91 protein-coding genes, 3 tRNA genes and 2 pseudogenes (1 of these 96 running past the window's edge) are annotated in these 115,343 nt (G+C 48.5%); 56 read left to right on the top strand and 40 right to left on the bottom strand.

Going from position 1 to position 115,343, the window contains the following annotated elements; all coding sequences use genetic code 11:
- Positions 1 to 24 precede the first annotated feature (24 nt).
- Together ABD846_RS12505 and ABD846_RS12510 are read left to right on the top strand one after the other, a co-directional pair.
- A tRNA-OTHER gene (locus tag ABD846_RS12505) sits at positions 25 to 105 on the top strand.
- A gap of 413 nt (positions 106 to 518) precedes the next feature.
- Positions 519 to 599 (top strand) — tRNA-OTHER (locus ABD846_RS12510).
- A 218-nt stretch (positions 600 to 817) separates the two neighbouring features.
- Here the strand turns inward: ABD846_RS12510 and ABD846_RS12515 are convergent.
- Positions 818 to 1,363, bottom strand: coding sequence for an REP-associated tyrosine transposase (locus ABD846_RS12515; protein ID WP_344827544.1), 546 nt, complete (start codon positions 1,361 to 1,363; stop codon positions 818 to 820).
- Positions 1,364 to 1,990: 627 nt separating this feature from the next.
- On the opposite strand from ABD846_RS12515, the gene ABD846_RS12520 reads away from it, so the two are divergent.
- The 3 genes from ABD846_RS12520 to ABD846_RS12530 all read left to right on the top strand — a co-directional run bounded on the left by ABD846_RS12520 (position 1,991) and on the right by ABD846_RS12530 (position 3,564).
- Entirely contained in the window at positions 1,991 to 2,332 is a 342-nt protein-coding gene (locus ABD846_RS12520) for a hypothetical protein (RefSeq protein WP_344827547.1), read from the top strand.
- A gap of 65 nt (positions 2,333 to 2,397) precedes the next feature.
- Positions 2,398 to 2,931: a hypothetical protein gene (locus tag ABD846_RS12525; RefSeq protein WP_344827549.1), complete on the top strand. Its 534-nt coding sequence runs from the start codon at positions 2,398 to 2,400 to the stop codon at positions 2,929 to 2,931.
- A gap of 255 nt (positions 2,932 to 3,186) precedes the next feature.
- Positions 3,187 to 3,564 (top strand): nuclear transport factor 2 family protein, encoded by a 378-nt coding sequence (locus tag ABD846_RS12530; RefSeq protein WP_344827552.1) that lies wholly within the window; start codon positions 3,187 to 3,189, stop codon positions 3,562 to 3,564.
- Between the two features lie 97 nt (positions 3,565 to 3,661).
- On the opposite strand, the gene ABD846_RS12535 is transcribed toward ABD846_RS12530, so the two are convergent.
- The gene (locus ABD846_RS12535) at positions 3,662 to 3,898 is read right to left on the bottom strand and encodes a hypothetical protein (protein WP_344827555.1); all 237 of its coding nucleotides are present in this window, start codon (positions 3,896 to 3,898) and stop codon (positions 3,662 to 3,664) included.
- Positions 3,899 to 5,027: 1,129 nt separating this feature from the next.
- Between ABD846_RS12535 and ABD846_RS12540 the strand changes: the two genes are divergently transcribed.
- The 11 genes and pseudogenes from ABD846_RS12540 to ABD846_RS14780 form a co-directional block, all read left to right on the top strand.
- On the top strand, positions 5,028 to 5,831 hold the full coding sequence (locus tag ABD846_RS12540) for a helix-turn-helix domain-containing protein (RefSeq protein ID WP_344827557.1): 804 nt from the start codon (positions 5,028 to 5,030) through the stop codon (positions 5,829 to 5,831).
- Between the two features lie 124 nt (positions 5,832 to 5,955).
- The gene (locus ABD846_RS12545; protein ID WP_344827560.1) at positions 5,956 to 15,843 is read left to right on the top strand and encodes a Tc toxin subunit A-related protein; all 9,888 of its coding nucleotides are present in this window, start codon (positions 5,956 to 5,958) and stop codon (positions 15,841 to 15,843) included.
- Between the two features lie 52 nt (positions 15,844 to 15,895).
- Positions 15,896 to 23,224 carry a SpvB/TcaC N-terminal domain-containing protein gene (locus ABD846_RS12550; RefSeq protein WP_344827562.1) on the top strand — a complete coding sequence of 2,443 codons (7,329 nt, stop codon included), beginning with the start codon at positions 15,896 to 15,898 and terminating at the stop codon, positions 23,222 to 23,224.
- Positions 23,211 to 23,726, top strand: coding sequence for a lysozyme inhibitor LprI family protein (locus tag ABD846_RS12555; RefSeq protein WP_344827565.1), 516 nt, complete (start codon positions 23,211 to 23,213; stop codon positions 23,724 to 23,726). Before ABD846_RS12550 ends, ABD846_RS12555 begins: the two co-directional genes overlap by 14 nt.
- A 228-nt stretch (positions 23,727 to 23,954) precedes the next feature.
- Positions 23,955 to 24,281, top strand: coding sequence for a hypothetical protein (locus ABD846_RS12560; RefSeq protein ID WP_344827568.1), 327 nt, complete (start codon positions 23,955 to 23,957; stop codon positions 24,279 to 24,281).
- 377 nt (positions 24,282 to 24,658) lie between these two features.
- Positions 24,659 to 25,279 carry a hypothetical protein gene (locus tag ABD846_RS12565; RefSeq protein WP_344827570.1) on the top strand — a complete coding sequence of 207 codons (621 nt, stop codon included), beginning with the start codon at positions 24,659 to 24,661 and terminating at the stop codon, positions 25,277 to 25,279.
- 9 nt (positions 25,280 to 25,288) lie between these two features.
- Complete coding sequence (locus ABD846_RS12570) at positions 25,289 to 25,780, top strand: hypothetical protein (RefSeq protein ID WP_344827573.1); 492 nt, start codon at positions 25,289 to 25,291, stop codon at positions 25,778 to 25,780.
- Between the two features lie 220 nt (positions 25,781 to 26,000).
- Positions 26,001 to 26,159 (top strand): annotated as a pseudogene (locus tag ABD846_RS12575) (RHS repeat-associated core domain-containing protein); the annotation flags it as partial.
- A gap of 135 nt (positions 26,160 to 26,294) precedes the next feature.
- Entirely contained in the window at positions 26,295 to 27,137 is an 843-nt protein-coding gene (locus ABD846_RS12580; protein ID WP_344828759.1) for an enterotoxin A family protein, read from the top strand.
- A 3-nt stretch (positions 27,138 to 27,140) separates the two neighbouring features.
- Positions 27,141 to 27,536, top strand: coding sequence for a hypothetical protein (locus ABD846_RS12585; protein ID WP_344827575.1), 396 nt, complete (start codon positions 27,141 to 27,143; stop codon positions 27,534 to 27,536).
- A 148-nt stretch (positions 27,537 to 27,684) separates the two neighbouring features.
- A pseudogene (locus tag ABD846_RS14780) lies at positions 27,685 to 27,819 on the top strand (RHS repeat domain-containing protein); the annotation flags it as partial.
- Positions 27,820 to 28,141: 322 nt separating this feature from the next.
- Here the strand turns inward: ABD846_RS14780 and ABD846_RS12590 are convergent.
- On the bottom strand, positions 28,142 to 29,509 hold the full coding sequence (locus ABD846_RS12590) for a T9SS type A sorting domain-containing protein (protein WP_344827578.1): 1,368 nt from the start codon (positions 29,507 to 29,509) through the stop codon (positions 28,142 to 28,144).
- Between the two features lie 294 nt (positions 29,510 to 29,803).
- The gene (locus tag ABD846_RS12595; protein WP_344827580.1) at positions 29,804 to 30,724 is read right to left on the bottom strand and encodes a hypothetical protein; all 921 of its coding nucleotides are present in this window, start codon (positions 30,722 to 30,724) and stop codon (positions 29,804 to 29,806) included.
- Positions 30,725 to 31,040: 316 nt separating this feature from the next.
- On the opposite strand from ABD846_RS12595, the gene ABD846_RS12600 reads away from it, so the two are divergent.
- The 4 genes from ABD846_RS12600 to ABD846_RS12615 all read left to right on the top strand — a co-directional run bounded on the left by ABD846_RS12600 (position 31,041) and on the right by ABD846_RS12615 (position 33,721).
- Positions 31,041 to 31,322 (top strand): hypothetical protein, encoded by a 282-nt coding sequence (locus ABD846_RS12600; protein ID WP_344827583.1) that lies wholly within the window; start codon positions 31,041 to 31,043, stop codon positions 31,320 to 31,322.
- A gap of 104 nt (positions 31,323 to 31,426) precedes the next feature.
- Entirely contained in the window at positions 31,427 to 31,957 is a 531-nt protein-coding gene (locus ABD846_RS12605; RefSeq protein ID WP_344827586.1) for a hypothetical protein, read from the top strand.
- A gap of 231 nt (positions 31,958 to 32,188) precedes the next feature.
- Positions 32,189 to 32,803 carry a hypothetical protein gene (locus ABD846_RS12610; protein WP_344827588.1) on the top strand — a complete coding sequence of 205 codons (615 nt, stop codon included), beginning with the start codon at positions 32,189 to 32,191 and terminating at the stop codon, positions 32,801 to 32,803.
- Positions 32,804 to 32,902: 99 nt separating this feature from the next.
- Positions 32,903 to 33,721, top strand: coding sequence for a mechanosensitive ion channel family protein (locus ABD846_RS12615; protein ID WP_344827591.1), 819 nt, complete (start codon positions 32,903 to 32,905; stop codon positions 33,719 to 33,721).
- 31 nt (positions 33,722 to 33,752) lie between these two features.
- On the opposite strand, the gene ABD846_RS12620 is transcribed toward ABD846_RS12615, so the two are convergent.
- The gene (locus ABD846_RS12620; protein WP_344827594.1) at positions 33,753 to 34,250 is read right to left on the bottom strand and encodes a YciE/YciF ferroxidase family protein; all 498 of its coding nucleotides are present in this window, start codon (positions 34,248 to 34,250) and stop codon (positions 33,753 to 33,755) included.
- A 28-nt stretch (positions 34,251 to 34,278) separates the two neighbouring features.
- Positions 34,279 to 35,448, bottom strand: coding sequence for a zinc-dependent alcohol dehydrogenase (locus ABD846_RS12625; protein WP_344827596.1), 1,170 nt, complete (start codon positions 35,446 to 35,448; stop codon positions 34,279 to 34,281).
- Between the two features lie 190 nt (positions 35,449 to 35,638).
- Between ABD846_RS12625 and glgX the strand changes: the two genes are divergently transcribed.
- From glgX to treY, 3 genes are read left to right on the top strand one after another with little or no spacing between them, the layout of a single operon-like run.
- Complete coding sequence (glgX, locus tag ABD846_RS12630) at positions 35,639 to 37,759, top strand: glycogen debranching protein GlgX (RefSeq protein ID WP_344827599.1); 2,121 nt, start codon at positions 35,639 to 35,641, stop codon at positions 37,757 to 37,759.
- On the top strand, positions 37,756 to 39,573 hold the full coding sequence (gene treZ, locus ABD846_RS12635; protein WP_344827602.1) for a malto-oligosyltrehalose trehalohydrolase: 1,818 nt from the start codon (positions 37,756 to 37,758) through the stop codon (positions 39,571 to 39,573). Before glgX ends, treZ begins: the two co-directional genes overlap by 4 nt.
- Positions 39,570 to 43,649 (top strand): malto-oligosyltrehalose synthase, encoded by a 4,080-nt coding sequence (gene treY, locus ABD846_RS12640; protein WP_344827604.1) that lies wholly within the window; start codon positions 39,570 to 39,572, stop codon positions 43,647 to 43,649. Before treZ ends, treY begins: the two co-directional genes overlap by 4 nt.
- A gap of 1 nt (position 43,650) precedes the next feature.
- On the opposite strand, the gene glgB is transcribed toward treY, so the two are convergent.
- From glgB to ABD846_RS12660, 4 genes are read right to left on the bottom strand one after another with little or no spacing between them, the layout of a single operon-like run.
- Positions 43,651 to 45,576 carry a 1,4-alpha-glucan branching protein GlgB gene (gene glgB, locus ABD846_RS12645; protein ID WP_344827606.1) on the bottom strand — a complete coding sequence of 642 codons (1,926 nt, stop codon included), beginning with the start codon at positions 45,574 to 45,576 and terminating at the stop codon, positions 43,651 to 43,653.
- Positions 45,577 to 45,586: 10 nt separating this feature from the next.
- Positions 45,587 to 48,865, bottom strand: a complete 3,279-nt coding sequence (treS, locus tag ABD846_RS12650) for a maltose alpha-D-glucosyltransferase (protein ID WP_344827609.1) — start codon at positions 48,863 to 48,865, stop codon at positions 45,587 to 45,589.
- An 18-nt stretch (positions 48,866 to 48,883) separates the two neighbouring features.
- Positions 48,884 to 50,824 carry an alpha-1,4-glucan--maltose-1-phosphate maltosyltransferase gene (locus tag ABD846_RS12655; RefSeq protein ID WP_344827611.1) on the bottom strand — a complete coding sequence of 647 codons (1,941 nt, stop codon included), beginning with the start codon at positions 50,822 to 50,824 and terminating at the stop codon, positions 48,884 to 48,886.
- A gap of 13 nt (positions 50,825 to 50,837) precedes the next feature.
- Entirely contained in the window at positions 50,838 to 52,322 is a 1,485-nt protein-coding gene (locus ABD846_RS12660) for an alpha,alpha-trehalose-phosphate synthase (UDP-forming) (RefSeq protein ID WP_344827614.1), read from the bottom strand.
- 197 nt (positions 52,323 to 52,519) lie between these two features.
- Between ABD846_RS12660 and otsB the strand changes: the two genes are divergently transcribed.
- Complete coding sequence (otsB, locus tag ABD846_RS12665; RefSeq protein WP_344827617.1) at positions 52,520 to 53,293, top strand: trehalose-phosphatase; 774 nt, start codon at positions 52,520 to 52,522, stop codon at positions 53,291 to 53,293.
- A gap of 459 nt (positions 53,294 to 53,752) precedes the next feature.
- On the opposite strand, the gene ABD846_RS12670 is transcribed toward otsB, so the two are convergent.
- Both ABD846_RS12670 and ABD846_RS12675 read right to left on the bottom strand, forming a co-directional pair.
- Positions 53,753 to 54,196 carry a carboxymuconolactone decarboxylase family protein gene (locus ABD846_RS12670; protein ID WP_344827620.1) on the bottom strand — a complete coding sequence of 148 codons (444 nt, stop codon included), beginning with the start codon at positions 54,194 to 54,196 and terminating at the stop codon, positions 53,753 to 53,755.
- Positions 54,197 to 54,257: 61 nt separating this feature from the next.
- The gene (locus ABD846_RS12675; RefSeq protein ID WP_344827623.1) at positions 54,258 to 54,833 is read right to left on the bottom strand and encodes a Crp/Fnr family transcriptional regulator; all 576 of its coding nucleotides are present in this window, start codon (positions 54,831 to 54,833) and stop codon (positions 54,258 to 54,260) included.
- Between the two features lie 147 nt (positions 54,834 to 54,980).
- Between ABD846_RS12675 and ABD846_RS12680 the strand changes: the two genes are divergently transcribed.
- Genes ABD846_RS12680 through ABD846_RS12690 form a run of 3 tightly spaced genes read left to right on the top strand, consistent with a single transcriptional unit; the run spans position 54,981 to position 57,799 of the window.
- Complete coding sequence (locus ABD846_RS12680; RefSeq protein ID WP_344828762.1) at positions 54,981 to 55,706, top strand: phosphorylase family protein; 726 nt, start codon at positions 54,981 to 54,983, stop codon at positions 55,704 to 55,706.
- A complete protein-coding gene (locus ABD846_RS12685) occupies positions 55,706 to 56,749 on the top strand; it encodes a glycosyltransferase family 2 protein (RefSeq protein ID WP_344827626.1) in 1,044 nt (347 codons plus the stop codon). Before ABD846_RS12680 ends, ABD846_RS12685 begins: the two co-directional genes overlap by 1 nt.
- A gap of 6 nt (positions 56,750 to 56,755) precedes the next feature.
- A complete protein-coding gene (locus tag ABD846_RS12690) occupies positions 56,756 to 57,799 on the top strand; it encodes a glycosyltransferase family 2 protein (protein ID WP_344827629.1) in 1,044 nt (347 codons plus the stop codon).
- Here the strand turns inward: ABD846_RS12690 and ABD846_RS12695 are convergent.
- Entirely contained in the window at positions 57,791 to 59,419 is a 1,629-nt protein-coding gene (locus ABD846_RS12695) for an ATP-binding cassette domain-containing protein (protein WP_344827632.1), read from the bottom strand. The genes ABD846_RS12690 and ABD846_RS12695 overlap by 9 nt on opposite strands.
- A 150-nt stretch (positions 59,420 to 59,569) precedes the next feature.
- On the opposite strand from ABD846_RS12695, the gene ABD846_RS12700 reads away from it, so the two are divergent.
- On the top strand, positions 59,570 to 61,144 hold the full coding sequence (locus tag ABD846_RS12700) for a glycosyltransferase family 87 protein (RefSeq protein ID WP_344827634.1): 1,575 nt from the start codon (positions 59,570 to 59,572) through the stop codon (positions 61,142 to 61,144).
- On the opposite strand, the gene ABD846_RS12705 is transcribed toward ABD846_RS12700, so the two are convergent.
- The 3 genes from ABD846_RS12705 to ABD846_RS12715 are packed head-to-tail and all read right to left on the bottom strand — an operon-like array spanning position 61,128 to position 64,552.
- Positions 61,128 to 62,294 (bottom strand): glycosyltransferase family 9 protein, encoded by a 1,167-nt coding sequence (locus ABD846_RS12705; protein ID WP_344827635.1) that lies wholly within the window; start codon positions 62,292 to 62,294, stop codon positions 61,128 to 61,130. The two genes, ABD846_RS12700 and ABD846_RS12705, sit on opposite strands and share 17 nt — an antisense overlap.
- 18 nt (positions 62,295 to 62,312) lie before the next feature.
- Entirely contained in the window at positions 62,313 to 63,134 is an 822-nt protein-coding gene (locus tag ABD846_RS12710) for a class I SAM-dependent methyltransferase (RefSeq protein ID WP_344827638.1), read from the bottom strand.
- A complete protein-coding gene (locus ABD846_RS12715; protein ID WP_344827641.1) occupies positions 63,131 to 64,552 on the bottom strand; it encodes a B12-binding domain-containing radical SAM protein in 1,422 nt (473 codons plus the stop codon). The genes ABD846_RS12710 and ABD846_RS12715 overlap by 4 nt, the downstream gene beginning before the upstream one ends.
- Before the next feature lie 135 nt (positions 64,553 to 64,687).
- Between ABD846_RS12715 and ABD846_RS12720 the strand changes: the two genes are divergently transcribed.
- The 14 genes from ABD846_RS12720 (at position 64,688) to ABD846_RS12785 (ending at position 82,109) form a co-directional block, all read left to right on the top strand.
- Positions 64,688 to 65,593, top strand: a complete 906-nt coding sequence (locus ABD846_RS12720; RefSeq protein WP_344827644.1) for a hypothetical protein — start codon at positions 64,688 to 64,690, stop codon at positions 65,591 to 65,593.
- Positions 65,550 to 67,052: a lipopolysaccharide biosynthesis protein gene (locus tag ABD846_RS12725; protein ID WP_344827647.1), complete on the top strand. Its 1,503-nt coding sequence runs from the start codon at positions 65,550 to 65,552 to the stop codon at positions 67,050 to 67,052. Before ABD846_RS12720 ends, ABD846_RS12725 begins: the two co-directional genes overlap by 44 nt.
- Positions 67,045 to 68,283, top strand: coding sequence for a hypothetical protein (locus ABD846_RS12730; protein ID WP_344827650.1), 1,239 nt, complete (start codon positions 67,045 to 67,047; stop codon positions 68,281 to 68,283). Before ABD846_RS12725 ends, ABD846_RS12730 begins: the two co-directional genes overlap by 8 nt.
- Positions 68,270 to 69,370: a glycosyltransferase family 4 protein gene (locus ABD846_RS12735; protein ID WP_344827653.1), complete on the top strand. Its 1,101-nt coding sequence runs from the start codon at positions 68,270 to 68,272 to the stop codon at positions 69,368 to 69,370. The genes ABD846_RS12730 and ABD846_RS12735 overlap by 14 nt, the downstream gene beginning before the upstream one ends.
- Before the next feature lie 9 nt (positions 69,371 to 69,379).
- Positions 69,380 to 70,297: a hypothetical protein gene (locus ABD846_RS12740; RefSeq protein ID WP_344827655.1), complete on the top strand. Its 918-nt coding sequence runs from the start codon at positions 69,380 to 69,382 to the stop codon at positions 70,295 to 70,297.
- Positions 70,298 to 70,402: 105 nt separating this feature from the next.
- Positions 70,403 to 71,287, top strand: a complete 885-nt coding sequence (locus tag ABD846_RS12745; RefSeq protein WP_344827657.1) for an STAS domain-containing protein — start codon at positions 70,403 to 70,405, stop codon at positions 71,285 to 71,287.
- The gene (locus ABD846_RS12750; protein ID WP_344827660.1) at positions 71,280 to 71,687 is read left to right on the top strand and encodes an STAS domain-containing protein; all 408 of its coding nucleotides are present in this window, start codon (positions 71,280 to 71,282) and stop codon (positions 71,685 to 71,687) included. Before ABD846_RS12745 ends, ABD846_RS12750 begins: the two co-directional genes overlap by 8 nt.
- Positions 71,638 to 72,081: an anti-sigma regulatory factor gene (locus ABD846_RS12755; protein ID WP_344827664.1), complete on the top strand. Its 444-nt coding sequence runs from the start codon at positions 71,638 to 71,640 to the stop codon at positions 72,079 to 72,081. The genes ABD846_RS12750 and ABD846_RS12755 overlap by 50 nt, the downstream gene beginning before the upstream one ends.
- Positions 72,074 to 73,096: an ATP-binding protein gene (locus ABD846_RS12760; protein WP_344827666.1), complete on the top strand. Its 1,023-nt coding sequence runs from the start codon at positions 72,074 to 72,076 to the stop codon at positions 73,094 to 73,096. Before ABD846_RS12755 ends, ABD846_RS12760 begins: the two co-directional genes overlap by 8 nt.
- Positions 73,096 to 74,718: a sensor histidine kinase gene (locus tag ABD846_RS12765; RefSeq protein ID WP_344827669.1), complete on the top strand. Its 1,623-nt coding sequence runs from the start codon at positions 73,096 to 73,098 to the stop codon at positions 74,716 to 74,718. The genes ABD846_RS12760 and ABD846_RS12765 overlap by 1 nt, the downstream gene beginning before the upstream one ends.
- A 224-nt stretch (positions 74,719 to 74,942) precedes the next feature.
- Positions 74,943 to 76,340, top strand: coding sequence for a T9SS type A sorting domain-containing protein (locus ABD846_RS12770; protein WP_344827671.1), 1,398 nt, complete (start codon positions 74,943 to 74,945; stop codon positions 76,338 to 76,340).
- Positions 76,341 to 76,546: 206 nt separating this feature from the next.
- A complete protein-coding gene (locus tag ABD846_RS12775; protein ID WP_344827674.1) occupies positions 76,547 to 78,391 on the top strand; it encodes a T9SS type A sorting domain-containing protein in 1,845 nt (614 codons plus the stop codon).
- Between the two features lie 165 nt (positions 78,392 to 78,556).
- Positions 78,557 to 81,307 carry a TonB-dependent receptor gene (locus tag ABD846_RS12780; RefSeq protein ID WP_344827677.1) on the top strand — a complete coding sequence of 917 codons (2,751 nt, stop codon included), beginning with the start codon at positions 78,557 to 78,559 and terminating at the stop codon, positions 81,305 to 81,307.
- A gap of 1 nt (position 81,308) precedes the next feature.
- Complete coding sequence (locus ABD846_RS12785) at positions 81,309 to 82,109, top strand: DUF4249 family protein (RefSeq protein ID WP_344827680.1); 801 nt, start codon at positions 81,309 to 81,311, stop codon at positions 82,107 to 82,109.
- A 6-nt stretch (positions 82,110 to 82,115) separates the two neighbouring features.
- Here ABD846_RS12785 and ABD846_RS12790 read toward each other — a convergent pair whose 3' ends face one another.
- Positions 82,116 to 84,011 (bottom strand): DUF6311 domain-containing protein, encoded by a 1,896-nt coding sequence (locus ABD846_RS12790; protein ID WP_344827683.1) that lies wholly within the window; start codon positions 84,009 to 84,011, stop codon positions 82,116 to 82,118.
- 157 nt (positions 84,012 to 84,168) lie between these two features.
- On the opposite strand from ABD846_RS12790, the gene ABD846_RS12795 reads away from it, so the two are divergent.
- Positions 84,169 to 85,263 (top strand): glycoside hydrolase family 3 N-terminal domain-containing protein, encoded by a 1,095-nt coding sequence (locus ABD846_RS12795; RefSeq protein WP_344827686.1) that lies wholly within the window; start codon positions 84,169 to 84,171, stop codon positions 85,261 to 85,263.
- Between the two features lie 235 nt (positions 85,264 to 85,498).
- Here the strand turns inward: ABD846_RS12795 and ABD846_RS12800 are convergent, their stop codons facing one another.
- The 3 genes from ABD846_RS12800 to ABD846_RS12810 all read right to left on the bottom strand — a co-directional run bounded on the left by ABD846_RS12800 (position 85,499) and on the right by ABD846_RS12810 (position 88,082).
- A complete protein-coding gene (locus tag ABD846_RS12800; protein WP_344827689.1) occupies positions 85,499 to 86,188 on the bottom strand; it encodes a hypothetical protein in 690 nt (229 codons plus the stop codon).
- 121 nt (positions 86,189 to 86,309) lie between these two features.
- Positions 86,310 to 87,233, bottom strand: a complete 924-nt coding sequence (cysK, locus tag ABD846_RS12805) for a cysteine synthase A (RefSeq protein ID WP_344827692.1) — start codon at positions 87,231 to 87,233, stop codon at positions 86,310 to 86,312.
- Between the two features lie 24 nt (positions 87,234 to 87,257).
- Positions 87,258 to 88,082, bottom strand: coding sequence for a serine O-acetyltransferase (locus ABD846_RS12810; protein WP_344827695.1), 825 nt, complete (start codon positions 88,080 to 88,082; stop codon positions 87,258 to 87,260).
- 60 nt (positions 88,083 to 88,142) lie between these two features.
- On the opposite strand from ABD846_RS12810, the gene ABD846_RS12815 reads away from it, so the two are divergent.
- From ABD846_RS12815 to ABD846_RS12830, 4 genes are all read left to right on the top strand, one after another.
- Positions 88,143 to 88,304 carry a hypothetical protein gene (locus tag ABD846_RS12815; RefSeq protein WP_344827698.1) on the top strand — a complete coding sequence of 54 codons (162 nt, stop codon included), beginning with the start codon at positions 88,143 to 88,145 and terminating at the stop codon, positions 88,302 to 88,304.
- 179 nt (positions 88,305 to 88,483) lie between these two features.
- Positions 88,484 to 89,587: an FAD-binding domain-containing protein gene (locus tag ABD846_RS12820; protein ID WP_344827701.1), complete on the top strand. Its 1,104-nt coding sequence runs from the start codon at positions 88,484 to 88,486 to the stop codon at positions 89,585 to 89,587.
- A complete protein-coding gene (locus tag ABD846_RS12825) occupies positions 89,584 to 89,751 on the top strand; it encodes a DUF2256 domain-containing protein (RefSeq protein ID WP_344827707.1) in 168 nt (55 codons plus the stop codon). Before ABD846_RS12820 ends, ABD846_RS12825 begins: the two co-directional genes overlap by 4 nt.
- A complete protein-coding gene (locus ABD846_RS12830) occupies positions 89,744 to 90,442 on the top strand; it encodes an SDR family NAD(P)-dependent oxidoreductase (RefSeq protein ID WP_344827710.1) in 699 nt (232 codons plus the stop codon). The genes ABD846_RS12825 and ABD846_RS12830 overlap by 8 nt, the downstream gene beginning before the upstream one ends.
- Here ABD846_RS12830 and ABD846_RS12835 read toward each other — a convergent pair.
- Entirely contained in the window at positions 90,432 to 90,983 is a 552-nt protein-coding gene (locus tag ABD846_RS12835; RefSeq protein ID WP_344827713.1) for an NADPH-dependent FMN reductase, read from the bottom strand. The genes ABD846_RS12830 and ABD846_RS12835 overlap by 11 nt on opposite strands.
- 97 nt (positions 90,984 to 91,080) lie before the next feature.
- On the opposite strand from ABD846_RS12835, the gene ABD846_RS12840 reads away from it, so the two are divergent.
- Positions 91,081 to 92,340, top strand: a complete 1,260-nt coding sequence (locus ABD846_RS12840; protein ID WP_344827716.1) for a T9SS type A sorting domain-containing protein — start codon at positions 91,081 to 91,083, stop codon at positions 92,338 to 92,340.
- Between the two features lie 36 nt (positions 92,341 to 92,376).
- Here the strand turns inward: ABD846_RS12840 and ABD846_RS12845 are convergent, their stop codons facing one another.
- Positions 92,377 to 92,952, bottom strand: coding sequence for a pentapeptide repeat-containing protein (locus ABD846_RS12845; RefSeq protein ID WP_344827719.1), 576 nt, complete (start codon positions 92,950 to 92,952; stop codon positions 92,377 to 92,379).
- 23 nt (positions 92,953 to 92,975) lie between these two features.
- Positions 92,976 to 93,263: a hypothetical protein gene (locus ABD846_RS12850; protein WP_344827722.1), complete on the bottom strand. Its 288-nt coding sequence runs from the start codon at positions 93,261 to 93,263 to the stop codon at positions 92,976 to 92,978.
- Positions 93,264 to 93,485: 222 nt separating this feature from the next.
- Between ABD846_RS12850 and ABD846_RS12855 the strand changes: the two genes are divergently transcribed.
- Together ABD846_RS12855 and ABD846_RS12860 are read left to right on the top strand one after the other, a co-directional pair.
- Positions 93,486 to 93,695 (top strand): hypothetical protein, encoded by a 210-nt coding sequence (locus tag ABD846_RS12855; RefSeq protein ID WP_344827725.1) that lies wholly within the window; start codon positions 93,486 to 93,488, stop codon positions 93,693 to 93,695.
- Positions 93,696 to 93,878: 183 nt separating this feature from the next.
- On the top strand, positions 93,879 to 94,037 hold the full coding sequence (locus tag ABD846_RS12860; RefSeq protein WP_344827727.1) for a hypothetical protein: 159 nt from the start codon (positions 93,879 to 93,881) through the stop codon (positions 94,035 to 94,037).
- 155 nt (positions 94,038 to 94,192) lie between these two features.
- Here ABD846_RS12860 and ABD846_RS12865 read toward each other — a convergent pair whose 3' ends face one another.
- Complete coding sequence (locus ABD846_RS12865; RefSeq protein WP_344827730.1) at positions 94,193 to 94,495, bottom strand: hypothetical protein; 303 nt, start codon at positions 94,493 to 94,495, stop codon at positions 94,193 to 94,195.
- 155 nt (positions 94,496 to 94,650) lie between these two features.
- Between ABD846_RS12865 and ABD846_RS12870 the strand changes: the two genes are divergently transcribed.
- The gene (locus tag ABD846_RS12870) at positions 94,651 to 97,092 is read left to right on the top strand and encodes a M1 family metallopeptidase (RefSeq protein WP_344827733.1); all 2,442 of its coding nucleotides are present in this window, start codon (positions 94,651 to 94,653) and stop codon (positions 97,090 to 97,092) included.
- A gap of 71 nt (positions 97,093 to 97,163) precedes the next feature.
- Here the strand turns inward: ABD846_RS12870 and ABD846_RS12875 are convergent, their stop codons facing one another.
- The 13 genes from ABD846_RS12875 to ABD846_RS12935 all read right to left on the bottom strand — a co-directional run bounded on the left by ABD846_RS12875 (position 97,164) and on the right by ABD846_RS12935 (position 109,481).
- The gene (locus tag ABD846_RS12875; RefSeq protein ID WP_344827736.1) at positions 97,164 to 97,397 is read right to left on the bottom strand and encodes a hypothetical protein; all 234 of its coding nucleotides are present in this window, start codon (positions 97,395 to 97,397) and stop codon (positions 97,164 to 97,166) included.
- Positions 97,398 to 97,558: 161 nt separating this feature from the next.
- Complete coding sequence (gene dnaJ / locus ABD846_RS12880; protein ID WP_344827738.1) at positions 97,559 to 98,725, bottom strand: molecular chaperone DnaJ; 1,167 nt, start codon at positions 98,723 to 98,725, stop codon at positions 97,559 to 97,561.
- A 43-nt stretch (positions 98,726 to 98,768) separates the two neighbouring features.
- Complete coding sequence (locus ABD846_RS12885) at positions 98,769 to 99,344, bottom strand: nucleotide exchange factor GrpE (protein WP_344827740.1); 576 nt, start codon at positions 99,342 to 99,344, stop codon at positions 98,769 to 98,771.
- 177 nt (positions 99,345 to 99,521) lie between these two features.
- A complete protein-coding gene (gene hemL, locus ABD846_RS12890; protein WP_344827742.1) occupies positions 99,522 to 100,808 on the bottom strand; it encodes a glutamate-1-semialdehyde 2,1-aminomutase in 1,287 nt (428 codons plus the stop codon).
- A 48-nt stretch (positions 100,809 to 100,856) separates the two neighbouring features.
- Positions 100,857 to 101,831, bottom strand: a complete 975-nt coding sequence (gene hemB / locus ABD846_RS12895; RefSeq protein ID WP_344827744.1) for a porphobilinogen synthase — start codon at positions 101,829 to 101,831, stop codon at positions 100,857 to 100,859.
- Between the two features lie 16 nt (positions 101,832 to 101,847).
- Entirely contained in the window at positions 101,848 to 102,144 is a 297-nt protein-coding gene (locus tag ABD846_RS12900) for a thiamine-binding protein (RefSeq protein WP_344827747.1), read from the bottom strand.
- 12 nt (positions 102,145 to 102,156) lie between these two features.
- Positions 102,157 to 103,089 carry an oxygen-dependent coproporphyrinogen oxidase gene (hemF, locus tag ABD846_RS12905; protein WP_344827750.1) on the bottom strand — a complete coding sequence of 311 codons (933 nt, stop codon included), beginning with the start codon at positions 103,087 to 103,089 and terminating at the stop codon, positions 102,157 to 102,159.
- 103 nt (positions 103,090 to 103,192) lie between these two features.
- Complete coding sequence (gene hemE, locus ABD846_RS12910) at positions 103,193 to 104,218, bottom strand: uroporphyrinogen decarboxylase (RefSeq protein WP_344827754.1); 1,026 nt, start codon at positions 104,216 to 104,218, stop codon at positions 103,193 to 103,195.
- Positions 104,219 to 104,222: 4 nt separating this feature from the next.
- A complete protein-coding gene (locus ABD846_RS12915; RefSeq protein WP_344827757.1) occupies positions 104,223 to 104,930 on the bottom strand; it encodes a uroporphyrinogen-III synthase in 708 nt (235 codons plus the stop codon).
- On the bottom strand, positions 104,920 to 105,834 hold the full coding sequence (gene hemC, locus ABD846_RS12920; protein ID WP_344827760.1) for a hydroxymethylbilane synthase: 915 nt from the start codon (positions 105,832 to 105,834) through the stop codon (positions 104,920 to 104,922). Before hemC ends, ABD846_RS12915 begins: the two co-directional genes overlap by 11 nt.
- Positions 105,835 to 105,855: 21 nt before the next feature.
- Positions 105,856 to 107,097, bottom strand: coding sequence for a glutamyl-tRNA reductase (gene hemA, locus ABD846_RS12925; protein ID WP_344827763.1), 1,242 nt, complete (start codon positions 107,095 to 107,097; stop codon positions 105,856 to 105,858).
- Between the two features lie 129 nt (positions 107,098 to 107,226).
- The gene (locus tag ABD846_RS12930) at positions 107,227 to 108,006 is read right to left on the bottom strand and encodes an inositol monophosphatase family protein (RefSeq protein WP_344827766.1); all 780 of its coding nucleotides are present in this window, start codon (positions 108,004 to 108,006) and stop codon (positions 107,227 to 107,229) included.
- Between the two features lie 23 nt (positions 108,007 to 108,029).
- Positions 108,030 to 109,481 carry a TolC family protein gene (locus tag ABD846_RS12935; protein WP_344827769.1) on the bottom strand — a complete coding sequence of 484 codons (1,452 nt, stop codon included), beginning with the start codon at positions 109,479 to 109,481 and terminating at the stop codon, positions 108,030 to 108,032.
- A gap of 171 nt (positions 109,482 to 109,652) precedes the next feature.
- On the opposite strand from ABD846_RS12935, the gene ABD846_RS12940 reads away from it, so the two are divergent.
- The 4 genes from ABD846_RS12940 (at position 109,653) to ABD846_RS12955 (ending at position 111,027) form a co-directional block, all read left to right on the top strand.
- Positions 109,653 to 109,726: transfer RNA gene (locus ABD846_RS12940), tRNA-Met, on the top strand.
- 127 nt (positions 109,727 to 109,853) lie between these two features.
- Positions 109,854 to 110,120: a helix-turn-helix domain-containing protein gene (locus tag ABD846_RS12945; protein ID WP_344827772.1), complete on the top strand. Its 267-nt coding sequence runs from the start codon at positions 109,854 to 109,856 to the stop codon at positions 110,118 to 110,120.
- Positions 110,121 to 110,149: 29 nt separating this feature from the next.
- The gene (locus ABD846_RS12950; RefSeq protein ID WP_344827775.1) at positions 110,150 to 110,752 is read left to right on the top strand and encodes a hypothetical protein; all 603 of its coding nucleotides are present in this window, start codon (positions 110,150 to 110,152) and stop codon (positions 110,750 to 110,752) included.
- Between the two features lie 26 nt (positions 110,753 to 110,778).
- Positions 110,779 to 111,027 carry a hypothetical protein gene (locus tag ABD846_RS12955; protein WP_344827778.1) on the top strand — a complete coding sequence of 83 codons (249 nt, stop codon included), beginning with the start codon at positions 110,779 to 110,781 and terminating at the stop codon, positions 111,025 to 111,027.
- Positions 111,028 to 111,030: 3 nt separating this feature from the next.
- On the opposite strand, the gene ABD846_RS12960 is transcribed toward ABD846_RS12955, so the two are convergent.
- Positions 111,031 to 112,065 (bottom strand): toll/interleukin-1 receptor domain-containing protein, encoded by a 1,035-nt coding sequence (locus tag ABD846_RS12960; protein WP_344827780.1) that lies wholly within the window; start codon positions 112,063 to 112,065, stop codon positions 111,031 to 111,033.
- 383 nt (positions 112,066 to 112,448) lie between these two features.
- Between ABD846_RS12960 and ABD846_RS12965 the strand changes: the two genes are divergently transcribed.
- Positions 112,449 to 113,777, top strand: coding sequence for a tyrosine-type recombinase/integrase (locus tag ABD846_RS12965; RefSeq protein WP_344827783.1), 1,329 nt, complete (start codon positions 112,449 to 112,451; stop codon positions 113,775 to 113,777).
- 94 nt (positions 113,778 to 113,871) lie between these two features.
- Here the strand turns inward: ABD846_RS12965 and ABD846_RS12970 are convergent, their stop codons facing one another.
- Complete coding sequence (locus ABD846_RS12970) at positions 113,872 to 114,630, bottom strand: hypothetical protein (protein ID WP_344827786.1); 759 nt, start codon at positions 114,628 to 114,630, stop codon at positions 113,872 to 113,874.
- A protein-coding gene (locus ABD846_RS12975) for a zinc ribbon domain-containing protein (RefSeq protein ID WP_344827789.1) crosses the window boundary here: on the bottom strand, positions 114,609 to 115,343 show its 3' portion. 417 nt of this gene lie beyond the right edge of the window; 735 of the gene's 1,152 nt are visible here — the last part of the coding sequence; its start codon lies off the right edge, out of view — the gene reads right to left on this strand; its stop codon occupies positions 114,609 to 114,611. The genes ABD846_RS12970 and ABD846_RS12975 overlap by 22 nt, the downstream gene beginning before the upstream one ends.

Genomic DNA, 115,343 nt, shown 5'->3' on the forward strand with positions numbered 1-115,343 from the left:
GAGGCTTTTTTTTGTTGTAAGGTTTTTAGCTCAGTTGGTTAGAGTCCCGCATGTGCGGGATTAATCAGAGGGTCGCTGGTTCAAGTCCAGCAGGGAGAGCCGCCAAGAAGCCTTACAGAAATGTAAGGCTTTTTTTTGTTGTAAGGTTTTTAGCTCAGTTGGTGAGAGTCCCGCATGTGCGGGATTAATCAGAGGGTCGCTGGTTCAAGTCCAGCAGGGAGAGCAGCCAAAAGCCTTACAGAAATGTGAGGCTTTTTTTTGTTGTAAGGTTTTTAGCTCAGTTGGTTAGAGTCCCGCATGTGCGGGATTAATCAGAGGGTCGCTGGTTCAAGTCCAGCAGGGAGAGCAGCCAAAAGCCTTACAGAAATGTGAGGCTTTTTTTTGTTGTAAGGTTTTTAGCTCAGTTGGTCAGAGTCCCGCATGTGCGGGATTAATCAGAGGGTCGCTGGTTCAAGTCCAGCAGGGAGAGCAGCCAAGAAGCCTTACAGAAATGTGAGGCTTTTTTTTGTTGTAAGGTTTTTAGCTCAGTTGGTCAGAGTCCCGCATGTGCGGGATTAATCAGAGGGTCGCTGGTTCAAGTCCAGCAGGGAGAGCCGCCAAGAAGCCTTACAGAGATGTGAGGCTTTTTTTGTTGTAAGGTTTTTAGCTCAGTTGGTTAAAGTCCCGCATGTGCGGGATTAATCAGAGGGTCGCTGGTTCAAGTCCAGCAGGGAGAGCCACCAAAAAGCCCCGCTGCTCGGCATAGTCTCCGGACTATGTCGTGGTGGCGTTCGGTCTCCTGACCGATTTGGACGAGTGGCCGAGACACGAATTATTCTTACCAGTCACTCAATTTGATTTTGTCACCACGTTTTGCAAATTCAAAAGCACTGCTATACACGTAATCTTCAGGAAAGGATACATATCCGGCACGTACCGGATTTTGGTGCAGATAATTAAGTCGCTGATCGAAGAATTTACGGGAGTGTATTTCTACAGCGTGATTTTCGTGAGTCCATACTTGATACCGGCTGTTTCGCAGATGTTGAGCGGCATTATAGGCAAATCTGTGGAGGAGCCATTCTCTCCTGCTTTCCGGCTCCCGGATAATGAGTTCAAGTATTTTCTTTGCCGTGTACTTTTTGAAATCACGGATGATATCCGACAATGTAATACCGCCGTCTGCTTTTGCAATTACATGCACATGATTGCTCATGATTACGTAGCCAAAAATCAACAATTGCTTTTCGTGACAGCAAAAGTTGAAGCTGTCGATCAGTACATCCCGATAAATTTTACGTGTAAATAAATCGACCCAATCGACAATAGTGAAGGTGAGAAAGTAAACAGCTTTCTGGTCATTAATCTGGTAGCCTGTGCTCATCTGAATGTTTGTTGCTGACCCGAAATTAATATATTCGTTGTATTCCGGTCAGGAGACCGGGGCCGCTGCGACGAAGTCGTGAGACTTCGCCGAGCGTTGTCGTTGGAACACTACGGTGAGCTGGGGACCCACCGAGTCGACAAAATATTAGGCGGAATAATGAAAGTGCCAAAGCCTAAAGAAGATAAATAAAGGAGCCAATTAGGCTCCTTTTTAATTTAGAAACTATAGAAAATATAATACATTTGTTCAAACGAATAAAAGTGGGATTTCAAGAACTACTTCAAAATTATACTAACTCTGGACATAAGAGTACTGTATTAAAACCACTAACATGGTTTATATCCATTCTACTAATAGTTGCCACGTCAATGTTTTGGAATCCTAAAATACCAATTTGGGTACCTGTAAGCCTATACATCCTTTGTCTGTTAGTTTCAATATTTTTTCTTATTTGCTATGGTTATTGCCTTAAAACAAATCCAGATCTTATCCGAAGCGAAAAATTTATTACAGATAAACTGAGAATTGAAAAAGGATTTATAGGTAATGACGATATAGGACTAAGGGAAACTTTTTCACTTCCCCAAAATACTATTGGTGAACCGCAAACAACAGAATCAATCGATGGCAACTAAGAGATTTTTATTGGCAATAGCAGGTGATGATAGTGATGATACACTCAAAATATCAGAGTTTCTTAAAACAAAGAAGTTCTTTTGGGCTCATTATTTTAAATCCTGGATTTTAGTAGATAGGGATGGAGAGTATAACACCACAACACTAAGGGAAGCGATTTATCAAATAATAGGTGGTAAAGAAACCCTTGTAATCCAAATTTCTTCAAAATCTTGGAGTGCAAACGTTAGGACAAACGGAGAGATAAGAAAATGGATGTTTGATAAATTCATGGATGAAGAGGAAATTAAATTAAATCAAGAAGCAGCTAAGAGTAAAAAAACAGAATAGATAATTCATCGACTTACTGTAAAGTGGTACGTTAATGCCTATGTTTAAATTGTCGAGGTCGTAGTATGAACAGTACACTAAACTTTATAGGACTTTATTGGAGTCAAATTACATTGGTACTCCTTGGTGTTGGGTATTTTGTAAAAAGAGTATTAGATCTTAAATCTAAAAAGTTGGAAATTAATTACACTCTATTCCAACAACATAGAATACAATCAATATCCAATTTTTTAATGAATTACGCAAAGGCTGATAGAGTGTATTTGGAACTTAGTCATTATGACATTATGAACGGAAAATATACTCCCAAAGAGTTGGATGAAATTATTTTGCCCACGTTGGGAGAATTGCAAAAAGCGGTTCTTGAAATAAAAATTTATTTCGATCAAGAGACTTATACACCATTCTGCAAAGTAATGGAAGAATTTTTCGATCTGAATAACATGATTATGCGGACTTGGCTAGATAATAATGATCGAACAAAGATTATACCGCTAAGCAATAAAATACATTCCTATAAACAACGAGTACGTTCTAGGAATGAAGAATTGCTTCAGCAGATAAGCAATAATGTAAAGCTTATATACAATGCTAAATAGGGATATTACCAACATTCGTATTTTCTTAAACATCTGCGAATCAGTTCTCCGTAGTAGTCTTCTACTCCGTCGGCGAAGTCTCCGGACCTCGTCGTGGAGCGCGTCCTGACCACTTAATACGTAGCAGCACCGTTCATCATAGTTGTTCTCCCCTCACCACAAAAGCCCTCCCCTCCGTTTTAAGATAACCTTACCCGCCCAGCGCCGGCGGGCATGCTAATTTTATAGCACACGTTAATGGATAAAACAACAGCTATGAAATCAGCAATTCTTGAACTCGAAAAGCAATACTGGCAGGCTATGGAAAGCCGCGATTTTGAAACGGTGCAACGCCTCACACACTTCCCCTGCATGGTTGCGGGCAAAGACGGGGTAATGCAGGTAGACGAGGAATCGTTTAAAAAGATGTTCGACTCCGGTGAGGGCAAACAAATGAAGGTGCTCGGGATCTCCAATGCCCAGGACCAGATGATCGGCGACAATACGGGTCTGCTGGTCTACGTCATTCAGCTCGAATACACGAAGGATGGTACAACCACGGCATCCCAATGCGCCTGCACTTCTACCTGGATACAGGAAAACGGTGAATGGCGCTGCGCAGTCCATACCGAATCGGAGATGAAAGCGAAATAGTGCGCGATTGTATTCCCGGACAGTGGAATTTCCGGAAATGAATAAGGGCCTCCCGTGAGGGAAGGCCCTTTTGATAAGATCTATTGGTTGTGCGGGATCAGGATGGGGTGTTGCACACGCGGCAGACGGCGCTCATACCGATGAGGTTGCCGATACCGAATGTGGCCTCGCTGAGGCAATGCTCCACATCGAAATAATCCCGGAACAGAAGCTCCTGCTCCGGTTCGCTTTCGTAATAGCTGCGCAGGCCGCAGCGTACCTGGTGCAATTGCTCCAGTAATTCTTCTAACCGCGTCTGGGCGGTTCCCGGCAAATTTTCTTTTTCTTCAGTCATGAAAAAAGTTATGCACGCAGATAGCCCCCTGTACGTAGCTGTGACTGAAATCCCGAAACGGCATCCGGCGGAGGTTTCCCGTCCGCACCAGCATATACAGGGGGCTACCCTTGTATTAGTTAATAATAATTAATCTGAAAGTGTGTGTTTCAGAATCTCAGTCGCAGCAAATATAATATGTGATTGAACACGTTTGCATTTATTGCGAAATTTGCAAGTTTGGCGCAAAGATGCAGTAATTCTGCGATTATCGGAAGGGTCGGGGGCGGGGGAAATGTGCCTGTTGCGTGCGCCTGTTATCGGGGTAGGCCCGCCTATTATCCAAGGTAGGCGCGCCTATTATGGAAGGTACGCGGGCCTGACTCTAAGGGTAGGCACGCCTTATTAAAAGGGTAGGCTCGCCTACCTCATGGGATATGCCAACCTTATTAAAGGGGTAGGTCCGCCTTATCAAAAGGGTAGGCTCACCTGATTGAAGGGGTACGCGGGCCTACCTTAAGAGGTAGGCCCGCCTTATTCAAAGGGTAGGCCCGCCTATTATTAGTGGTAGGCGCGCCTTATTAAAGGGGTAGGCTCGCCTGATTAAAAGGGTACGCTCGCCTACCTCTTGGGATATGCCCGCCTTATTCAAAAGGTAGGTCCGCCTGATTGAAGGGGTAGGCGCGCCTTATTAAAGGGGTAGGCTCGCCTACCAAAAAGGTAGGCGGGCCTTATTAAAAGGGTAGGCGTGCCCACCCAAAAGGTAGGCGACCCGAGATCCGGGGCCGGTAGTGTTTTCGGTTTCATTCCGTCGGCGGCGTGCATACGGCCGATCGCTTCCGCCGTGGCAGGCGGGGATCTTTATGCCTGTCCTCAGCACATTGCACCGGGTGATTACGCTATCAGTAAAGCCGGCTTCTCTTACCTATAAATTGTTTCATTCTGTTGTGAAAGGCGGCAATGTGTCGACTAACGACTATTATTTCTGAGTGATAACCATTTTTTTATAAAATATTAATAATTAGCAATATTTTTTTCTGCAATTTGTATCTGTTTCCTATTTTTATATGCGCGTGCAGACAGAATTGTAAACAATTGTAGCTATAGAACGTGCGCATGAGTCACCAACTGAAAACCGTCTATACAATCTATGTTCACGCTACGAAACAATTCTGTAGCAGCGTTGAAACTGCCGCTGTTCAACTCTCCGGGATACACACACGGGCTGCATATCACGCAGGATATCCGTGTATTTATTTTCACCCATTCCCCGCAGTATTTCGAAATCGATTTTGTACAGCAGCAGAGCGAAGGCATGCGGCTGTTTATCGTACCGCCTGCACACGCCTACCGGCTCCATATTTCCGGTTCGCAGACTTTTGCCTGTCTGGATATACCGGGCAAAGTGCTTTCTTCCGACGACTGGAACAAGGTGTTTACCATTAAGTACCGTCCCCAGAAATCGCTGCCGGTAAGAGCGGGCCACACAGATGTATTGCACGCTTTATTGCCGGATAATTGCGCCTGTCTGGAATACAGCTGCAATGAGCTGATGCGCGTGATGTCTGATCAGCTGGATACGGACAGCTGGAGCAGTGCTTATTACGGAGCATATCATACACATGCGTTGCGCCTGCTGCACTTTCTGGAAAACACCGATCTCCGTCTGGACAATTGCACCGTAGAGCATGTGGCCACCCTTATGGAAGCGTCCCCGCGTTTGCTGCACCGTATTTGCATGTCGGTATTCGGCGTGCCCGCAAAAGTAGTGCTGAAGCACCATATGCTCATGAAAGCCATGCGGCTTTTCGGGCATCACCGCTTATCGGTAACGGCCATATCCGGAAGGCTGGGATTCTCTACTGTAGCGGCTTTCGACAAATATGTAAAACGTCTTACAGGACAAACGCCGTCATATCTGCGTGATTGCATACTCCGGAACGGGAATTTCTGATCCTGGTGTCCGAAATGGATAGTTGTGTGTCCGAAATGGATAAAGAGCCGGCAATATTGCCGGCTAATTTTATGTCTCTTTTCAAAACAAAGACCTCTTCTTTAACGACATAAACAACGCAATCATGTATCCTATAGTACCGCCATTGACCACCGGCCAGACAGGGCCCGACGTTCAGAACCTGCAGGACATTCTGCTGTATCTCCTCGAAACCGTTCAGCTGGATAATGCAGTTGCACAGTTGCCGGTGACCTCCTTGTACAACGAAAAGGAGCAGGCCATCTTCGGTGATGCAACCACTGCATTTGTAAACCTGTTCAAAAACCAGTATGCGCTCCAGTCGGGACCCAACGAGCTGGTAAACGGTCCGGTTGCGGGACTGATGAATACATTGGCGGGATCTCAGTTCCCGAACCAGGATATGATCACGGTACATGGTTCTGTGGCGCATTTCACCGGCAACCTGATACCGGTATCGTACACGGTTATCATCAGGCAGGTATTGTTCGGCAGTAATGTGGTGCTGGCCAGCACCGCCACCGGTTCGCTGGGTGAATATTCCGTCTCGTTCAGTGTGGGCCAGATGACCAACAGTGGCGTCTACTGGGCATTGGAGGCTGTTGTGCAGGTGCAGGTAGGTGAGGAATACAGTTCTCCGATTCTGTACGCGGCCCAGTCCGGCAGGGATTTTGAGATCAATGTGATTATCGAAAATGATATCAGCATCGAAACGGAGTTCTATTCCATCAAGACCAAGCTGGAAGCACAGATCGGTGCTACTCCCATCAAAGACATCACCATCGATACAGACGAATCACAAGCCGATTTCCTGGCAAGAAGTGTGCAGGAAAGTCCCAGGGATGTCAGGTACATGGTGATCGCCCACCGGCTCAGTTACCAGTTGTCCGGACTGAATCCCGAAATGTTCTATGCGATGCTCAAAGGCAACCTGCCGGAAAAAGCCGAGCTGCTTCTTTTTCCCGTGCGTTCGGTTATTGTCACCGCCATTCAGAATGCGGGAGTGGCTAATACCGTGCAGGTGTTCAGTTCCGGTGATATTGATACATTCATCGCCGCGTTGAAGCCTACGATTGTCACCAACTGGAATACCGGCAATTCCGGACAGCTGGAACTTACAATCAGCTACCGCATCTATTACTATGTGTTGAATAGCCAGAGCCTTACGAATGAGTTCCTGGGCATCTTCTTCTCTTACGAAAACTTCGATATAAGCTCCGATAATTTCTGGGAATACCTTGTCACGTCCTACCCATCGTACGCCAGCTACGCCGGGGGGTTGAAGGCCGCCACCATACTCGGCATTATCGGCGGCAACAACCCTGCGCTGGTGGGTGCATTGCTGGATATTCTTGAAGGAGGATCGTTCTCCGGCTCGCAGACTTTACCGGTAACCCCGGGTGTATACCAGCCGCAATTGCTCGGACGCCTTACCTACGGCAACTGGCAGGATATCATCACTGCCTGCAAAGCGGCTGATGCGTCCAATTTCCTGTTCCCCGATTTTATCGAAGGCAATACCCATACCGAAAAGATCAACTTCTACGCCGCGCGTATGGAGGGTAATTGTCTTGCACTGTATACGATCCAGAGTATTGCTGCGCGTATTGCCACAGACAGCAGCTCGCCGTTCCCTACGCTGAAAGCCAATATCAATACATTCCTCACCAACAATCCCAATCTCGATATCAAAGCGCTGTCTATCCTTGCGCTCAAAGCCGACGGTAATATTCCCTATGTGATGACCGGCCTTACAAACGTGAGCGATTTTATTGAAGAGATCGCAACCGTGCAGCGTCTGGCTACCGTAAGTTCTTCATATGATGTGATGGCGGCACTGGCAACTGACGGCCTTACTTCTGCCTATCATATAACGACTGTAGGTAAAGACGCATTTGTGGATACCTATGAGCCGGTATTTGGTTCGGCCGGTGATGCAGGAGCAGCCTTTGATACCGCCGACTCTGTGACCACAACGGTGCTGGCCAAATTTTATGAATCGTATGCGGATGCGCCGGATGTGTCTTCAGGACGTCCGTGGGTGGCCCATGACCCTGATTATGCACCGATCGGCGATACGGTGCCGGTTTATCCCTTCGTAGACCCTTACGCCGACTGGCGTACGCTGTTCGGAAGCCTGGACAGTTGTGCCTGCTGCCACTGCGAATCCATCTACAGCCCGTCTGCCTATTTTATAGATACGCTGAATTTTCTGAAGCTGAAAGGACGCGATTCCTGGGGTGAGCTGCTGAACCGGCGTACAGACCTGCTGGATCTGGAACTGACTTGTGACAACTCGGACATAGCCGTGCCGCAGATAGATATCGTCAATGAAATGATGGAAGACCTGGTAAGCATCGGTACAATCTATGTGCGCCAGACCAAAGCCGCAGCGGAATACCAGCGCGCTATCCCGGAGTACATGAACACCACCAGCTATTATACCGGATCCATCACCATTAATAGTCCTTATCCCGGACTTAAAACCGCTGTATATCCCTGGCGTTTCCCTTACAATGTGTACCAGCGCCAGATAGACGAGCATCTGAATATTGCCGACGTAAGAAACGATCAGCTGGTGCAGCGGTTCAGCACACTGGATCTGATGAATTCCGTGGCTACGATCGACTTCTGCCGCAATTACCTTAAAGCTACCGATGAGCAGGTGGCAGTAATTACCACGGCAGCTGCTATTTCAAGTCCGAACTATACCGCCTTGCAGGTGTTTTACGGAATGACAACCACACCTTATGCCGGATCGCCTTACAGCGATATCGTGCCTGATCCGCAACATCGTGGTGCGGGCATTACGTTTGCGCAGAGTGCCTGGGTAGCCGGCATCACCAATCGTATAGATATTTTCCTGCAGCAGACCCAGCTTACTTATACGGATTTACTGGAGTTGCTGGATTGTTACTATATCAATCCCGTTAACAATGCGGCACCGGATTCGCGCCTGTTTGCGATTTTACGCAACAGCAGCACGGTTGATATCACCACCTGCAACCTGTTTGAGCTGAAGATAGAACCGTACGATTTTGCGGATATACCTCCTTTCCTCGACCGGCTGCATCGCTTTGTGCGTCTTGCGCGGCTGCTGGGCTGGACTTATTACGATCTCGATATCGCAATGCGTGCGGTGGCTTCCAATGTACTGGATCAGTCAGGCTTTATCAGGATCGCTCAGCTGAAATACCTGGCCGACCAGCTGAACATGAAAGTGGCCGATGCCTGTATCCTGTTCCAGAACGTTGAGGTATTGCCTTACCGCGATTACCAGATGAGCGGAGATGACTGCGAGCTGAAAGACATACCGGATCAGTACACCCGCATTTTCCGGAACGAAGCACTGGCAAATGCGCACGTGCCGAATCCGTTCCCGCCTTCTCCCGCCTCTTCCTTCAGCGCAGTACCCAAAGATACTTTCCGCAGCTTTATGTCCGGTGTGACACAGCTTAAGGCGGTGGATCTGCAGGTAATCCTGGATGATGCCTACAGCCGCTATGGCGCGTCTTCCGGGGATACTTTCACGCCTTCACTGGCCAGCCTCAGCTATATCTACCGCCAGTCGCTGCTGATGCGTGCATTGAAGCTTAAAATTGAAGACTGGACATTCTATAAACTCTGGTGTGTCACATCCAACTATTTCGGAACACTTTCCGGTGGGGATGCGAATAACACTGCTGCCAACCCGATCAGTATTTTAAGTCCCGTATCGGGCAGTGCGTACACGGCAAATCCTTATGACGCGATCCGCTTCGTAAGCTTTGTAAAGGTGTGTAAGAACACCGGCTTGCTGGCCGCCAATATGGAATATATCCTGCGTGATCAGCAGTCGGATGCCGTAGCGGATCTGAACAACACGGATAAGTTGCAGAACCTGATGGAGGCCTTAAGGGGCGATCTTGCCGCCAACTGGTATCCTGCATTTGATGCTACTGCCGGAGATGCCTCCACTCAGCTTTCCCTGATTACGGCAACGGTCATCGATCCTTCCAGCGCCGGTTTGCTTATGGGCATCGTCAACCGTGAGCCCGGATCATCCAGCTATACAACTGAAGAAAAAGCGTTCCTGGAAACAGACTTCATCGCCGGAATCTTCCCCGATGCCGTTAACGTACTGGCCACACCGGCGAGTCCCGATTACCTGGCGGATATTACGGATCGCTATAACTATGTCTATGACAACGATAAGGCATATATCATTGAGCATGTACTGAAACCCACTATCGTCAGCTATCTGTCCAAATCCTTCAGTCTGGATGAAGACAGCGTGTATATCCTGCTGCAGGAAGTGATCCATGTGGGCAGTGCCGACGGGTTCACGCTGCTGCTGGACGAAACATATGTCTTTTCTGTCGGCGACCTGGATCGCTGGTCAGATTTCTTCGATCAGTTTAAAGTGGTGGTGCTGGTGCAGAAAGTTGCTATCCTTGCCAACCGCTTCAGCCTGGGTACGCAGGAAATCCTTTATTTCTGGCATAATACGGTCGGCAGCAGTTCCGATCCCGTTCTCCCGGATATCCTGAAAATTGAAGACCTGCCGGTGCGGGAGCACGAGGACGATACCTTTGTTCCGGGTACAAACAGCACTGCAACCTTCCGGCTGCTGCGCAACCTGATCTGGTGGACGAATGTGCGGGATTTCACCGGATCGGATATCAATATCCTGTTCAGTACCATCCAGCAGAGCGGCGATATTGTACCCGCAATAGCAGCGGTATTCCGTATGACACAGGACGATGTAAACAGCCTGATCATCGATGCGCCGCCTTCTACCGCTTACGACGGCATATTGAATATTGCACCTGCACAATATCAGAGCGCGCTTACGTACCTGCGTATTATCGACTGTCTGGAGATACAACATCTGTTGCCCGCTCCTATGCTGAGCCTGTACCTGGTGGCCCAGGCGACATTCTCTGCGGCCGACCAGGACGATGTGGCTGCGGTGATTCATCTGGTGAAGGCCCCGTATACGGATGCTGCCTGGCTGGATGTGATCACACCGGTAAACGACCTGCTGCGTGTGGAACGGCGCGATATGCTTGTTTCCCGCCTGCTCGCATTTCCACCTTATCCCTATACATTCTCCTGGCTGACCAGCAACGATATTTTTGAAACACTGTTGGTGGATGTGGAAATGATGCCTGTCGTACAGACTACCAGAACCCTGCTGGCCATCAATGCCACACAGATATGGATGAGCCGTACCCTGCTGGGGCTGGAAAAATATTCTGTTACCCCGGAAGGTGCAAGGCAGTGGGCGATGTGGCGCAAACTGTACCGTGTATGGGAAGCCAACCGTAAAATATTTATTTACCCGGAAAACTGGATCGAGCCGGAATTGCGGGACGATAAGACGGAATTGTTCCTGGAACTGGAGCGCTTCCTGCAGCAGAATGATGTTACCGCGGATAATGTGGAAGCGGCTTACAAGACCTACCTTGAAAGACTGGATCAGCTGTCTCAGATGGATATTATCGGTATGTACCGCGAAACCAGCAAGAGCTACCAGGATTCCACTCCGCAGGACAACCTGGATACGCTACACGTCTTTGCGCGTACTAAGGAAATTCCCCATCTGTATTACTACCGCAAAAGGGTTACGGGTGCATGGACGCCGTGGACCAAGATGGAAGTGCAGGCAGATGGCGATCATTTTGTACCGGTTGTATGGAAAGGCCGCGTAAGGTTGTACTGGCTTGTGTTCAACAAAGATGTGCAGCAGCAGCAGGGCAGTTCCCAGCAGACCGAAGGTTCTTTTGAAACCCCGGCTGCCTCCCGCTGGCAGATCCAGCTGGCGTGGACGGAGCTGAAAGACGGCCACTGGCAGGCGAAACAGATGAGTAAGGAGTCGCTGTACACCCAGTATATTTTTGAAGAACGTCCGCTCAGCTTTCAGCACTTTGACGATTACAAAACGATCTACTGGTATAAACATCGTATGTGGAACGACATGGGCGACCTGGAGAAGATCCGGAAAGAGGGAATTAATTTCTTCTCAGAGATCGATTCCGACGGACGCGTCCGCTTCCGCATCATTGAGCGTACTATCGGATTCCAGAATCTGGACGGCGATTTCTCTGCATTTTCGGATAGCCGTAAGATATCTAATACTGCGTTCGCATTCGATATCAAAAAGGAGATTATTGATCGCGAAGACTGGGGCGGCGTCTTTGGTACTACTTCCGGTGCGAGGGAAGTGGGACAATTTGTGGTAAAATTCAACGGTGCGTCCGTTATCCCGTCTCCCGACGTATCTAAGGTGCTTGCCTCCCTGTATTCGCATCATGTGGAAGACAAAGGCGCGGCGATAGATCTGTTCCATCATTGCTATTGGCCGCAAAATACCCAATACATCTATCGCGCATTTACCATCACAAATGTGAACCATTATGTGACAACAGACATATCAGGAAGGCGCACATTAATCCCTTATCCTGTACCGTATGCAGATCCTTATTTCGGATACAAGCATTACCCGGACAGTTCTGTAGAACTGCTTCGCCAGTGTCCCGGTATGACGATGCCTTATGTTTCACCGATTGAAAATTATAATGATTCGGATAGTCTGCAGGCAAATAGATTGAAGTTCAGTTCCAGCAGGATAACCCTGAAGGATCAGTACAAAGAGAAGCTGCTTACATTTCCGCGGAATCAGCCCGGCGGATATACGGAGTACAGCCCCATCCAGGTTCCTTATTTCTTTTACAAGGATCATGTGAATACCTTCTTCGTGGAGAAGGTGATCCTGCAATACGATCTGGCAATCGCCATGTCTCCGTCTGCGGGTCCTTTCACACTGCTCGGGACGAGTGCATTGCCGGTAAAAATGGATCCTGGTTCCGCTACATCAATCGGCCTGGATAAAGGCATCGGTACCGCCGCATACGATGTGGTGTTCCCTGAAGCCTCCATATCCTGGGGCGATGAGGTGCCGATGACGGCCACCCGCATTTTCACCCGTGCTGCTTATCGCTTCCACAATTTCGAACATCAGCAGGTGGAGCCTTTCCTGGAGAAATTATACAATGAAGGGCTTGAAGGGTTACTGGACCGCGAATACCTGGAGGGTATCGCAGACACCATGAATTTTGATTCCGTGTACGATCCTACCGACCAGGTGCATGGCGGCGTTTATTATCCGGACAATAAAGTCGACTTTTCCAACGAAGGAGCGTATAGCCAGTACAACTGGGAATTGTTTTTCCATATCCCTATGCTCGTGGCAAATAAGCTGAGTCAGAACCAGCAGTTTGACGAGGCGCGGACCTGGTATCAATATGTTTTCAATCCGAACGTGGTGCACGAATCGGGCTCTAAAGCACGCTTCTGGAATTTCATACCGTTCAACGAAAAACTGGGTACGTCCGAAACGATCGACTATGTAATGAAGAGCGCAGCGCTTGAGTCGGCAGTGGAACGCTGGGCGAATAATCCGTTCAAGCCCCACCTGGTCGCCCGCACGCGTTTGTCTGCCTACATGAAAAATACGGTGATGAAGTACCTGGACAATCTGATTGCCTGGGGGGACAACCTGTTCCGGACCGATTCGCGTGAAGCTATTAACGAAGCCGCGCTGTTGTACATCCTGGCCTTGCAGATATTGGGCCGCAAGCCGGAACAGATTCCTCCGCGTGCCAAACCCGAAGTGCAAACCTACCGGGATATCTATGATAAGCTCAATGCATTCGGGAATGTAATGGTGGATGCAGAGAACGTGCTCCTGTCTTCAGGCGCCAGCCGTCATTATTTCAAAGTAGTCTTTTACAGCAGTGTGTCTTTGGGCTACTCTCCGTTTACACCTGCGGTGAAGCTGGATCGTGTTATCAACGTGCCTTTCGATCTGAAAGGATCGATGTACCTGTTCTGCACGCCTTTCAACGATAAGTTGCTGAGCTATTGGGATATACTGGCCGACAGGTTGTTTAAGATACGCAACAGTCAGAACATAGATGGCATCACGCGTACCCTGGCTCTGTACGATCCTCCGATCGATCCTGCGATCCTCGTAAAAGCAGCTGCTTCGGGCTTATCGCTTGCACAGGTGCTCAGCGATATGAATGCACCGCTGCCTTTTTACCGTTTCAACGTGATCACACAGAAAGCTACAGAGCTGGCCGGCGAGGTAAAGGCTCTGGGCGGACAATTGCTGTCGGCACTGGAGAAGAAAGATGCAGAGATGCTTGCATTGCTGCGCAGCGGACAGGAATTGCAGGTGCTGGACGCGATGACGGAAATCAAGCAAACGCAGGTAGACGAATCAAGAGCGCAGTGGAATGCGCTGAATGCCCAGCTGACGGCCGCACAGGCGAAACAAACGTATTACAAAGGCCTGATAGACGCAGGATGGAATTCAGAGGAAAATACGCAGATCAATAGTTTAAATGATACACTGCCGATGACCATAGCACAGGGGGCACTGAACAGCGTTTCTTCTTTTGTAGGTTCTATTCCTCAGGTTTCAGGTCCTTTACCTAAACTTGAATTCGGAGGTTTGCATTTGGCCAATGTCATTGCTGCCGGAGCTTCAATATTAGGCACTTCAATCGCCCGCAACAACATCCGTTCTTCGATGTCCGGAATCAAAGCCGGCTTCCGGCGCCGCGCGCAGGAATGGAATTTCCAGTACACACTGGCTAAAAACGAGGTGGATCAGATGACCAAACAGATGACCGCTGCGGAAATGCGTATCGCTATTGCGGAAATGGAGTACAGCAACCACCAGTTGCAGGTAAACAATGCACGCGACATGAATACGGCCATGCAGGATAAGTACACGAATGAGCAGCTGTACGACTGGATGATCAGCCAGGTATCCTACACCTACTTCCAGGCATATAAGCTTGCATACGATACGGCGAAGAAAGCGGAGCGCTCTTTCCGCTACGAACTGAACCTGGATACTTCTGACTATATCCGCTACGGATACTGGGACAGCCTGAAGAAAGGCCTGCTCGCGGGGGAATCCCTGTCGTTCGATATCAAGCGTATGGAAGCGGCTTACCTGGACCGCAACAAGCGCCAGCTGGAAATCACCAAGCATGTATCGCTCGCCGCATTGGATCCGGATGCATTACTGACGCTGATCGGAACCGGCAATTGCAACTTCTCGATTCCGGAATGGTTGTTCGATCTGGATTTTGCAGGACAACATATGCGCCGCATCAAATCGGTAAGTGTTTCCATTCCCTGCGTGGCCGGCCCGTATACGACCATCAGCGCTAAATTGTCGCTTACCAACAGCCGCTACCGTAAAGTCGGTAATATGGGAGGGCATGCGGAATACCAGGAGGCGCCTGTGGGAGGAGACGACCGCTTTACCTATATCTATGGCAATATACAGTCCATTGCCACCAGTTCGGCGCAAAACGACGGAGGCTTATTTGAACTGAATTTCCGGGATGAACGATACCTGCCTTTTGAAGGTTGTGGCGCAATCAGCGAGTGGAACCTGGAACTGCCTGCAGCAGTAGCACAGTTCGACTACAAGACGATTTCAGATGTGATACTGCACATACGGTATACCGCACAGGACGCAGGCGCGCTTGGCGATCAGGCAAAAGCCTATGTACAGGATATGATGTCCTCCACGGATGATAAAGCGGGAATGTTCCGCATCTTCAACCTGAAACAGGAGTTCTCCAACGAGTGGTACCAATGGCTTTCCCTGGCTCCTTCCGATACCGCGCCGCTGCAACTGCCCAATGTCAAAGGCCGTTTACCTTACCTGGTCCAGGAAAGCGGAGCAGATTGGGATGTGGAATCTATTGAGGTATGGATGGACACGGAGTTCTCTGCGAATGTAAATGACAGTGCTTCTTCCACAGGTACGATGACCAACTCTGCTCCCAAAGGAACCCTGGAGATGGCATTGTCTAACTATCTGCCTTCCTTTGACGACGCTGCCTGGTATGCGCACCTCGATCCGTCCGGAGCGAAGACATCGATCGGTAACTGCTGGATGATCGTGCATTATAAAAAATCCTGATCCCCTGTTAAGTGGAAATCCCCCATCCAAGAACGCCAACATACGCAGCACAATGACACCTGAAAATAAAAGACCGGACTCAGCAAAAGCCAATACTGCTTATCCTCTGGACCGTTATACCGTTCCTCCGCAGCAAAGCGGGGGAACGCAGGACGAGAAGAGCCCTTATTACAGATCGCAGGCCCCGCAGATCAGTCTGCCGAAGGGCGGGGGAGCGCTCAGGGGTATTGATGAAAAATTCAATGTGAATGCCGTAAACGGCACTGCAGGGCTGGAAGTGGCATTCCCGCTCAGTCCGGCCCGCAGCGGATTCACGCCTTCTTTATCCCTGTCTTACAATTCAGGAGCCGGCAACAGTGAGTTCGGGCTTGGCTGGTCCATGAGTCTGCCTTCTGTTCAGCGCAAAACCGACAAACGATTGCCTTGTTATGATGATGCGGAGGAAGCTGACGTATTCCTGCTGGCAGGAGCTGAAGACCTGGTGCCTGTGCTGGATAATTCCGGTATTCCGGTGGTGCATACGGAAGGTGCTTACCGGATTGCTTTGTACCGGCCCCGCATCGAAGGTTTGTTTGCGCGTATCGAATGGATACGTAAAGACGACGGCAACAGCTGGTGGCGTGTCACCACAAAGGACAACCTGCTGACCTATTACGGACTCACAACTGAGGCGCGTATTGCCGATCCTGAAAATGCCGGGCGGGTCTTTAAGTGGCTTCCCCAGTTGGTGCTGGATCATAAAGGCAATGTGCAGCAATATTATTATGCGCAGGAAAATAAAGACAATGTGGCAGCCGCTCCGCACGAATACCAGCGCCTGCACGATCATGCGCCGTTTACGAATACTTATCTGAAGCGTGTGGCCTATTGTAACCTCACACCTTTTTTTGTAGAGACACCCGCTTACGAGCCGGACATGAGCAGCGGCGATTTCCTGATGGAAGCGGTGCTGGACTATGGCGATCATAGTTGGGAGACGCCCGCCTACGATCCGGATTCAACGTGGCCGGCGCGCACCGATGCGTTCTCCGATTACCGGGCCGGGTTCGAGATCCGTACCTACAGGCGTTGTCGCCGGGTGCTGATGTTCCACCGTTTCCGGGAGCTGAACAGCGACGAGTCACTAAGCCCGGTGATCGTACGCTCGCTGGATCTGACCTACTTCTTAGACACTGACCCTTCCGTTCCTCCGGTACCGGACGACTATGCACATATCGATTTCATCAGCACGGTCACACAGACCGGCTATTATTACGATGCATCCGATAACCTGATCCGGAAATCGTTACCGGCCATGACGCTTGCTTATCAGCCGGTGGTGTGGGATCATACGATACATACGGTGGCGCCGGACGATGCGGCGAATGCACCTCAGGGTCTTACCGGTAATTACCAGTGGACGGACTTCTTCGGAGAAGGTCTGCCCGGTATCCTGTCCGAGCAGGGCAATGCCTGGTGGTATAAGCGCAACCTGGGTGACGGGCATTTCACTCATGCCCTGAACCTCGCACCCAAGCCGTCATTTGCAGGTCTTGGATCCAGCCTTCAGTGGCAGGACCTGGACGCCGACGGGCGCCGGCAGGTGGTGAGCTACAGCCCGGAATTTCCGGGATATTTCGAAGCAGCTTTACCTGCTAAAGACGATCTTGACGGTGTGCAGGAGTGGGAGACATTCCGCGCTTTTGCACAGACCATCAACGTGGATATGAACAGTCCCTTCAATAAAATGCTGGACCTGGATGGTGACGGACGACCCGATCTGCTGTTATGCGAAGACAGGGTATTCACCTGGTACCGGAACGAAGGGAAAGAGGGTTTCACGCTCGGAGGCTATTCCCGCGTGGTGACCGACGAACAGGACGGTCCCCGTTTATTGCTGAACGATGAGGTGCAGAGCGTCTTCCTGGCCGATATGAACGGCGACGGACTTACAGATATTGTACGTATCCGCAACGGTGAAGTGTGTTACTGGCCCAATCTCGGCTACGGACGTTTCGGCGCCATTGTAGTGATGAGTAATGCGCCGGTGTTCGATAAACCCGAATTGTTCAATCCCATCTACATTTACCTGAACGACATTACCGGTACGGGTGCTACCGATATATTATACCTGAGCCCCGGTGGCTGTACCGCATACATCAATCAATCGGGCAACACCTGTTCCGGTGCCGTTTCCTTATTATCCCTGCCGGGCGTGGATCCGCAGAGCCGTATCGCTGTGATCGATTTCCTCGGTAAAGGCACGGGCTGCGTGGTGTGGAGCAGTCCGCTGCCGCAATACACCGATGCTCCTCTGCGCTATATAGACCTGATGGGCGGGAAAAAGCCGCACCTGATGATCTCATACGACAATGGTATGGGGAAAACGGTGGAACTCACTTACAAAAGTTCTACCGAATATTACCTGGAAGACCGGCGCAATGGCACGCCCTGGGCGACAAAGCTTCCCTTCCCGGTTCATTGTGTGGATACGATCGCCACCTCAGATGCGGTAAGCCAGACAAAGTATAGCCAGTCTTTCAGCTACCATCATGGGTATTACGATCATCCGGAGCGGGAGTTCCGCGGCTTCGGGCGGGTCGATTCCACAGATACGGAACGGGCTGTTGCCGAAGGCGATGGTACCGATCCCGGGGATTTGCTGAAGCAAGACCCTGTACTCACCAAAAGCTGGTACCATACGGGTGCCTGGATGGAGCTGGAATTGCTTACCGATGCTTTTGCCCGGGAGTATTTTCTGCCTGCCGGATGGAAAGAGCTCCCAGCATATGTAAACATCCCCGCCGGGCTTTCCGCGAAGGAGGAGCGTGAAGCGTTCCGCGCGCTGAAGGGCTCGCCGCTGCGCCAGGAGGTTTATGCGCTGGACAATTCCGTGAAGGAACAGATGCCTTATGCTGTCAGTACTTTCTTCTACGAGGTGAGCTGCCTGCAGCCTGTTTACGACCGGCCCGCCACCGGCAACGGTACGTATCCGAACGGTGTGTTCCTGAACATACAGCGGGAAAAGCTGAGCCAGTCCTCAGAGCGCTTTACCGCAGATCCACGGGTGGCGCATGAGATCACACTGGAGACCGATGAATATGGGAATACACTGCAATCGGTGCAGATCGTATATCCCCGTGTGACGCTGCCGACGTTTCTTCCCTCCGAAGTACGCACCGCCCAGGCAAAATTGCATGTCAGCTACCAGCGTAATGCATACACCAATGATATCACAACCGATGACCTTATGTACCGCCTGCGTGCAGGCTGGCATGCTTTGTCGTGTGAATTATACCTGCCTGTATCTTACTATCCGGCCGCCGATGCATTGTTGACCAAAAGCGGACTGCTGGCTTTGCTGCCTGCTACCGTAAGCGACTACACCACACCGATGAGCGGACCGAGTCCCATACTGAGAATGACCGGACAGCAAAAGACGGTGTTCCGTGCGGACGATGCCGTGACTGTGCTGGCGCAGGGCGTACTGGCCGCGCTGGCCATCCCCGACTGTCAGTATGCACTGGCATTCCCCGGAGATATAACAGATAGCCGTTTCAACAGTACCCGCCTCACAGAAGGTGCTTATACAGACCTCGACAGTGACGGAAACTACTGGCTGCCGGGAGGCAGGCTGGTATATGGCGCACATCCCGAAACGAACTTCTACAGCGTGTATTCGTATACCGATCCCTGGGACAACGTCACCGGCGTGGGGTATTACGACACGCTGGAAGCATACTGGCTGCTGCCGTCTTACACGCATGATCCGCTGTCGAACGAAACGACGGTGAACCGCTACGACTGGCGAGTGTTACAGCCAGCCCGGATCACCGATATGAACGGGAATGTAAGCGAGATCATCTATGATGCGCTCGGGATGCCCGCCGCAATGGCGCTCAAAGCAAAAGACGACGGCACCGAAGGAGACACACTGCTGGGCATGAATATTGAAGATACCAGCGTTCAGGCGGATTTCTGGACAGATCCGCAGGCTTATGCCTCCGACCTGCTGGTACATGCCACCATGCGCTGTGTGTACGACCTGAATAGACAGCCTGTGGCCGTAGCAATGATCGGTAATGAACGGCATTACCACGATCCGCATTACGATCCGGACAAAGTGCTGATCCGGATTACCTATACCGACGGCCTGGGCCGTGTGGCGATGAGCAAGGAACAGACCGCCGACGATCCGGCCACTTCCGCGGAAAGATGGATCGGGAGCGGAAAGACGGTGTACAACAATAAAGGAAATGTAGTGCTGCAATACGAACCCTATTTCAGCACCACGGCTGCATACGATCCTGCGGAACAGGCTGCCGCCGACGGTGTAAGCGCACGAATGCATTACGATCCCCTGGGCAGAGTGCGCCGTACCGATATGCCGGACGGAACGTTCAGCTACACAATATGGGACGGATGGACGCAGGTATTGTATGATGCGAATGATGCCTGCCTGGGCAGTGAGTGGTATGGAGCGTACAGCACCGGCACGCCCGAGCAGCAGGACGCCGCCGCCAAAGCCGCGGCACATGCAGATACACCGACGATTTCCTGCCTGGATACGCTGGCCCGTCCCTTCTTTACGATCCAGTTGCTGGAAGCAATGGCGGTTACGGACGGAGTGGACGGACTGACGTTCAGCCTTACCGGTATAGACCATATAGAGAGTTACGAAACGCTGGACCTGCAGGGCAACCGTCTCAGCGTTACCGATGGCCGCGGCAATACGGCACTCAGCTACACTTACAACCTGCTTCAGGTTCCCATGAGTCAGCTCAGTATTGATTCAGGTATGCAATATATGCTTGCAGAAGCGGCAGGCAACCCGCTGTACAGCTGGGATGCCGACGATCGTGTTTTCCACTTTACGTATGACGGCCTGCGTCGTCCGCTGAACAAGGATGTTACGATCCTTACAACAAACTATCTCACCGATGTGTGGCAATACGGAGAGAGCGTGGCAGGAGCCGATGTACTCAACCTCAAAGGACAGTTATACCGGCAACAGGACAATGCCGGTCAGAACACCGTTACCAGTTACGATTTTAAAGGCCTGCCGCAGGGCTCCGAGCAGCAGTTGCTGATGGACTATACGATCGTGACAGTAGACTGGTCGGGTGGAGGACCGGCGCTCGATCCAACCGTATTCACCAGTTCCGTGAGTTACGATGCTCTGGGCCGTATTGTGAATGCCGTAGATCCGGGAGCCAACATTACTTCAAATACCTACGATAAGGGCGGCACATTAAAGACCGTGACCCTGAACGGTAACTCCTACATAAGTGATATTCAGTACAACGCGCGGGGACAGAAGACCAGGGAGGTATTCTCTGTGAATAACACCAATACCCAGTATACCTACGACCTCGCCAATTTCCGCGTTACGCGTATCCTCTCCCGCGACAATGCCAACAACGCCATCCAGGATATGAACTACTGGTATGACGCGGTGGGTAACGTAACCCAGATGCAGGACGACGCCACACAAAGCCTCTACTTCACCAGTACGCCACCGGCGCCACCTTATAGCGTTCCGGCTAAGCTCTATACCTACGACAGCCTGTACCGCCTCATCCAAGCCGGAGGTTTTGAGCTGCAGGGTACAGCCACCTTTGGCCCAGACGACAACTTTAACGATGCTGCCTGGACAGGCCTGCACCCGCTGGATTACAATGCGATGCAGACCTACACGCAGCTATACAGTTACGACGAAGCAGGCAATATCCTGAACCTGCAGCACATCGGCGGCGTGACAGGATCATACACCCGTATGTATCATTACATCGGCGGTACTAACCGTCTCGACAGCACCATGGTGGGCGCTACGCCTTATGCTTATACCTACGACAACCGGGGGAATATGGTCTCTATGCCGCATCTCAGTTCTATGGACTGGAATGCAGATAACCAGTTGCAGAAGACCAGCGTGGGGATGACGTACACCTACTTCAATTATTCGGGGGGAGAGCGTATCCGCAAAGTGTGTGAGAAAGCAGGAGGGATTGTGGAAGAGCGTATTTACCTCGGAAATTACGAACGCTATCGCCGCTATATCGGGGGTGTGCTGGACCTGGAGCGCAGCACGGTGCATGTAACGGACGACAGCGGCCGCATCGCCATGCTGGAAACCGAGACCGGCGGGGCTCCGCTGGTGCGTGTGATCTACAGCAATATGCTGCAGAGTTCTGTCGTGGAACTGGACGCCTCGGGCAATGTGATCTCTTATGAAGAATACCACCCCTTTGGCACCACAGCTTACCAGTCCAACAACGCAGCTATTGCCGCCGCCGCGAAACGGTACCGCTACACGGGCAAGGAGCGGGACGAAGAAACGGGATTGTACTACCACGGAGCCAGGTATTACATACCGTGGATCGGACGATGGAGTGCGTGCGATCCATTGGAAGCGAAGTATGCGGGAATGAGTCCGTATAATTATTGTTTCAACAATCCAATAATGGAAAGTGATGATGATGGAGCTGACCCAGATAATAAAAATCAAGTTATTGTTGCTCCAGGAAATACATTATCTCAGATAGCAAAAGATTATCATACTTCTGTAGGGGCATTGATGGCATTGAATCCACAAATTAAAGATAAGAATGAAATTAAAGAAGGTGATAGGTTGAATTTGCCCACCCCAAATGAAATGGGATCTGGTGGAAACAGTTCAGCAAACAATTCTGAGAATTCAATGTATTATGGAGGTCAATTAAAAGAAATCGTAGTCATAGGAAAAAGTACTGCCAATAATAATGCAGATCCAAATCAGAACGAGAATAACGCCGCACAAAGTGGAAGTGGTGTTAGGCCAGATTTTAATAGAGCCAATGAATATACATCTAAGTTCGAAGGTGGTTGGGTAAATGCAAAAAATGATCCTGGAGGTGCGACCAATCGTGGAATAATTTTTAGCAACTTTAAAAAATGGGCTCAACCAGATTTAGGTGTTGCACCTACAATTGAAAACTTAAAGAAACTATCACCCTCACAAGCAAAAGTTTTGTATCAAAAACATTTCTGGAAAACTCAGAATTTTGATTCGTTTAAAGATGGTAATGTAGCGTTTGCTATATATGACTTCTCTGTAAACTCTGGTGGAGGAGTGAAAGCTGTAGAAAACGCTATTAGCAAACGATATGGAAATATAACAGTTGATGGCAAATTAACATCTGCAGAGATAGGTGCTTTGAATAATATTCCTGGTAGAGACCTCTTCAATTTGGTATTAACTACCAGGAAAAGTTACCTTCAAAAAATTATTGATGATAATGTGAAAAAATACTTAAAAAAGCATCCCAATGCTACGCAAAAACAAATTAATGATAATACTTTGCAAGGGTTGCAAAAAGGATTATTTAAACGTGTAAATAGTATAAAATATGAAACTAGGTAGTTTTTCAATTTTGATTTTGATTTTTTTCGTTCGATGTAGCACTAACGCTGATCCTGTAAAGGATACGTCTTTAGATACAACTGCGCAAATAGTAGAACACAAAATCGTTTCGAATAGTGATCAATCAAACTATTCTGAATTTTTGGTACAGTCTGAAGCAATTCATCAGCAATGCCTTGACACAGGAGATGATATGCTAGGGTGTTCTCAAAAATATTATTCCGAAATGGATAGTATGTTGAATGTTGTATATAATGGGATAATCAAAAATTCAGATGATGCTGCTAAGATAGCTTTAAAGAAAGAGCAATTGAGATGGCTTGCGCAACGTGATAAGGCTTTTAGTGATTTCGATAGCGAAAAAATTTCTGAAATAAGTTCAAGTGATAATCAAACTTTGTCATTAAACAAGAAAGCTAATTATGTAAAAGAAAGGGTTATAGAATTAATAAACTATGAGCAAAAAAAGTACGATCCTAGTGTAGGTCGTGTATCAAAGTAGCTGATTGCGTTTTTGCTAGTATAATATTTAGATATCAATTCTGTAATTTTGAGGAAGTAAAAAAGCAGAGGAATATTTGTTCGTCCGCTTTTATTTTAGGCCGCCAAAACGCACGTTAATGAAATAAAATGCTACACCAGCTGTATCAAAGGTGCTCTGCTCATTCGACGAAGAAAACGGGATTAAGCGTACGCATTTGCGTACGCTTTTTTTACCAAAGAGATTAAAATGACTTTAATAGAATTAATTGATTATCTGCTCAACCCAGAAAGGTTGGAAAATCTGTATGAAGAAGAAAACCTCAATACAGAATCTGATGCTATCATAATTTATATGAAATACGCATTAGATTTAGAATGTGATGTTGTTTTATTTGAAATGGAAGAAACGGAAGATGAGATTATCTTTGAAAAAGATGGAATCCAGTATTTTCAACTATTTCCCGTTGAATATGCAATAGAGTTAATAGAGTCTGATTTGGATTTGAAAGGAAAAGGTTATTCTAATCTAGAAATAGCTGAACGACTATTAGAATACAGAGTTAAAGATGCTTAGGCTTGGTAGGGCTTTTGCACATTACACGAAGAATATGAAATCAGGCGTACGCATTTGCGTACGCTTTCTTTTTTGGTGCACAGAAACTGGAAAGTTGTTTGGATGTTCTTTGACCTAAAATAAAAGTGATTTTTATTGACGCAGAGATTGGCTTTACCGCTACACAGGTAAGGAGCGTGATGAAGAGACTGGACTATACTACCCACTGCTAGGCATAGTCTCATGACGTCGCCGAGCTTTTTGTTGAACAGGCATACCACAAGTAAGCACCATTCTGGTCGTTTATCCGGTAGTCTGTGCTCAGGCTGCGCCGTAATTAATATATTCGTTGTATTCCGGTCAGGAGACCGGACCCGCTGCGACATAGTCAGGAGACTATGCCGAACGTTGCTGGAGGAACACTACGGCGAACTGGGGAAGCTACAAAGCAAGAATTTGCCTCTACTGTCGATTATTACTTCAATACTAGTCTGTCTCAACAATGGTCTGATACAAAAGTTCAGTTAAAGAGTATGGTTACGGATGTTCGATTTTACGAAAATCTTGTCCCGTTATTATTAACAAAAAAGCCAAATACAAATTTTGCAGTTGCTCCTACAACAGCAAAAGAAATAGAGACGGTAACATATTACAGAGTTCAAGGTGGAGTAGGTAATGCTACAAGTAAAAGCTTAATTCAAATGACTGGAGAAGGTGAAGCTATATTCAGTGATGCAACAATTAACGTAAGTACCGGAAGTATGGAACACGTAAATCACTTTATGTCGCTAAGACCTAATTCCACTGTTATTTCATTTGATGTTCCGAAATGGCTTGACGAAATGGTTCAAGAATATGCGATACCGCAAAAGGGCTACAATAAAAATCCTTTGAACATGAAAGGTATGGCTCCCAAAATTGTTGATCCTACTACTCCTGGGTTATCTTATGAGTTACCTTCGGAATGGGCTAAATGGTTCCAAGAAAACTACGTTAAAGGCAGTGTTAAAGTAAAATGAGAAATAAATATGAAAAAATTTAAAGGTCTAGATGGGATTGTAAACATAATAGTTTTGACCAAATTAGATAATCGGTACAACTGGTTCTGTAGTGATAAAGTGTTTTGGATCATGGATTATGTCAAGTATACTCATCAATTTGATCCTACTGACAATGATTATTCCGAACGTTTTGATATCGGTATTCTAGACGAAAAAACTGCCGCTCATTTTTTAGAGAACATGGAAGAGTATAGTTGTTCTATAGAAGAACTGAAAAGCCTATTTGCGGCATCCCTTCCTTTAACTTCATTTGACGAAGCATATCATTTATTTCCAAAACTTTTTGTCGATTTTGATAGCAAAAAATTGCTCTCTGTATACAGTGAAGCATTAATGCTTGAAAATTATGCTCCCGAAGGTTGGAGTAGTAAATATGGAACATTTACAGATGACATTCCTACCGAACAAAAATACTGGGTTATTAATGGTGTAGATTATGAACATGAATTATTCCAATAAAAATAGTCACTAAATCTTAGGTGTGAACAAAATGGGAAGACACGATGTATTCTCGTTTTGTTCGCTGCACAGTCTATGAAGAATCATTAACAGATTAAGCGTACGCATTTGCGTACGCTTTCTTTTTTTGATGCACCCAAGTGAAAAGTTGTTTTGAAGTTCTTTGAGCTAAAATAAAAGTGATTTTTATTGCCGTAGGTTTTGCCTTTACCGTTACACGGGCAAAGAGCGTGATGAAGAAACGGGTCTCTACTACCATGGGGCCAGGTATTATATACCGTGGATAGGAAGATGGAGTGCGTGCGATCCATTGGAAGCGAAGTATGCGGGAATGAGTCCGTATAACTACTCCTTCAACAATCCTGTAATGTTCAATGATCCGAGCGGGATGGGACCGGGCGATGATGTCCCTGTTGTGCAGGCTCCAACCATGGCAAATGGATCATTAGCCAACTATACACTAACAACCAATTTTTATGACCATAATAATAAATTGTTGGGTAGCGTAAGTAGTATGTATTCCAATGAATCAGCTAGTCATCCTATTCATGGAGAATATACGCGTAACGTGACCTATAAGGATCCAGACAGACCTGTGATTAACGATGGTACGTTAAAGAACATAGCAAATCTGCCAAGTGTTAGCGATTATCAATTAACTGCTCGTTACGGAACTCCTGAACCATCAATGCCAAGCGGAGCAGGATTACTGAATGCTTCAGGAGGCAATCCTATGACCGCAATGGGTGCTGCGGTACTTGCCGCTGCTGTTGAAGAAAGCGCAGCATTTGCTTTAGGCGAAGCCATCGGATACGGATTAGCCGCGACAGCTTCTGTATTGCTTGCACCAGAAGTAATAGCGGTTGCAGCGGTTGCAACCGTGGTGGTTGGTACGGCTGCACTAATTGATGAATATGCAAAAACTAAACCCCTTAACCCTCCTGCCATTCCGATTGCACCAGCAATTCCTATTACAACAACTGTTCCGGATGAATCTCAAGAAAAATTTTTATACAGATTTGATACTAGGGGCCCTGAAGAGATAATGAAAGAAGGGGGATTTAGAGCATGGGGTACAAATATGGATTTAGGATTACATGCTATTGGATATTCAACCCACATAGCCGATATCCCAAATAGTGGTTATGTTTCGACATCAAAAAGTGTCGACGCGTTAATTAAATCATTACCGCAAGGTGCGTCTGGCTATATTTATACGATCGCTTGGCAACCAACCGGTATTGATGTAAATGCTACCCTAGGTGCAGCCTCACCTCATCCAGAGGAACAAGAAGTTGCCGTACCTTTATTTATTCCTTTTATCTCTATTAGAAATATTAAACCGTTCAAAAATTGACACATGCAGATTGAAATTAAAAAGCCAGATGGTATTTCGGTGGCAAATTTGATCGTCGAGAATAATAAAATTGAGTATTCCGATCCTACAAGAAAAGAGGAGATTTCAGGAAATGCCTCCTTATTTGTTTTGTTGACTCGTTTACGGGAAGTGTTGGAAAAAGATGGGATTTTTTTATTAATTAAAGGGAGTCGTATTGATGTTCATCCAAGTGGCTTGCAGACGAGTATGGGAGGCTTTGGAGCATATATCCATACAATTGGTAAAGGAGGTGGAGAGTTAGTTGATATCTTTGCCCCTTTAGAGGCGGAGAATATCAATTTTATTGGTACAACTCAGCAACAGTCGGAATACTTTCGAGAATGGGCAAAAAGCATCGGAATTAATATTCCTGAATAGAGATGGTAATATTCCCGCACTATCCACGAAGAATAAGTGGTTATGCGTACGTCTGATTTCTTGTAAGGAAACACAAAAGTTGTTTTCATCTTCTTTGAGCTAATAGAAAAGTATTTTTTATTGACGTAGAGATCGGCTTTACCGCTACACGGGCAAGGAGCGCGATGAGGAAACGGGATTATATTACCATGGAGCCAGGTATTATATACCGTGGATCGGTCGATGGAGTGCGTGCAACCCATTGAAAGCGAAGTGTGCGGGAATGAGTCCCTGCTCGCCGTAATGTGTATTTACTACCTACGCGACATGCCCCTTGCTCTTTGAAAGTCTGCGGACTTTGTCATGATGTGGTTCGGTCTGCGGAACGGACTTGCATGAAAAGTTTATTTACCGAATATGGTACCTGTGCTCACCTGAACGTTCTTTATTGGCAATCGTCGTATCCCGTTCAGGAGACTACACTTAAAGCCCAAATGTGAACGCTCCTTTCCGGAAAGTCTCAAGACAAAGCGATGCTAAGCAAAAAAACTCCTGTGAAGCCAAATAAAAGCCGCCTCAAAATTGCTTTTGAGGCGGCCTGTTTTTATTGAGTAACTCAGCAATAATTAGTGAACTACAGAGAAACGCTCAGATACTTTCTGACCGTTAGCTTCTACCGTGTAGATATAAACACCGTTAGCCAGAGCTGAAGTATTGAAGATCACATTACCTTTCTGACCGGCGTTGAAAGTTCCGGCATCTTGCATAGCAACTACCTGACCCAGCATGTTGCTGATGTTTACCGATACATTTGCTTTCTCGGAAACAGAGAAGGGAACCGTCAGGCTGTTGTTAGCAGGAACAGGGAATGCTTTTGTCTCAGCAACGATAGATTTCTCGTTTACAGATAAAGTACATGTAGGACAGGTAACAACAGCAGAAGCAGCCAGATACTCATAGAAGAAGCTAACATTGTTAATAGCTTCTATCAACGCACTTCCGTAATAGAAAGAAGTATCGCTGGAGAACATCAGCGCAGAGTGACTGCGATCTGTCAGTGCTCCATTCCATTTACCTGCATAAGGCATCACCTTGCGGGAACCTCCGAAGATAGCCATGAAACGACTGAATGTATCAATATGGGAAGTGTTGGGAGCCCATGTGTCGCCGGATTTGAAAGTGAACGACATTACGATACCGTTTCCGGCAGGGACGCTTAAGCCGCCCGGAACGGCAAATGTGAATGTCTGGATATCAGCAGTGGCAATCGGACTACGCATAGCAGCAGTCAACGGTTCTTTCCAGGTAACGCGTGTTGTACCGGCTGCAGGATAACTCAGTACAGACCGGTTGGCACTATCTACTCCGATAGGCTGAGCAATATGCATTGTATCATTATCAGCAGCTACGATATAAGGCCCCAAATCAATCGGAGGCGTAAATCCGGCAAACACTGTTTTGGAATAACGATAGTGAGAGTATGCAGGTTGATAAGCAACTGAAACAATCAAAGTATCCACGACAGATGTTGGGCGTGTGAGACCAGTCACATACAAACCATTTATACGAACTGAATCCACAGTGTAGGCATTGGCAGATCGGATCCTGATTAAACCTTTATAGTTGGGGTTGGTTTCATCATTAAAGATGCCATCCATCGGGTACAATACCTGCGCAACGGAACTGTAGTTTACATTACCCAAGCCTGTGCCATATGTTTGTTTTACTGTAGAATCAAACCAGATACGGCAGGCCCAGATACTGTCAGCTTCAAATGAGCTGACTGACAGATTGTAATCGAAGTGGCTGTATTCACGTGACCCACCGGCAGTTGTTTTTGCGGTGCTTTTACCGGATACGGGCGCAACGGCAGGTGTCTCGTTGATCAGCCCTGCATTTACATGAGCCTTAAGCCCGGCTTTTACTGAACTTTGTGCCTGGGCACCAACCGCAGACACTGCAGCCAAAGCACCCATCAGAAGTAATTTTTTCATCATTCTAAGATTTAAAATTTTAATGTGAAGATAATGTTTACCGCGTTCACCGTAGTTTGTAATTACGGCCTGCGCGTCGCACCCACTGCTTGGTGAAGTCTGATGCGAATTAAGTTTTACAGGTCTAAAGTATGCTATTATTTTTATTTATGTGCACGAATTCTGGTGAAGAATTTCGCCGTGGTGGGATTCGGGTTTCCCTACCGCCACAGATTGATTACTATTCCCGTTGTTTATACAAACCGGAGCCGCTACGCACGTTGTAAGGCATCGCCTTACTTTATTTGTAGCCCGTCAATTTTTTAAATACCATTCTTCATGCTGTGCTACTTTCATTCTGGAAACCATTTTTGTATCCCAAACAGGATTTACCTGTATGGCCATTACACGCACTGCTACAGTTACAGCCTGGATCTCATTGTCATTTGAAAAGCAGAACGCAAGACTACCCGGCAGCGGGGACATCTGGGCGAAATCGTTTATCACTTTACTTTGTTTATAACACTTGAATGGCCTTCTTTCATAGAATAGGGTAGCATTGTCCCCATCAGAAAGATAATAATCGATATCCTCGCCTGCCCGAAGGTGGGTGATAAGCGGTGCAAAACCCAATGCGACAGCCGCGAGCGGGCTTGAATTCGCTATCGCAGAAACAAAGGTTTTCGATTCGGTTAAGGTTCTTGCTGCCTGTTCGTATGCCTGCTGTCCAGCCTGATCCACACCAATGTAATAGCTCCAGGCTATTGTATTGGGCGGAAGCGGGAAATTAGAGACGGTTCTGTTTCCGTTCATATTATTTTTTGAATGAACTTTTACGGTTTGGTTCATCACTTCCGTAGCAAATGTATCTGCCTTTACCAGGTATCTTTCCGGCTCTTCGAAATAGGTGGTATCATATACTGTTCGCTTGTAGGCAACAGTATTGAACTTTTGCGAAGCATCGTTCGCAGGTATCCGCTGTATCCTGTACTTGCATATCCTGCCCGCCAGCAGGTTTGAGTTGGCGAACCGGAATTTATATATACCTGTTTCCGGTATAACCACTGTTTTATTCTCAACTTTTTTCGTTTTGTAATCCATGAAAAGTGATGAAGAAGGCATCGCTAAAATCTCAAGTTCTTTCAACTCCTTACCATTCACTTCTTCAAAATTGAATATCACCTTGTCTCCTTCCGCGAAACCATAGTAGAAAATCTCTTCTGCTGAAGCCGCCACTTTAATAGTATTGTCGGCAACATCAATGGGTGTCTGCGCAAATAGCTAAGCGCTTAATAATAGCGTTAGTGTTGTGATAATTGGTGTTTTTGTCATTGTGCATTTGATTAAACGATCTCTTGCCCGAAATCCGGACGCGCACAAATATATATGGTGATTTTAATAAAATTTATCATTTAATTATATTTACTTCTGGCTATAGTATTGCATACGCTGCATGGCGGAGTCTGCGGATTTCGTCGTGGCGGGATTCGGTTTCCCGGAGCGCATGCTTCTGTAAAGAATAAGCCGTATTTTGTTGCGTAGCATCCCGCTTATGAAAGCCGTTCCCCGCTTATTGGTTCATTTGTTCCTGGCGATTGCAATCACTGCAATTATCGCGAAGTCGGGTGGCAGCGATTCGCTGATACTGGATGAGCGGCAGATCATGTGGCCGGTTGCGCTGATGTTCGTTGCCTCTGTATGGCTGATGCAGCTCTTGCTCTATCGCCGGTTCCGCAACAGCAGACCCTTCCTTAAATGGTTGCTCTGTATCGTACTTTCCATTCCATTGAGTATGCTTTGGCCCTGCTGGCGATCGGTTTACTGGCATTTGTGATCCCAGGCATCGGCTAACTGCCCTTCCTTTACTATTTGCGGAGGGCGTTTATACGAATAAAATTATACGCTAGATTTGCGACCGTTCAATAAGACATAACCCCTATGAAACAAACCTATCCGGCAGTCTGTTCATTACTGCTCGCGCTCACGCTTTCCTTCCATGCCGGCGCACAAAGCTATCCGTCTATAGATAAGGCGGCGCTGACCTCGCTTATTTCACAGGACAAAGAACACCAGTATTTCGCAGTGTTCATTTTCACAAACGGCTGCGGTGGTGGTATGTACATGACCGGTCTCCGGAATCAGATCGATAGTATCACGGACGGCAGGACGAAATTCATTTTTGCACAGGCAAGCAGAGGAAAGGATCGTGAGGCGGAACTGGAAGCGGCGATTAAGACGTTCCGCGTAGATAAAAATGAAGTGTACCTGATCAACGATGTCACTTATAAAACAGACAGGAAAGACGCACGCGAACAGGGTATGCTGTTCCGCAACGATATTTGCTACGACTGTAAGTTTATGGAGATAGGCACCGTATATAAACTCATTTTCGACAGGGAACAAAACCTGATCTACCACGGATTGTTCACAGACAAAAAGCAACTTGCAGCAATCCTCAGATGCAAATAATACGTGTCTGCAGCAGTATTCAGCAAAGCCATTACGCCTGCGTGATGGCTTTTTTGTATTGATGCCGGTCCGGAAGCTTTTCGGTAAATGGCTGGAGATTTCAAAGGCCGATGTCCAGCTGTCTTTACATATGTCTGGATATGCCCAGCACCATAATCGTGAAAGTGCGCATCACGCAACATATAAATATACTTACTCCTGTTGACAGCACCTTTGTTCCGTGCATCTGCTATGAGTAAGCTCCGAAATATTATTCCCGATCAGAAAACCGGATCTAAAACCGGTGCGCGTGCGCGTGTGCGTTGCGTAAACGAACATGCAGCAGCGCAATTGTACCGGCTGGCCGCTAAGCGGTTGCTGTCGGTGAACAATTGGGGGCGTATTTCGGGAACCGACGAAGATAGTTTCCTGCTTACCGGTAACAAGGGTGAGCCAATTGATACTGCTACCCCGGAGCTGGGGCAGCTCATCCGCATAAAGCTGCCGGCGCCGGGCAATGGCAGCGGCGGGGGCTACGACTGGGTACGCATTGAGGCTATAGAAGCAGAAGGAAACGAGCATACTCCGATTGAAAGTATTGCGATACGGGTTCGTCCTGTCTCCGCCCCGGTGAATAAAGAACCGCACACCGCGCATTTCTACACCACGGAAGCAACCAGTACGTTCTGCTTACTGCGCAGGCGAAAGGAGGTATGGGCGATGGAATTCGGGCGCAATGAAGTAGCGAATACCCACGTTCCCTTACTCACCGCGCTACGCAACCTTGCAATTGCGATAGGCGCCTGGATGGGATTTGCCCACGTGCGCTGGAAAAGCCTGATGAAGGGGTTGCTGCGCACCGGATAAAACAGCATGCCCGGCTGAAGATTGTATAAGCAATGCGGCTTTTCCTGTAAGGGCATTGCGCCCGGCTTCCTGTTCCTTTGTGGCCTTAAGCGATATAAGATGAAGGATACAACTACCCGGCAGGCGGCCGCATTTCATATAGACCAGGTGTACGATCGTGCATACGACTGGCTTATTCTGTATACTCCCCGGTTCATTCTCGGACTGCTCGTACTCATTGTAGGGTTGTGGCTGGTAAAGATTGTACTGCGCCTCCTGCAGCAGAAAATGCATAAACGCGATGTGGCCGACACTGCGAAGCCATTCCTGCTGAATATGGCAGGCGTGGTGCTGCGGGTGCTGGTGGTATTAGGTGCGGTGCAGACGCTGGGCTTCAAAATGACATTGTTCACTACTATTGTAGGTGCCTTCGGCGTTGCGGCCGGCCTGGCATTATCGGGTACACTCCAGAATTTTACCAGCGGTATTATGATCCTGTTGCTGAAGCCTTTTGTAACGGGCGATAATATTGTGACACAGGGTGTGGAAGGAACGGTAAGTTCTATCCAGATATTTTACACCGTGATCATCACTTTCGACAAGCGTACCGTGATCGTGCCGAACAGTAAGCTGTCCAACGAAGTGATCATCAATATCAGCAAAGCCGGAAACCGTCGTCTGGATATTGAGCTGGCTTTCCCGGCTACTATGGACTTTAAGGAGGTGAGGGCTGTGCTGGAACAAACGATAGACAATTGTAAAAGTGCATTGTCCGTTCCCAAGAAACGTATAGGCGTGTCGGCCATAGAAGGTGATACGTATAAGGTGGCCGTGAATGTGTGGGTGAATGCACATGGATTCCAGGACACCAAACTGCAGATACAGGAATGCCTGTTGTCCGCCGTAAAACAATTGAAGAATAAACCACAGCAGTCCTGACGCGCTGCTTAATTATAAAAAAAGCACTTACCTATACGGTAAGTGCTTTTGGATTAATGATCGACTTTGCAAGGAAGTTGAGCTTTGTATCCGCTTCCTGTTCTTCCGTAAGCGTGAGCCGCAATCGTTTCGCAATGCCTTCCAGTCCCAGCATCTCTGCATAGTAAGCTGCCGAGCCATAGCCGGATATTTCATAATGCTCCACTTTCTGCGCGCCCGCAATAATTGCTGCATCCATAGCGGCCGGTGTGGTGTCTTTGTTCATCACTTTGGTACCTTCTTCCAGTATGCCTTTCATACCCGGATTAAAATCACCTTCCGGTTCTATGTTCAGTTGTTTGCATATGGCTTCCAGCGCTACCAGGTGTTGCCTTGTTTCGGCGAGATGCATTTCGAGTGCCTTTTTCAGTCCGAAATTGGTCGCCTTTTCGATCATTTTCGGCATTTCCTCCGTGAGCATTTTTTCCGCGCTCCAGAGTACCTGTATTTCATGGTAGAACAATTGTTCTATGTCTTTGATCTCTCTCATAGCTGTTGATTTTTTGCTGCAATAAATATTAACGGTCCATTTCGGGCTTCAGCACCACTTTGACACAATCGTCGGTTTTGTGCTTGAACATATCATATGCCTCGGATGCTTTGGAGAGCGGGAGGCGATGGGTGATGATATCGTCGAGCGTCACTTTGCCGCTGCGTACCAGTTCAAAGCACTGATCGATGTACATATGTGTCTGTGCCTGTCCGAACTGCATAATAAGCCCTTTGTCGAATATGCGGTGGATCGGGAAATTGTCGTAAGGACTGGCATATACGCCTACCACAGATACGATACCGTTCCGGCGCACGGCCTGCGTGCACATCTCGATCACTTTTGAAGTGCCTTTTTCGGCATTGATCACCGTTTTTACCTTTTCCAGGAATGTGCGGCTGGCTTCCATACCTACGGCATCTATTGCCACGTCTGCACCACGCCCTTTTGTCATCGAATAGATCTTTTCCATCAGGTCGTCTTCATTCGGGTCAAGTGTTTCCACTTTGTTCACGTCGCGGGCCTTGGCACGGCGATACTCCAGCGGATCTATCGCGATCACACGTTCCGCACCATTCAGCCAGGCTGCCTTCTGCGCCATCAGTCCTACGGGACCGCTTCCGAAGATCACCACGGTGTCACCGCCTTTTACTTTGCCCCATTTGGCAGCGCTCCATCCGGTAGGGAAGATATCGGTGAGAAATACCACCTGGTCGTCCGTGAGTTCATCGGGTATGATCTTGGGGCCTACATTGGCAAACGGCACACGCACATACTCCGCCTGTCCGCCATTGTAGCCACCATAAAGATCGGTGTAACCGAACATGCCTCCGCCTTTTCCTTTAAGAAGGTCGCCTTCCGGACCATAGTGTTCGGGATTGCTGTGCATACAGCTGGGGTGATAACCCTGCTGGCAGAAAAAGCAACTGCCACACGCGATTGTAAACGGAACCACCACGCGGTCGCCCTTTTTTACATGCTTCACCTGTGCTCCTGTTTCTTCCACGATACCCATAAATTCGTGTCCCAGTACTTCGTCGCGCAACTGGGGAACGAATCCGTCGTAGATGTGCAGATCGGAACCACAGATGGCTGTGGTGGTCACTTTAAGAATGATGTCTTCGGGATGCAGGATCTTCGGATCTTCTACATTATCAACGCTGATGTCTCCCGGCTTGTGAAATACGGCTGCTTTCATACGGTTTATTTTTTAGATTAAAATTCAGAATCCAAAGTTCAACGGATGCCTGCTGTAGCTTTTCATATCCTGTGTTACGGGAGTTTATGCGATTACAATGTGGCAATCATATAATGATCGCATGGGTTGTTATAAGCAGCCTGCGCGGCGGTGTGTGGAAATTTGCTGTCTACTCTAAAGCATATATACTGTGGATCAACAGCAATCAATATACCCGGGGAAGCCATTTCCCCTGGGCGCGCATTGGGATGGCGCCGGCGTCAACTTTGCATTATACAGCGAGCACGCAACAGCAGTTTTCCTTTGTCTCTTCGATGCAGACGAAAAGGAGACTACGACCATTCAACTCAGTGAAAGAAGCGGTTATATATGGCATGTATACGTTCCCGGAATGAAGCCGGGGCAATTGTATGGTTGGTATGTGGACGGTCCTTTCGAACCACAGAACGGGCACCGGTTCAACCGGCATAAATTGTTGCTCGACCCCTATGCAAAGGCGCTGGCCGGAACACTGAAATGGAACGAAACGCTCTATGGCTATAATCTTCAGGAAGATGATCTGAGCTTTAATGAAAGCAACAGTGCCGATTCGATGCCGAAGTGTGTGGTTACCGATCCGTCTTTCGACTGGGGAAATGACCGGCGACTGGGCACTCCCTGGCATAAGACAATTATTTACGAACTGCATGTAAAAGGGTTTACACAACAGCATCCGGATATTCCGGAAGATTTGCGCGGCACCTATGCTGCGCTTGGTCATCCCGTGGTGCTGCAGTATCTGAAGGACCTTGGCGTGACGGCCGTGGAGCTGATGCCCGTCCATTACTTTACCGATACGCAAACGCTGAGCGAGCAGGGACTGAGTAATTACTGGGGATATAACACCATCTGTTTCCTTGCGCCCGAAAGCCGCTACAGTTCCCGTAAAGATGAGAATGGTGCGGTATTAAACGAATTTAAGGAAATGGTGAAGGCGCTGCATGGTGCGGGTATCGAGGTGATACTCGATGTGGTATTTAACCACACTGCCGAAGGGAACGAAAAAGGACCCACGCTTTCCCTGAAAGGAATAGATAACAGTATGTATTACCGCCTTGCGGAAGATGCGCGTTATTATAATGACTATACCGGCACCGGCAATACATTGAACACACAACAGCCGGCAGTGCTGCGCCTGATCATGGACAGCCTCCGGTATTGGATCGAGGAAATGCATGTGGACGGTTTCCGCTTCGACCTGGCTTCGGCGCTGGCCCGCGGACTGCACGAGGTCGACAGGCTCAGCTCGTTTTTCGACATTATTTACCAGGACCCCGTGATCTCGCAGGTAAAGCTGATCGCTGAACCCTGGGATATCGGGGAAGGCGGCTACCAGGTAGGGAATTTCCCGCCGGGATGGTCTGAGTGGAATGGTCGTTACCGGGATTGTATCCGTAATTTCTGGCGCGGTGAGAACAGCGGTCTCGGCGAGTTTGCCGAGCGCATCACCGGTAGTTCGGATCTGTATAAAGATGATGGCCGTAAGCCGACAGCAAGTATCAACTTTATTACGGCTCACGACGGTTTTACGCTGGCTGACCTGGTGTCTTACAATGAAAAGCACAATGATGCCAATGGGGAAGATAACCGCGACGGGCAGAATGACAACCTTTCCTGGAACTGTGGTGCCGAAGGGCCGACGGACAATGAGGAAGTGCTTGCACTGCGGCGGAAGCAACAGAAAAACCTGCTGGCTACGCTTTTCCTGTCCCAGGGAGTACCGATGTTGCTTGCCGGTGATGAATCCGGAAGAACGCAGCAGGGAAACAACAACGCTTATTGCCAGGACAACGAAATATCCTGGTTGGATTGGCAGCACGCCGATACGGAGTTACTCGATTTCACAAAATCGCTGATACAACTGAACCGTGCGCATCCCGTATTCCAGCACAAAGGCTGGTTTCAGGGAATGAAAATACATGGGGCCGACACAGAGGATATTGCGTGGTTCCGTCCGGACGGATCGATGATGAATGACGAGGACTGGGATAAAGGGTTTGCGAAATCGCTGGGCATTTACCTCAGCGGAAAAGGCTTTAAATCGCGCGGTCCGAAAGGAGAACTCATTGCAGATGATAACTGCTACCTGATCTTCAATGCATCCGAAGAGGATCTTACGTTCCGCCTGCCGCAGGAACAATACGGAACGGAATGGAAGGTGGTGCTGAACACCGCAAACGGCGCCGCTGCTGAAAACGCTTTCGGTGCCGGTTCGGAAATGCATATAGAGAGCAGGTCGGTATGTGTATTGCTAAATCCGCGTAAAGGATGAAAAGGGTAGATGTGCAGCGGCGTGGGATAGGGATGGTCTGTGAAGGTGGCCGCAGCATGCTGAAGGTATGGGCTCCGGAGGCGAAGCAGGCCTTTGTATGCACGCGGGAAGATAAACTGCCGCTTACTGCGCAGGCCTTCGGCTATTGGAGTTCGGAACTGTCGTTATGCGCCGGTGATGCATACCGTATAGAGCTCGATGACTGTGTGTATCCCGATCCGGCTTCCTTATGCCAGCCGGAAGACGTTCACTCCTGGTCGCAGGTTGTGGATGCCTCATTCGCGTGGACGGATAACGCATGGGAGAATCCGCCTTTATCCGCTTATATATTTTATGAACTCCACACCGGCACCTTCTCTGAAGAGGGCACTTTTGCAGGTGTGGAAGCAAAGCTGGACTACCTGAAAGAATTGGGTATCACCGCTGTGGAGCTGATGCCGCTGGCACAGTTTCCCGGAACACGCAACTGGGGCTATGACGGCGTATTTCCATTCGCCGTACATTATGCTTATGGCGGCGCAAAAGGGCTGCAATCGCTTGTGGACAAATGCCATGAAAAGGGACTTGCCGTGGTGCTTGATGTGGTGTATAACCATGTAGGTCCGGAAGGGAATTACCTCAGCAGCTTTGGTCCGTACTTTACGGATAAATACAAAACACCCTGGGGAGATGCGGTGAATTTTGACGATGCAGGCTCCGACCAGGTACGTGATTTTTTTATTGAGAATGCCCTGATGTGGTTCCGCGATTTTCATATTGACGCCCTGCGGCTCGATGCGGTGCATGCGATCAAGGATATGAGCGCAAAGCATATCCTGCAGGAAATCCGCGAATATGTGGATGAGCTGAGTGCTTTTACCGGAGAGCATTACCATCTGATCGTGGAATGCGATCTGAACGACAGGCGTTTTCTGGATGAACGGTCTTTGAACGGCTACGCAATGGATGCGCAATGGAACGACGAATTTCACCATGCATTGCGTGTATGTGCCGGAGTGGAACGTACCGGTTATTATGCCGATTTCAATGGACCGGAACACCTTGCGAAGGCGTACCGGGATGCTTATGTGTATGATGGCATTTACTCCGAAACGCGTGCTCGCAGTTTCGGCAGTAAGACCGACGGACTGGATGGAAACAGGTTCATCGTTTTCTCGCAGAACCATGACCAGGTAGGCAACCGGATGTTCGGAGAACGTACTTCAGCACTGCATAGCTTCGAAATGCTCAAATTGCTTGCCGCTGCCGTATTTGTAAGTCCCTACCTGCCGCTGATTTTTATGGGAGAGGAATGGGGCTCGGGAAGCGCATTCCAATACTTCATCAGCCATAGCGATCCCGAGCTCACCGATGCGGTGCGGGAAGGGCGTAAGGCAGAATTTTCCGGGTTCTATGAAGACGGCGAATGCCCCGATCCGCAGGCTGAGGAAACTTTTCAGAACAGCAAGCTCGACTGGAACAAACTGGAAGCCTATCCTCATAAATGTCTGCATGAATATTATACATTCCTTATTGCGATGCGCAAAGACCTGCAGGCTTTACATTCCGGCGACCGCTCCGGCGTGCGCACATCGGTTACCGACCCTTCGGGCATGCTGCAACTTTATCGCAGCGCTCCGGGCCAGGACCTTGTCTGCCTGTTCAATTTTACAAAGCAGCAGCAACATACGGATGTTCCCGGATTGCCGGAAAACGCAATCCTGCTGCTCGACTCTGCAGCAAAACAATGGGAGGGTCCCGGCACCGCTCCGCAGGAGTCTCCTTCCCGTATACTGCTTCAACCTGAATCTGTACTTATTATTTTATGGCGATGAAACCTTTTAACCCGATATCCACCTACCGTATTCAATTCCACAAAGCGTTCGGATTTTCCGACCTGGAGTCCATTATCCCTTACCTCCAGGAGCTCGGAATCAAATCCATCTATGCATCGCCGATATTTAAAGCGGTTCCCGGAAGTACACACGGATATGATGTTACCGATGCAAACCTGATTAATCCGGAGATCGGGACGCTCGAACAATTATATGCAATCAGCAGTAAACTGGGTGAAGCGGGAATCAGCTGGATACAGGACATTGTCCCCAATCATATGGCTTTGCATACAGACAACAGCTGGCTGTATGATGTGCTGCAGAACGGTGTTCAGTCGCAGTATGCACACTATTTCGATATAGACTGGAATCATCCGCATGCGCAGGCTAAGCTGATGCTGCCCATCCTTGAGACAACTGCAGACGATACGATCGGACAGGGTAAGCTGAAGCTTGCTGTCAATGGTACGATGTTTCAGTTGTGCTGCGGAGACTGGATGCTTCCGGTGTCGCAGGCGGGTGCGGATATGATCACAGCGGCCGCAAAAGAATCGATGCTTGCGGGCGGGCATGCGGCTATGCTTCCGCAGCTCAATGAAGACACAACTTTTTTACGGCAGTTGCTCGGTGTTCAACACTATCAGCTTGTCAGCGGGCAGGATACAGATCATACCATCAACTACCGCCGGTTTTTTACGATAAACGGTCTTATCGGAATGAATATGCAGGACGAGTTGGTCTTTGCCGATTATCACCGCCTCATCGGCACGCTTTGTGACGATGGGATTTTCCGTGGCTTGCGTGTAGACCATGTAGACGGACTTGCCGACCCTTCCGCATATCTGTTCCACCTGAGAGAAATGGTGGGAGATGAGCTCTATATCGTTGTGGAAAAAATACTGCAGCAGCACGAGCAGATCTGCAGACACTGGCCCGTGGAAGGAACGACGGGTTACGACTTCCTCGCTGTGGTGAATAATCTGTTTACGACGGGCGATCAACGGCAATGGCAGCAATACTATAATCGTCTTTCCGGTATTGCCGAAGACCCTGAATTAATCCGGCTTTCCAAGAAGCGCCTGATCCTCGAACAATACATGCAGGGAGAAGTAGAAAACCTCGTGCGGCTGGCAAAGGATGAATTCCCGGAAATGCCGGCCATAGCAGACGCCGAACTTAAAGAGGCAGTTACCGCTATGCTGGTCTATTGCCCTGTCTATAAATATTACGCTTACCGTTTTCCGCTGGAAGGTGAGTATGAACAACAGCTCAGGCAGATACTTTCCGATGCCGGGCAGGCAGTTCCGGAAGCAAAGACAGGTATTTCCTGGCTGCAGGAGCTGTTCTTTTCCGAAACCGGATCGCATGAAGCGTCATACAGTCAAAAGCTGCTGGCGTTCTATCAGCGCTGTATGCAGTTCACCGGTCCGCTGATGGCTAAAGGCGTGGAGGACACCATGATGTACACCTACAACAATATGATCGCACATAATGAAGTGGGGGACGATGCGACTGCTTTCGGCATTTCTACGGAAGCGTTCCATTCCTTTATGAAGCGACGCGTTATCGATACACCGCTGGCGATGAATGCCACTGCCACGCACGACACGAAACGCGGCGAAGACGCGCGCGCGCGGCTCAATACCCTTACGGAATCTGCTCCGCAATGGTTTGACCAGGTGCAGTCGTGGATGCGCAGACAGGAGGAATTGTTTGCCGGGAAGCTGCCCGATGCGAACGACTGTTACCTGGTATTCCAGACCCTGTTTGCTACTTTCCCTGCGGACGGAGCGCTGACAGACAATTACCGGGAGCGCATGCATGAGTTCCTGGTGAAGGCGTTACGGGAGGCGAAAGAACACGGCAGCTGGGCAAACCCCGATGAACATTATGAACAGCGGGCGGCTGATTTCCTGGACCATCTGCTCGACGATGCCAACTTCCTCGCCGAATTCCGGTATTTCCTCGAACGCTTTGCAACGGCAGGTTATATCAACGGCCTGCAACAGCTGGTGCTGAAGCATACCTGTCCGGGTGTACCCGACACGTATCAGGGAACGGAATTATGGGATTTCAGTCTGGTCGATCCCGACAATCGCAGACCGGTGGATTACAGCATGCGTACCAATTACCTGACGGGCCTGACCGCGAATGAACTTACTTCCCCGCCGGACGAGGCATTATGGGAAGAACGCGCGGATGGCCGGATCAAATTGTTGTTTACGCGTCGCTTGCTGGCCTTGCGTTCGGCAGACCCCGATATTTTTGCATCGGGTATGTATGTTCCCTGCAAGGTATCTGGGAAATATAAAGATCATGTGCTGGCATTTACGCGCATCTGCGACAGGCGCTATGTACTGGTGGTAATGGGACTGAACACACTGCAGCTGGCTCAGCAACAGCAATGCATGGTCGCGGAAATCGACTGGGCAGATACGCGTGTTGAGCTGCCGGATAACAATCAGCAGGAATGGACCGATACAGCAGCCGACACGCGTGTGAAGCATCCGGAGCAATGCCCCGTGACTCGCCTTTTCGGTACTTTGCCGATATCGCTGCTTCGTTCAGAGTTGCCTGAGCATACGCGCGGAAGTGGGGTACTGTTGCCTGTTTTCTCCCTGCCTTCGGAATCCGGTATCGGAGATTTCGGACCCGGAGCGCGCAGTTTTATACAATTTCTCCATGCTGCGGGACAACGTTACTGGCAGATCCTTCCTCTGAACCCGGTACAAGCGCAACAGGATTATTCTCCCTACAGCGCCACTTCTTCCATGGCGATCAATCCGATGCTGATCAGTCCGGAGCAACTGCTTGCCGACGGATTGATTTCGCGTGCTGATCTGCCGCATCTCCCTGCAAAAAAGCATATCGACTATGCGCATTGCGATCGCATGCGTCAGGAGCTCCTGGAGAAAGCATACCACAACTTTACACTCAGGCAATGGGATAAACTTCATTTTCACTTCAATGCGTTTTGCACAAAAGAGTCGTGGTGGCTCAACGATTATGCATTGTTTACCGTAATCAGCAGAGAGCATAACGGGCTGCCCTGGTACGAGTGGCCGGAAGCATTCCGCAAAAGAGACATTGGCGTACTGACGGCCTTCGCCGATGCGCGTGCTGAAGAGTTGCGTCTTATCAGATGGGCCCAGTTTATTGCAGACCGGCAATGGAAGATGCTGCGCGACGACTGTCGTATCGCCGGGATAAAAGTGATCGGTGATCTGCCGTTCTACCTCAATCATAATGCAGCGGAAGTCTGGGCGAATCCCGGCATATTTCAACTGGATGAACAGTATCGCATGAAACTCAGCTCCGGTGTGCCTCCGGATTATTTCAGCGAAACCGGTCAGCTCTGGCTGATGCCTACTTATAAATGGGACGCCCTGCGGGAAGACGCTTACAGTTGGTGGATCCAACGCCTGCGGCGTAATACGGAACAGTTCGACCTGTTGCGGCTGGATCATTTCCGCGCATTTGAATCGTTCTGGGAAGTAGCTGCAAGCGAAGCGACAGCAGTAAACGGTAACTGGATCAAAGGTCCGGGCGCAGCATTCTTCGAACAGGTGACCAAAGAACTGGGTCAGTTGCCGTTTATTGCGGAAGATCTCGGAGAGGAAATGGACGCTGTGTATACATTCCGTAAAGAGTTGGGGCTGCCGGGTATGAAAGTGCTGCAGTTTGCCTGGGGACGCAATATGGCTGTCTCTGTCGATATTCCGCACAACTATACGCCGGAATGTTTTGTGTACACCGGTACGCACGACAACAACACGACAAACGGCTGGTTCGTGAACGACACGGATGCTTCCGTGAAAGAATGCATGGAAGCATATACCGGTAAAAAGATAAGACCTGAAAATGTGTCCTCTGAACTCATCCGTATTGCCTACGCATCGGTAGCGGCCACAGCGATCATCCCGATGCACGATCTGCTGAACCTGGATGCATCTTACCGGATTAATACACCGGGATCTGCTGCCGGCAACTGGAATATCCGTATTCCCGGTGAGGCTTTCAGCAGACAGATCGCCGGAAAGCTCCGTGCAATGGTAAAGATGTACAATCGTGTATGATTTAGAAATTCGGCCCTTTATATTCCAGCACCAGTGTGGCCAGCGGCGGTAATGTGAGCGACAGCGAATGCGTGCGGCCATGGCGTGCGAACGGTGCAGTCTCAAGCTGCGTATTATGTACATCGCTTCCGCCATAAACAGCGGCATCGGTATTCAGCAATTCGGTATAGTACCCGGCTTCCGGCATTCCCAGACGGTAATTGCGGCGCACCACAGGGGTGAAGTTAAATATACATACGAGGAAACTGCCGTTGGTACCTTTGCGCAGCCAGCTGATCACACAATTGTCCCGGTCGCTGAAATCGATCCATTCAAAACCTGACGGGTTATAGTTATCCGCTAAGGCGGGATGGTTACCCAGATGATTCAGGTCTTTCACCAATTGTTGCACTCCCTTGTTTTTATCTCCGGACGCTTCATGCCAGTCCAGACTGTAATCGTGACGCCATTCTCCGGACTGTCCGAACTCGTCGCCCATAAAGAGCAGTTTCCCGCCGGGATGTGCTGCCATGTATCCGAAGAGTAGGCGGAGATTCGCAAATTGCTGCCATTCATCCCCCGGCATTTTCCGTAACAGGGAATGTTTACCATGAACCACTTCGTCATGAGAAAAAGGCAGGATGAATTTTTCCGAATAAGTATATATGATACTGAACGTAAGCAGTTCCTGGTGGTAGCTCCGGTAAACAGGATCCTGTGCGAAATACAGAAGCGTATCGTGCATCCAGCCCATCATCCACTTGCGGTCGAAACCCAGTCCGCCCGCCGATGCAGGTTGGGTGACTCCCGGCCAGGCCGTTGATTCTTCTGCTATGGTGAGTACATCCGGGTAAGACGCATGCACCGCATCGTTCAGCTGACGGAAGAACTGCACGGATTCCAGGTTTTCCCTGCCACCGAACTCATTCGGAATCCATTCTCCTTCTTTCCTGGAATAATCCAGGTACAGCATCGACGCAACAGCGTCCACTCTCAGTCCGTCGACATGAAAGCGGTCCAGCCAGTAAAGCGCATTCGAGATCAGGAATGCACGCACCTCATTACGCCCCAGGTTGAAAATGCTGCTTTGCCAATCCGGGTGGAAACCTTTGCGCGGGTCGCTGTGTTCATACAGATGTGTTCCGTCGAAATACTGGAGTCCGTGTGCATCCGTCGGGAAGTGCGAAGGCACCCAATCCAGGATCACCCCGATGCCCGCTTTATGCAACTCGTTGATCAGGTGCATAAAATCTTGGGGAGTGCCGAAGCGACTGCCGGGAGCGAAATAGCCGGTTTGCTGATATCCCCATGATCCGTAAAACGGATGCTCCATCACCGGCATCAGCTCTACATGTGTAAAACCCATTTCTCTGCAATAGGCTGGTAATTCGCCGGCCATATCGCGGTATGAAAGGAATTCGTTGCCGTCTTTTCGCTTCCAGGATCCGAGATGCACTTCGTAGATGGAGAGCGGTGCATGTTCATTTTGTTTCAGATGTCTTTCCTGCATCCATTTTTTATCCGTCCAGCGGAAGGTATCGGCTGCAGGAATTAATGAAGCGGTACGCGGCGGTACTTCGCATTGGAATGCAAACGGGTCTGATTTCTCTGCTTCAAAGTCGCCATTCCGGACGATAAATTTATACGGTGTTCCCGGTGCCAGATCCGGAACAAATAATTCCCAGATCCCGGAACTGTCCCATCTTGCATGCATGGGATGGGCATTTTTATCCCAGCCGTTGAAGTCGCCCGCTACCGACACCGAGCCTGCGCCGGGTGCCCATACGGAAAAAAGGATTCCTTCAGCGTTTCCTTTTGTAACGCGTTGTGCGCCCATTTTTTCATAAAGCCGGTAGTGCACACCGCCTTTGAACAGTTCTATATCGAAGTCGGAGAACAGCGATGCTGCATCTGCAGACAGTATATGTTTTGTGTTTGTTTTTCCCATGTCATTTGCTTTAGCCGATGATGGCATGTATGGCTTTTATCGGCACCAACGCCCAGTCCGGGCGGTTATTCAGTTCGTAAGCGAGCTCGTACACTGCTTTCTCGAGGATGAAGATCTGCAGCAGTTGCATCAGATCATTCCTGTCTTCCGGTACCAGCGGCGTGCCCTGTACTGTTTCTATATATGCATCCAGGAATACCTCGCTCATATACTGCTGCCATTGCTGCATCTGATGCAATAGCTCGGGTTCGGCCTCTTCCTGATTGTTTTCGAGTAATATGCTATTGTAAGCAGCATAATTAAATGAACGGATCATGCCCGCTACATCGCGCAGTGCCGAACGCTTCAAGCGACGTTCGCTGTAGCTTCTCGCCGGCTCTCCTTCAAAGTCGAGCAGGAATACATCCGGGCCTTTGAAGATCACCTGACCCAGGTGATAGTCGCCATGGATCCTGATCTTTACCACGTCATATTTTTTCCGGTAGATGTCCCGGAACCGGTTCAGGATATCTGCTTTGCGTGTGAGCAATGCTTCTGCTTCCGCGCGGATATGTCCTGACAGGGTGCCGATGTTCTGCTCCAGTAACTGGAAGGCACTTCTGGTAAGCGCCTGGAAGGATGAGAATAGCGAGCGCTGATAATGCAGTGAAAACGGCTCCGGGATAAATGCGGGATCTTCGTCAGCAGCCAGCAATGCAAGGTGCATTTCTGCCGTACGCGTTCCCAGCAAGCTTGCTTTCGCATAGACATCGGGTCCCAGCAGTTCCTTCAGTTCGTCAGGGGCGGCATTTCCTGAGGCCGCAATTTCCTGTTGGTAAGGGTCCGACTGGATATGTTCCTTATATTTTTTTACCGATTCAAGCATATACTTCCAGCCGTCTACATGGTTGTTCAGCATTTCCTGCATCATTCCCAGAACAACGGTACCTTCTCTCGAACTCCATTCCACGGAACCTGTGTACCGCGGCACAAATGGGAAATGTGCTTTTTCGGTCAGGTATCTTGTGATCTCCAGATCGGGATTGATGCTGCGGTCCACTTTACGGTAGATCTTCAGGAAAAATTCGTCTCCGTAAGTGATTGAAGAATTGCTCTGTTCGGCCGACAATATCCTTGAACGCGGAATATCCTGACCACGCGTGTCTTTCAGTAACCGGGTGCTTTTGAATGAAATGGTTTCTCCACGCTGCGGCGTGATGCTCAGGCTTTCCTGCATATACTTGTATAAAGCGGTGCGGTATTCCGGATTGTACAATGCATCATAGAAAATTCCCGTTTCATTGCCCGAGCGGACAGTACAGATTACGGCCTGCGGATGGTCTTTTCTGACCGTTTCGGAATTGCTTCCCGACGCAAAGGATACAGGCAACTGGTACACATCGGGGAGTCCGCTTTTATAAGCCACTTCCACCAGCAGCAGCAGCACTTCATCGTCTGGGATTGCTACCTGCGCAATTTCTGTAACCGTTACGGATTGTATTTTTTTGCCTTTACCGCCGAACCAGCGCATGCCATTCATATAATTGTGAATGAGCCCTGAAAGATCGAGGTTGTTTTTCCAGGCCTGAAGGTTGCTTCTGTCGAAGCCCTCCAGTACAGCGTGTTCTTTCGTATGCGTATTTTCTTCCGCTTCCTGTGCCTCCAGCAGAAACCACATACACTGATATTCCGAGAGCGAAATGAAGTAGGGCTTTTCCGGATGAACGGAAGGGAAATAGTTTCCTCCGGATATTTCCTTGAGCCGGCATGGGCCGTATTCACTTAGCTTCAGTTCGGTCGGCTGGGGATACCGGGAGAGGTTCACCACTACCAGTACCGTTTCCTGTTCGTAGCTGCGGGTGAAGGCCAGCACTTTGGCATTATCAGAAGTGATGAATTTCATATTACCGCGACTCAGGCTCCGGAATCGCTTCCGAAGCGCTATCTGGCGTTTCATGAACCAGAGCAGGGATGAAGTGTTCCCACTCTGCAGTTCCACATTCAGGAACTCATAATGGTAGCGCGGGTCGGTGATAGCGGGAAGATACAGCCGCTGTGCATTCGCACCGGAGAAGCCCGCATTGCGGTCCATCGACCATTGCATCGGGGTGCGCACACCATCTCTGTCACCCAGGTAATAGTTGTCGCCCATTCCTATTTCATCGCCATAGTAGATCACGGGTGTGCCCGGCATAGAGAGCAGCAGGTGATTCAGCAATTCTATTTTTCTGCGGTCGTTATCCATTAAGGGAGCGAGCCGGTGGCGGATGCCGAGGTTGATACGTGCTTTCGGATCTTTTAAATACATCTTGTACATGTAGTCGCGCTCCTCGTCGGTCACCATTTCCAGGGTGAGCTCATCGTGGTTGCGCAGGAACATTGCCCACTGGCACACTTCAGGTATTTCCGGTGTCTGATCGAATATGTCTTTGATCGGATAGCTGTCCTCCATCTGCAACGCCATATACATCCGCGGCATTGCCGGGAAGTGGTAATTCATATGGCATTCGTCCCCGTCGCCGAAATAGCTGGCAGAGTCTTCCGGCCACATATTGGCTTCCGCCAGCAGCAGGGTTCCGGGATAGTGTTCGTCTACATAAGCCCTGAGCTTTTTAAGGAACGTATGCGTTTCGGGCAGGTTTTCGCAATTGGTGCCTTCACGCTCGAAGAGATACGGTACGGCATCCAGACGGAATCCGTCTACGCCCATCCTGCACCAGAAATCCATTATGCGGAACACTTCTTCCTGCACCTGCGGATTGTCGTAGTTCAGATCCGGCTGATGATAGAAGAAGCGATGCCAGTAGTATTGTTCTGCTACCGGATCCCATGTCCAGTTGGACGCTTCAAAATCCTGGAAGATGATCCGTGCATCTTTAAACTGTTTCGGATCGTCGGTCCACACATAATAATTTCGTTCGTCGGAGCCTTTAGGGGCACGACGTGCGCGCTGAAACCACTCGTGCTGATCGGATGTGTGGTTAATGACAAGCTCTGTGATCACTTTCAGGTTGCGGGAATGTGCTACTTCCAGCAGTTTCCGGAATTGCTCCAGGGTTCCGTAAGACGGATTGATATTGTAATAGTCCGCAATGTCGTAGCCATCGTCTTTAAGCGGGGAAGGGTAGAACGGCAACAACCATATAGCTGTTACACCGAGTCCCTGCAGGTAGTCCAGTTTCTGCAGCAAACCCTCTATATCCCCGATCCCGTCGTCGTTTGCGTCTTTGTATGCTTTGATATGCACTTCGTAGATGATCGCATCTTTATACCAGTGCAGTTTGTCGTCTAAAATAGTGTTGGCTGACATGCGTCGAATGAAATAGTGTTATTGTAAATGAAGAATATGTGCGGGAAGATCATAGGGATTGAGCCGGACGTAGTTTTCGCCCGTATGCCAGTCGTAGCGGTCGCCGCTGAGCAGATCGTGAACAGCGAAATGATATTGCCTGCCGGCGATCGAAGCCGGGAGTGTCACGGTTGCTTCACGCGGGTGAAACGGATCCAGGTTCACCACGACGATCATTGTATCGGATCCGTCGGCGGAAGTTTTATAGTACGCGAGGATCTGATCATTGTTTACAGGCAGGAAATGAATGTCGGTATATTGCTGCAGGGCAGTATGCTGCTGCCGTATCCTGTTGATGCGGATGAGCACTTCACGTATCTTGGTATATGTATCGCGCTGCCATTGGCGGATCTCGTATTTTTCATTGTCGGTATATTCTTCTTTCCCGCTTACCGGAGTCGATTCCCCCAGCTCAAACAGAGGTCCGTATATTCCATAAGAAGAAGAAAGCGTGGCTGCGAGCAGCAAACGGATGAGATGTGCATTCTCCTTGCCGTCCGAGAGGAACGGGGGCAGAATGTCCGGTGTATTGGGCCAGAAATTCGGGCGGAAAAAATTACGCAGAGGCGCGGAGCTCAGTTCCTTCATATAGGTTTCTATCTCCTCCTTCGTATTCCTCCAGGTAAAATAGGTATAAGATTGGGAAAAGCCCGCTTTCGCCAACTGTTCCATCAGGCGCGGACGCGTGAATGCTTCGGCAAGGAACAATACATCCGGATGCTCATTTTTGATCTCGCGTATCAGCCATTGCCAGAAATAAAACGATTTCGTATGTGGGTTATCCACACGGAATATCTTTACGCCGGCGTCGATCCAGAACAGGAAAATACTTTTCAGTTCTTCCCAAAGCGACTCCCAGGCTTCCGACTCGAAGTCGAAAGGGAGGATGTCTTCATATTTTTTAGGAGGATTTTCGGCGTGCTGTACGGTGCCGTCTGCGCGCCAGCGGAACCATTCCGGGTGCTCTTTTACATACGGATGGTCTGGTGCGCACTGCAATGCTATATCCAGCGCTATTTCCATGTCATGCTTCACAGCAGTTTTCACGAGCTGTTTGAAGTCTTTCATGGAACCCAGTTCCGGGTGCAGCGACTTATGTCCGCCTTCCCTGGCACCGATAGCCCAGGGAGATCCTGGATCGGTTTCTGTCGCAATCAGCGCATTGTTTTTTCCTTTTCGTTTTTCCCTTCCTATAGGATGCACCGGCGGCAGATACAGCACATCGAAGCCCATATGCCTGATGGAGGGGATCAGCGCGGCTACATCTTTAAATGTTCCGTGCTTTCCGCCGGCTCCTGCAGAACGCGGAAACAATTCATACCAGGTACTGAACAGGGCCCTTTGCCGGTCGGCTTCCAGTTGGTAGGTTTTACACTCCGTGCAGGGGATATCCGTAAGTTCCGGCTGCAGCATGATCGCGCTTAACTGAGTATCGTGGATAAGTCTCAGCTGCTGTTCTGTACCCATTGCTGTCTCCATTTCTCTGATCCAGCGCTGCAGATCTTTCCGGTTGCTGCCTTTTAGTTGTTCGCTGCGTTCCTGCACAATCGCAATGCCGTTGCGGATTTCCACATCTATATCCATTCCCGCTTCCCACTTTTTCATCAATCCCTTCTGCCAGCTGCGGAAGGCATCTGTCCAGGCTTTAATGCGGAATTCATAAATGCCGGCAAAAGCAGGCTCAAATGTGTAGGTCCAATGGTCGTTGTTTTCAAAAACCATCGGGTGCTGTTGCCAGCGCTTTTCTGTGCTGTGCCGGATCCAGATCTGAACCAGGATTTCGTCATGTCCGTCGGTGAATACGTCTGCGGAAATGGTAACGGGTGAACATTGAATTGCCTTTGCAGGAAACTGACCCTCATCTATAACAGGTTGTACATTCGTGATGACAACACGTTTCCTGCCGGGTACTTTTATCATAAGGTGCTATTTTTTAAACGGCCATATTGTTGGGTGTGGGGGTGGTCAGCGGTAGTGCAACCGTATTTTTTTTTGTCTTTTTGCTTCTGTCGGTTACGATAGAAAGCAATTTCGAAATGAAAGAATTGGCCCATTTGAAAATATCCGCGTCTGCGATCACCTGCTGCATCCTGCTCATCCTCTTCTGTTTTTCCTCCGACGATATGTTTAATCCTTCGTAAATCTTACGGGCAAATTCGTCGGAGTTATTAGGATTCAGCAATAATGCATCATGGAGCTCATTGGCTGCACCTGCGGCTTCTCCAAGCAGCAACACACCATTTTTGTTGATATTGCAGGCGATATATTCCTTGCTCACGAGGTTCATGCCGTCGCGTAATGGTGTCACGATCGCGAGGTCGGCACACTGGTAAAATGCTGAAAGCATATACGGATCAAAGGACTGGTAGTAGTGGTGGATCGGCTGCCATCCGAGCGATGCATATTTGCCGTTGATGCAACTCACCAACTGGTCCATTTCTGTTTTTAATTCTTTATAGTTGCTTACCGTATCGCGCGAAGGGACAATGATGTGGATCAGCGTAACTTTCTGATGCCAGTTTTTATAACGGGATAAGAACAGATCGAAAGCTTTGAGCCGCTGTATGATCCCCTTGCTGTAATCCAGACGGTCTACCGACAAAGCTATTTTAGTATGGATGATATTTTTGATGCGACTCACATTCAGCAGCGTGTTTTCATGCGTTGCGAGCGAGCGGAATTTTCCGTAGTCGATGCTGATCGGAAAAGATTTCACCACAACGGAACGGTTGCCGATCGTAAGTCCGTCCTCTGTGCAGGGTTTACCAAGCACTTTTTCAATCGTACGTATAAAATAACGTACATCCTCATCTGTCTGGAAGCCGATAATATCCGCACCCAGTATTCCTTCTATCAATTCTGTTTTCCAGGGCAGTGAACGGAATATTTCAAAATCCGGAAACGGAATATGCTGGAAATAGCCGATGCGCACATCAGGTAATACCTCCCGTATCATAGAGGGAACAAGCATCAACTGATAATCATGAATCCAGATGATGTCGTCCGGCTGCGCCATAGAGATCACAGCGTCTGCGAACTTCCGGTTTGCTTTCACGTAAGCCTCCCAGTAATCTTCTTTATAAATGCTGTAGGTAGGAAAATAGTGGAAGAGCGGCCACAGTGTTTCGTTTGAAAACCCTTCATAAAACTTATCCACTTCTTCCTGGTTCAGAAATACCGGGAACAAAGACTGATTCATCAGGTAATCTTTCACTTCCTGTTTTTTTGCATCCTCCACTACTGCTCCCGGCCATCCGATCCATAAGCTTTCGTAGGAATCCAGCAAACTGTTGAGACCTGTAGCCAGGCCCCCCTCACTCGGATGGAAGCTGAGCGTGCCTCCTTCTTTCGCGAGTTTCACAGGCAGTCTGTTTGAAACATTGATAATCCTGTTTTGTGTCGTCAGTTGTGCTATCATCTTTTTTAGACTTTATTGGTATTGTAAAGCTATTTCTTGTATAAGGGTTTTCTGTTTCAACACATTGGTTCTTATTTATGAAATTCACAGATTTGATAGTGTAAAAATTTCTCTTTGTTGGCGGAGTGGTGGGATGATGTAAGAACAGCCTGCAATCGTGTAAGGAGAAGCTGAAAAGAACACGCAACATTTGGGCTATGGATACATGTGTTTACAGCATTCAGGACGTAGTGCACTCATACGGCGAAGCGACAAGCCGGTTAATACTGCTTGACTATGATGGTACGCTGGTGCCTTTTGCAAGTCTGCCGCAACTTGCTGTTCCGGATCCGGAGGTATTACTGCTGTTGAAGCGTTTGTGCGTGACAAATACCGTATATGTGATCAGCGGCAGAGACCGGGGCACATTGGAGGAATGGCTGGGCACTTTACCGATCGGTCTTGTCGCCGAACACGGAGCTGCGATGAGAACTCCGGGCGAGGCATGGCGCATGCTTTCCGAGCTGAATACCGGCTGGAAAAGCCAAGCGGTTTCCCTGTTGCAGGAAGCAGTGCATCAATGCCCGGGTTCGCTTATAGAAGAGAAAGAGTTTTCTGTGTCCTGGCATTACCGTAATACAGCTGAAGAGAAAGCCTCCGCTTTTATACCGGAATTGACGGATAAACTGGAACAACTGCTTTCTGAGTCTGGTCTGGAACTTTTATATGGTAATAAAGTCATTGAGATCCGCTGTGTCGGTGCAGATAAACGACATGCAGCCCGTTCCTTATCTGAAGCAGGGGACTACGATTTTATTTTGTCGGCCGGCGATGATCTTACGGATGAAGGTATGTTTGTTGCGCTGAAGGAAGTGCCCTATGCGTATACATTCCGTATCGGTGCGGTTCCGCAAACCGAAGCGAAATTTTCGTTCGGTACCAGGTATGAATTGCTTGAACTGCTGCGTTCCCTCATCGGCAGCGAGCGTTAACGCCTTGCGTATCATCTTTTGTTGCCTCTGTTTTTTTCCTTGCAGGCGAGGCGAGAAAATACACGACAATAACAATTATCGCTATCAGCGCGATCAGTATTACAAACATCCTCTGCGTTTTACAGGCTAATGATGGAGTTGGGGGGCTCAATATTGAGACGGAGCTGTTTTCAGCTTTCTCAATATTGCTTTCTTTCTTTTTCTGTTGATACTGCTCAATGCGAGCGCAGCGGCGGTAATCAACAACAAAGCGCTTAAAATCTGCAGGTATTCTGTGTTCATCTGTATCATCTGATATCGGCGGCAGTTACAGCCTTATTTTTTGGTTAAAGTGTTTGCAAAGATGTAGGATGGAGCATTGTCTTGTTTTACAGAATTGTATGCAGAAGTTATATATTCTGAATTTTTACAAAAAAGCCAGCACCGTATGGTACTGGCTCTTCTGAGACCCGGAATCGCTTATTGTCCGATCTGCTGATGGGTGCTCACGGCAATACGGTTCCACGCATTGATAGTGACAATAGCCATAATGATCTGTGCGATCTGTGTTTCGCTGAATACTGCTGTGGCCCGTGCGTAGGTGTCGGCACTCAGGCCCTGCTGATGAATCAATGTGATCTCCTCGGCCATAGCCATTGCGGTTTGCTCCTCTTCGCTGAAGAAGCTTTTCGCTTCTCTCCAGGCGCTTACCAGCAGCAGACGATGCACATCTTCCCCGTTCCTGATCGCATCGCGCGTATGCATGTCGATACAGTAGGCGCAATTGTTGATCTGTGAAGCACGTATTTTAATCAGTTCTTTCAGTGTTTTCGGAAGATCTGTTGTTGCCAGATACCCTTCGAGTCCGAGCACCGCCTTGAAAGCCTGCGGCTGCAATTGCTGCATATTGAAACGTTGTTCCATTGTTTTGTTTTTTTGATCACACAAAATTGGAACATATTGGTCGGGGAAATCTTAAACAGGTTTAAGAAATACTTTTACGCCGGATCTCGCTCAGGTATTCCGGAGTAAAGCCGAGGTAGGAAGCGATCAGGTATTGCGGTACCCGCTGCAGAAATTCCGGCTGACTTTCCCGGAAGTGATGATAAAGGGCTTCGCGTGAATGCTCATAATGATAGCGTATACGCATCTGCGCTGCTGCATAGGCTTTCTGGAACACGCAGCGGAAATATTTTTCCATCGCGGGTACTGCCTCCAGCAAACTGTCGAAATCGTCGCGCCGTATGGCCAGCACTTCCGCCGTTTCCACAGCCTGTATGCAAAACGAGGCAGGCGTCCTGTTCATAAAAGAAAAGCTGTCGGTCATCCACCAGTTTTCGATAGCGAACTCTGTTGTCTGTTCCACGCCTTTATCATTTACAAAGAATTTGCGCAGGATACCTTTCAGTACGAAGTAATGCATTTTGCAGATCTGACCTTCCGTAAGAATGTTTTCTTTTTTACGGAATGATTGCTGTTGAAAGCCTGCCTGCACGTTTAGGAAAGTATCTTCGTCCATAGGCACAAAGCGTTCGATATGATGTTTCAGTTGCTCGATCATTGGAATCCTTTTATGGTACCGGTTGTGTATCCAAAGCTAATAAAATATGCGCCTTGCGGTGCCGGGTTCCTTACGGTTACGAATGGCACAGTTTTGCGGAATTTAGCCGTATTTTTGAAGGATTGGTAACGTCCTGCTGTTCTGTTGATGCAAGTATATTTCCCCGATAACGAATCTGTCCTGCAAAGCAGTATGCTTGTTGCATGGAAGCAGAGCCGTGCGGTGTACAATTTCCGGTCCCTGCCTGAAACGGCAGTTATCTGTGTGGATGATGCTGTAATGAAGGCATTCAGAACTTTCCGTGCCCGGACCATCAAAGGCATCAAAGGCAGGCATTTTGTACAGCAGGGAATATTATTTAGCTCTTCTTTCGACAATGGCGGCGCGGGCATACTGAACCTGCTGGAAGAGCTGCATGCGTTGGGCGTACAGCGTTTTGTATTCGTTGGGCTTGCTGGCCGGCTTGTACCAGGTATAGCGGAAGGAAGCTGTTTTTCTGTAAGCAAGGCTATTTCCGGGACAGGGGTAACGCGCTATTATCATCCAGGTGAGGAAACAGCCCCGTTCAACGAACCCTTCTTACAGGATATGAGCAGTAGCCTGAACATTGGCTCATGCACCTGCTTTTCGACAGATGCACCATTCCGTGAAACACGCCAGCTGTTGCAGCAATGTGTGGCGCGCGGAGCGACACTGATAGAAATGGAATGCGCCGCTGTGTATGCATTCAGTCATTTTTACCGGGTGGGTGCTGCGTGTCTCCTTATCGCTGCCGACACGCTTACTCCGGAGTGGCAGTCGCCCGCCGATTTCCCGGCTTTATTGAGGAAGCAAAGCGAATTGATCCGAGGACTTATTAAATTCCTTGCATAATGCGGCCTGCCATGGTGAGTATTGTCATTCCTTTTTATAATGAAGAGCGGTATTTGTTGCGCTCCGTAAACTCCGCGCTGTCACAGACATATACTGCAGTAGAAATTATACTTGTGAACGATGGGTCGGACGACGGATCTGCTGCAATTGCTGCCCGGCTTGCCGGAGCATATGATAACGTGCTGTATATAGACGCACCTCATCACAGTCCCGGCCATGCGCGCAATCTCGGTATCGGGCGTGCTTCCGGTACTTATATCACATTCCTGGATGCGGACGATGAGCTGGAACCTGATGCTGTGGAAGTACTGATGCGTGCGTCTCAGCGTACATCGGCATCGCTCACGGTCTGCAGATTTTCCTTACACGATCCGTACGGTAATCATACCGCATCATTGGGCTGGTCGGGCAATGCCGGTACTATCAGCACGGCAGACGCGCTCATGGCTCTGTATACACGGAAAATTGTTTTTATGGTTTGCGCCCGTCTGTACAGAACCGACCTGGTGCGGAAATGCCCGTTCCCCGAGGGGCAATGGTTTGAAGATACCCCTTTCCTGGTGCAATACCTTCTTTGCTCTGAATGCGTAACACTGGTTGAAGACAGTCTGTACAGAGTGCATGCGAAACCTGCATCCATAACAAGAGCCACGATCAGCTGTAAACGTATTGGTGATGCCTGGCTCGCATTGCTGCGCGAATATGAATTGCTGCAAAACTCCGATGTATGGCCCGGACTGAAGACCATTTTTCTTCGTTATCAGATACAACCCGTTTTGCTGAATCTGTTTTTCCTGGCTGCCGACCGGAAAGAATTGCCGGACAGCAGGGCCGTGGAATCTGCCTACGAGCAGCATGAAAGGGCTTTTGCGCAGTTATTTTCGGGGCAGATGCATCGCCCGGGTTTCAGAACCTGGTATCATATGCAGCTATTGTCCCTCTATCGTAAACTGGGTTGGAATATTACCTGTAAGATATTACCTTACCTGAAACGTAAACAGTTCAGGACTGTTCAACAGCTTCGTTCCCGCAATGATAACTAGACACGGATGGCAGCGCTGGTAAGTATTATTATTCCTTTTTATAACCAGGAGCAGTATCTCGGAAGAGCTGTTGCATCAGTGCTTGCGCAGTCCTATACGGCGATTGAACTATTGCTGGTGGACGACGGTTCTACAGATCTTTCCCACGGGATAGCAGCCGCCTGCGCTGAGCGCGATACCCGTGTGAGGGTGATCAGCTGCGCGCATCACAGTATTGGCAAGGCAAGAAATACGGGCATACGGCATGCTACGGGCGTGTACCTGAGTTTCCTCGACAGCGACGACGAACTCGAACCGAATGCTATAGAACATCTGATGAAACATGCAACAGCGACAAAGGCGGATGCTGTGGTGGGCAGTTTTACCATGTGCCGAACAGACGCAACCGTATTGCAGGTCAACAAAATAAACAGATTGCCGCAGCGCGTAAGTGCACAGGAAGCAATCGCATTGCTGCTGCGCGGTCAGATCGCCTCGGTGGTATGGGCAAAATTATTCAGGACCGACCTCGCGCGAAAGCAGCTGTTTCCGGAAGGCATTCTTTTTGAAGACGGTCCGTTCCTGTTGTCCTGTTTTGATACCTGTACATCCGGAACTGCGTTCTGTGAGGAAAGCATAGTCAGACATTATTGCCGGCCAGGCTCCGAAACAAGAAAGCTTACTTCTGTTAAGCGTATTGCCGATACTTATGCGGCGTTCCGGCTCAGCTGGGACTACATACTGCAACCGGAAAGGAATGAACCGTTGCAGATTTTGTTGTTTGCTTATTACCAGAAAGCATTTCTGAATAACCTGGTGATGCTGGTTATGGACCGCAAGAAGGGCGGGGAGCAGGACTTGCAGCGTGCTTACCGGCAATACACCGAGCTTTTTTTCGAGGCGCGGAAAGCCGCTGGTCTACCCTCCGGTCCGAGAACGCTTCTGGACGCAGCAGTCATGCGTATGTACCGTTGGCTGGGGTGGCCGCTGATGTACCGCCTGCTGCCTTTACTGAATGCAAAAACATTCCGTAAGATAACTGCAATACGCGATTCCGGCGCATCAGGCTGATAGTGTAAGCTGTTTGCTGCAATATTCTGTTGCCAGCAGGCTGTGGGAGATCAGCACGATTATTTTACCGGAAGCTGCCAGTTGTTGCAACTGCACCAGTATCTTCTTTTCCGATTCCTGATCCAGTTCATTGAATGGCTCATCGAGTACGATCAGGTCTGCGTCATGATACATGGCCCTTGCCATGGCAATCCGCTGCTTTTGTCCGCCGCTGATGTCTTTACCTTCATCAGCCAGTAACGTATCTGCTCCCTGCTCCAGTCCGGAGAGCAGGGATTCGAGTCCTGCAAATGCTACTGCCTGCCGGAATTGTTCTTCGTTGCGAGGCGCATCTTCCAGCGCAATGTTTGCTTTGATCGTGTCGCGGATGATAAGCGCCTGTTGCCGGATATAGCTTGTGCGTTTCAGTATGTTTCCTGCATTTTGTTCGTTGAGCGGAATACCATTATAGCAAACCTGCCCTTCCGACGGCGGTATAAAGCCCAGCAGCAGATTCAGAAATGTGGTTTTTCCGGTCCCCGAAGGTCCGTTCACAAACAGGAAATCCCCTTTGCGGATGGTCATCGTCAGGTGTTTCAGTACCGGTTTTCCCCTGTATGCAAAATGTACCTGTTGCAGGGATATCTCCTGAATGGATTGTAAAGCGGGGTCAGCCACAGTCTCCGGTTTGGTTTCGGCCGGTGCGGCAAGAGCGGAGATAACACTTTGATAGGTCCTGAGCAGCGCGCTTGCATTGGTAATACGCGAGATACCCGGCATAATCTTGTAGGCGGCGGCGATGAACGCACCGATGTCTGCAAGATCCGAAGTCTGTCCCGCCAGCTTATGGAACAGCACAAGCGCGAAAAAGCCGAGAACCGCAAAAACTTCCACAAGCCTGGAGGGCAGCCATTGTATGATCTGCAATTCCGATACATCTGTACTCAGCCGCTTCTGGAAGTGCAGGTAACGTCCGCCGAAAAAATCTTTGCGACCGTAGACTGCGCTTTCTATATAGCTGCTGAACGATTCGTTCAGGTGTTGGTTCGCTTTTTCTATATCGTTGCTGATATGCTGCTTTACATGGTTGACTTTTCTTTTCATCAGCACGCCCGCCAGTAGTACCGGGGGCATCAGGAATAACAGTAACATCAGAAACAGCGTAGGCTTGAATGCCAGGATCGCGATGATGGTGATACCGATCAGGGAGCACTCTGTTACGATCGTCTGAATGCTTGTCAGGATGTTTTGCGCAAATTCGATCGGCTGATGGTTTACCGCATTTATCAGCTGCGCCCTTTCTGTTGCCACATACTGTTCATAACGGCTGTTGAAATACCGGTCCAGTCGCAGGGCAGCCAGTCTGAAGGAAATGCTGAAGAAAAATTTCGACTGTGCCCGGAACAGGTAATATCCTGATATGCATTTGCTGATGAACAGGATCACGAGTGAGCAGGCGGGCAAAAGCGACTCCCGGTCGCGGAGGACAGCCGGCAACAGTTGCAGCACGCGGGTATCCGAACCGGTGTACAGGCAAACGATAGCCAGCAGCATCGCCAGCAGCAGGATATCTGCAAGGCTCAGCAGGAAATTCAGCAATACCAGCAAACGGAACCTTGAACGCTCAGACGCGTTCAGCACTGAAAGCGCTTCGGCAATGGTCTTTCTCAGGCAGTGAAGTTTAATGATTATGGTATCGGTCCCTTGCCGAGGCAATCCGGGCCGTTCCCACAAATATAATTCAAGTATGATTTATCTATCTTCGAAAAGATTTAACCATAGTTCCGCAGCATGCCCAGCCGCTTAAAGACGTTTATATACCTGCTCCCACTGCTTACCCTGCTTTCGTTTGCAGTCTGCAGGTCGGTGGAGCGCCCCCTTTCCGATTTCGCCGGGTATTACTTCGGCGGCAAAGAGATATGGAGCGGCCGTTTTATGAATGCTTATGATATGGAGCTGCTGAATGACCTTGTGGCAGCAAAGGGCCATACCGGCGTATATGTTTCGTATGCACCTTTCCCGCCTTTCACGTCGCTTGTTTTCGCACCGTTTTACGCCATTCCTGTTGCTACCGCGAAACTGCTGTTCTCGATCATTTCGTGTATCTGTTTTGTGATCAGCCTGCTACGCGCCTGGAGATACTTTCATATCCCGGTGCAGGCATTGCTGTTGATACCGCTTGTATTTTTCCTGCCGCTGGTCAATAACATTTTTTTCGGTCAGTCGTACCTGTTGTTGTTTTGTCTGTTGCTGGAGGGTTTTATGGCATTCCGGAAAGATAGGCCGGCCGTCGCTTCTGTTTTCTGGGGTGTTGCCATTCTCTTCAAACTGTTCCCTGCTGTACTCTTTTTCTATCTCTTATCCGCAAAGCGCATGAAGCATTGCCTGTACTTAGGTGTTTCCTGCCTTTTGTTGTTCCTGCTTTCGCTGGCCGTTAACGGCAGCGCGGTGTGGCTGTTTTACCTGCGGGATATATTGCCCAGGCTGAATGCAGGCGAACTGAATCAGCCCTTCACTCCTGCATTCCAGTCGTTCTTTATGCTGTGTAAAAACGCTTTTGTCAGGGATGCACTGCTGAACCCGGGTCCTGCTTATGAAAGCGCTTTGTTGTTTACGATTACTACCGGTATGTATAAAGCATTCCTGCTTTGTGTGGCGTTTTCCTACACTGTCCGTGGGAAAGGAAGCGATTTTTCGCGGTTTGCCGTATGGATACTCGTTTCGATGCTTATTTCTCCCAATGGCAGTACTTATTCGCTGGTGCTGCTGCTGATTCCGTTTCTGGCGTTATGGCAGCCCGGAGCTTATCTGCCTTCCCGACAGTGGGTTATGCCGATTATGGTTTCCGTACTGGTTTGTCTTGCATGTAATGTGCCCGTCGGACTGTTCGCCCGGGCGCCCTTATTGTTGCAATTCCCGAGGTTGTTTATGCTACTGGCCCTGCTTGCCCTGATGTTTTGGAAACGGAACACGGTGCTGCATCTTCCGCTCCTGGGAGCACTTACGGTGCTGTTTGTATTGCCCGGGTTACTCCGTAAAACCCAAAGCGACGGAAGCACTTACCTGTTGCACAAACAGCAGGACCTGTTCCTCACCGGGTACACGGTACGTAACGGACGCCTGGTGTGTTACAGCTGGGACGGCAAACGTAACGAGCAGGAAACTGATATACAAGTCAATTCGATAACAGACAAAGGACTTCGTTTACAGGACAATCAGATCTACCTGGGTTATTCGCAGCTTACACATTCCGGAGATTGGAAACGGAAGCCGGCTATCATCAACGGTAATACACTGATCTACCTGTCTGATCGCGACAGGGGGATTTGCTTTTATACACTGCGTAAGATCATACTGCCGTATTGATCGTTTCAAGCAGTTGCTGCAGCTGTTCTGTGATAAGACCCGATGGTATTTGTTTCATACAGATATTGTCGCCACCGCAGGGCAATTGTTCGCTGCGATGGATACAGGGCGAACAGGATGTTGCCAGGTAGCAGCTCCGGTGAAGCGAGACTTCATCCGGATGTATTTTCAGATAATGATCCGGATGCGTAGGTCCCCATAGAGACAGCGTGGGTACACCGAGCTTTTTAGCGATGTGTAAGGGTGCACTGTCAATGCTGATCAGGCAAACAGCATCGTTGGCGAGGAACGTATAATATGATTTGAAATCCGGAAAAAATCCTGCGTAATTATGCACGCGTTCGCGGGATGCAGTTAACAAAGGGCTGCTGCTGATAAGCTCCTCCACCTGCGCGCTGTCGGATGCTGCACCCAGAAACGCAACAGGATAACGGGTATGGGTCAGTATCCATTCGGCCGTTTGATTCAGGGTTTCGCCGGGTAACTTGCGTACATACGCCAGATCACTGCAGGTATTGTTCAGCACGATGCATCTGCCGCGAAAGCGCTCCGTTATTCCACTGTAACGGAATCGCGACCTTTCTGTTGCGCCGAGCACCTGGCTCATCAGCGCATAATTGTCTTCGATAGGTATCTGCTGGTCGAACGGTATATTATGGGTATTCAGGTATTTGCGGAATGCAGCCTGAGGCAGGTAAAATCCTACACGATTAGTCGCCGCAGTCAGCAGCGATAATACTGTGGTCAGCTTGGAATAAACTTCGAGGTCCAGTACCCAAAGACTTTTCCAACGCCAGGTACGGGACAGAAAGCGCAGCATATAGAAGGCGCTTCCGGACAATTTACCGGTGTCCGTCCGGTAGATCTCGTCAAACAAACCGAAGGGTTCTATGCCATTCGCGATATTGCTGTCTGTGAGCAAAACCAGTTTCGTACCCGGATAGCGCTGTTTTATTGCGGCAATCGCATCGACTGCGTTGATGAGGCTTCCGAGCCCCAGCAGCTTGATAAACAGGATCCGTTCCGGAGCCTGCTTCAGCGAATGGTCCCGCCGCATAGAAATCCCGAGCAGCCGTGTAGGCAGCCAGAATATACCGATCAGGAAATACCCGAGTAGTTTGTCGATTTTTTGTTTCCGGTGTATCTGCACGGCACGAAATTGCAGGATTTAGGACTTCCGTTTTTCCATGGTGATCATAAAGTGATCGCCCCAGCGATTGAACGGTGCTTTGTCCCAAAGCTTGTTTTCCAGCTTTTCGAGCCGGCGGAACAAACCCGGATGCCGTTCGCAGAAATGTTCGATGAATGGTGGCGGCACAGTTACGGACAAGCCTTTGAGCGCAATGAGCCGGAATGAGCTGCCCAGGTGTTTCGTGATATAAGAAGGACTGTAGTAATAGCATTGAAACGGAAGACCTTCCACTTTGGCGTTCGTGCCGCCGGGCCGCAATCGCCTGAATGCGGTCCGGAAATAGCCTTTGAACACCATGCCCATTTCCCAGAGGCATATCCGGGGCATGATCACCAGTGTGCAGCGGCCACCCGGTTTCAGCAGCCTGTCGACATCGTGCAATACCTTATCCAGCCGTTTCGTGCAGTTAAGTCCGCCGAAATTGGAGAAGACGTAATCATACTGCGTATCGCTGCCCAATTGTTCCAGCTCATTGAAGGAGCATCGCTGCACTGACACCTGATCCTGAAGCCCCTTCTGATCGACTTTTCGTTTCAGTTCGCTGATCATACCCGGCGCATTGTCTGTTGCTTTCACGCGTATACCCTGGCTTGCAAAAAAAAGTGCGTCTATGCCCGTTCCGCAATTCAGCTCAAGCAGATGAGCTGCCGGAGGAATATGCTGCATCACTTCCTGCTGTACGCGGTTGCGTATCCACAGTATCAGCTGATTTTGCTCGTCGATCTGATCAAAAATGGGAGATTGCTTTGAGAACGCAGCATTTACCTGTTCTTCCTGTAGCTTTTTATTGTCGCTCACTTTAAAATCCGTTTTTCTCTGAATTCCCTGAATGCATACAGCGGCATTTTCAGTAATGCCCGGAGCTGCAGCTGTTTTGCTTTCTTATCGTTTTGCAGTTTGCGGTAAAACGTGTGTGCATAGCGATGCAGCTTCTTGTAGAATTCCGGTTCGTAAGTTCCTTTGAACATCACCGCCATTTCATCCGAGTCGGTCCAATTGGTCTTTTTGCTCAGTTCCGCTTTCACCTTTTCATAGAAACGGGTTCCCGGCAGCGGATAGGATACCGAAACGCCGATTTCATCCGGGGTAAGCTGCTTCAGCATATCGAAGGTCATCCGGATGTCTTCTTTTGTTTCACCGAGGTATCCGAACTGCAGGAAAAAGGCTGTTCTGATATGATGATGCCGCAGCTGGGCCGTTGCCTCGGCAATCTGTGCAATAGTGGTGCCTTTATCCATTGCATCCAGTATCTTCTGAGAACCGCTTTCTGCGCCCATCCACACGGTCTCGCATCCGGCTTCCGCAAGCGGCTGCACCTGCTCATCGCTGAGCAGCAGGTCGGCCCTCGACTGAATCTTAAAGCGGATGCGGAGCGACGCCTGTTTCAGTAAGCGCGCAAACTCCTTCACCCATCCGGGCTTCAGTCCGAATATATCATCGCAGAACCAGATATGATCAAAGCCATACCGGTCGTGCAGCATTTTCAGTTCGTTGCATACATGTTCCGGTGTACGGGCATTGTAGCGGTTACCGTAAATCGGCTTTGCACACCAATTGCATTTATACGGGCATCCGCGCGTGGTTGCAAAGTTGATGGAGAAATAGCCGTGCTTCTTCCGCCATGCATTTTTATACTGATCCACATCTACCAGGTCCCATGCGGGAAAGGGCAGTGTATCGAGATCTGTGATTACGGGTCTTTTTGGTGTTTTTACAATGTCCGGACCGTTCCTGAAGATCAGTCCCGGAATGAGCTTAAGGTCCACAGGAGCCGCAGCAAAAAAATGATTGATCCATTCGAGCAGGGTATGTTCCGCTTCACCGGCAATCACATAGTCGAATCCGTTGTCGAGGTATTTGAGGTAATGGTCTGTGGAATCTGAAGACGACGCAACGGTAGTACACCCGTATTGTTTCGCCAGCCGGGCCATGTCAAAAGCAGCCTCCCTCATATTGGTAAGGCACATCTTGGTGAGGTAGTTGAATCCGTCGTCGTACACGACCACAACATCCGGCTTAAATGATTGCAGTACAGGCTCTATCGTGTCGGCCCGATCCAGGAACATAACGTCATGCAACGCCGTTTCATAACCGTTTTCGCGCAGCAAAGCAGCCGCATAAATTGTTCCGAGCGGCGCATAAGGCTGCATGATTTCCCATTGTTTGGGATCGAACTGCAGGAAGTAGGAGTGGGTGAAGAGTACTTTTCTTTTCATGAAACATTCAAAGTTACAAGTTAATTATTGCTTATGCATACGTTTATGCACTCTTGAGAAAAGGTGGTTTCCTGCAGGTCAGGCTACTGTTTTTCTGCATACACTTTGTTTATATTTGTGGAAATCCACCCTTCAATGTCCAATCATCACTACGACTTGTCCCCGTCGGAGTTAAGGCAGTATTTCCGCGACTTTTTTTCGTTCGTGTCCCGCTGCCTGTATTTTTTCGCTAAAACAGCAAGGAGGCATTACCTCGTCCTGCTGCTCATCACGGTGCTTTCTTTTCTGCTGATCGGCTGGATCCTGAACAAAAGGCCCAGGGTGTACGACTTCCGCATGAGCTGTGTGTATAATGATAATCAGGCCAGAACCTTCGGCGAATTGCTTGCGCAGTTGAATTTTCTGCTTGAAAATAAAGAATATGCCACACTCTCCGCAGCACTGCATATGCGGGAGGAACAGTTGAAAAAGCTCGTGTCAATAGAAGGCAGGACCGTTACGCTGGGTGTACTGGAAAACGATTTTTCCGGCAATAAGACACCTTTTTTCGTGGATATAAAGGTGGAAGATCCGGCCCTCGCGGCAGTGATCGAACCGCAGGTACTCCGGTATCTGAATCATAATGAATTGTCGCAACGTTCTGTGGATCAGCAAAAGGCCAAATGGAAAAGCAGGGATGAATTTTATACGGCGCAATTGTTGAAGCTCGATTCGCTGAAAGAAGCGATCCGCCTTTCCTACCTCAGCAATAATAACGATGCGGAGCTGATGCAACGCGGTAATGCCGCTGTGGATGTATATAAGCTCTCCGATTCCATGTCGTTTTATCGCGCGGATATCCGCTATTATCTGGAGCATTACGAAACGGTGCAAAAAATATATGGATTCAAACTTATCCATCTGCAAAATCCCTCCTCCCTGCGCAAAAAGGCTGTTCTGTATAGTCTGATCATTGCAATCCTGGCGTGGGTATTACTGGCTGTTAAAGACATGGTGTATGAATCTGGCAAAGCAACTGCGCGACCGGACACTGAAAGCTAACCTGGCGCATTCGCTGTGGAGCATCTTCGATGTGTTGCTGTACCCTGCGGTATATGTGCTGTTCACGCCTTTACTCGTTGCGCAGCTCGGCAAAGACGGTTACGGACTCTTCGTGCTTGTGAATACGATCGTTGTATTCATGCAGATTTTTAATTTCGGTTTGGGCGTCAATACGCTGAAGAATGTGGCAGCTGCGATCGGGAAGGGCAGGCTGGCAGCAGCCATTCCGTTGTTACAGACAAACATCGCTATCGCACTGGTGACCGCTTTGGTGTGCATGATCGCCTCTTTCAGCTTCGCGCAGTTAAGCGGACATTTCCACTGGTTCGGTATTCCTGTTTCGCTGCGGAATACATCGTTCGTTACGATCAGTCTGGCAGGTGTGATCGGCGGACAGAAAATACTGGAACAGGTGTTGTCGAGCGCACTCATCGCATTCGAGAAAATAGGCGCTGCCGCGCGGTATAATTCAACGATCCGTATCTGCAACCTGCTGATCACTCTTGTCCTCGTATCGTTACGGGCCGATCTGACGGTTATTTTCTCCACCACAGTTTTCGTGTATGTATGCGGATTGTACTATCTGTATCGTAAGCTCCATGCACAGACAGGCGATTTCCCTGTCGTGTTCCGGCTGGACAGATCATTCATCATACGGGAGTTGCGATACAGCCGCTGGATATGGTTACAGTCTGTTTTCGTGATCCTTGCATTTCAGTTCGATAAATTCCTGATCGGTTACTGGTACGGTATCAGCGATTTTTCCTACTATTCAATAGTTTCCACTGTATTTAACCACCTGCATCTTGCTTTAGTGGCGCTCGCTCCCTGGGCTATGCCTCAGATAGCGAAGCAGTTTGCTGCCGGGATGGAGATCAGGGCATATTACCGTAACTGCCGCAGCCTGATCCATATTGTGTCTTATTGCGGCATATTGTTCATGAGCCTGTTCCACGATCTTGCTTTCCGTTTGTGGCTGGGCAAGGACCTTATGGCGCATGTGGACGGATACGTGCATCTGTTTATGTGTTTTGAACTGTTGCTGACATTTACGATCGCCCCGTACTTCTTTCTGAATGCAACAGGATCTGAACGCCTCGCGACGATCAATACTTTAATTTATACGGCATTATCGCTTGCCGGGTTATTTACGGGGCATTATTTCCTGCATGGTATCGGGCAGGCCGTTGGCTGTTCGATTGTTTTCCTGTTTGCAGGGATGCTGATCCAGCAGGTGATTGTTGCGCGGGTGCTTTCGCGCAGTGCACTGCAGGAAACGCTGGGACTGTTATCTCCTGCGGTGTTGCTTATATTATTCATCCTTTCGGATAAGCAGATACTGATTATCCGTGGCGTATTGCTGCTCGCAAGTATCGGTGCCTTTTACTATGTGTATAAGGTGCTGTATCCGTTCCGTATCAGTCTGTTCAAGACTCAAAAAAAATACAGCGATGCATAAGACGAGCCGTTTCGATATACCGTTGTGCCTTGCATACCTGTATGTTTTTTTCGATGCATTATTTCTGCCGGGTGGTATTTATTACACCACTTTTCTGGCACCCTTGTTCCTGTATCATCATGTACGTACGCTGCGTTTCGGTGCGTATCTGTGGTATATCGCCATTGCATGCGGTTTTTTCCTGGTACAGCGGCATCTTATTGTTGGCTATACAGATTACCTGCGCTCCAACCTGCTTACCTTGCTGAATCTGTCGTTCGTGGTGCTGTGCTATGGCTTTTTCAATACTGCAGACAACGACCGGCTGAACCTGCTGTTCCGCAGGATCGTGTATTTCAATTTCCTGATGGTGCTTGTTGCTTTGCTGGCATATTGTATCCCGCCGGTAAAACCTTTATTCTGGTATATGATCCCGGTAACGATGGGCAGCGGTATTGTCGATCGCTTAAAAATGCTCTGGTACGAAGCATCGGTTTATTCTCTGGTTTTCAGTCCGTTTTTCCTGTATTTTTTCCTGTATGGCGTACTCATCCGCAGGCGTCTGCGCTTTTCTTTTTTCCTGCTGTTGGTATTGCCCCTGGTATTGTCTAATTCATTAGGTGTCTGCCTTTGTCTTATCGCTTCAATCGCAGTAACGGTATTTTTTTACCGGAAGGTGTTCCTTTCACCACAGTTGTTCCGTCAGTTGCTGCTGTTGTTCCTGTCCGGCTGTTTGCTGTTGGGGACCTGGTATTTGCTGGACCACGATAACCTGCTGTTTCTGCGGCTGCGCAATATCCTTTCCGGACACGACACTTCCGCCCGTGGCAGAACCTATGAAGCATTTGCAATTGCCGGCAGACTCTGCGATCAGTACCATTGCTGGTGGACAGGCATCGGTCCGGGACAGTTTAAGCTGCTGGGTAAAGAACTTTTGTTTCATTATTACCAGTATAGCGGTAATGTGCGGGACATCCGTATTCCCAATGCATGCGCCGATACGCTGATCGTGTACGGACTGACGGGTCTGATACTCCGGCTGGGACTGCTGATATTCCTGTTTTTCTACCGGAAGGTATATGAGAACATCTTCCGCTTCTCGTTGTTTGTGTTCCTGTTTATCTACCAGTTTTCCGGAAGCTATTTCAATAACCTGATCGAATGGGTTATGTGGGCACTCGTATTTTCCGATGCGCTCACGATGTTTTCCCGGAAAAATATTCAAACACCGCAGCCGTATGCATCCAACTGAACAGAAACCCCTGAAAATAGCGTTTATTTCCCGGAGCACCCTGTACAGTTCGCCGGGTGGCGACACGATTCAGATTGGCAAGACGGCGGAGTGTCTGCGTAAGATCGGCCACGATGTTGCGATATTCACTACAGATGCACCCATTCCTTATGTGCAGTTCGACCTGTTTCATTATTTCAACCTCACGAGACCTGCAGATATACTGTTTCATATAGCACAAACAAAAAAGCCGTTCTTCGTATCACCTATTTTCCTGGATCTCCGGGAGTTTGAACAGAAAGCAAGAAAAGGATGGGCCGGCCTTATTACCCGGAGCTTGTCCCCGGCTGCTGCCGAGTATGTGAAGTGCATTGCGCGCCGTTTAAAGAACGGAGAAAGGATACGCAGCTGGTATTATTTATTGAACGGCCATACGGCTTCCGTACGCAAAATTCTCAGTGAGTGTACCGCTCTGTTTCCTAATTCCGCATCTGAATTGTCGCGTCTGAAAGCGGTTTTTGATTATACAGGTGCCGCAGATATTGTCCCCTGCGGCGTGGATGCGAGCGTGTTCGGAAGTCCATCCGGCGTGGAACGGGACGCAAATCTGGTGTTGTGTGTAGGCCGAATAGAAGCACGTAAGAATCAACTCTCACTGATTCATGCACTCCGCAATACCGCGTTTGAGCTGGTAATTATCGGTAAGCCTTCACCGAACCACAGAGCGTACTTCGAAAGCTGCAGGAAGGCGGCAGGAAAAAACGTACAGTTTATCGATAACATTGATCACGAAGAGCTGGTTTCTTACTATCATCGTGCTGCCGTGCATGTACTACCGAGCTGGTTTGAGACGGTAGGGCTAACGAGTCTTGAGGCCGCCTATTGCGGATGCAATATTGTAGTGACCGACAAAGGCGATGTAAGCGACTACTTCCCGGAGCACATGGCCTGGTATTGTGATCCGGCCGATACGGACAGTATCCGTGCCGCCGTATGCAAAGCCGCAGCGGCTCCTCCCGGTGAAGCTTTGCGCGAGCGCATTGCTGAAAATTACAGCTGGAGCCGTGTTGCGGCGATGATGAATATGTTTTATGCCAAATACTTGTAACTTTCTGCTTTGAACAACGAATCTACATTGAATGCTATTGCAGCAAAAGTATTAGTGGTGCTCGGATATTTTGACTATTTCAAATATCCGCTGACACGCGCGCAGATATTTCAGTTTTTGAGCATACAGCTGGACAGCGAGCAGGAACTGCAGCCTGCGTTGCTTCAGTTGTGCGCTGATAAACACATTGAATGTTTCAATGGATATTATGCATTGAGATCGGTGGAGACATATGTGCAGGAACGCATCGAAGGAGAAGCGCGCTTTGAAGCATTACAGGAACGGATCGGTAAGACTGTCGATCGCGTGCGTAAATTTCCTTTTGTGAAATTTGCAGGCTTATCGGGATCCTTGTCCAAAGGCTATGCACCTGCAAATGCGGATGTAGATCTTTTTATTATCACGAGTGCGAACCGGCTCTGGATCTGCCGTACCCTGTTGCACCTGATGAAAAAGATGACCTTCCTCAAAGATTCGCAACATTACTATTGCATGAATTATTTTATCGATGAGACGGCCCTGCTGATCGAGGAACAAAACTTCTTTACGGCTATAGAGCTCTCCACTTTAAAGCCGCTCATCGATGCAGACGACTACTATACACAGCTGCTGAACCACAACCGGGAATGGCTCTCGCGTGAGATCCCTAATTTTCGTATTTCTCCCCCGGGAGGCACCCCAAAGCCTGTACCTTTTTGGGGTGCCGGGCTGGTCAACAGTCTGAGCAGCAACTGGTTGAATGCGCAGCTGATGCGGCTCACCGATCGTAAATGGCGTAATAAATGGGAAAAGAGAAAGTTCCCGGCCGAAGACTATCCGCTGGCATTTAAAACCCGTATATCCGTATCCAAAAATCACCTGCATAATTATCAGAAAAAGCTGCTGCGGCACCTCGATCAACTCAGAAAAGACAGCGCACAACAATAAGCGTTTTCCCCCGGTGTGTCGCATCCATAAAGATGTGACCGCTCATACCAACTATTAAGCATATATTTGTTATAGTAAAGCAAAGTCGCTTTTTAAAACCCGTATATGAAGGCAAACATCTCTAGGCTTTTTCATAAGAAGAAGAAGCAGGTCATCGATTTATGGATGAACAATCAATTGCAGGATGTTTCCCTCAGGGAGGACCTGATAAGTAATGACGATTTGCGTGCGCAGTCGGAAGAACTTGTAGAAGTATTAGTGAATAAGCTGAATGATGACAACCTGAGCGTTGTGGACTCGGCCGACTTTGACGATGTGTATGAAGTGTTGGGAGGGATTTCCATTACCCGCGCCCGTCAGGGCTTTTCCCCCAGGGAAACGGGTGTTTACATTTTCAGTCTGAAAGACGCTTTGCTCCAGATTTTACAGGAGGAGTTCAAAAACGATCCCGTTAGTCTCTATGAGTCCACAATGAAAGTGAGCAGACTCATCGACAGCTTCGGTATCGTTACGTTTGAAACATTTATCAAAGGCCGTGAAGAAGTGATCCTGCGTCAGACCGACGAGATCTCCGAGATTTCCACACCGGTTATCCGCGTTTGGGATGGGATTCTCGCACTTCCGATTATCGGTACGCTGGACAGTTCCAGAACGCAGATCGTGATGGAAAACCTGTTGCAGGAAATTGTGGCGAGCGGAAGCAGTATCGCGATACTGGATATTTCCGGTGTGCCTGCCGTGGATTCACTGGTGGCGCAACATCTGATCAAAACAGTAAGTGCCACACGCCTGATGGGTGCTGAGTGCATTATCAGCGGCATCCGTCCGGAAATAGCACAGACGGTTGTGCATCTGGGCATAGATTTATCCGGCATCGTTACGAAGAGCACATTGGCAAGCGCATTGAAGTATGCGTTTTCCATGCTGATGCTGGAAGTGAGGAAGAAACAGGTTTCGTCGGGCAATAACAGCAGAGTGGTAAATGGATAAAATTCCTATTTTAAGAATGGGCCAGTTTCTGCTGGTCACTATACAAGTGGATCTTTACGACCGTCTTGCACTGAATCTCGAATCAGATCTGGTGCAAATGGTAAGCAAAACCGATGCGCGCGGCGTATTGATCGACATATCGGCAGTGTCTATTGTTGACTCTTTTATGGGACGCATCATAGGCAATATTGCAAGCATGTCAAAAATTATGGACGCCACCACAGTAGTTGTAGGTATGCAACCTGCGGTGGCTATCACGTTGATCGAACTCGGTCTGCCATTAGCAGGCGTACATACCGCTCTTGACGTTGAAAAGGGAATGGCTTTATTACGCACAAAAATCCTGACTGATGGAGAAGAAAATGAGTACAGCGACGAGTCCTACGACGATTCTGAATAAAGATTCCGTCTCAATTGACAAAGAGCAGGATGTAATACTGTTCCGTAACCGGGTAAAAGAATATGCTACCAGGATCGGGATGGGACTCGTAAACCAGACGAAGCTCCTCACTGCGGCAAGCGAACTTGTCCGCAATATGCTTCGTTATGGTAACGGGGGAATCTGCTTTATTGAAGTTGTCAGCAAAGGACGTGAAAATGGGATCCGTCTCATTTTTGCCGATCGGGGTCCCGGTATTGAGGACATCGGTCTCGCTATGAAAGACGGATTCACAACGGGAAAAAGCCTGGGACTCGGTTTGCCGGGAGCCAGACGCCTATCCAGCGAATTCGATATTAAAAGTAAAGTTGGTGAGGGTACGACTGTGACAATTATAAAGTGGAAAAATGGATAGTACCAACCATATACGATTCAAAGCAAGCGACAGAAGTTATTTCTCTATACTGAAGAAAGAGATACACAACATTGTCGCGGCTGCAGGCTTCTCGGAAAAGAAGATCGGTGAGATCGACATTATTGTGGCGGAGATGACTTCCAACCTGCTCAAACACGCGGGTGGGGGAGATATACTCGTGCGCCTGGTAGATGAAAACGGAGATGCAGCCCTTGAGCTGATCAGCATCGACTCCGGGAAGGGCATGTCCGATGTGGCGAAAATGGAAATTGACGGCTACTCAACTACCAATACGCTCGGACACGGACTCGGATCGATCAAACGTTTGTCGGACCTGTCGCAGATATATTCCCTTAAAGACTGGGGCACAATCCTGCTGTGCCGTATTTTTAAAGAGGAAAGCGCGGCGCGTCGCACACGAAGTGCGGCCGAAGTGAGATCCGTCGTTGTCTGCAAGCCAGGCGAAGAAGTTTGCGGAGACGGTTTTTTTTATAAACTGGATAAAGATCGGCTGCAGATATTCCTCGGAGATGGTCTGGGTCACGGTGTGGAAGCAAACAAGGCGGTAACAGCTGCGATCGCGCGTTTTAAAGAAACAAATGAAACGTCGCCATTGCACGTATTGCGCGACCTGCATGTGGTAGTGAAAAAGACACGCGGACTGGTAGGCTGTATCGCCACCTACTCCTTCAGGGACAGGAAATGGTCGATCTGCGGTATTGGCAATATTGCTACAAGAACTCTGGTTTCCGGTACGGTGATAAAAACGCATATGTCTTATAACGGTATTATCGGACTGAGTATTCCGAATACCATGAAAGAACAGGTGCTGGACGGCGAGCGCGGACAAATCGTGATGATGTGTTCAGATGGAATCAAAACAAGACTTGATCTGCAAAAGTATCCAGGCATTTTCCGGTACGATCTGTCTATCCTGGCTGCTGCTGTTTTTAAAGATTTCAGCCGGGAAACCGATGATATGTCTGTGGTTGTAGGGCGTATAAACTTTAACTGATGAAAGAAATAGCGAAGGTTATCCTGGAAAATGAAATGGACCTGATCCTGGCGCATAAGCAATCAATGAAGATTGCCGAATTGCTGGGCCTTTCGTTGTCTGCCCAGACAACCTTTGCCACTGCGGTTTCTGAAATCTGCCGTTTTGCGATCAGCCGGAATAATCATGCCTGCCTCACGCTGGTGCTCGCCACGCAGCGTATGAAAGACAGGTACCTCAGAGCCGTGTTGGAAGCCGATTTCGTCAAAGATCAGCTGCTGATCAGAGAGGGTGTACAATATGCAAGGCGACTGGTGCCGGGCGTGCGGTTTACAGAAAACAAAGAACAGATCACCGTTGAGCTGGAAGTGCCGCTTTCGTCTGCATTGCACGTTAACGACGCTTTGGTGGAAGATTGGAAAATCATCCTGAATAACGATCCCGCCATTTCTCCGTATGAAGAGATAAAACGCAAGAACCGCCAGCTGACTGAACTTTCGGAGCGCGTGCGTACCAGCGAGCAGCAATATCGCCTGCTCGCCGATTCCCTTCCGATCATGATCTATACCTTCACCAATGAAGGAAAGCTCATGTATGCCAATCAATGGCTGCTGCGATACACTGGGCTCACAGTGGCGCAGCTGAATGAAGCTAAATACAGTAACATTTATCACCCGGATGATTTCGGCAATATCTGGTCTAACTGGGAGAAGGACCATAATAATAATCTGGTCAATAAGGAAAGGAAGCTGAAAAGCGGCTCCGGTGAGTACCGGTGGCACTCAGGCGTATCCATCCCGATAAAAGACGAAGACGGAAATATCCTCTACTGGAACGCGTTTATGGTAGACATACACGCACAGAAGATCATTGAGGAAACATTAAAAGATAATATCGAGCTTAAAGAAACGAAAGCTGAACTGGAAGAGAAAGTAGACCAGTTGAATAAAAGCAATAAGATGCTCGAACAGTTTGCGTTTGTTGCTTCTCACGATCTGCAGGAACCACTGCGTAAAATCGGTTTCTTCTCTAACTATATCAAAACGAATTACGGCGCACAGCTCGGACCGGAAGGCGGTAAATTCCTGGATAAGCTGGTTACCGAGACCGAGCGTACAAGGGAGATTGTGCGGGATATCCTGTATTACTCAACCATCAATACAGACAATGGTTTCTCCGACAATTTAGACCTGAACGAAATAGTGCATACGGTGCTGAGCGATATGGAGATACTGCTGATGGAAAAAGATGCTCATGTAAATGTTGCGCTACTGCCTTCGGTCTTCGGCAATAGGGTGCAGATGACCCAGCTTTTCTCCAACCTGATTTCCAATGCGATCAAGTTCGTACCTGCCGGCACCAGGCCGGAAGTGCAGATCGGTTTTGAGGCCGACGATACTTCCCGTTCCGTGATCAGGGTAAGCGACAATGGTATCGGTATAGAAGAACAATTCCATCACAAAATATTTGAACTGTTTCAGCGGCTGCATCCTAAGGACGAATATAGCGGTACAGGCATCGGGCTTTCCACCTGCAAGAAGATCATGGAGTTTCACGGGGGCCACATGTTCCTGGAAAGCCGTCTGGGTGAAGGTTCTACCTTTATTCTGTCTTTTCCGAAATCCGGAAATAATCCTGCCTGAACCGCTGGCCGGAAATAATCTCAGAGAGACGCGACAGTAATCCGGCGCAAAAACATAGCAGCAGGTAGTAAGCTGGTTTTGACGCCGACGGGTTCCGGACGTCTTTTCAGGAATGCCGGTTCGGTTCGTGCGGCCATACCTGCCTGTTTGCTCAATGTCTGAGTATGAATGATCCGGAAAGAAAAGTCTTTATCTTTGCATTCAAATCTTCATAAACGCTAAACATGAAACAAAAACACTTCTGCGCTTTCCTGCTTGCAGCAGGAATTCCGGCTGTTGCTGCGGCCCAGCAATCCTTCAACGCAAATTCTTTACTCCGCCTTTCCGATACAAAGGAAATCCGTGCCGCAGTTGCAAAACATGCTTACGAACTAGGTCTGCAGTCGGCAGGTAAAGGAACAACAGCCAAGACAACAGCGGTACAGAGCCGCCTGATCGCGAAAGCTTCCCGTACTTACGATGCAGGGGTGGCGATACTTACCGATTCCGCCAGGTGCGTGTACTCCGGCGACCGCGGTGGCGATCTGAACAGCGAGATCAAATCCGATTCTCTCTACAATTATCAATCGCTGACCTTTGGCGCTCCATTGGTTACAAATTCCCGCACTTACACTTCTTACAACTCCGGCAACAGACGTATCTCTGATACCTCTGAGCGTTACTCTTCCGCATCCTCTTCTTTCAGCTATACCAGTCGCAATACGCTTACCTATAATACTTTCGGCCAGATTAGCACGCAATTGCTTGAAATGTGGTCGGGTACCTGGATTTTTTCGATCATGGATAAAATGTCCTACGACGCATCCGGACGCCAACTGGCGGATACAGGGCTGAACAGCCTGACACCCGGAGATTACAATTATGTGTCAGTAAATACTTATGATGCGGGTGGAAAATTACTGACCATATCGGATAAAAATTTTACGGCCGGGACCTGGGTCGATTTTTCGGAACTGGCTTATACTTATAATGCTGCCGGTTATTGTGAAACCTTTACGGCGCGTTATAATACCGGCGGTACCGGTCTGGTGAATGTATCAAAGGCGTCTTACTTATACAACGCCTCCGGGAAGCCCGTTACGATCAATACGTACATATGGAATACCGGCACGGCAACATGGGACAACGATCAGGTGATGGTGTACAGGTATGATGCTTCCGGGTATCTCTCCCGCATCAGTGTCGCAATGTGGAACAGCAGTACCGCCGCGTACGATTCTATTGTCAGGGTTGATTTTACCAATAATATTCACGGCCAGGCAACATCAGAAAGCTCTTTTTCGTTTGATTCCGGAAGCTGGAAAGTGTCTGACGGCGATCATAAATACAATTACTATTATGAAGACTATACGACAGGTGTAAAAGAACTGCAGGCACAGCAGGCTGAGATCCGGTTGTTCCCCGTACCTGCTGCAGATGAATTGGAATTGCAGATCCGCCAGGAACATCCGCAAGCCCTGGAAGTTGCGGTCATAGATCTGCAGGGACGTGTGTGCATCAGTAAGCAATATGCTGCTGCTGCCAATATCAGCGATCGTATCTCCGTTGCACGGCTACCGTCCGGAAATTATTTGCTGCGGCTCAACAACGGAACCGTTCGCAGTTTCGTCGTAACGCACTAATAGTTTATTTTTGGTTTTCAAATGGTCTTTGTTCACTCAGAGGCCATTTTTTGTTTCTCCTGATCCGTTAGTAAAAAATGTATACATGAATATTACTGTCAATAATTGGTATTGCGGTTTCAAAAAAAATAACCATTATATATTTTGTTATATTTTAAATATTTTATATTTTAGGTATGCCATCTAAACCAATTGGCATATTTAAAATGAAAAAATTACTAGTCGCCGCTCTATTGGCAAGTCTGTCTGCATTGCCTGCAGGAGCCCAGTTTTACTACAACAAGACCTATGTAGATCCCGCCACCACTAAATTTACCGCTATGGATCACGTAGCGGTTCAGGTAGACGATGCATCGGTGATGCTGTCTCGTGAATACGACCTTTCGACCTGGACAAATGATATACGGCTGACCAAATTCGATGACATAGGGAACGTGATGTTTGAGCGTATATGGCGCCTGAACGAAACAGGGGCAATACTGCCGGATCGCCTGGTGCGCACAGCGGACGGAGGTTTTATCGTCGTGGGTACGATTATGAGGTCGGGCCGTTACAATCCGTTCGCTGCCAAATTCAATTCGGTGGGTGACCATACTACACTGGAATGGGCGAAGGAATATACGGTGAATGCCGGAAACTGGCTGAATAAAGGCAGAAATCCAATTGTGAGTATCACAAAATGCGCGGAGGATGCCGACAGTTATATCATCACCTGTAACACACGTCCTTACTGGTATGATCTGTACGCCAGCCGTCCGGTGGGTGACCCGCTGCGTTTTGCAGATAATGATGCGAGCGTACTCGTGATGCGCATCCGTGGAAACAACGGATCGCAAATGTGGTGCAACAAATATGAAATGAATGCGGCGTCACGCAATACCGGGCCTGGTGGAACTTATATTATCATGACCAATATGCCGCATACGGTTGCAAACGGTAATGGAAAAAGTCTGATCGCCGGTTTGCTTGATTATGGAGTGTACTACGGTTTGGGATATGTAGGATTCTACATGGCGGTAAACGATGACGGTTCTATCAATCAGCAGTACAACATGCTGGATGACGCGTGGTATATGGAATCGCCCCACGCCATTTACGACGACCAGGGTGCGACAGGCTTCGAGTTTGCGATGACCTACACTGAAGCAAACGGACACTTCCCTCCCGGCTCACCGTTTATTGCCAAGATTGGAGGACTGCAGATATTTTCCGCTGTGGGCACCGTTACCAAATCCCCTGCTGCAAACTTTTATAATTTAGGCAGTTCCGGTGTAACCAAATTTGTAGGATTGGATAAAAAGGGTACGGCTGGGACCCAGTACGTTGTGTCATTGGATCTTGAAGGCGCAGAAGGTTCCGGTTCTCCGACAAACATGGCACTGCTGGCATTGAATAAAACTCCGGCTCCCGGCAGCATAGCCGGATTTAAGAAATTTAACGTCGCCAATAATACCCATACACAGACGCGTCCGATTACACTGTATGCGGCAGGATTTACACTTGAGAAATCTGTCACACTAGGCTGGGCAAACAGCCCCCTGGGAATAGGTGTACGTCAGATATCCGCGGATATAAATACTTTCAGTCCCCCAACATGCGGCGAAGCACCCGAAACGGGAGTTGAACTGAACGATATCACTACCGAAATCGGGTTTGTGTATGATGTGTATGATGCAATGGGAAGCCTTGATTTTGAAATTTACGAGGATAATTTTTCAACTGATATGAATGATTGCCGCTTTTTTCCGCCCGCAACTTACCGTACAGCAATCAGCACTTCTGCTTCGGACTTTTGCAAGTTGTATCCCAACCTGATCGGCGATGAGCAAAAATCTGTGAAACTGGATTTAAGCGTTACGCACGCAACACAATTGCAGATTCAATTGGTGAGTATGGACGGCCGCATTATGCTGAGCAAATCTTTAGACCTTCCGGAAGGCGCACAATCTGTTGATCTCCCACTGCCGGCACTTAGTTCCGGCAATTACTTTGTAAATGTTCGTTCATCGGATGCTAAGATCAATGAACACTTCAGGATCACAAAAATGTAGTCGTTATTTACTAAATAAAAAAAGGCAGACACCAGTTGTCTGCCTTTTTTATGTTCCTGCTTCGCCACGGAAATTCCCTGTCTTACGCTCACATTCCGCGAATTAATCCCTTTCCTGTTTCACCGGCGTACGCATCCTCTACTTTCGGTCGTTTTTGCAAACCGGATGAGAAGAAAATTATTGCTATACCCAATATTATTGCTGCTGGCGAACGGACATTGCATGGCGCAGCTATTCAAAAAGCAGGAAAAGCGAGCGCCTAATGCGCTGGATTCGGTAATGGTGACGCACGATTTTGCACGCGTATACCTGGATTCGGTGTACAATTATTTTCATGTACGTTATGGCATCAGCATCCACTATGATACTGCTTACTGCAGCAACCTTCTTTTTGATTACTGGTACTCCGCCACGCCGCTGTCCCTGGCGATTGAGATTACCACACGGGAAAAGGACCTGGAATACACGATAGACAGTACACTTACCGTAACCATAAAAGCGCGCCATTTCCACAACGTGGCCCGCAGGGTGGATAAGTCACGGATTGTGCCTCCGGATATGGCAGAGCTCAATCCTTACACTTTAAAGGGTCATGTACGCGACGATTCCTCCGGGACGCCACTGGCCGACGTGCAACTGCAGTTATCCAGTACTAAAGATGCAGTGTTTACACGTGATGACGGCTCTTTTGAGTTATCCGTAGTGCCAGCCGATTCCACGAAATTGCTGGTTACCGCAAGGGGGTACGAGCCGCTGGAACTGTTATTGCTGCCGGGTATCAGTCTCCGGGATTTCATAATCGGTTTGCGCCCGAAAGAAAACGTGCTGCGTGAAGCCGTGATCACAGCCAACAGGCAGGATATCATGAATCTGTCCGGAGAAACGGTAAGCAGTATTCGCCTGAGTCCTTCGAAACTCTCTGAAATACCAAACGTCGGCGATAAAGACATCATGCGTACTTTCCAACTGATGCCGGGTATCAGCGCAGCCAACGAATCCTCCTCCGGGCTCTATGTACGTGGTGGCACACCAGATCAGAATCTTGTACTGCTGGATGGCTACACCGTATATCAGGTAGACCATCTGTACGGCTTCTTCTCTGCATTTAATGCTAATGCCATTAAAGATGTGCAGTTGTTCAAAGGAGGCTTCGGTGCACAATATGGCGGTCGACTGTCGAGCGTTACAGAGATGAATGGGAAGGAGGGAAGTACAAAGCAGTTCAATATAGGAGGTGATATCAGTTTGCTGAGCATGAATATGTTCACGGAAATCCCGGTTACCGAAAAGCTCTCTGTAGTCGCGGCTACGCGCCGTTCGTGGAGAGGCCCGATTTACAACTGGATCTTTAATTCCTTCAACAAAGGGACGGGCGCGCAGCAACAGACCAGCTCCGGTAATCGGCGCGGTCCCGGCGGATCCGACAATGTTACCAAAGCGAAGTCCTATTTTTCAGATTACAATGTACGCAGTACATACAGAGCCACAACAAAAGACGTGCTTACCTACAGCTTCTTCAGTAGTACAGACGATCTGGACAATGGCTTCTCAATATCTGCGCCCGCTTTCCTGGCTGATCAGGGAATCAGCTTCGACATGAGCACCACGGACCTCACCCATTACAGTAACCTGTGCATGAGCGGCGGCTGGCAACGCCAATGGTCGGGCTCGTTCAAAGGCAATACAAGCCTGAGTATGTCCGAATACAGCAGCGATCGCAACCGCGAAACGAGTGGAATGATCCGTCGCAACGGGTCTGATAGTACGGAAACAAAAACCGGCGTATTTGAGCACAATCGCCTGCAGGATATATCGCTTCATTCCGATTACGAATGGAGCGGAATACGGCATAACCGTCTGCTGTTTGGCGGTTTCGGCACACAATATGATATCAGCTATACATATGCTCAGTCGGACACCGCATTGCTGCTCGACAATCATCACAAAAGCCTACTTGCAGGTGTGTACCTGCAGGATGAATATGCTTTGTGGCAGCGAAGGCTTTTGCTCCAGGGAGGTATTCGTGCAAGCTATTTCGGAGCCACGCAGCAACGCTATATCGAACCGCGTTTCTCGCTGATAGGTAAGATTACCGGCAGGTTGACGTTTAAGGCAGCCTATGGAAAATATTATCAGTTTGCCAACCGTATTACGCGGGAGGACCTGAGTACGGGAAGTACACAGTTCTGGGTGTTATCAGACGGACAGACGGTGCCCGTAAGCAGTGCATTACATCGTATTGCCGGGCTCAGTTATGAAACACCGAAATTACTGTTCAGCATTGAAGGCTATTATAAAATACTCGATCAGCTCACGCAATATACCGAACGCTATAAAGCCAGCACAGCACTGATCAGTTATGAACAGCAATTTTACAAAGGGAATGGCTTTTCGGAAGGTATTGAATTTACCGCACAGAAAAAGACAGGTAAGTTCACCGGCTGGGTCAGCTATACGCTTGGCCGCACCCTGAACTATTTCGACGTGTACGGTTCCGGCTATATACCGGCAGATCAGGACGTACGCCACGAATTTAAAGTGGTGGGCATGTACAAGTATAAAAAATGGGATTTTGCCGCAACCTGGATCTATGCATCCGGTCGTCCCTATACCGCTCCCGGCGGCAGTTACGATATAGCGCTGCTCGACGGGACGACGCAGAGCTATGTAACCACAACTTCGAAAAACACTTTGCGCCTGCCGGATTATCATCGCCTGGACGTTGCGGTCAACTACCACTTTTACACAGACGCGGGCAAAGACGTAGGCTATATCGGACTATCCCTCTTCAATGCTTATGCGCGCGAAAACGTCTGGTACAAGCAATTTACGGTAGTGGATAATGCCGTTGTCGAAACCAATGTGAACTATCTCAGTTTTACCCCCAACCTCACGCTTTCCTTAAAGATCAGATAAGATGTCACGAAAACTAATATTATGTGCCTGCCTGTTCCTCGCGGCCTGCAAAAAATCGACAACTACGCCCGCGTACAACTACGATCCTGTGATCGCAGCATATCTCTCGCCGGATATACCTTTATCGCTTACGCTCAGCCACCAGTCTGCTACCGGATCAGACAGCTTTAATGCTCCGCCGCTCGACTCCCTTAACCTTGTGGTATCGGTGGGAGACAGCAGTTATATTTTACGTCCGCTGGGCGGTGGGGTTTATGCAGACTCTGTTTTATATCTGCAGGCAGGAGCATCCGTCGGTCTGCGTTTTGTATACAACAATAAAGTGGTTACGGCATCCACAGTAATTCCGCCGAGGCCCGTTGATTTTGCACAGGATGCAAGTGCTTTGTCAGTGGAAAAAGTAACCGCAGATACACAGCCGGCGAGGCCCGGAGAAGAAGCTGCAATTACTTTTACATGGGACAATACGGAAGGTGCCTATTATATGATCGTGGTACAAAACCTGGAAAGCAGCCCGGAGCGCATTATAGATACAAGCGTTACGAATATCGATACCAACAGGCGTTTTCGCACACGTCCTGAAATCACCGATACATATGAACTCAGCGCACGCAGTTTTACGTATTTCGGGTACCACCGCGTCATTCTGTACCGGCTGAATGCAGACTATGCATATTTGTATCTGAATACAAACAGCAATTCCCAGAACCTCTATACTCCTTCGAACGGCATCAGCAATGGTGTTGGCATCTTTACCGGGATTAATGCTGATACGCTGTATGTGCAGGTAAATAAAGGCTAGCGTCCGCTAAGGTTGCGCAGCTATGCTGCGTAAAGGATACCAGGCGTAAAACACATATTTCCCCACAGAGTCGATGGCCTGCATGTGCGCACGTTCGGGCAACAGCAATGCATCCATCATAAACTCCCGGCGCACTTCTTCATAGTTCACCTGCTTTGCACTGTCGGGTACCAATTGCTTGTCCCGTATTACCAGGATCGGTTTATTGCTGAGCAAAGCCTTCAGTTCTGATCCGGGCTGCAGATCGTGAAACCAGTCCCTGATCTGCTGCGTCTGCGCCGGTACGGTACGGGCCAGTTTTACATTGATCATCGGCAGGCGTGTCTTCAGATAAAACTGAAACGAGTAGGCACTCAGGTTATCATCATCGTCCAGAATCATCGCCCTGACTTCAGACCCGACATTATAGTAGGGGAGAAACAAGGCTGCCTGGTAATCGTTTATATGCACGCGGCCGGGGATCACCAGCTCATTTTGCTTTTTGCGGCTGAGCAGGTTTTCGCCATGTATATGCAGCTGGCAGAAGTCTACATAATCCTTCACCTCAAGTGCACCCAGCAATAACAGCGGCACCCAGAAAAATTTCTTTACCGTGCCCCGGAGGCCCCGTGAGAAATGGTACAGCGTATAGAATGCCCAGATGCTGAATGTCCAGAAAAACGGCCATGCAAAGCGGCTCATCGAGCGGAACTGTTCCACCTGTTTGGTAACCATATGTGCCCAGAGCAGCGGATTCAGGTAATTGTGGAGCGTAATCCCTTTATCGCCGCTGCCTTCCGTATAATAATATTCACCGGCATTGACGATATACATAAAAATGCCCGCAAAGAAGATCGTCTTTAGCAACGTATTCGAGAAAAAACGCCGCTGAATATCGCGGAACATTTCACGGTAGGGTTGATGCAGCAGCATCAGCCCGAGCATCAGCATACAACCCCAAAGAGCCATATTCCCGAGGTAGCCCATGTTCTCAGGTTCCCTGGCTCCTTCGTTATTCTGTATCCAGAACTGGAATGTGTAGAACTTAGGTGCAGTGAACAGGCTGAAAAACCGGACCTTCTGCTCGATCCAGTCATAACCGTTCGGTGCGTCCGGCCGCATGGACAGATAGGGGTCAGTGGCTTTCTGGAATAAGATGCACGCAAGCAGGGAAACAACCGTTACCCCTGCAGATGCCGCCAGATGCGGTTTCCATTGCCCGCTCCGGAATAAAGCGATTGCATAGAAAAATAGGAGCACTCCCTGGAACATGCCTAATATAGCAATATAATACCCGTGGAACAGGAAGCCGGTGAAATTGGCAAGCACCATGGAAAGCAATGCACCATATTTATGCCAGCCTTTTTCCGGGGCGGTATCGGTCCAGCGGATAAAAGCCCACATAGCCCAGAGAATAAAAAAACTAAGACCAAGGTTAAAGTGTCCCCAGGGAACACGCACGGTCTGGAAGTTGGTCCAGGGAAGCATCAGGGCTGCCACAAGCGCCAGCCACTCCACCCCTGTGAGCCTTTTGAATATTTTATAGCTCAGCCATCCTGAAAGCACGAACGACAAAGCAATGAATGCCTGGTAGACCGGTATCGCGTAAGCGCTGACATTGTAAACATGCTCGCAGAACCAGCGGTAGGGGATCGCGAAGCCCGGTGTATTGTCCGTCGTATGCACATACTCACCCCAGGGATAGTTGATCCCTTTCAGATGATACAATCCTTTGCTGTCGACAGGGTCCGATACATACGCCTGCAGATGGAAAAGATTTTTCAGTCCGTCACAGCAATCTTTGAAAATAATGCCTGTGGGATCTGACCAGAAATTGCGGAATGCTATATATATCAGGAGCAGTTGCACGATCGTAATCAGGAGCAACGGGTATTGTTGCCATATCCGGGAGAATTTCGACATGTTTATTGTTTTCTGTGAATGTGTACGGTACCAGGGCGATGCGCAAATATAATGTATTGTGCAGGCCGAAACCGGCCCCGCATGAGATCGGTCGCGATGCTTGTCGGCGCATCAACCGAATTGTAGTAGTTTTACGGCCTTGACAATTGAGCGTTTTATGAAAAAAATTTGGAACAGGCTTGCCCTTCTGATGTGCATGACAGGAACCGTAAACGCTGTCGCACAGCAGAAAGACAGTCTGGATGCGCAGATCGGACAGATGATCATGATCGGTGTCGGCGACCGTACGGCAATAAGTGAAACGGATCCGCTCCTTGAAGATATCAGATCGGGTAAAGTAGGTGGAGTAGTGCTGTTCGAAAAGAATATCGCCAAGACAAACTCCCGCGACAGTATGATCCGTATGGTGCAGACCCTGAAAGAGGCAAGCCCGGTAAAGCTGCTCGTATCCATAGATGAAGAAGGCGGGAAAGTACACCGGCTGAAAGAGAAATACGGGTTTCCGGCAATGCCGTCCGCCGATTACCTCGGCCATCTGGACCAGAAAGATTCCACGCTTTGGTACAACCGCCGGCTGATAGCGACATTAAAAGATTTGGGCATTAATCTCAATTATGCACCTGATGTGGATCTGGCAACCAATCCGGATAATGCGCCTATTGTAAAGAACGGCCGGAGCTTCGGAAGCGATCCCGAATTGGTTGCACGGCAGGCAAGATATTGTATTGAAGCCCATCACGAAAGCGGACTGCTTACCTCGCTGAAGCATTTCCCCGGACATGGAAGCTCTAAAGGAGATACGCACTATGGCATCGTCGATGTGACGGAAACATGGTCTGTATCGGAGTTGCTGCCTTACGAACGCTTGCTGCGCGAAGGGGACATCGATATCGTGATGGTCGGACATATGGTAAACCGCCGCTGGGATACCACCATGCTGCCGGCAACTTTGTCCGCCGCCACAATTACTATGCTGCGAACACTGATGGGCTATAAAGGTGTTGTCTGCTCAGATGATATGCAGATGCAGGCGATCAGCGAGCATTACGGACTGGAGAATGCGATCCAGCTATGTGTTAACGCAGGCCTGGATATTATTATGTTTGCCAACACCCTCCCCGACCGGTCGAAGTATGTTACCGCCGCACAGGTACATGCCATTATAAAAAAGGCGGTGCTGAACGGAACCATTCCGAGAGCGCGCATAGCCGAAGCAAGCCGCAGGATCAAAGCGTTGAAAGAAAAATACTGATTGAAAGCAAAGGGTATAAAAAAGAGGGAGCGGTAGTCGCTTCCTCTTTTTTTTGGATAGGAATATTGCTGTATTTTTATATAAATTATTTGTTATGCGGGGAGATGCTAATTGGCTGGCCTTTCTGGCAATTCCGGTGAGTGTATTGTTGCTGTATTATCTGGTTGCATTCCTCTTACGGAAATGCACGCAATTATTGCGGCGCCGTTTTAACCGTTTGCATTAAGCGATCTGATCAGTCTATATAGCTGATGCGGACAGACAGGTATTCTTTACCCAGTTTACCCGTGTCTGCCGCCATCTCCATATCCAGCCGGTACAATTTTTGGGTCAGGCGGTTGCAGGCCTCCTGTATCGGATCAGGCAGCCTTCCCGATATATGGGAGGAGATGCCCCTGCTATCGCATAAGGTACGTATCATATATTGCAATTCGAGCAGATCGCCTTCATCGATGTTATAACGATGCAGTAGGCGCAGACGGGGTTTCAGGAAAAAATAAAGTTCAACGGACTCCGCCAGTAACTGCTCATCCGTAAAGGGCTCTATCCGCTGTTTCAGAATTTTTAATTCTGTGGCACGGAACAATTCACCCAGTTCACGGAACGCCCATTCGGACATGCTGATGAGCCTGTGCAGCAACTGTTCAAGGTCCTTCCTTTCCGGTGCAGCAGGTAATTTCCGTTCGGGCCGTTGCAGCAGGTTCGTAAGGCGGAAACTTTCCGCGCGGAACGCTTTTACGGACTGTCCCAGTTCCGGTCGCAATTCCCAGTAGCGCACATAGCGGCTGAACAGGATGTTTAGCCTGTCGCAGTGTGATTGCAGGCGACTTATGGCTTCTTTGTCGTATATATTCTTCATAGAGTCGGAGATCGTAGCGAAGCAAAAAGAAGGAAGTAAAATATTTTTAATTCCTGTTAATTCCATTGCTTCAAATTTGATGCCACAATTCGACTCCGTCCCAAAAATTGCGATAATTACACTAAATTATCCGTTTAAGTATTGATAATCAATTAACAAAAGCACCCGGGTTCTCCGGGCGCTTCTTTTAGTGTGCTGATCCAAATAAGCCGTCTACAGAAAGATACCGTTCTCCCGTATCGTAATTAAAAGTGAGTATTCGGGCTCCCGGCTCGATTTGTGGTAATAGCCCGCTGATCGCCGCCAGGGAAGCGCCGGTGGAAATGCCTGCAAAAATACCTTCCTCCCGCGCCAGCCGTTGCGCATGTGCGAATGCATCGTCGCGCCCTACAGTGATAATCCCGTCCAGAACCGAACGATTCAACACCGGTGGCACAAATCCCGCACCGATTCCCTGAAGCGGATGCGGGGCCGGATTGCCACCACTCAGCACCGGAGATAACTCCGGTTCCACTGCAAATACTTTCAGCTGAGGAAAATGCTGTTTGAGCACTTCAGCCACCCCGCTGATATGGCCGCCCGTACCTACACCGGTAATGAGGTAGGCTATTCCGTCCGGAAAATCATGTATAATCTCACGTGCGGTGGTATTGCGGTGTATCTCCACATTAGCGGGGTTCTCGAACTGTTGCGGAATCCAGGCGCCCGGTGTTGCTGCGGCCAGCTCCTGCGCACGTTCTATAGCACCTTTCATGCCTTTTTCACGCGGTGTCAGCACAAATGTTGCGCCATATGCCGACATCAGTTTCCTCCGCTCTACGCTCATCGATTCCGGCATCACCAGTATGATACGGTAACCTTTTACCGCCGCCACCAGCGCCAGTCCGATGCCGGTGTTGCCCGATGTCGGCTCGATGATCACCGAGTCCGGACGCAGTAAGCCACGCTGCTCTGCATCTTCGATTAAAGCTAGGGCCAGTCGGTCTTTAATGCTGCCGCCCGGATTGTTTTTTTCCAGTTTGATCCATACATCATACCGGTCTCCAAAAAGGCGGTTGATGCGTACATGCGGCGTATTGCCGATCGTTTGCAAAATGTTGTTTGCTTTCATTGTATTGTATTTTAAAGTGAATAATCAGATAACGAAATCGATGGCATCCGGGAATACATGGTTGCTGCGCACCACAATATTGTTGCGGCTGTACACCACCGAATCGGGTTCCACAGAGTGCGTCAGCCACACATTGCCGCCAATGATGCTGTTGCGGCCAACCACGGTGTTTCCTCCGAGAATCGTAGCTCCGGAATAAATAGTGACATGGTCGCCGATAGTGGGATGCCGTTTAACATCTGCCAGATCCTTTGCAACGCTCAACGCTCCGAGCGTCACTCCCTGGTATATCTTTACATGGTTGCCGATGATCGCACTCGCACCGATCACTACACCAGTGCCATGGTCGATAAAGAACGAGCTTCCGATCTGAGCAGCAGGGTGGATGTCAATACCCGTGTGGCTGTGTGCGTGTTCGCTCAGCATGCGCGGGAGGGACGGAATGCCCAGCTGGTGCAGGTGGTGGGCGATACGGTAAACGAACGTGGCATAAAAGCCCGGATAAGCATAGATCACTTCCTGCAGGGAACCGGCCGCAGGGTCGAATGCCAGGATCGCCTCCGCATCAGCGATCAGCAGTGTGTAGAGATCCGGAAGCACATCGAAAAAACCTTTGGCATCCGCCGCAACCATTCCGGGCTGATCGCCCGCCAGATGCAGTAAGACCGCCAGTCTTCGTTGCAGGTGCAACTGTTCTTCATAAAGTTCCTGCAACCCGATGCCCGAGGGGAGGAACAAAAAGGCGAAAAGATCGTCGAGCAGGCGCGCAACCTGCTTTTTGTCTATGTAATGCGCCGCATCGGCATTACGCCGCTGACGCAATTGCTGCAGGAAAGAAGTACCATGCATAATTGTATAGTTTGAAAATGGAAAAAACAAAATGATTTATCCGGCCAGAAGCGCGGACGAATGGAAACAAACATGGTGCAGACCGGCGTTTTGCCGGACCGCTACAGTCAGTCTGTTACAGGAAGAGGGTATTACGCCATACAACAACAGCAATACAGGGGACAGCAACAGCACAGTGCAGCGAAACCCTTTACAGTGAAGGATACCGGTACGAAGCTGTGATTGCGTAACTGTTGCATAATGCGTCTGTTGTTTTGTGAAGACGGTAAAAAAAGAAGTGACCTGTATGTCACGAAGGTTGAAGGTAGTAATTTTTAGCATTCATGACGCAGGTGCTTACAAAATTGCTGTTCCGCTGTAATTTTCTATTTGTTTAACTAAATTGCAGCAAAAGTTAGACAATGTTTGCTGTGCTGCCTTATGCGGAACTACTGTCCTGCATTGATAATATTGATCCTGTCGCCTATGCACGCACACGCAATTATCAAACCGGATCGGTTACGCGGTTGTCTCCCTACATTTCCCGGGGTGTTGTTTCCACAAGATTTATTTTCGACCGTCTGCGGGCTGCCGGTCACACCTGGAAGGAAATGGAAAAGTTGGTTCAGGAACTGGCCTGGCGCGACTATTTCCAAAGGGTATGGCAGGTACGCGGACCTTCGCTGGTGGAGGAACTGAAGCATCCGCAGCAGCACATCGTGCATGGGGAAATTCCCGTTGCGGTCGTCAACGCTGTTACGGGCATACAGGCAATCGATGAAGGCATTTTCGGATTGTACCGCGAAGGATATATGCACAACCATATGCGCATGTATGTTGCGTCCGTATGCTGCAACATTGGCCGCGCGCACTGGCTCCAGCCTGCGCGGTGGATGTACTACCATTTGCTGGATGCTGACTGGGGTTCCAATGCCTGCAGCTGGCAGTGGGTCTGCGGCGCATTCAGCAATAAGCGGTATTTCGCAAACCAGGAAAATATCAACCGTTTTTTCGGAACTGCACAACAGCATACTTTTCTCGATCTGCCTTATGAGGCAATGGAGCATATACCGGTGCCGGATGTGCTCTCCCGTTCCACTCCGTTTATGGTGGATGCGCTGCTTCCCGCGTCCGACGAAATAGCATCCGCCCATTCTGAAAAAGTGCTGCTTTACAATTGGTACAATCTCGATCCGTTCTGGCATAAGGATGAACCTTGCACCCGTATTTTATTACTCGAACCTGAAATATTTGGAAGATATCCTATCGCCCCGCATTCTGTCGCTTTCATGCTGCAGCTCGCAAGGGCTATTCCCGGACTCCGTGTGTTTACTGGTTCTTTTGCAGAACTGAAGCAATATTTCCCGCATGCCCGTTTTTATTATAAGGAGCATCCCTGGAATCATTACGATGGTTGTGAGGAACCCAGGGATTGGCTCGCGCCGGGTGTAAACGGTTGGTATCCGGGCTTTTTCCCTTACTGGACAAAAGTGTCCGCTGTTCTGCAAAAGGAGTTGAACGTATGAAGCGGGTGAAAAAAGGAGATCTGCCGGAAAAGATATGTGCGACATGCGGACGTCCGTTCAGCTGGCGAAAAAAATGGGAACGGGTATGGGACGAAGTATGCTACTGCAGCGACCGTTGCCGTAGTGAGAAGAATAAACTCAGACAAACCAAAGAACATGAATAATATACTTGTAGCAGGAGCCGGTAAAGGAATCGGTCTTTCGGTGGTACAGCGCTTACAGGCAACTGCCAATGTTTATGCACTCAGCCGAACGGTTACTGACGAACTCCGTGCCGCCAATGCCACGGTGCTGGAGGGTACAATGCCTGATAACGCCGGGGTGCTGGATCAGCTTCCGGACGTATTGCACGGAGCGGTGTACTGCCCGGGATCCATCAACCTGAAACCTTTCAACCGGCTGAGCAATGAAGATTTTCTGAACGATTTCCGTCAGAACGTATTGGGTGCAGTAACATTATTGCAACGCGTACAAAGTCGGCTGAAAGCTGCGAACGGAGCATCTGTTGTGTTGTTCAGTACTGTTGCCGCTGCTGTGGGCATGCCGTTTCATGCATCTATTGCTGCTTCAAAGTCGGCACTGGAGGGACTGGCAAAAAGTCTGGCTGCGGAATGGGCATCTGCGCAGATACGCGTGAATGTGATCGCGCCTTCACTTACGGACACACCGCTTGCCGCTGCGCTGCTGAATACTCCCGAAAAGCGCGAGGCATCCGCTAAAAGACACCCTTTGCAGCGTATCGGAGATCCGGCTGAAGTGGCAGAAGCCGTGGCGTTTCTGCTGGGAAACGGCAGTGCTTTTATGACAGGACAGGTGTTGGGAATGGACGGTGGTATGGCGCGGCTTAAGGTATAGGGTGGGATTGGTGTATCAATGCTTCCAGCCCCGCCATAAGATCGCTCAGCGACTGGCGCAGTTGCAGGTCCGATAGCTCGCCCGCTTCATTCATTTTGCTCCTGATACCATGCACCAGCAGGCAGGTAGCCGCATTGAACCGTGCACCTACGGTGCGCATCAGCAATTGAAGCTCTTCGTGTCCTTTTGCACCATGAGCCGAGGCGGTAATGAGCGCACAGGGTTTCTGATCCCATACTGTAGACGCAACGGTCCACTCGATCAGGTTTTTGAGTCCGCTCGGAATACTGAACACATACTCCGGCGTACTGATCACCACTGCATCCGCGTCCGCTATCTGTTGCCGCATTGTGCCGACCGGTTCGGGTGGTAGCGTCGCGCTCTGCTCCGGGTCAAAATGCGGGAATATCTTCAGATCCGGGATGAATGTCCATTCGATATGATCTCCGGCAAATCGTTGTATATGGGTCATCAGCTGCTCATTGGATGAGTTTTTGCTTGCACTGCCGATAATGGCCAGAATCCGGATCGCCTGTTTCATGTTGATGCTAAATAATCCTAAATGTACACTTGTTGGCAACATTTATCGGAATCGTATTCGGGGGCCATTGTAACTTAGTATATCAAATCGTGTTTTTATGAAGCCTTTGTTTACGCTGATGATCTGTATGTGTCTGGCAATGTATTCAATTGCGCAATATGCGGATCCGAATTTTCCCAAGCCTGCTTCCGGTTATGGTTCCGACGGGCCGCACCCCGTAGCTGTGGCGCGATTTGCCAATCCTGCTTTCAGCACAAAGGATATCGAGATCTATTATCCGTCTGATGCGACCACTCCTGTTCCTTGCATTTTCTACAGTCATGCATTCGGCGGAAATATTTCCGGCAACATTATCGGTATGCTGGATTTCGTGGCAATGAAAGGCTATGCGATCGTATTTGTACCATACCAGACTACCGGCGTGTCGGTTGCCGACCGTTATGATAACCTTCTGAACGGCTTCCGGCTTGCTGCGCGCACATATCCTTCTGTCATTGATACCACACGCGTGGGTTTTATGGGACATTCTTTCGGCGGCGGTGCCAGTTTTGCGCTGGCCTATCAGTGCTTCACCGAAAACAATTGGGGAAGCAAAGGGCGCTTTGTGTATGCGCTTGCACAATGGTACAGTTACAACATCAGCGAAACGCAACTGAAATCCTTTCCTGCCGATACAAAGCTGCTTGCAGAAGTATTCGATGATGATGTTACCAATGACCATCGCATGGCCCAAGATATATTCCGGACAATTAATATCGCCGACTCAGAGAAAGACTATCTGTTGCTGAAGTCCGATACCATTGCCGGTTACGTGTACGAGGCAGATCATTCGGTGCCGAATACTGCCAGCGCTTTCGACGCGCTCGACTACTATGCCTATTACCGTTTTATAGACGCGCTGTGCGACTATACATTCAACGGATCGGCGGCAGGTAAAAATGTAGCGCTTGGAAATGGCAGTGCGGCTCAGGTGACAATGCCCGGCACGATGAAGCCGCTTTCGCAAACCGATCGTCCGGTCGCGTTATATCCGCAAAGCAAATACGAGTATCCGTGTGCTGATACTCAGAATCCGCGTTCTGCTTATTGCAGCGACGGTACTTCGATAGCGGAACAGCAGATCAACCACAACGTTTCGGTATACCCGAATCCGGCTACCGGGTCGATTCAGATTGAAAGCGACGAACCGCTTGCTCACCTGTCTGTATATGATTTTTGCGGTCGTGCTGTTTTGGAGGCAAACGCGTCACATACGCACGAGCAGATCAGTATCAGCCCTTTGAAAAGCGGATTGTACCTGCTGGAATGCAATACTGTTTCGGGAACTGTAACCCGGAAGCTGTTCGTGAAGCAATAGTTTTCGGTTGCGGGAGAGAAGCCTGCAGCGGGTGTGTTATGGATCAATACGGATATCATAAGAAGACAACAATCCGGTAATGCCATCGTATGAAAACCGGGCTTTCTTAATACTGTTGCGCTCCGGGTGAATCCGGTAATTGTTTGCACAGCGGAAGTCTGCTTTATCCAGTTTCGTACGGTCAAACAGCGCATCGCTGAGATCCGATCCCGAAAAGATACAGCCACTCAGGTCCGTTTCAGAAAAATCGCATTGCAACAGACGACAGGAATTGAAAGTTGTACCCGGCAATTTCAATTTGTAAAAGACAGAATGATCGAGTTGACAATTTTTAAAAGAAAGGGACAGTCCGGAAGCACTGCACTCGTCCCAGCGCAATCCCAGCATTTTACAATCATCAAACGAACATTCGTTCCAGACGGTATCCCGCATGCGCATCATGCTCAATGAACATTGTTCGAACCGGCAATCGATGAACCGGCACCGGGAAAGATCCGCATGCGTCAGGATGCAGGAGATAAAAGTACAGCGTTCATATTCTCCCTGCTCCGGCGGTTGCTCTGTAAAGTCGGTCTTGCTAAAAGTATGATCGAAAAGATAATGATCGGACATATTGTTACCACCGAATGTAGCGCTTAATTCGCTGAATCTTTACCGGTGCAGGCCGCCGCGTCGTCCAGTTCGGGAGTGAACCGTGATTGGGACAGAAAGCGTATCGTGCCTTTGCGCCTTGCAATGCGCGTGGCCCATACGGCTCCGGTAATTACACCCATGAGCACGCAGGACAAACCCGCGAGTACGCCGTCCGGCCCGGGATAACTGAGATATATAAAGCCACCGGTAAGGCCGCCCGCAACTGCAGGGGAGAGCGCAATGCGTATCCAACCCATCGCTTCCGTCACTTTATCCATAATGTCAGGCATAATCGCTATTTTCTATGCTATTAAAAATAATGTTTTTTGTGAATTAACCATCAAATCCGGCCGTAACCACTCCGGGACTATTCCTGTAAGGTGGATTTTTATGTTTCCCATATTGCTTAACCGGTTAAAAATGCCGTTTAACCTGAAAAAAGAGCCATTTACAAAAAAGGAAAGCGGCGCTTCAGAGTCTGTATTACTTTTATATCACAAAACGCACATAACATGAGTATTTCAGACCTGATTCTCTTTGTTCATGACGGCGGAACAAGTTCTCCCGCTTTAGCTGACGGAGCACTGCTTGAACCCTACACCCGAAACGACGAAAACTTCCGCGAAGCGGCAATTACTGCCGGCTTCGATGAAACTGAAGAAATCGATCCTTATCACGCCCTGCTGCTGCATCTGAAAATGAAGCACCACTGGGATTGCTGATAATGGATAGTACATATCTGTTTTCTGTTTGACCGTGTTAAGATGAAACGAAGGCGCCGCGCTTCTGCGTGGCGCTTTTTTATGCGTATAATCCTGTAAATACTTTAGGTGATGATGTAAAAGCAGCAAGCGTCTTCTTCCGCATCTTTGTTCTATAGTTCAAACCTAAAAAACAGATGACTTATGAAAGGAACAACATTATTGCTGTTGGGCGGCGTAGCGCTGCTGGGCAGCTGGGCATGGTCTAAAAAAATGTCCCCTGAAAACAAGAAAAAAGTAAAAGACCTTTTGCGCAACAAACTGACGAAGCACTTGCCTGATAAATTGCAGGCTTCCCTCTAAGGAGAACAACGCTTTGGCAGATTAATGTAACGCAAGGAAAAAGTCCGGCCCGGGGAAACCAGGCCGGACTTTTTTGTGTGTCTGGAATTTTTTTCACAATAAAAAAGCCCTGCTCAAACGACAGGGTTTTATAAAGGGAGATTAGTATAAACGGATTAAGAGGCGAGCTCCACCAGTATTCCCCTGGCGGAATGACCCTGAAGCGCCGGGATCAGCTCGTGTCGTCTGAGATCCGCTGCATTTTCTTTCATGACGAGGTATTTGCCGTCACGGCTTTTATCGAATAAGGTGATTTTACCCTTGATATATTGAGCGCATAATTCCAGTTCCGTCTGACTTCTGAGGCCCACAAGCGCCATTACGTTATGCAGCAGGTTGCCGGCCAGGTCTGTAACCGGATACAGTGACATGCCAAGATTCTCTTTAAAGAACAGAATGTTTTCCAGTTGTTGATTCATCGCGTACAGTTTTAGAATACAAAGATGCATTTACTGCCAGATTTACTTTTCTACTTAAAACTAAATTCATTATATCATAACACATAAATCACGCTTGCTTTATCCTGAATTTTTGACGAAATTGTTACCCTTTCCGCAATTATAATCGATCAATAATGAAGCTGAGATTACTGCTGCTGGCCGCTTTGCTCCATACAGGAGCGAATGCCCAGAACTCTTATCGTTCCTACTGGAAGGATGCAACACATTACCGGGAGCATGAACTGGACATCACTCACCTGAAACTGGAAGTATCTTTTGTTCCGGAGCAGGGACTCGTAAAAGGGCATGTGGATCATCATTTCCGGGTATTGCGCCCCGAAGTGGATTCTGTGTTCTTCGATGCGCCGGCAATACGCATTGCGCAGGCCGCGTTGAATGGGAAGCCCTTGCGCTTCCGCAGTACAAAGGACGGAGTATGGGTTCGGTTGCCGCATCCGTTGAAATGGGATGAAACGGGAACGATCAGCTTCGATTATGAAGCCAATCCGCAGCGCGGTATTTATTTCATCGGCTGGAATGCCCCGGAAAACCGCGAGCATAATGCTTTTGCGGTGCGCAAACAGATATGGACACAGGGGCAGGGTATCGACAACCGTCACTGGATACCGATGTACGATGATATGAACGATAAGTTTATCACCGAGACAATCGTGCATTTCCCGGGTGATTATAAAGTATTGTCCAACGGCAACCTGGTGGATAAGCACACAGAAGGGAATGAGACCGTATGGCACTACATAATGAGTCATCCGCACGCGGGTTATCTGCTGATGCTCGGTATCGGCAATTACGCCATCGACCAGCGGAAAAGCAACAGTGGCGTACCGCTGAACCTGTATTACTATCCCGAATTCCCGGAAAGAAGAGAACCGACCTATCGTTATTCAGCCCAGCTGATCGACTTTCTCGAGCAGGAGACGGGCATCCCTTACCCCTGGGACAGTTATTCCCAGATCATGGTCCAGGAGTTTCTGTACGGAGCAATGGAAAATACCACAGCTACCATATTCGGCGACTTTTTTAATGTAGACGAACGTGCTTACGAGGATCGCAACTATGTTGGCGTCAATTGCCACGAGCTTACGCACCAATGGTTCGGTGATTATATCACGGCAAGAGACGGGCGCGACAGCTGGCTCCAGGAAAGCTTCGCCACATACTATCCCAAGCTGTTTACAAAAAAGCAGTTCGGAGCCGATGAATACGACTGGCAGCGTATCGGCGATTACAATACCACGTTGGAAGCTGGTAAAAAAGACCGCTTCCCGATTCGCTATTCGGCTGCAGGAACGGCAAGAGTATACCAAAAAGGCTCTTCCGTAATCAGCATGCTTGCCTATGTGCTCGGAGAAGATGCCTGGAAGCGCGCATTGAAAGCATATGCACAGAAGCATGCGTACGCTAATGTGGAATCGAACGATATCGTACAATCCATACAGGATGAGCTCGGACAGGATATGTCCTGGTTTTTTGATCAGTGGGTGTACCGTGGCGGAGAGCCGGAATATACAATTGCTTACGAAGCCCAGCAAAATGCGTCAGAGGGGAGCTACACGGCAATTACCGTAAAGCAGACGCATACTCGCGATGAAGTCACCGGATTATTCTCCATGCCCATTGTATTTGAAGTCTATTATACAGATGGTACCAAAGACCGCGTGAAAGAATGGATACGTGAAGAGGTGAACCTGGTGAAGATCCCGAACCGTTATGGTAAAAAGGTAAGCTTCGTACTCTTCGATCCCAACGCACGCATACTGAAGTCGGTGGTATTCCCGCGCGGCTTTGCGGCGCTGCGATCGCAATTGCTGCATGCTCCCCATATGCTGGACAGGTATGACGCTTTACTGGCGATGCGCACGATCGATATTGCCCGGAAGCGCGAGGTATTGTTGGAGGTGTTGCGCAGTAATGAATTCTACAGGGTAAAAGCAGAAGCGATCACACAACTGGGCAGGGACAAAGAAGCACAGGCTGCTGTTGAACAGACCTTCCTGAAGGAGTCGAACCCACCGTTGCGCCTTGCAGCCATAAAGGCCTGCGATGCTGCGACTGTTTCCTGGAAAGATATACTGACCGGAGCACTGAAGGATGCTTCCTACGATGTGGAGCAGACCGCACTGGAGCAATTGTGCCGGAATTATCCCGATGAAGCAGACCGGTATTTACGTGCGACGGAGCATGATTTCGGAATGAACAACAGTGTGCACATTAAATGGAACGAACTTGCTGTATTGTACGTGCCGGCAAGGAAAGACTCCGCGCTGCAACGCTTGGTATACCTGGCGTCGGATGCCTGGGAGTTCCGGACGCGTAACAACGCATTTACAGCGTTGAAGAGCCTCGGCTATTGCAATGAAACATTAATATCCCATTTGTTTGAAGCGGTGCTGAGCCATAACAGCCGCTTATCCGGCCCGGCGGCACAGACCCTCGAAAGTCTCTCGCAGCAGGCCGTTTACCGGAATATGATGCAGCGCACGTATCACGACAGTCGTCTGTCCAAAAGCGATAAAGCGAAACTCAGGGAGCAATTGAAGTTCCTTTCCCTGTAATACAACTATTGACGAAAAAGCCCGGAACTTCCGGGCTTTTTCGTCATATGCGGTAAATAAGTTGATGCATTTTACGGCTGCTCGCCGCGTTCTGTAAGTACGTCTTTGGCGAGGGCAGCCACGTGATACTCTCCATTTACGATGCTTACTTCATTCAGCAACCAGTAAAGCGTATCTGTCTTACATTTTCTCAGTTCTGCTAGGGCTTCTGTATCCGGCATCGACGCAAGTCGTTCCAGGTACAGATAAACTTGTGACAGACATTCCCCTGAATCCCTTATAAGTTTTCGCGGTGCTGTTCTCATATAATGCAAAATAGGCAATTTTTAATTGCATCAGTGATACCGTTTTAAGGGTGTGGAAAAAAAGTGGATTTGATCGCAATGCGAACTATTTTTCACGGAGATCTGTATACAAAAAAAGCGAAATCAAATGATTTCGCTTTTCTGAATCGATGCTTTTATGGTTAATTGAAGGCGTCTTTGATCTTATCGAAAAAACTCTTCTCATCTTTTTCAGTTGCCGCATCCTCAGCGGGTTTGAAGTTCGAGGAGCGTTGCAGTTTTTCCATCATCTCCTTTTCTTCTTTACTGAGATGTTGTGGCGACCATGCATTTACTTCCACCAGCTGGTCTCCTTTTTCATAGCTCTGGAATGCCGGAAATCCTTTTCCCTTCAACCGGAATATCTTTCCGCTCTGCGTGCCTGCGGGAATTTTGATCTTCGCACGACCGTCAATTGTGGGTACTTCCACTTGTGTGCCCAGCACGATGTCCGGGAAGGTCACATAAAGCGGATAGATCACGTCCAGATCGCGGCGCATCAGCTGCGGGTGTTTTTCTTCTTCGATGAGTATCAGCAGATCGCCCGGAGGACCTCCGCGCTCGCCAACGTTACCGTTACCGCTCATGCTCAGTTGCATGCCTTCCTGAACGCCTGCAGGTATGTCCAGACTGATCGTTTCTTCTCCGTATACACGGCCCTCGCCTTTACACTGCGTACATTTTGCGGTAATGCTCGTACCGTCACCGTTACAGGTAGGGCAGGTCGTTACCGTCTGCATCTGTCCCAGGAACGTGTTCTGTACTCTGCGCACCTGTCCGCTTCCGCCGCAGGTCTGGCAGGTCTTAACGGAAGCCTTGTCTTTAGCTCCGCTGCCGTTACAGGGGGGGCAGGTTACGTATTTTTTTACCTTGATCTTTTTATTCGCACCGTGCGCGATCTCGGCGAAGTTCATTTTCAGCTTCACACGAAGATTGGCGCCACGGTTGCCTCTGCCACGACCGCCGCCTCTTGAGCCGCCACCGCCGCCGAACATCCCGTCTCCGAAGATGTCACCGAAGTTGGAGAAGATATCCTCCATGTTCATACCGCCAAAACCAGCTCCGGGTCCGCCGCCTCTTCCTGCATTACCCATACTGTGACCGAAACGGTCATACTGCGCACGTTTGTCCGGGTTGCTCAGTACCTCGTAGGCCTCTGCTGCTTCCTTGAATTTATCTTCCGCTGTTTTATCTCCCGGGTTCTTATCCGGGTGATATTGCATCGCGATTTTGCGGTAAGCCTTTTTTATCTCGTCGGCGCTGGCCTGGCGGCCAACTCCCAACACCTCATAATAATCTCTTTTCGACATGGTGATTTAAATCGATTGTGTGAAAGTGAAACACGCCCCGGTGTTATTTGCCCACGATTACTTTCGCGTGGCGGATAAGCTTGTCATTCAGGTAATAGCCTTTTTCAATTACATCCACAACCTTGCCCTCCAGATCGGGAGTTGGAGCCGGGATTTCAGTAATGGCTTCATGAAACTCTGCATCGAACACATCGCCTGCTTTGGTATCCATGGCTTTCAGACCTTTATTGCTCAGAATGGAATTCAGTTTTCCGAGGATCAGGTTAATGCCTTCTTTTAAAGCCGTTATGTCCGTTGCTGTCTCCATCGTTTTTGCCGCACGTTCACTGTCGTCCAGTACGGCCAGCATAGACTGCATCACATCTTTCGATGCGGTTTGGGTGAGTTCAATACGCTCGCGTGCAGTACGTTTGCGGAAATTATCAAATTCGGCCACAAGACGCAGGTACTGATCTTTGGATTGTTCCAGCTCTGCTTTCAGCTTATCGGTTTCGCTCACAGGTGCTTCGGCAGACGCTTGTTCCTGTTGCTCCTCTCCGGATGGTGTCGTCGCTTCCTGTTCCATTTCGTGGTTGATTTCCATTTCGCTCATAGCTTCTTTCTTTTTTTTAAAAAACATAGATCCCCGTTACGAGGCGCAAAGATATTGCCAAAAGCGCTTTCAGGGACAAATTGACAGCAATATGTCGCTGAGTCTGACAGTCCGGCCTGACACTGCCATTAATACTCAGTACTGAAGGCCGTAAAAAAGGAGACCAATTATGGTCTCCCTTCTGATTTTTTATTGAAAATGAACTTATAATGCTTTCAGGCTTTCCTCCGCAGCATGGATCGTTTCGTCCAAGTCTGCATAAGTAAGCGCGTTATTCAGGAACCAGCTTTCAAATGCGGAAGGAGGCAGATAAATGCCCCGGCTCAACATTGCATGGAAGAAGCGGTTGAAGTAAGCATTGTCTGCAGCCGCCGCAGTTGCGAAATCGGTTACGGGCTTATCGCTGAAATGAATGCTGATCATAGAGCCTTTGCGGTTGATCACAAATGGTTTTCCATGCGCTTCCAGTACTTTTTGCAGTCCGGCATGCAGGTATGCGGTTTTGTCCGACAATTCCTGATAAATAGCCGGGTTGTCTTTCAGTGTTTTCAATAACGTATAGCCCGCTATCATTGCAAGCGGATTCCCGCTCAGGGTGCCCGCCTGGTATACAGAGCCCAGCGGCGCAATGTGCGACATGATCTCTTTCTTTCCGCCGAATGCGCCTACCGGCATTCCCGCACCGATCACTTTACCGTAACAAACAAGGTCTGCATCGATATGCAACGTTTCCTGTGCACCCCCCGCACTGAGGCGGAAGCCGGTCATTACTTCATCAAAGATCAGCACGATCTTTTCCTCATCGCAGATACGGCGCAACCCTTCCACAAAACCGGGTTCCGGTAAAATACAACCCATATTACCTGCTACAGGCTCTAGGATGATTGCCGCAATTTCGTTTTTGTTAGCTGCAACGAGTGCCTGTACGGCGTTCAGATCGTTGTATGCACAGGTAAGTGTATCGTTGCTGACACCGCCTGTAATGCCGGGCACGGTTTGAATGTCGAATGTGGCGAGTCCGGAACCGGCCTTTACCAGAAACGCATCCGCGTGCCCGTGATAGCAGCCTTCGAATTTGATGAACTTATTACGGCCCGTATAACCCCTTGCAAGACGCAATGCACTCATACAGGCTTCGGTGCCGCTGCTCACCATGCGGATCAGGTCCACATTTTTTGTCATAGAACGGATCAGCTCCGCCATTTCGATTTCCAGCAGGGTGGGAGCGCCGAATGATGTAGACCCTTCTGCTTTTTGCTGGATCGCCCGAACCACAGGTTCATATGCATGGCCGAGTATCATCGGACCCCAGGATGCGATATAATCGATATAACGGTTACCGTCGGCATCATAGAGATAAGCACCTTTGGCGCGCTCCATGAAAACAGGAGTGCCGCCGACGCTTTTAAATGCACGTACGGGTGAGTTCACGCCACCTGGAATGCTTTGTTGGGCTCGTTCGAAAAGGGATATGCTGTTGTTGGTTGTCATTTGATTGTTGCTGCTTATAAAAAGGAAAATTGCGGCGAAGCCTGCGTCTTAATGCATCAGCATCGCTGCCTGCTTCGCAAAATAGGTGGCTATCAGATCTGCGCCGGAACGTTTGATACTGGTAAGGCTTTCAAGGATTGCTTTGTTCTCGTCCAGCCAGCCCATTTGTGCTGCCGCTTTGATCATCGCGTATTCTCCGCTTACGTGGTAAGCACTCACCGGTACGTCCACCGCGTTGCGTACTTCGCGGATAATATCCAGGTACGCCATCGCAGGCTTCACCATTACGATATCCGCACCCTCTTCGATGTCCATCAGTGTCTCCTTGATTGCTTCGGTGCGATTTGCATAATCCATCTGATAGGTCTTTTTATCTCCGAAGCCGGGAGCTGAATCCAACGCATCACGGAAAGGTCCGTAAAAGCAACTCGCGTATTTGGCGCTGTAAGCCATGATGCCCGTTTTTATAAAATTGTTCTGCTCCAGTCCCGTGCGGATCGCTCCGATGCGGCCATCCATCATATCGCTCGGTGCCACAATGTCCGCGCCTGCTTCAGCATGACTGATGCTCATTTTCACTAAAGCCTCAACGGTGGGATCATTCACGATTTCCCCGTTTTCCACGATACCATCGTGCCCGTAGATCGAATAGGGATCGAGCGCCACGTCGGTCATCACCACCATTTCCGGCAACGCATCTTTAATCGCTTTAATGCTGCGTTGCATGAGCCCGTCTTTGTTCCAGGCTTCTTTCCCTGTATTGTCTTTGGTATCGTCTTCTGCTTTCACGAAGAGCAGTACGGATTTGATGCCGAGCGACCACAGCTCCTTTACCTCCTTGAGGGTATTGTCGACAGACATACGGTAGTAGCCCTTCATTGAAGCAATTTCCTGCCGGTAGCCGCTGCCTTCATTCAGGAACAGCGGAGCAATAAAATCGTTCGGTGTCAGTGTGGTTTCCGCAACAAGGCTGCGTAATGCAGCGCTCTGACGCAGGATCCTGTTTCTTCTTTGCAGATACATATCTTGTATGGATTGTTTATCGATGTTTGTCTGTTTTTTCTGCAGCGGTAATGTCGGCCTCACTGCGCATCTGCAGTTGTACGCCAAGAATCCACTCACGGCACTTTGCGTTGATCAGGTATTCGTTGATGTCGCCGATCAATTGCATTATATCAGAATAGGAGCCCTCCACGGTTGTGGTGAAGGCTCCTACCTCAGACTTAAGATTACTTCTTTTAATGATCGCGATCGCCTCATCTACCCATTCATAAGGGTGCTTTGTTCCTCCTACAGGAAGTAATTGTAAGGCTGCATTTACGGTGTATTGGTGCATAAATATTGCGTTTTAGGCCCAGTCTTTCGGGTGCAGACAGGCGTCAAGCAGCTTCGCTTCTTCGCTGTCCGGCGCGGGCTGGTAATTATATTCAAAACGTACGGTCGGCGGCAGGCTCATCAGGATGCTCTCTGTACGGCCATTGGTTTTGAGTCCGAAAATGGTACCGCGGTCATGTATCAGGTTGAACTCCACATAGCGGCCGCGGCGGATCTCCTGCCAGTATTTGTTCGCATCACTGTAAGGTGTATGCTTGCGGCGGGCGACGATAGGAACGTAGGCATCTACAAAGCAGTTGCCGTTGGATTGCTGAAAAGCAAACAATTGTTCTTTATCCATCACCACCGAAGGGCGCAGGTGATCATAAAATACGCCGCCTATGCCGCGCATCTCGTTGTTACGGTGCGTATTGGAAAAATACGTATCGCACCATCTTTTGTATTGGGGATAAAGTTCTGTTCCGAAAGGGTCCTGTGCCTGTTTCAATGTCTGGTGAAAATGTCTGGCATCTTCTTCAAACAGGTAATAGGGAGTGAGGTCGGCGCCGCCGCCAAACCAGCAGTCGGTAACGTTTCCGTCTGTATCATACACCTCGAAATAGCGCCAGTTGGCATGCGTGGTGGGGACAAACGGATTATTCGGATGGATCACCATGCTCAGGCCGCAGGCAAACCATTTCGCTCCTTCCACTCCCAGCTGACGACGCATAATATCTGTTACGTCGCCAAATACAACGGAAGTATTCACACCTCCTTTTTCAAATACGTTTCCGTTCGCAATTACACGCGTTTTGCCGCTTCCGCCTCCGGGGCGCTCCCATTTGTCTTCCTGAAAGGTTGCTTTGCCGTCTTCTTTTTCGAGCGCGGCACAGATACGATCCTGTAATCCATGAATGAAATCGATCCAGGCTTGTTTGGTAAATGCGGTTTTTGTTGTGGTTTCCATAATTGAAAAATTTTAGTGCAAGTTCCGTTGCTTCCGCTATTTAAAATATGATGTACATCAGTATCGGCGGTGCTTTCGGTCAGTCACGCAATTGTCATGACACTTAAAACCGGAACTCCTTCACCGTACGCACAAAGGCTTTCGCATGATCTACCGGTACATTCGGCAGAATACCATGCCCAAGGTTTGCGATGTGTCTTCCCGGACCGAATGCGCGGAGCATCTGTTTCACTTCCTCCTCGATCACCGGAATAGGTGACATCAGTTTTGCAGGATCAAAGTTGCCTTGCAAAGTTACCTGGTCACCGGCGAACTGTCTTGCAAGTTTTGCCGGGATACACCAGTCGATGCCCAGTCCCGCCGCGCCTGTCGCTGCCATCGATTCAAGACTGTGCCATGCACCTTTCGCAAAGATGATCGTCGGAACATCGTCTTTCAGCGCAGCAACGATCTGACGGATATATTTCAGTGAGAGATTTTCGAAATCCTGAGGACCGAGCAGACCGCCCCAGCTGTCAAATACCTGCAGTATGTCTGCTCCCGCGGCCACCTGACCTTTCAGATAAGCGATTGTGGTGTCGGTGATCATTTGCAGCAGCTGATGCGCGAGTTCCGGATGCGTGTAGCAGAAAGCCTTAGCCTCGTCAAATGTTTTACTACCCTTACCCTGCACCATATAGCACAACAATGTCCAGGGAGCACCGGCAAATCCGATCAGCGGTACGCGACCATTCAGTTCCTTTTTGATCAGGCGGATCGCATCAAACACATAGTGCAGCGTTTCCTGTACGTCCGGAACACGGATGCGGCCCAGGTCTGCTGTTGTTTTGATCGGGTCGGGCAGCAGCGGACCAACATTCTCCTTCAGTTGCACCTCGAGCCCCATAGCCTGGGGAACCACAAGAATGTCTGAGAAAAGGATTGCGGCATCCACACCTACGATGTCTACCGGCTGCAGGGTGATTTCACAGGCGAGCTCCGGTGTCTGACATCTTTCGAAGAAACCGTATTTATTACGCAGCGCAATATATTCAGGAAGATATCTTCCTGCCTGGCGCATCATCCATACAGGAGTACGCTCTGTTTGTTCTCCGCGCAGGGTTCTTAAGATCAGGTCGTTTTGCAACATATAATTAAGGGTGTTTTTTATATAATTGAATGAGGGTTTCCACCACCGACTCCTTGCTCGCACTTGCGGCGATATGCACCTGTTGCTGCAATGCAGCCCCGAATGCCGCGGCTGTGCTTTGCCCGATGCAGATCAGTTCCGGAATAGCGGACAGGTCATTATCCTGCTGCATACTTTCTATCGCGGAAGGACTGAAGAATAAGGCTGCATCAGGTTGGAAATCCAGTTTCGACGGGCGTTTCAAGGTATGGTAGACGATTATCTCTTTTACAGAGATACCTGCGGAAGCAAGCAACGCCGGTAATGTATCCATACGGCTTCCGCCACAGAAAAAAGTACAGGATTGCGGTGCCGCGGATATGATTAATTGAGCCAGTGCACGTGAGTCCGGTGCTGTGGCGGATATAGTCAGGTGAGGCCAGTATGTTCGGACTGTCTCTGAAGTTTTCCCTTCGAGACAAAATATGTTCCAATCTTTCGGATGTCCGGATCCGGACATCCGCGCAACTGCGGTAACAGCATTACTGCTGGTGAAGATCATATTCCCGGAAGCATGGGTTGTTTCGCTTACCTGTTGCCGCAATGCGGCATCCTCCGGGAATTCGATAGCGATCGCCTCATATACATGCAGATCCAGTCCCGCCGAATGTATCTTTTCGGCCAGTGCAGCCGGTAAGGGCGCGGTACTGAGTATTTGCGGTCTATGCTCCAAGATTGCGAATCGATTGTACGATACGGTCGGCTCCCTGTTCCAGCAATTCCTGAGCCGTGCTGAAGCCGATACCCGAGGCTTCGGCACGAGGTACTGTTCGCTCGATTTCCATTTTTTCTTTTCCGTCTGTGCTGAGGATATTGCCGCGGAAGCGGATCGTGTCACCGATCAGTTCGGCGTAAGCGCTGATCGGAGTGGAACAGCCGCCCATCAGCGTTTTAAGGAAATCCCTTTCTATCTGAACGCAAAGTGCGGTATCGGCATCGTTAAGTGGCGCACATGCTTCCAGTGTATCGCCGTCGGTTGCACGGCAGGCGATCATTACGGCACCTTGTGAGGGAGCAGGCAGCATCCAGTCTAGGTCCTGGGCATATTCCGGCCGCAGACCGATACGTTCAAGTCCGGCCGCAGCAAATATGGCCCCGTCCCAATCGCTGTCTGCAAGCTTTTGCAGACGGGTCTGCACGTTACCGCGCAGATTGTCGATGCGTGCATCCGGGTACCGGTTCAGCCATTGCGCCTTGCGACGCACCGATCCGGTTCCGATAACCGCATGCCCGTGTGTCGAGGTTTTCGACGGGTGAGGAACGAATATATCGTGCACCGGACCTCTCTTCAGCACGGCGGCCTGCATCAGACCTTGTGCAAATTGGGTAGGTACATCTTTGAGAGAGTGAACGGCAATATCGATCTTGTCACTGAGCAGGTATGCATCCAGTGTTTTGGTAAACACGCCCTGCACACCCATGGCGTAGAGCGGGGTAACCAGATCCAGGTCGCCTTCGCTTTTTACCGGCACGAGTTCAGTGGATATATGGCGCGCTTCCAGCAATGCCTGTACGGTATGAGCCTGCCACAGGGCGAGTTTGCTGTCACGGGTGCCTATTCGGATTTTCCGGTTCATGAGTTATTGTGTAAAGGCTGATCAGGAACTTGCCATGAAGTCATTGATCGCCCAGATAAAATTGCAGCCACCCTCGTTTTTCTCACGCATCTGGGTGGCCATATTGTTCAGTACTTTCTGTATGCGGTCGTCGCTTTGCAGAGGAACGCTATCCTGCTGCATATGTTTCTGCTGGATGTTTTCCAGTGTGCTTTTTACGGCTCTGATCACCGGCACATGCTGGCGCATCACGTACCAGTTTTTGAATTCATTGATCTGCTCCTGGATCAGTTGTTGTGCCTTGGGTATTTCCAGTTTCCTTTTCTGTAACGTAGCATCAGCCACTTTGGATAATTCGTCCACGTTGACGAGGCAGATGCCTTTATACCCCGCAATGCTCATTTCCACATTGTTGGGGATGGATAGGTCGATAACCAGCGATGCAGCGCTGTGCTCCAGGTGTTTTTGCAGCAGGGTAGGCTGCGGGGCATTGGTGGCCACAAGTATCACATCTGCCCGTGCCGCTTCGGTTTCGAGGCATTCATAAGGCTGGAACCGGATTCCGAGTTCCCGTGCCAGCGCCTCTGCTTTTGCATTTGTGCGGTTGATGAGGGTTATATCTTTCGTGCCTAAAGTGCTTACGATGTTTTTACAGGTATTGCGACCGATCTTTCCGGTACCGAGCAGCAATATCTTTTTGTCGGCTGTTTCCGTAAAATGCTGGCGGATATATTGTGCTGCAGCAAATGATACCGATACCGAACCACTGCTTAGTTGCGTCCTGCTGCGGATATTCCGCGAAGATTGCAGCGTGTGATCCAGCAGTTTTTCAGTGAACAATCCGGTGCAGCGGTTTTCTTTTGCCGTCTTTACCGCTAATTTGATCTGGCTGATGATTTCATAATCACCGAGGATCTGTGAATCGAGCCCTGCGGAAACATGGAACAAATGCTCCAGTGCCGAGCGTCCGTTTTTCCGGTAAGACAGCTGATGGAAGCTGCCAGCATCTCCTTCGGTCTGACTGCATAAAAAGCCTGCAAGGTGCGCAGCGCTTGGCGCGAAGCCGTATATTTCAGTCCTGTTGCAGGTGGAAACAACAAAAAATTCCTCTATCCCGAAATCTGCGGCCGTCGACAGCAGATTTCTGTATTGTTGTTCGTTGATCGCAAACCGGCCTCGTGTTTCAGCATCTGTATTCCGGTAGCTGATGCCTGCGATATGGAAATCTGATATGTTCTTCAATAAACTCACCCGTGGAGCGTCGGCTGTTTGTTTCGGTTGCAAATTTATTGCCCGCATGGCTAACAGCCTAAAGATGACCCTGTTGGAATGTCATCTCTCTGTCATTCTCTCAATGAATATGACAAAAATCATAAAAATGGGTAAATCGAAAAAGTTTATTTCCGGCGGGCGTTATTCTTTATTATTGATCACGCGCAGCATTGCTTCGTGGATATGTCCGTTTGTTGCGAGTGTTTCCTTATCAAACACAGTCGTTTCGCTGCCGTCGAAATTGGAAATGCGGCCTCCCGCTTCACGAACGATCAGGTAGCCGGCTGCTACATCCCAGGAATTGAGGTTATATTCCCAGAATCCGTCAAAACGTCCGCAGGCAACCCAGCAAAGGTCGATTGCTGCCGAACCGAGCCGGCGTACGGGTAAACCCTGCAGGATCATGCGTTCAAATACTTTAATCGGGTGTTCTTTGGTTTCGGGCCATTTATAGGGAAAGCCCGTAACGAGACAGGCAGTTTTAAAATCCTGTTTTGCGGAAACACGGATCGGCTCTCCGTTCAGGAAAGCTCCCTTGCCGCGCTCGGCGAAGAAAAATTCGTTCATCAGCGGGTTATACACCACGCCCATCAGCATTTTACCCTGGTGGCGCAAACCGATGGACACGCAGCAGATCGGAATGCCGTGTGCAAAATTCACGGTGCCGTCGATCGGATCAATGATCCACTGGTATTCGGAATCCTGGATCATTTCCCCTACCTCTTCACTGATAATACTGTGGCCCGGAAAGCGCTCTTTGATGATGTCGATAATCACTTTCTCGGAGTGGTTGTCGACTTCCGTAACCAGGTTGTTTTTACCATCTTTGCTTTCAACGGTGAATACACCCTGGAAATAGCTGCTGATTATCTTTCCTGCAGCATTGGCGGCATCTATGATCGCTTGTCTGAGTTGTTCCATGTCAATAAGGTCGGGAGTTAGTTTTAGAGTGCCAGCTTTTTGCCCAGGTAATAGTCGATCACCTTCAGTTTGAAGATCAGATCGTATTTATTATTCAGCAGTGTGGCTTCTGCTTTATACAGGTTGTTTTGTGTAACGAGGTATTCCACCGTGTTTGTCAGTCCCAGCGCGTAGCGTTTTTCGGCAAAGTCGAAAGCGCGCTGTGCCGCTTCCTGTGAACGGCGGGATGCGTAATATTTCTGAATGGCATTGGTGACGTCATTATGCGCCTTGTAGACATCCTGTTTCAGTTTCAGTTCGGTCTGATACTGATTCAGCTCCTGGGTCTGCACATTGATTCTGGCCTGCTGGTAAGCGTATTGGCTCTGCCATGCGTTGAAAATAGGAATGCTTAAAGTAGCGGAAACAGTCTGACGGAAGTTGTTATCCAATTGCCGGAACAAAGGCACATTATTATACAGCGCAACATAATTCGGCTGCATGACTTCAAGGCTGGTACCGCCCACATTCACGAAAGCACCGGTGGGAATATACGTTCCGTCGGTAGAGTAGGATGCAAACTGCTTGTAGGTGCTGGTCCAGTTGCTGCCCAGCTGCCCTGCGACGCTCAGTTGCGGGAACAATCCGCCGCGCATTGCATCGCGGTTTTTCTCCGCTGCCCTGAGCTTTAAATTACTGCTGCGGATCGAAGGTATATTCCTTACTGCTTCCGAATAGATATAATCAGCGTTCAGCGTCTGCAATGAAATGCGGTCCTCCATAGGAATTTCGGGTATCACCGCTTCAAACGGAACTTCAAAGTCCAGGTTCAGTATCGCCTTCAGGTCCAGAATAGAGGCACGGTAATCAGCAATAGCGGAAATCAGCGTCGCGCTGTCGCTGGCAAGCTGTGCTTCGAGTTGTGCTACGTTCAGCTCCGGTACCCGGCCTACATCCGCAAATTTCTGAGTCTGGTTTAACTGCTGCGCCGAAAGCGCTACCTGTTTTTCATTTACGCGGATCTGTTCGCGTGCCATCAGGATGCGCAGGAATCCGGTAGCCACGTTCAGCGAAACATCATTACGCAATTGTTCCACATCGGCTCTGGCTGCTTCCAGACTGAATTTGTTTTTGGCAATGTTGTTGCGTTGCTGGAACCATCCGAAGAGCAATACGCTGGAAGAGGCGCTGGCGCTCACAAATGAATATTTTCCCTGCACGAACTGGTTGGTAGTAGGATCGATGGAACGACCGTAGCTCACGCCGTAAGAAGGTGCGATATTCAGCGACGGAAGCTGCGCCAGGCGGCTTTGCTGCAGGTTCAGTTTGGCAAGGCGGGCATTCAGTACATTCTGCTGTATGGAAATATTGTGGTCCAGCGCATACTCGATCGCATCCTGCAAAGTCCATTGTACTTTATCCTTTACATCGGACTGTGCAGATACGGAAAGCACCTGGCCGCATAAAAGCAAAGCCGATAAAAAAACGTTGCGCATCGTAAGTGGTGTAGATTTGTTCGTTCTTCGGCAAATATACCATGTACCGTTTATATACCCGGATGAATTATACATGAGCCGGTGAATTATCGGTGATTCTGTTGCGACGAAATTTATTTTTGCAATTTTTTTCTTTTTTCTGACGGATCGATTACATTTGCACTCCCAAATGGCGAGGTAGCTCAGGTGGTTAGAGCGCAGGATTCATAACCCTGAGGTCTCGGGTTCAATTCCCGATCTCGCTACATTCAAAATCAAGCCTTTCAGCGTAAAAACTGAAAGGCTTTTTTGTTTTGGTACAACAATGGTCCAACAAATTGCTTCTCACACCGGGTTATTTGTAAAGAATTTCTGGTTGCGTATCTTTAACCGATGGAGGTCATTTGTTTAGAAGATGCAGCTTTTTATGCCTTGATAGACAAGGTTGTAAAGCGACTGACTGACGGTAAGCCTAAAACTGAAAAGTGGGTGTCCGGTCAGGAGGCCATGCAGATGCTGCGTATCACTAGTAAAGCAACCTTGCAGAAGTTTCGGGATGAAGGCAAAATCAGGTTTTCGCAACCTGAAAAGAAGATCATACTTTACGATACGGATTCCATTCAGGAGTTTTTGAATAAAAACGCGCGAGAAGTTTTCTAATCATATAAAGGTTTAAAAAAGGAAATTATATGGCGGAAGCAATTATTGGGCTTGTTGGCGTGTTGATTGGCTCGGCAATTTCTTTGTTTCAAGGTTATTGGAATCAGAGGCGTTTGGAGAAAAGGGCTGCTCGATACCTAGCGATAAGGGTCATTTGCGTATTAGATAAGTTTATTCAGGGTTGTGCGGAAGTGTTGAAGGATGATGGCCTTTCATGGGGCCAGCGAAATAAAGACGGATGTTTGGAACCCCAAGTGAAAGTTCCCGGACCGCCAATTTTCCCAGATGATATAGATTGGAAGTCTGTAGACCACGATTTAATGTACAAGATATTATCAATGCCGTCGGAAGTTGAGGCCGCTGATAGGATGATCGAAGCTGCGAGTGATTTCTCCACACCACCGGATTTTGAAGAACTGTTTAATGAGCGAAGATATCATTATAGCGGATTTGGGAGGCACGCAGTTGTATTGTCAAATGACTTATCTAATCGTTATGGCATAAAAAAAATGGTATATAACGATTGGAATCCAGAAAATTATTTTACTTGTGAACTTGAAAAAGCCACAGCAAGAAGAGAACGTGTATTTGAGTACTCTAAAAATTTGACTAAGGATTTAAAAGCATCTTAGTTATAGGACATTTTAATCGATTTAACATGGATGAGGAATTAGAGGTTGATCCAGCCTATCAAAAAGGTTTTAACGGTGGATATACCCTAGCTAAAGAAGACCCGGAATTGCTAAAGGCGCTTCTTCAATCAAAAAATGACCATAGTCAGTATTTTCAAGGGTTGAAGGCAGGGGGCAGAGAATATCTAAGGGAAAAATTTAAAGATGAATTACAACGTGATAGAGAAAAGATTGAACGCAGTGTTGATAAAAATAAAGAACGAGAAAAGGAGTGATTTTCACTCTTTTTCTTTTTTCTCGCTGTAATATCTATCCAAAAAATTATGCATCATATGCCTTGCATCTTTGAATAGAAAATAGGAATCCTCATTTTTTCCGTAAAATTCTCTCATAATCGGATGCCCCAACATTTCAACTGCATATTCCAGATTACGAATTAATTTTTCTCTTTCTGTGGCAGTTTTTGCGGTTTTAAGGCCACGATATGTATCAATACCTATCTCGTAAAACCAAGGAAAATCTTCTTTGAAAAAGCTGATAAATATAAGAAAGCTCATGTTTTGGTCTTCTTTCATCATTCCAAAATGCATAATTTCTTCAACCATCATAGGATGAAACTTGCGTCTACGCCTTTTATTATCGGGGTCAAATCTGCTTTCTATTCTGGAAGGAAGACTATCAAACATAATTTTCACTTCCTCAAATAATTTGGCTACAGAGTTTTCCTCTTTTTCAGTTTTAGCACCTGGAGTTTTAAATTTATCAGTTATTTCTTTTGCTTTAGTTACGAATTTATCTACAAGGTCTTTTACTAAGCTTTGATCTGGGTCTAAGCCCGGTACTTTTCTAACAAGTTCTAGAACGAGTTTAGTGATTGATTCGGAGTCCCCATCGTTATTTTGAAAGAGCGCGAACGGCCCCGTTATCGCAGTGCTAAAAGGAATACCCAATGCAATACCAATGACCTTCTTATCAAGTTTTCCCTTTGCGACTCCAGCTTCGTACAGGATCCAGGGTCTATCAACACTGTGTTGAGTTAAAAGGCAAACAATATCCGAGGCTTCATCAATTTTATCCATGATTGCCGGGTACCACTCTTGCCCATACTCAATTCCCTGAGTGCCCTTTTTATCCGAGGAACGAAAGGATTTAAGCGCACCTGCACTTGCGCTTTTCAGAAGATTACTAAATTCCTCTGCTAGCTCAGCATCTCTGGTATCATGGCTGATAAAAACTAATGGATTTTGGGTTTTGGCAACCGAAATTTTTTCGTCGTTTGAATTACTAGTTTCTTGTTTTTTTCTAGGTGGCATATATTGTGAATAAAGTTAGGCAGATTGCCTGTGACCAAATATACAATTATGGAATATAATTCCAAAGTGCCCATCAAACCTAAAGAGCTGTTTAGGTTTGTAATAGACGACGTGTAATGCTATAATGCGTATAGTGGTAATATAGGGGTAGAAGATTCTTCCTCTTTTATAATACTGCTTATTTATCAACTGGATAATAATCCTGCTTCAAATCCGGCTCGGGCCACCACTTTTATTCCTATTTTGTCCTTATCTGTTCCTAAGTATTGACAAATAAAGAAAATGGCATAGGATAACGTTCCTAGTTACCCTATGCAGTCCGGGCCAGTCCCACCAATTCGGTGGTAGAGCAGGGGTAATTATCTTCACAGAAGGAGATACCCATGCTTACAGACTTGTCTTGTAAAGCACTCATTGCCGAATCAAAAAGAGTTAATAAATCAATTAAGAAATCAGATGGGCTAGGCCTCTTTTTACATGCCTTTCCCAACGGGTCCGCCTATTGGTACCACAAGTATCCGTTTCAAGGTCGTTCAAGGCAAATTTCATACGGTCATTACCCAACACTCTCGCTTGGTGACGCGCGAATAAAGCGAGCCGAATCCTACAAGTTGATTAAAAATGGGATTGACCCGCTACAATTGCGTGAAGACCAGACCATACAGGCTGCAAAGGAAATAGAACGGGCATTTGAAAAAGTTGCCAGAGAATGGCATGCCAGGAACATCAATCTCTGGTCGTCCGAACACGCAGCCCGCATTTTATATCGATTGGAAAAGTTCCTCTTCCCTTCAATTGGAAAAATTCCAGTAAACAAGATGAGACGTAAACAGCTTTGGGATGTTATTCTAGAAGTCGAAAGGCAATCTCCTTCGGATGCTAAACGTTGTATCCAGCATGCTACTAAAATATTTAATCATGCCACAAATGAGGAATACGCAGAAACAAATATTGTCTTGGGCATGGAGCAAAGTTTAGCACCGCAAAAGCATGGTCATTTTGCATCAATGAAAATTGAATTCTTGCCTGATTTTCTTCGTGACCTTGAGAGGAATGATGCAGGTTTATCCCAAGATCGACTAGACGCGATAGAGTTGCTTATGCTTACAGTGGTTCGCCCAAATGAGCTCATTAAAGCTGAGTGGACGGAATTTGACTTTGAAAAGCGTATGTGGACCATTCCAAAAGAGAGAATGAAAATGCGGCATGAACATTATGTCCCATTATCACGGCAAGTGTGCAAAATTTTAAGGAGGCGAATGGAAGAAAATTTTTCAATCAAAGGGGTCCACAATAAGTATGTTTTTCCAAGTCGTAAAAAGCCACGCATTCCTATGGCGCATAACACTATTTGCGAAATCATCATTGATATGGGATATCAGGGCCGACATACGGGGCACGGATTTCGCGCATTATTCATGGGCATTGCAAAACAAGAATTAGAATACAAGCATGATATACCGGACAGGCAATTGGCTCATAAGCCGAAAGGTAATGTTGACCGTGCGTATGATCGTGCAGAATATTTAAAGCAACGGATAAAATTGATGCAGGAATATGCGGACTATATAGACCGACAAAAACCGGGAGCTGTTATTTCATCAATATTGACATTAGAAATCAGAAGCGACCAAATAGCCTTTAATCATGGAGAATATCAAACTGGCAAGAGCAGTTATGAAATTAGAATAAACGCGGGGGGCTCTCCTTGATGAAAGGACAGGATTTGAAATGAAGTATTTATCTTAATGATTTTGCTGATAAAATAGAGCTCATTTTTTGAATTTACCATCTACTTTACCCGTATTAACGCCAGTTTGGATAATCGATAAGATGAATAAGCTCGTCAAAAACAATTCTTAGGTCGTCCTTAATTTTGTCTAAGTCTGCTTTCTTTGCAATGTATCTCCTGTTGTGCGCACTCATATCTCCTATTTTCTTTAGCCTCGGCAAACACTCTTTGGTGTTTCTTCCGATATTCCATGTTGCTTCATTTTTGAACAGGTCAATTAAATCACTCAAGTAGAAAAAATTACCTGCTGGATTTTTAATTTTATCATCTATGCCTTTACGTTCAAAAGCTTCGATAATTAAAATCTCTAACAGCTTTCTAGTCATTACAGAGCAGGCATCATAGAGACCTTGGTCGTAACATGCCGCGGCTTGCTCAGATACTGTTTTTAGATACCCTCTTGTGCCATGAAATATTTCTAAAGGGAAAAAGTTGTCCGTAGCTACAATTACCCTTGGTGCATTTACAATTACATCAATATCGGTTTTATTGCTTCTTTCTAAATGGTATAATCCATGATGAAGGATAAACCTTTGTTTCCTCCCCTTAACTTTTTTAGAGTTGTCACGAAGAAACTGTGCAGTATTGCTGTATCTATTAATTTTTAGCTCGTCAAAACAAGCATCGACATCTTTGCTTTTTATTCCTGCTTCGTTTTTTTCCACAGTTAGATAATACACAAAAAAGTCAATCTTTCTACTAGAAGGTAATGCTTCAAACCCTTCTATTTTCGTAATAAATTGTTCTAAAGTCATACAGCCTTTTTCTTCCATGTTTTAAGATAATTAGAACCTTTCGTTGTAACTGACAAATTACCATTGTTAGTTTGTATCCAACCTGTTCTTGCAATTGTATTGGCAAGGCTTTGAGCAAATGCTGTAGGTATTATTAAATTTAGAGCGTCATAACAAGTATAGATATGGTCTGCTGTGATAGTATCTATCTTTAGAATTTCCTGCAAATAGTAAGTAAAAAGGAGATTATTCTCGTTATTCTTTTTTTCAGGCCACTCATTGTAAAAGTCTTCTAAACTGCGCTTCCCTGTAGGTGCCAAGTCTAAATTGCTTAGTCTTTTAGGAGTATTAGTATTTTTCGCGGTAGCTCTTTTATTCTTGGCGGTTTTCTCCAAATTTCCATCTTCAGTTTTTTGCTCGTTCTTAGAACGGTTTTTTGTTGGCTTTGCCGATGAACTTGTTGTTCGACTTAAAATTTCCTTTGCCTTTTCGATGCCCTTTTCGAACATAGCAAACTCATCTTGTAAGGGATTAATGTATTGTCCGTTAACGGCGAGTTTTATGTAGACACTTAAAGTCTTTGTAGTAGTTTCTTTATTGAACCTTTTAGACTCTTTGTATTTTTCCAGAATGTCCTTGCGTGTAAAAGTGTCATTTCCAAAATTTGACGCAAAGAAAGAGTAAACAATTACCCATTCTGTTTCAGTCGCTGGCAAATTCCTCATTGCAGCAGCTAACAAGGTGGGATAGTT

Source organism: Rurimicrobium arvi (assembly GCF_039540495.1).
GTDB classification, from domain to species: domain Bacteria; phylum Bacteroidota; class Bacteroidia; order Chitinophagales; family Chitinophagaceae; genus Rurimicrobium; species Rurimicrobium arvi.

What these genes read in the sequence shown, in the direction of transcription:
- ABD846_RS12515 (WP_344827544.1), bottom strand. Translation starts at nt 1,363, where the DNA reads ATGAGCACAGGCTACCAGATTAATGACCAGAAAGCTGTTTACTTTCTC.
- ABD846_RS12520 (WP_344827547.1), top strand. Translation starts at nt 1,991, where the DNA reads ATGGCAACTAAGAGATTTTTATTGGCAATAGCAGGTGATGATAGTGAT.
- ABD846_RS12525 (WP_344827549.1), top strand. Translation starts at nt 2,398, where the DNA reads ATGAACAGTACACTAAACTTTATAGGACTTTATTGGAGTCAAATTACA.
- ABD846_RS12530 (WP_344827552.1), top strand. Translation starts at nt 3,187, where the DNA reads ATGAAATCAGCAATTCTTGAACTCGAAAAGCAATACTGGCAGGCTATG.
- ABD846_RS12535 (WP_344827555.1), bottom strand. Translation starts at nt 3,898, where the DNA reads ATGACTGAAGAAAAAGAAAATTTGCCGGGAACCGCCCAGACGCGGTTA.
- ABD846_RS12540 (WP_344827557.1), top strand. Translation starts at nt 5,028, where the DNA reads ATGTTCACGCTACGAAACAATTCTGTAGCAGCGTTGAAACTGCCGCTG.
- ABD846_RS12545 (WP_344827560.1), top strand. Translation starts at nt 5,956, where the DNA reads ATGTATCCTATAGTACCGCCATTGACCACCGGCCAGACAGGGCCCGAC.
- ABD846_RS12550 (WP_344827562.1), top strand. Translation starts at nt 15,896, where the DNA reads ATGACACCTGAAAATAAAAGACCGGACTCAGCAAAAGCCAATACTGCT.
- ABD846_RS12555 (WP_344827565.1), top strand. Translation starts at nt 23,211, where the DNA reads ATGAAACTAGGTAGTTTTTCAATTTTGATTTTGATTTTTTTCGTTCGA.
- ABD846_RS12560 (WP_344827568.1), top strand. Translation starts at nt 23,955, where the DNA reads ATGACTTTAATAGAATTAATTGATTATCTGCTCAACCCAGAAAGGTTG.
- ABD846_RS12565 (WP_344827570.1), top strand. Translation starts at nt 24,659, where the DNA reads ATGCCGAACGTTGCTGGAGGAACACTACGGCGAACTGGGGAAGCTACA.
- ABD846_RS12570 (WP_344827573.1), top strand. Translation starts at nt 25,289, where the DNA reads ATGAAAAAATTTAAAGGTCTAGATGGGATTGTAAACATAATAGTTTTG.
- ABD846_RS12580 (WP_344828759.1), top strand. Translation starts at nt 26,295, where the DNA reads ATGTATTCCAATGAATCAGCTAGTCATCCTATTCATGGAGAATATACG.
- ABD846_RS12585 (WP_344827575.1), top strand. Translation starts at nt 27,141, where the DNA reads ATGCAGATTGAAATTAAAAAGCCAGATGGTATTTCGGTGGCAAATTTG.
- ABD846_RS12590 (WP_344827578.1), bottom strand. Translation starts at nt 29,509, where the DNA reads ATGAAAAAATTACTTCTGATGGGTGCTTTGGCTGCAGTGTCTGCGGTT.
- ABD846_RS12600 (WP_344827583.1), top strand. Translation starts at nt 31,041, where the DNA reads ATGAAAGCCGTTCCCCGCTTATTGGTTCATTTGTTCCTGGCGATTGCA.
- ABD846_RS12605 (WP_344827586.1), top strand. Translation starts at nt 31,427, where the DNA reads ATGAAACAAACCTATCCGGCAGTCTGTTCATTACTGCTCGCGCTCACG.
- ABD846_RS12610 (WP_344827588.1), top strand. Translation starts at nt 32,189, where the DNA reads ATGAGTAAGCTCCGAAATATTATTCCCGATCAGAAAACCGGATCTAAA.
- ABD846_RS12615 (WP_344827591.1), top strand. Translation starts at nt 32,903, where the DNA reads ATGAAGGATACAACTACCCGGCAGGCGGCCGCATTTCATATAGACCAG.
- ABD846_RS12620 (WP_344827594.1), bottom strand. Translation starts at nt 34,250, where the DNA reads ATGAGAGAGATCAAAGACATAGAACAATTGTTCTACCATGAAATACAG.
- ABD846_RS12625 (WP_344827596.1), bottom strand. Translation starts at nt 35,448, where the DNA reads ATGAAAGCAGCCGTATTTCACAAGCCGGGAGACATCAGCGTTGATAAT.
- treZ (WP_344827602.1), top strand. Translation starts at nt 37,756, where the DNA reads ATGAAAAGGGTAGATGTGCAGCGGCGTGGGATAGGGATGGTCTGTGAA.
- treY (WP_344827604.1), top strand. Translation starts at nt 39,570, where the DNA reads ATGAAACCTTTTAACCCGATATCCACCTACCGTATTCAATTCCACAAA.
- glgB (WP_344827606.1), bottom strand. Translation starts at nt 45,576, where the DNA reads ATGGGAAAAACAAACACAAAACATATACTGTCTGCAGATGCAGCATCG.
- treS (WP_344827609.1), bottom strand. Translation starts at nt 48,865, where the DNA reads ATGTCAGCCAACACTATTTTAGACGACAAACTGCACTGGTATAAAGAT.
- ABD846_RS12655 (WP_344827611.1), bottom strand. Translation starts at nt 50,824, where the DNA reads ATGATAAAAGTACCCGGCAGGAAACGTGTTGTCATCACGAATGTACAA.
- ABD846_RS12660 (WP_344827614.1), bottom strand. Translation starts at nt 52,322, where the DNA reads ATGATAGCACAACTGACGACACAAAACAGGATTATCAATGTTTCAAAC.
- otsB (WP_344827617.1), top strand. Translation starts at nt 52,520, where the DNA reads ATGGATACATGTGTTTACAGCATTCAGGACGTAGTGCACTCATACGGC.
- ABD846_RS12670 (WP_344827620.1), bottom strand. Translation starts at nt 54,196, where the DNA reads ATGGAACAACGTTTCAATATGCAGCAATTGCAGCCGCAGGCTTTCAAG.
- ABD846_RS12675 (WP_344827623.1), bottom strand. Translation starts at nt 54,833, where the DNA reads ATGATCGAGCAACTGAAACATCATATCGAACGCTTTGTGCCTATGGAC.
- ABD846_RS12680 (WP_344828762.1), top strand. Translation starts at nt 54,981, where the DNA reads ATGCAAGTATATTTCCCCGATAACGAATCTGTCCTGCAAAGCAGTATG.
- ABD846_RS12685 (WP_344827626.1), top strand. Translation starts at nt 55,706, where the DNA reads ATGCGGCCTGCCATGGTGAGTATTGTCATTCCTTTTTATAATGAAGAG.
- ABD846_RS12690 (WP_344827629.1), top strand. Translation starts at nt 56,756, where the DNA reads ATGGCAGCGCTGGTAAGTATTATTATTCCTTTTTATAACCAGGAGCAG.
- ABD846_RS12700 (WP_344827634.1), top strand. Translation starts at nt 59,570, where the DNA reads ATGCCCAGCCGCTTAAAGACGTTTATATACCTGCTCCCACTGCTTACC.
- ABD846_RS12715 (WP_344827641.1), bottom strand. Translation starts at nt 64,552, where the DNA reads ATGAAAAGAAAAGTACTCTTCACCCACTCCTACTTCCTGCAGTTCGAT.
- ABD846_RS12720 (WP_344827644.1), top strand. Translation starts at nt 64,688, where the DNA reads ATGTCCAATCATCACTACGACTTGTCCCCGTCGGAGTTAAGGCAGTAT.
- ABD846_RS12725 (WP_344827647.1), top strand. Translation starts at nt 65,550, where the DNA reads ATGAATCTGGCAAAGCAACTGCGCGACCGGACACTGAAAGCTAACCTG.
- ABD846_RS12730 (WP_344827650.1), top strand. Translation starts at nt 67,045, where the DNA reads ATGCATAAGACGAGCCGTTTCGATATACCGTTGTGCCTTGCATACCTG.
- ABD846_RS12735 (WP_344827653.1), top strand. Translation starts at nt 68,270, where the DNA reads ATGCATCCAACTGAACAGAAACCCCTGAAAATAGCGTTTATTTCCCGG.
- ABD846_RS12745 (WP_344827657.1), top strand. Translation starts at nt 70,403, where the DNA reads ATGAAGGCAAACATCTCTAGGCTTTTTCATAAGAAGAAGAAGCAGGTC.
- ABD846_RS12750 (WP_344827660.1), top strand. Translation starts at nt 71,280, where the DNA reads ATGGATAAAATTCCTATTTTAAGAATGGGCCAGTTTCTGCTGGTCACT.
- ABD846_RS12755 (WP_344827664.1), top strand. Translation starts at nt 71,638, where the DNA reads ATGGAGAAGAAAATGAGTACAGCGACGAGTCCTACGACGATTCTGAAT.
- ABD846_RS12760 (WP_344827666.1), top strand. Translation starts at nt 72,074, where the DNA reads ATGGATAGTACCAACCATATACGATTCAAAGCAAGCGACAGAAGTTAT.
- ABD846_RS12765 (WP_344827669.1), top strand. Translation starts at nt 73,096, where the DNA reads ATGAAAGAAATAGCGAAGGTTATCCTGGAAAATGAAATGGACCTGATC.
- ABD846_RS12770 (WP_344827671.1), top strand. Translation starts at nt 74,943, where the DNA reads ATGAAACAAAAACACTTCTGCGCTTTCCTGCTTGCAGCAGGAATTCCG.
- ABD846_RS12775 (WP_344827674.1), top strand. Translation starts at nt 76,547, where the DNA reads ATGAAAAAATTACTAGTCGCCGCTCTATTGGCAAGTCTGTCTGCATTG.
- ABD846_RS12780 (WP_344827677.1), top strand. Translation starts at nt 78,557, where the DNA reads ATGAGAAGAAAATTATTGCTATACCCAATATTATTGCTGCTGGCGAAC.
- ABD846_RS12785 (WP_344827680.1), top strand. Translation starts at nt 81,309, where the DNA reads ATGTCACGAAAACTAATATTATGTGCCTGCCTGTTCCTCGCGGCCTGC.
- ABD846_RS12790 (WP_344827683.1), bottom strand. Translation starts at nt 84,011, where the DNA reads ATGTCGAAATTCTCCCGGATATGGCAACAATACCCGTTGCTCCTGATT.
- ABD846_RS12795 (WP_344827686.1), top strand. Translation starts at nt 84,169, where the DNA reads ATGAAAAAAATTTGGAACAGGCTTGCCCTTCTGATGTGCATGACAGGA.
- ABD846_RS12800 (WP_344827689.1), bottom strand. Translation starts at nt 86,188, where the DNA reads ATGGAATTAACAGGAATTAAAAATATTTTACTTCCTTCTTTTTGCTTC.
- cysK (WP_344827692.1), bottom strand. Translation starts at nt 87,233, where the DNA reads ATGAAAGCAAACAACATTTTGCAAACGATCGGCAATACGCCGCATGTA.
- ABD846_RS12810 (WP_344827695.1), bottom strand. Translation starts at nt 88,082, where the DNA reads ATGCATGGTACTTCTTTCCTGCAGCAATTGCGTCAGCGGCGTAATGCC.
- ABD846_RS12815 (WP_344827698.1), top strand. Translation starts at nt 88,143, where the DNA reads ATGGAAACAAACATGGTGCAGACCGGCGTTTTGCCGGACCGCTACAGT.
- ABD846_RS12820 (WP_344827701.1), top strand. Translation starts at nt 88,484, where the DNA reads ATGTTTGCTGTGCTGCCTTATGCGGAACTACTGTCCTGCATTGATAAT.
- ABD846_RS12825 (WP_344827707.1), top strand. Translation starts at nt 89,584, where the DNA reads ATGAAGCGGGTGAAAAAAGGAGATCTGCCGGAAAAGATATGTGCGACA.
- ABD846_RS12830 (WP_344827710.1), top strand. Translation starts at nt 89,744, where the DNA reads ATGAATAATATACTTGTAGCAGGAGCCGGTAAAGGAATCGGTCTTTCG.
- ABD846_RS12835 (WP_344827713.1), bottom strand. Translation starts at nt 90,983, where the DNA reads ATGAAACAGGCGATCCGGATTCTGGCCATTATCGGCAGTGCAAGCAAA.
- ABD846_RS12840 (WP_344827716.1), top strand. Translation starts at nt 91,081, where the DNA reads ATGAAGCCTTTGTTTACGCTGATGATCTGTATGTGTCTGGCAATGTAT.
- ABD846_RS12845 (WP_344827719.1), bottom strand. Translation starts at nt 92,952, where the DNA reads ATGTCCGATCATTATCTTTTCGATCATACTTTTAGCAAGACCGACTTT.
- ABD846_RS12850 (WP_344827722.1), bottom strand. Translation starts at nt 93,263, where the DNA reads ATGCCTGACATTATGGATAAAGTGACGGAAGCGATGGGTTGGATACGC.
- ABD846_RS12855 (WP_344827725.1), top strand. Translation starts at nt 93,486, where the DNA reads ATGAGTATTTCAGACCTGATTCTCTTTGTTCATGACGGCGGAACAAGT.
- ABD846_RS12860 (WP_344827727.1), top strand. Translation starts at nt 93,879, where the DNA reads ATGAAAGGAACAACATTATTGCTGTTGGGCGGCGTAGCGCTGCTGGGC.
- ABD846_RS12865 (WP_344827730.1), bottom strand. Translation starts at nt 94,495, where the DNA reads ATGAATCAACAACTGGAAAACATTCTGTTCTTTAAAGAGAATCTTGGC.
- ABD846_RS12870 (WP_344827733.1), top strand. Translation starts at nt 94,651, where the DNA reads ATGAAGCTGAGATTACTGCTGCTGGCCGCTTTGCTCCATACAGGAGCG.
- ABD846_RS12875 (WP_344827736.1), bottom strand. Translation starts at nt 97,397, where the DNA reads ATGAGAACAGCACCGCGAAAACTTATAAGGGATTCAGGGGAATGTCTG.
- dnaJ (WP_344827738.1), bottom strand. Translation starts at nt 98,725, where the DNA reads ATGTCGAAAAGAGATTATTATGAGGTGTTGGGAGTTGGCCGCCAGGCC.
- ABD846_RS12885 (WP_344827740.1), bottom strand. Translation starts at nt 99,344, where the DNA reads ATGTTTTTTAAAAAAAAGAAAGAAGCTATGAGCGAAATGGAAATCAAC.
- hemL (WP_344827742.1), bottom strand. Translation starts at nt 100,808, where the DNA reads ATGACAACCAACAACAGCATATCCCTTTTCGAACGAGCCCAACAAAGC.
- hemB (WP_344827744.1), bottom strand. Translation starts at nt 101,831, where the DNA reads ATGTATCTGCAAAGAAGAAACAGGATCCTGCGTCAGAGCGCTGCATTA.
- ABD846_RS12900 (WP_344827747.1), bottom strand. Translation starts at nt 102,144, where the DNA reads ATGCACCAATACACCGTAAATGCAGCCTTACAATTACTTCCTGTAGGA.
- hemF (WP_344827750.1), bottom strand. Translation starts at nt 103,089, where the DNA reads ATGGAAACCACAACAAAAACCGCATTTACCAAACAAGCCTGGATCGAT.
- hemE (WP_344827754.1), bottom strand. Translation starts at nt 104,218, where the DNA reads ATGTTGCAAAACGACCTGATCTTAAGAACCCTGCGCGGAGAACAAACA.
- hemC (WP_344827760.1), bottom strand. Translation starts at nt 105,834, where the DNA reads ATGAACCGGAAAATCCGAATAGGCACCCGTGACAGCAAACTCGCCCTG.
- ABD846_RS12930 (WP_344827766.1), bottom strand. Translation starts at nt 108,006, where the DNA reads ATGGAACAACTCAGACAAGCGATCATAGATGCCGCCAATGCTGCAGGA.
- ABD846_RS12935 (WP_344827769.1), bottom strand. Translation starts at nt 109,481, where the DNA reads ATGCGCAACGTTTTTTTATCGGCTTTGCTTTTATGCGGCCAGGTGCTT.
- ABD846_RS12945 (WP_344827772.1), top strand. Translation starts at nt 109,854, where the DNA reads ATGGAGGTCATTTGTTTAGAAGATGCAGCTTTTTATGCCTTGATAGAC.
- ABD846_RS12950 (WP_344827775.1), top strand. Translation starts at nt 110,150, where the DNA reads ATGGCGGAAGCAATTATTGGGCTTGTTGGCGTGTTGATTGGCTCGGCA.
- ABD846_RS12955 (WP_344827778.1), top strand. Translation starts at nt 110,779, where the DNA reads ATGGATGAGGAATTAGAGGTTGATCCAGCCTATCAAAAAGGTTTTAAC.
- ABD846_RS12960 (WP_344827780.1), bottom strand. Translation starts at nt 112,065, where the DNA reads ATGCCACCTAGAAAAAAACAAGAAACTAGTAATTCAAACGACGAAAAA.
- ABD846_RS12965 (WP_344827783.1), top strand. Translation starts at nt 112,449, where the DNA reads ATGCTTACAGACTTGTCTTGTAAAGCACTCATTGCCGAATCAAAAAGA.
- ABD846_RS12970 (WP_344827786.1), bottom strand. Translation starts at nt 114,630, where the DNA reads ATGGAAGAAAAAGGCTGTATGACTTTAGAACAATTTATTACGAAAATA.